Genomic DNA, 111593 nt, shown 5'->3' on the forward strand with positions numbered 1-111593 from the left:
AGCCGGCGCCTCGGCGACGGCCACCGCCGCGGCGTGGGTGAAGCGGTTGCCGGAGCCGATGACGAAGGTGTCGAGGGTGTACTTCGGGTTCAGCCGCGACTCCGACGGTCGTTCGTCGTCGGAGTGCCTGGGGTGGTATCCCGGAGCGTCGTGGCCGCCTCGGCGGGCGGACTGATCCGAGCGCGGTCCGCCGTAGGGCATGGCTCCGTCCGGGCGACGAGCCCCGTACCCGGAGTCGTCACCGTCGTAGGAGGACTCGGGGCCGCCGTCGAAGCCGTGCGGGTCAGTGCCGTAACCGGGGTCGACGGCGTCGTATCCGGAGCCCGAGCGGTGGTCGCGCTGATCGAAGCCGGCACGGTTGGCGGCCAGGTCGTTCGTGTCACGGGTGTCGCGTCGAGCCGACTGGTCCTCGCCCGAGGCAGCCTTGGCCTCGGCGATCGTGACGGCGACTTGGATGTCGCGTCCGAGGTCGTCGCTGAGCATCGAGGCGATGAGCGGTCGGAGCCGGTTCTCGAGGAAGTCCTTGGCGAAGGAGCTCGGCGCGGCGAGCAGGGCGGTCCCCTCGACCAGGCCGATGGGCCGGGTGAGATTGAGCCAGGCCTTGTGCTGGGGCGAGATTCCCGGATCGTCGAACCTGGGCCTGATCCGGTTCCAGGCGGCCACGAGTTCGGCGGTGTCGTCCACGTGCGGGTTCACTCCAGGTGTCACGGTGTCGCGGTGCTGTACGGAAGTGTGACGTCCCGGTCACCTCGCCGCGGACGGCGAAGGATCGAGCTTGTCACATCCCCCCGATCCGCCGACATCCACAACCTTGTCCACAGGTTGTGAATACAGCTGTGTCCGGTGACCCTGCCTCGGGTCCCGGCCCCGCGCCACCCCTCTGGCGGGCGACACGGTGGAGGAACCTAACAGCGGCTTCCGCGGGACCACAATAGGGACCGGCGTGTCGCCGCCGGTTCACGGGGATGCCCCCTTATGGTCGTCGATTCGCCGCCCGCCGAAGCGGGTGTTTCCGCGGCCGGGGGTGGGTGAGTTTGACCCGGGTCCGGGCCGATCCGTACCTTGGTCGAGACGTATGCGAACGCGCTGACCCATGTCCGCGCTCGTTCTGCTCGACCGACTTGCCGATCTATGGAGCCCGACCGTGAGTAAGCGCACCTTCCAGCCGAACAACCGCCGCCGCGCCAAGGTGCACGGCTTCCGGCTGCGCATGCGCACCCGTGCGGGCCGCGCCATCATCTCGGCTCGGCGCACCAAGGGCCGCAGCAAGCTCTCGGCCTGAGCCCCGGCACCTCCGAACGTCCGGTGTTGCCGTCCGCTCATCGTCTGACCCGCGCCGCTGACTTCGGTGCGGTCGTCCGCGACGGTCGGCGAGCCCGTCACGGCAGCATCGTGGTGCATCATCTCGCCGGTGCGGGGCCGTCGGAGTCCGACCGGCCCGCCCGCGTAGGTCTGGTGGTGAGCAAGGCTGTCGGTGGCAGCGTGATCCGGCATCGGGTCTCGCGGCGACTCCGGGAGCAGCTGCGCCCGATGCTCGTGCGGTTGCCGGCGGGGAGCAGCACGGTGGTCCGGGCGCTCCCGGTGGCGGCGGCGGCTGAGTCGACGTCACTGCGTCGCGACCTGGACGCTGCGTTGACGCGGCTCGCGCCGCGATGACCGGGGTCGCCGAGGGGTCGGTTGCTGTCAGCCGGGACGCGCCGCCGGGGCGTCATCCGGTCGTGCGACTGCTCCTCGGCGCCATCGGCTTCTACCGGTCGGCGATCAGTCCACTCCGGCCGCCGGTGTGTCGCTATCAGCCCAGTTGCAGTGAGTACGCCCAGGACGCGATCGCGCTCCACGGTGCGTGGCGCGGCCTCTGGCTCGCGGGCCGCCGGCTGTTGCGCTGTCACCCCTTCCACCGAGGCGGCTTCGATCCCGTCCCGCCCCCGAGGAGTAGTTGAGTGCTTGACTTCTTGTACACCGCAGTCTCGTGGGTGCTGCTGCGCTGGCACGACCTCTTCGTGCTGCTCGGCTTCAGCGAGACAAGTGGTCTGGGATGGGTCCTCTCCATCGTCTTTCTCGTCATCACCGCCCGGTTGCTGCTCTTCCGCCTCTTCGTGAAGCAGGTTCACTACCAGCGGAACATGCAGAAGATGCAGCCGAAGCTGGCGAAGATCCGCGAGAAGTACAAGAACGACAAAGCGGAGATGAACCGCCAGCTGATGAAGTTCCAGCAGGAGGAGGGCTTCAACCCTCTCTCCGGCTGTCTGCCGATGTTGCTGCAGATCCCCGTCTTCATCGGCCTATATCACTCGCTGCGCCACCTGGCGAATTCGGCCGCGCAGCTGACCGACGCCGCGGGCAAGCCACGGTTCATCACGATCGCCGGCAAGAGGGTTGCTGCCACGTTATGTAACGAGGCCAACGGTAAGCCGGGGCCTTCCCACCTGCTGTCGCTCTACAGCTTCACGCCCCAGCAGACCTGCGATGGTGCCAAAGCCGATCTGTTCGGTGCTCCGCTGGCTGCGTCCTTCCGGGACAGCGCCGAGGTCGTCATGCGACTGGGCGGTGACCAGGGCACCGCTCGTGCGGTGATCCTGCCGCTGCTGCTGATCAGTGCGGCGGCCACGCTGGTGACCCAGCTGATGGTGCGCGCCAACGCCACCACCACTCCCGAGGGCACCGCGGCCACCGTGCAGCGGCTGATGATGTACATCATCCCGCTCGGTGTGCTCGCCTCCGGTCTGCTCTTCAACTTCCCGCTGGGCGTGCTGCTCTACTGGTTCACCAGCAACCTCTGGACCCTCGCCCAACAGGCGTACATCATCAGGTTCCATCCCCCTGCCGACGAGACTGCTGCCCCGACCGGTGAGCTCGGCAAGACGCTGGCCCCCAAGGTGGGCCAGCGGCCGCAGCGCGGAGCGAAGTCCGGCACGGCGACGGTGAGTGTCACCAAGGAGGCACCGGCTGACGATTCGGTCGACTCCTCCAGCGGCGCATCGGCAGCACGTGGCTCTGTCCCACGTCCGGGTCAGAAACCGCAGCGGGGGAAGCGGCCGCCGGCCAAGCGCCCCACCCAGGCCAAGAAGCGGCGCTAGCCGCCGCGGGCAGGCTCGGGCCTGCCCACCATCGATCCGAGAGGACCATCAGCTGTGAGCGAGACCGACGTGGAGACCCCTGCCGTCGACGAGGCTGCCGAGGCCGAGACCCCGGAGAACCTCCTGGTGCAGGAGGGCGACATCGCCGCCGATTACCTCGAGCGGCTGCTCGACATCGTGGACTACGACGGCGACATCGACCTCGACGTCGAGAACGACCGCGCCGCGGTGGCGATCGTCGGGACCGACCTCAAGCCGCTGGTGGGTCAGCGTGGCGAGACGCTGGACGCGCTGCAGGAGCTGACGCGGCTGGCGGTGCAGCAGCAGACCGGCGTGCGCAGCCGGCTGATGCTCGACATCAGCGGCCACCGGGCGGCGCGGCGCGAGGAGCTGCAGGCGCTGGCTCGGACGACGGCGAGTCGCGTCCTCGAGTCCGGAGAGCCGAGCCGGCTCAGCCCGATGAACCCGTTCGAGCGCAAGGTCGTGCACGACGTCATCGCCGAGATCGACGGTGTCATGAGCGAGTCCGAGGGCGAGGAGCCGCACCGCCGCGTGGTCGTGCTCGCCGGGCGGTGACGCCCGCCGGCGATGACGCTGGCACTGGTGGGGCTCCGAACGGAACGGAGCTGCCACCAGCTCCGGAGTCGGCCCGGCAGCTCTTCGGCGTGGGCTTCGCGGCGGCGTCGCGATATGCGGCGCTGCTGGCCGGCGATGGCGTCTCGCATGGCCTGATCGGCCCACGTGAGGTTCCGGTGCTGTGGAGCCGGCATCTGGTGAACTGCGCGCTGGTCACCGACCTCGTCCCGGCCGGTGCGGCGGTCCTGGATGTCGGCAGTGGCGCCGGATTGCCAGGCATCCCGATGGCACTCCGGCGTCCGGACTTGCAGGTCGTGCTAATGGAGCCGAAGCAGCGCCGCTGTGACTTCCTCACTGCGACGGTCACAGAGCTGGGCCTGGCCGATCGCGTCACCGTGGTTCGTGGGCGGGCTGACGATCGAGAGATTCGAAGCTCGTGGTCTGGCCAGCAGTGGGTGACTGCTCGGGCGGTTGCCCCCCTCGACCGGTTGGTGGGATGGTGCCTGCCGCTGCTGGCTCCGGGCGGTCGGCTGCTTGCCCTGAAGGGCGCTGCTGCTGCGGCCGAGATCGAGGAGCACGAGACCGCCATCCGTCGGCACGGTGGCGCTCCCCCGCTGCTGACGGAGCTGGGGGGCGAGGACGTCGGTGATCACACCTGGGTCGTGTCGGTGCAGCGTCGGCCGGGTCCAGCTTCAGTACGCACTGCACGTTCGACGAGGAGGAGCCGATGACCGACGAGTCACCGTCCGATGTTTCACGTGAAACCGCCACCGAGGGCTCGGCCGTTTCACGTGAAACCGTCTTCGACACCCCGATCGCACGTGAGGCCCAGCGGGCCGTCCATGTCATGAACGTACGACAGGAGCAGTGGCCGCGCCCCGAGCGGACCCGCGTGATGACAGTCGCCAACCAGAAGGGCGGCGTCGGCAAGACCACCAGCGCAGTCAACATCGCCGCTGCCATGGCTCTGCACGGGCTCCGGGTACTCCTCATCGACCTCGACCCGCAGGGCAACGCCAGCACCGCTCTTGGTGTCGAGCACGGCGTCGGAACTCCGTCGGTCTACGACGTCCTGCTGGGTGGCATCCCGATCGCCGAGGTCGCTACCGCGACAGAGTTCGCGCCGTCGTTGCTCTGCGTACCGGCCACTCTGGACCTCGCCGGCGCGGACATCGAGCTGACGAGCCAGGTCGCACGTGAGTACCGCCTGCAGAAAGCGGTCACCGCCTATCTCGATCAGGCTGGTGACGAGCAACCCGTCGACTACGTCATCATCGACTGCCCGCCGTCGCTCGGGTTGCTCACCCTGAACGCACTCGTTGCCGGCCACGAGATGCTCATCCCGATCCAGTGCGAGTACTACGCCCTCGAGGGCTTGGCCCAACTGCTCAAGACCGTCGATCTGGTGACGTCACACCTGAACCCGGACCTTCGCGTCAGCACGGTCCTGCTCACGATGTACGACAGCCGAACCCGGCTCGCCGACCAGGTCGCCGACGAGGTACGGAGCCACTTCGGGGATCTCGTCCTCAGCCCCACGATCCCGCGCAACGTTCGCGTCTCCGAGGCGCCGGGCTTCGGACAGACGGTCATTACCTATGACGCCGGCTCGCGCGGGGCCGTCGGGTACCTCGAGGCGGCACGGGAGATCGCCGAGCGAGGCCGTAGTGTGACCAGCGCGGGCAGTGGCGATACTGCCGACACGGCGAGCAGCGAGAGCACTGAGGGCAGTTGATGAGCAACAAGCAGCGGCGTGGTGGTCTCGGGCGTGGTCTCGGTTCGCTGATCCCGACCGCGCCCGCGACGCCAGCCGAGAACGGCGCCCGGCCCGGCGGCGTGCCCGGCCCCAGCGACATCCCGCGACCGGCGGAGGGCAGCTCGACGGCCGCAGCCGCAGCGGAGACCACCACGGCGGAGCCGATCGCAGATGCCACGGCACCGCTTCCCGTTCCCGGCGCCAGCTTCCGCGAGATCCCGGTGGAGCAGATCCACGCCAACGCGAAGCAGCCACGGCAGGTCTTCGACGAGGACGCGCTCATCGAGCTGACCCATTCGATCCGCGAGTTCGGCGTTCTGCAGCCGATCGTCGTCCGTCCCGACGGCGACGAGGGCTTCGAGCTGGTGATGGGGGAGCGCCGCCTTCGAGCCGCGACCGCCGCCGGGCTCGAGGCGATCCCCGCCATCGTCCGTGACACCTCCGACGATGCGATGCTCCGCGACGCACTCCTGGAGAACATCCACCGGGCCCAGCTCAATCCGTTGGAAGAGGCCGCCGCCTACCAGCAGCTGCTGGAAGAGTTCGGGGTGACGCACGACGAGCTGGCGAGCCGGATCGGCCGGAGTCGGCCGCAGGTCTCCAACACCATCCGGTTGCTCAACCTGTCGCTTCCCGTCCAGCGGCGGGTCGCTGCCGGCGTGCTCTCCGCCGGCCATGCACGAGCGCTGCTCACGCTGGAGGATCCTGAAGCGCAGGACGAGCTGGCCGCGCGGATCGTGGCCGAGGGACTCTCGGTCCGGGCGACCGAGGAGCTGGTAGCGCTGGCCCGGCAGGGCGGCGGCAAGCCAGCCAGGCGGACGGTGTCGCCAAAGATCACCGCGCCTGCTGCGACCGAGCTCGCACACAAGCTGTCGGACGTCTTCGACACCCGGGTTCGGGTCGACATCGGACGCCGCAAGGGGCGGATCACCGTCGAGTTCGCCTCCATCGACGATCTCGAACGGATCGTAGGCGTCATGGCACCGCAGGTGGCGCGGAAGCGTCAGGACCCGACCGCGCCGTAGTGCACCACGGTGGGGAGCGGGCCAGTGCCGGACCGCGAGGGCCGAGAGCGATCGCCATCGGCGGCATGACCGATGCTCACCACGCCGACGATGCGCAGCCGCTCCGGGATCCGCAACGCCTCGTGCACGGTAGGCAGCTTGTCAGCAGGCACGCCGAAGAAGCAGGCAGCCAGTCCTAGATCCTGAACCGCCAGCAGCAGGACCATGGCAGCCATGCCCGTGTCGACATCCCAGTAGGGGACCGGCCAGCGGCTCTCGTCCTCGGCTGACCAGCCCTTGTCCGGTGCTGCGTACCGGCGCAGGTAGGCCGACTTGTCGGCGAGGCAGAGCACGAGCACAGGCGCGGTGCGCATTCCGGTGAGCCAGCGGTCCGGAGAGCCGCTCGAAGTCGCCGACCAGAACGATTCCCGCGATGTTATGTCGTCCAGCACCAGGAATTCGCGACCAGGGGTGTGCCCTGCAGACGGTGCCCTGTTCGCGAGGTTGAGCAGCACACTGAGCGTTTTGCGGTCCACGGGCCGTTCTGGGTCGTAGGAACGGACCATGCGGCGGCGACGGACCGCCTCGGCGAACTCCATGGCCCCACTCTGGCAGGTGACGGTCCCCGCGGGTCCCATCGGAGGTGTTCGGTGGGCGCCGATAGCGCATCGGCTCCGCTCGCGGATATCGCTCGGAGGCCGCCGGGGCCATGTGCAATCGTGACGACGTGGATCTCACGCAAAGTCGCAAGCTCGACAACGTCCTCTACGACATTCGCGGCCCGGTGCTGGAGGAGGCGAAGCGCCTCGAGGAGGAGGGCCGCCGCATCACCAAGCTCAACATCGGCAACCCGGCACCGTTCGGCTTCGAGGCGCCGGACGAGATCCTGGTGGACGTCATCCGCAACCTGCCGAACGCGCAGGGGTACTCGGATTCGCAGGGCCTGCTCTCGGCGCGGACGGCAGTCGTCCATCACTACCAGACCCACGGCATCGACACCGTCGATGTCGACGATGTCTGGCTCGGCAACGGTGTGAGCGAGCTGATCACCCTCAGCCTGCAGGCGATGCTCGACGACGGTGACGAGGTGCTGATCCCCGCACCGGATTACCCGCTCTGGACGGCATCGACGGCGCTCGCCGGCGGACGGGCTGTCCACTACCGCTGCGAGGAGTCGGCCGGGTGGGAACCCGATCTGGACGATCTCCGCTCCAAGATCACCGAGCGGACGAAAGCCCTCGTGGTGATCAACCCCAACAACCCCACCGGGGCGGTCTACAGCAACGAGACGATGCTGCAGATCGCGGAGATCGCGCGAGAGCGCGAGCTCGTCGTCATGGCCGACGAGATCTACGACAAGATCCTCTACGACGACGCCACCCACACGCCCTTCGCCAAGCTCGCGCCGGACGTCTTCACCCTCACGTTCAACGGCCTCTCGAAGGCGTATCGCGTCGCGGGCTTTCGCTCGGGCTGGATGCTGGTGAGCGGTCCCAAGCACCACGCCGCCAGCTACCTGGAGGGCATCACGATCCTGGCCAACATGCGCCTCTGTGCGAACGTCCCGGCGCAGCACGCCGTCCAGGTCGCGCTCGGCGGGCGACAGAGCATCCGCGAGTTGATCTTGCCCGGAGGCCGGCTGCTGGATCAGCGCAACGCGGCGGTGACGGCACTGCGAGCAATCCCCGGCGTGACCTGCGTCGAGCCGAAGGGTGCGCTCTACGTCTTTCCCCGCCTCGATCCCGAGGTGTACCCGATCGCCGACGACCAGAGATTCGTGCTGGAGTTCCTGCGCCAGCAGCACGTCCTCGTCGTCCAGGGCACGGGCTTCAACTGGCCGCACACCGATCATCTGCGGATCGTGACCCTGCCCCGAGCCGACGACCTCACCGACGCCATCGGTCGCCTCGGCACCTTCCTCGCCGCGTATCGCGGCGATCTGTGAGGTGACCGGATGGGTGGGGCGGGACGCCGCATTGTCGCGCTGACCCGCGACACCGTGGCCGACCTGCAGGAGCCGTGCGCGCGGTGCCGTTTCTGGACGCACGGTCCGGCGGCGACGGCTACGGCCCCGGCCGACGGGCCCGGCGCCGGGGTGGACGACTGGCTGGGGGAGACGCTGCTGCAGTGGGGTAGCTGTGGCCAGATCGCTTATGTGGCAGGCGTTCCGGTCGCGCATGCGCTCTACGCACCCCCGGCCTACCTTCCCGGCGCAGCTGCCTTCCCGACCTCACCGGCGGCCTCCGACGCGGTCGTGCTGGCGCGATTGCGGGTGCGGGACGACCATGTCGGCGAGGGCCTCGGGCGGATGATGATCCAGGCCGTGGCCCGTGATCTCGTCCGGCGCAACGTACGGACCCTCGAAGCCTTCGGCTGGCGTCACCGACCGGTGGCGTGCCTCGTCCCCGTCGACTTCCTGCTCGCCGTCGGCTTCCGGACGGTGCGGGCGCACCCGACGACGCCGCGGCTGCGCATGGAGCTGCGCTCGACGGTGACCTGGCGGGAGGACGTCGAATCGGCGTGGGACGCGCTGGTGGGCTCGCTGCGGCCGACCCGCCCGGCGCAGCTGAACTGACGCGCCTGCGAGGAGCCGTCAGGAGGCGGTGGCGGTGATCTGCATGACGCCGGTCGGCGGGTCGTCCGCCTTCGGCAGGTACAGCCGCTGGACCGCGACGAGCAGGGCTTCGGCCATGGTGTCGCGGTAGTGGGTGTCCGTGAGCCGGGCCCGGTCGTCACGCGAGGTGAGGTAGCCGAGCTCGACCCGGACGGCGGGCATCCGGGTCAGCCGCAGCAAGGACCAGGTCTTGCCGTGCACCCGGTTGTCGCCCATGCCGGTGCGGGCCACCAGCTCACGCTGTGCCAGGTCGGCGAGGCGCTCCCCGATCGTCGACGCCGACTCACCGGCACCGTAGTGGTACGACGCAATGCCGTGGGCCCGGGGGGAGGACCAGCCATCGACGTGGAGGGAGATGACGAGGTCTGCGCCGATCTCGTTGGCGAAGGCGGCTCGCTCGTCCTCGCTGGGACCGCTGCCAGGGCCGCGGGTGGGCCAGACCTGGACGCCGAGAGCCTGCAGCCGTCCTTCGAGGCGGTGTGCGACATCCCAGGTGATGTCGGCCTCGACGATGCCGTCAACCACGATGCCGGTGTCGGTACCGCCGTGACCGGCATCGATGACGATCCGCTTGCCCAGCAGGCTCGGGCCGGCCTCGGCCACCGCCGCCATGTCCCGCAGCAGCTGCGGCCGGCCACCGACGACGCGGCGCCCCAGCTGCCGGAGCGCCAGCAGGGTCGCGGGCCCGCAGAGACCGTCGGCGATGAGCCCGTAGTCGCGCTGGAAGGCGCGCAGCGCCTCTGCGGTGGCCGGGCCGAAGACACCGTCGGCCTTGGCGAGGGCGAAACCGAGCTCGATGAGCTGGGTCTGCAATTCGGTGACGTCGTCCCCGGTGAGCAGGTGGCCGGGATCATGGGCCAGCGGGCGGTCGCCCAGCTTCCAGTGCGCCCTGGTCAGCGCCGAGAAGGTCTCCGCCCCGATCGCGCCGTCGACGGAGATGCCGCGCGTCTGCTGGAAGTGGCGGACGGCCAGCTCGGTCGGGTCGTCGAAGACGTCCGCCATGGCCGGGTCGGTGTTGTTGAGCAGCCCGATCCCCGCGAGCATCGAGCGCGCCTCGGCGACGGCGCGGCCGGTCATGCCGCGTCGCAGGGGCTGCATCGAGGAAGGACCAATCTGCCGGTGAACATGCGGAAACATGGAAGACATACCGGCCACCATTCTGCCTCACGGAGAGGGCCGGTCACGCCAGAGGCGGCCGCGCGGGCGAGCCGCACGACCGCCTCAGCGTGTCGGTGAGTTCGAGCTCAGCCGGTGAACTCGGTGAGCTCCCGCAGGATGGCGGCCTTCGGCCGGGCACCCACGATGGTCTTGACGAGCTCGCCCTTGTGGAAGACGGCCATGGTCGGGATGGACATGACCTGGTAGTTCCGAGCGGTCTCGGGGTTCTCGTCGATGTTCAGCTTCGCGATGGTGAGCTTGCCGGCCTGCTCGCCGGCGATCTCCTCGAGGACGGGGGCCACCTGGCGGCACGGGCCACACCACTCGGCCCAGAAGTCGACGAGCACCGGCTCGTCGGCACCGAGGACGTCGGTCTGGAAGCTGCTGTCGGTGACGGTCTTGGTGTTGGCGCCCATGGGGGTCTCCTGACTCTGTGAATCGTCCTGGCGGACGTGGGGTGCAACGCCCTTGCGGCGCCGCTCATTCCGGTCGTGCTGCGTGCTCAGCTCCCGATGGGGCTGGGCTCCTGCGCCTGGTTGGTCTCGGTCCGGTGCGGCAGGCCCGCCAGGTAGCGCTCGGTGTCCAGTGCGGCCTGGCAGCCGGTGCCGGCCGCGGTGATCGCCTGCCGGTAGGTGTGGTCCACCAGATCGCCGGCGGCGAAGACGCCCGCGAGATTGGTCCGGGTCCCCTCGCCGGTGAGGACGTAGCCCTCGTCGTCGAGCTCGACCTGGCCGACCACGAGCTCGCTGCGGGGCTCGTGGCCGATCGCGATGAAGAGGCCCCCCAGCTCGAGGTCCCGCTCGTGACCGGTGACGGTGTCCCGGAGCCGGACGCCGGAGACCGAGCCGTCACCGTGGATGTCGGCGATCTCGCTGTTCCAGACGAAGGTGATCTTGGGGTCGGCCTCGGCCCGCTCGGCCATGATCGCGCTCGCGCGCAGCGAGTCGCGGCGGTGGATGACGGCGACGCTCTTGGCGAAGCGGCTGAGGAAGGTCGCCTCCTCCATCGCGGTGTCGCCGCCGCCGACGACGGCGATGTCCTGGTCGCGGAAGAAGAAGCCGTCGCAGGTCGCACACCAGCTGACCCCGTGGCCGGAGAGCTCGTCCTCGCGGGGGACACCCAGCTTCCGGTAGGCCGACCCCATGGCGAGGATGACCGCATCCGCGGTGTACTCGGCGTCCAGGGTCTTCACCGTCTTGACCGGACCGGTGAGGTCCAGCGAGACGACGTCGTCGGCCACCAGCTGGGCGCCGAAGCGCTCGGCCTGGCTGCGGATCTGCTCCATCAGCTGCGGGCCCATGATGCCCTCGGGGAAACCGGGGAAGTTCTCGACCTCGGTGGTGTTCATCAGCGCACCGCCGTACTGCGACCCCTCGAAGACCAGGGGCGCCAGATCGGCGCGGGCGGTGTACAGAGCCGCCGTGTACCCCGCCGGGCCGGAGCCGACGATGATCACGTTGCGGTGCTCAGTCATGCGTTGCTCGCCTCTTTCGTCGATGTGTTCGAGTGAACCGGGGGCAGGGCCGCGCCATTCCCGTCAGCGTCCTCGCACCGTAGCGAGCGCCTGCTGCAGCGCAGGTATGCGCATCCGCCACGCCACCAGACCGAGGACGACCAGGCCGGCGAGGGAGCCGCCGACGAGACCCGCCGCCGAGCCCACCACCGCGGTGCCGAGGGCACTCTGCGCGGCGAGGACCACGCCGTAGGCCGCCGCGCCCCCGAGGAGCGAGGCGAAGCCGACCTGCAGGACGGTGACGAGCACCGTCCCGAACTGGAGGTTGCCGAGCCGCCGGGTGAGGATGATGTGGCCGACGATCGCGCCGATCACGTACGACAGCGACGTCGAGATGTTGAGCCATTCGATCGCCGCCCGCCGCTCCAACAGCTGGGACGAGGCAATGACCAGCGCGACCTTCGCCGCGACCATGAAGGCGTTGATGATCGCCGGGGTCTTGCCGTCACGCATCGCGTAGAAGATGCGCAACTGGAGCATCACCAGCGCGAACGGGAAGAGGCCGAAGGCGGACCAGGCCAGGGCGGTCCCGATGAGCCGGCCATCCGCGATGGAGATCTCGCCGTGGGCGAAGACCGTCACCGACATCACCGGACCGAGTGCGATGAGGCCGGCCGTGATCGGCAGCATGCCGATCGCCGAGAGCCGCGCACCGAGGCCGAGGTCCTCGATCACCGCCGGGTTGTCCTCGCGTAGGGCAGCCCGCGAGAGCCGGGGCATGATCGCGGTGAGGAGCGAGACGACGAGGATGCCGTAGGGCATCTGGAAGAGCAGGTCGGCGTTGGTGAAGATGACGTAGCCGAGATTGTCGTTTCCGACCCGCTGGATGACCGAGACGCCGACCTGGCTGACGAGGACGTAGGCCAGCACCCAGCCGCCGAGGACACCGATCTCCCGCAGCCGCCCCTTCTCCTCCGGCCGCGCGCGGAAGCGCCATTCCCAGCGGAAGCCCACGCGGCGCAGCGCGGGGACGAGCACGAAGGCCTGCGCCGCGATGCCGAGCGTGGTGCCGATGCCGAGGACGAGGATCTGCGGCGTCGTGATCGACCGCGGGTCCAGGGTGACCGGGCCGGGGAGAATCCAGAAGATCACGATCGTCACGATCATGATGACATTGTTGAGGGAGGGAGACCAGGCGCCGGCCTTGTAGCTGTGCCGGATGTTGAGCACGGCCATGAACATGGCGCCGAGGCCGTAGAAGAAGATCTCGGGCAACAACAGCGTTGCGAAGATCGTGGTGAGCTCTCGGCGCGGTCCGGGCTCGACGAAGACGGCCGTGATCCAGGGCGCGGCCAGGACGGCCAGGATCGTCATCGCTCCCAGCGCGGCGGCGGCGATGGAGAGCAACCGCTGCGTGTAGCCGACGCCCTCGTCGTCGTCCTCGTCCTGGGCCCGGATGAGCAACGGGACCAGGACGCTGGAGAGCACACCACCGAGGAGCAGCTCGTACACCTGGTTCGGGAAGGTGTTGGCCGAGTTGTAGGCCGTACCCACCCCGGCGACGCCGAGTGCGATGCCGATGAGGACGGTGCGGAGGAAGCCGGTGACCCGGCTGACCAGGGTGGCCACCGCCATCGACCCGCTCGCCGCGAGCAGGCCGCGATTGCTCCGCTCGTCCGTCCCGCTCTCCGGTGCCGACTCCTCCTCGGCCTCGGCGGGGGCGTCGGCGACGATCGTCGCGCCGTCGGCGACAGGCAGATCGGTCCGGGTGCCGCCCGGCGTGGCCTCCTCCGGCGGCGTGACGGCGGCCTTGCGCTTGCGGGGCTTGCCGACGAGCGTGGTGGCGCCCCAGGTGCCCTCGGCGTGACGACCGCGACCTTCGCCCCGGCCGTCCTCCTCGTCCAGTGCGGCGACGATCAGCGACCCGATGGGGTCGGCCTCGGTGAAGGTGCGCGGCTCGACCGCCTGCCGTGACCGGTGCAGCGTGGGCTGGCTCCAGTCGTCCTCGGGTGGGCTCACGCCGACATCGTCTCCACTGCGGCACGGTGGTCACGCTCGGCGGCCTTGCGACGCAGTCGCCGCATCCGCCGCAGCAGCCGCACGATGAGTGCGAGCGCGAGGACCGCGCCGGCGGCGACGGTGATGACGATGCCGACCGTGCCGAGGACGGTGCTGCGGACGTAGAGGGTCACCGGCGGGCCGAGGCTCCGGCCGGAGGGGGCGCTGAGCTGGGCTCGCACCGCGATACGCCCGGACCGCTCCAGGCGGCTCGGCACCCGGATCGTCTGCTTGGAGTCCGCCGCGACGGTCTTGGTCTCGATGTCGCCGGTGGAGTAGCCGGGCAGCCCGTCCTGCGCGGTGACCGAGAGGTCGATCCGCACGGTGTAGGGCAGCGAGTTCTCGACCGTCACGGGCAGCCGGGAGTCGTTCGAGCCGAGGGTGTAGCCACCCTGCGGGGGAATGATGCGGATCCCGTCGAGCAGGTCATCCACCTGCGAGACGAGCCCGGCGGCGAGGTCCGGTCCCTGCTCGGCCGACGTGGGCGCCCCGCTGACCGGCCGCCAGGCCGCCGAGGCGATGCGCTGCGTGGCGTGGGTGAGTCCGGCGAGCAGCTGGGTGGCGTCCGGGTCGTCGGCCAACAGCGAACGCAATGTCGGCAGTGCCTGCGAGGTGCGGCTGTCCGCCTCGAGGTTGGCGATCGGCAGACCCTGACCGGACGAGGTCCGCGAGCCCGAGCGCAGCGTGCTGGTGTTGCGGGGGAGGTCACGGCGCAGATCGCGCAGCGCGACGGGGGTGGCGTAGGCGTTCTTGCTGGAGTCGGTGATGGTCCGGACCGCCCGGTCGACGGTGGGATCGACGTAGCGCGGTGGGGTCAGCACCGCCTCGCTGGTGCTGCCCTCGGACTGGATGGAGCGGACCGCGACCTCGGCGATCAGGTACGGCAGCGACGCGGAGCCGCTGGTGCTCGTCTCCTCCGGGCCGACGGCCTGCGCGACCTGGCGCTGCATCGCCGGGGAGGTGGCGGCCGCCATGACGGTGCCGCTGGCCGTGCGGAGCCGGGCCACCGACACCGGGATGCCGTCGCTGGTCGACGGGGAGAGCGCCGAGCCGTCCACCACCAGGGTCCGGGTCCCGGACGAGGCGACGGTGTCGAGGGCCGTCCGGTTCAGGGTGCCGCCGGCGGGCCAGGTGATGTCCGTGTCGGCCGTCCGACCGGCGAGTGCGGCGGTCACCCGCCGCTGCATCTGGGCCGGCAGCGTGGTGGCCCAGCCCAGGTCGTGCTTCGTCAGCGACTGGAGGTCCGGATCGGCGTAGGGCGTCAGCGCGAGCTGCAGCGGTTGCGGGCGGACGAGAAGGCTGGCGAAGCGGTTCAGCCAGTCAGTGGCCGCGGCCTGGCCGGTGCCCGCCACCGTCTTCGAGCCGCTGACCACGCGGTAGTTGCCGCCGGCCATGATGCTCAACTCGTCCAGGAGCTCGGGGTCCACGACCGCGGTGACGGGGATGCTCGGGTCCAGCTGCTCGAGTACCTGCAGCGCCCGGTCCAGTCGGCCGCCGTCGACGGAGGCAGCCAGGTCGTCGTCGAGGAAGACGGTGTCGTCGGCGAGCCGGTGCGGCCGGTCGATCAGCGGCCAGACCCAGCTCACGCGAGTCGGGGTGGCGGGGGTGAGCTGGGAGACGACGTACGTGGTCGCCGCGCCGAGGACGGTCGTCCCCCCGGTCGTCGTCGGCAGCGTGGCGACGAGATGCATCGGGTAGACGGCGTCGTGGCACTGGCAGACACCGCGGCCGTCGTTGAGGATGCTGATCGTCGTGGCGAAGGCCGTCGTCACCGACGCACCTGCGGCCAGGTTCACCCGCAGCGGCCGCACGGTGGGGACGGCCAGACCGTCGGTCGGGGGGCTGCTGTCGCCGATCGAGGCGTCCAGCGCGTCCTGGTTGCCGATCGGGTCCCCGCGGTACCCGCGCACCTGGACGTCCTTGATCGTCTCGTCCGTGGTGTTGGTGAGGGTGAGGCGGACCTGCAGCGGTGTCCGCTTGGTCGTCCGCGCGACCGACGACGGCGAGACGTCGTCGACGCGGACGAGGACCGCGCCGCGACCCGGCGCCGCGGTGAGGGGCACCTCGCGTGGGGCGGCGGTGGCCGCTGCGGCCGGGCCGCCGAGCAGGGCGGTGGCCAGGGCGACGACGCCGGCCAGTCGTGCCGACCGAGAGCCGCGGCCCCTCACGCCGGCTCCGCGAGCATCCTGCCCGCAGTGTCGACGAGGCCGCGCTCGTCGGGATAGGCGAGCTGGCCGCGGATGTCGGGCAGCGGCACCCACGCCACCTCGTCGACCTCGATGTCGGCGTCGGAGAGCTCGCCGCCGACGCGCCGCATGAGGTAGTGCCGCACTGTCTTGTGGATGCGGCGACCGTCCGCGACGAACCAGAAGTCGATGACTCCCAGCTCGCCGAGGATGACGCCGGCGATGCCGGTCTCCTCCTCGACCTCGCGGACTGCGGCCTGCTCGGCGGTCTCGCCGGCCTCGATGTGACCCTTCGGCAGCGACCACAGCAGCCGTCCCTGCCTGTCGGTCCGGCCGATGAGGGCGCCGCGGGGGATCTCGCCGGTGAGGTCCAGGACGAGCCCGCCGGCGCTGAACTCGTCGACCTGTCGCAGCCAGCGGCGGGGGCGACGGCGCCGACCGTTCTCGTCCTGCCGGCTGCGCGAGCCGCCGCCGGCCGAGCCCGAGGTGCGAGCCGACGTCCCGGCGCTCTTGCCGGCGCTCTTGGCCGCGGTCTTGCCGGGGGTCTTGGCCGGGGTCTTGCGTCCGGTGTTCGTCGGCGTCGAGCGCGTCGGCTGCCCGTCCGCTGCGCCCGTCCCGGTCTCGTCAGCAGCGCCGGTGCCGCCGGAAGAGCGGCCACGACCGCCCCGACCACCCCGACCTCGGCCGCCGCGGCGACGGCCCCCGCTGCGGCCGCCCTGGCGCCGGGCCTCGCCCGCGCCCGGCGTGGACGAGGGGTCGCCCGACGGGGACGACGGCGTGTCGGGCGTTCTCGCAGCTGGTGACCCGGCGTCGGATTCCGGGCCCTGGGACATGGGCCGATCGTACTTGCCCGGTCAGTACGCTGGCCCTCCGTGACACCGCGCGCCCAGCCCTCCTCCGGCCCCGACGGCCCCGACCGGGTGAGCTCGCCCGGCGAGTTGGTGACGCTGCCGCCGGCCGCGACCCGCCTCGGCGCTGCCTTCGCCGCTGCCGGCCACGAGCTCCACCTCGTCGGCGGTCCGGTGCGAGACGCCCTCATGGGACGTCCCTGTGAGGATCTGGACTTCACCACCGACGCGCGGCCGGAGCAGATCCTCGCCGTCGTCGAGCCGCTGGCGGCGACGACCTGGACCACCGGCATCCGGTTCGGCACGATCGGCGCCCGCATCGACGGGGCACCGTGCGAGGTCACCACCTATCGAGCCGACGTCTACGACGGTGTCTCCCGCAACCCGGAGGTGCGCTTCGGCGACTCGCTCGCCGACGACCTGCGGCGGCGAGACTTCACGATGAACGCGATGGCGGTGTCGGTGACCGGCGACCGCGCCTTCACCGACCCGTACCAGGGCCTCGCCGATCTGGCCCGCGGTCTGCTGCGTACCCCCGGCTCGCCGGCCGAGTCCTTCGGCGACGATCCCCTGCGCATCCTGCGCGCGGCACGGTTCGTCTCGACGCTGGGCGTCTCGGTGGACCCCGACACGGCGGCGGCGATGAGCGACTTCGCCGGCGAGCTGGCGCGGATCACCCCCGAGCGCGTCTTCGCCGAGCTGAACAAGCTGCTGCTGGGTGCTGCGCCCCGAGCCGGGCTGGAGCTGATGGTCGACACCGGGGTGGCGGACGTCGTCCTACCCGAGCTGCCGGCGCTGCGGATGGCCGCCGACGAGCACGGCCAGCACAAGGACGTCTACGCCCACAGCCTGCAGGTGCTGGACCAGGCCATCGACCTGGAGGACGAACCGGATCTCACGCTGCGCTGGGCCGCGCTGCTGCACGACATCGGTAAGCCAGCGACCCGCGAGTTCGTCGAGGGTGGCCGGGTCACCTTCCACCATCACGAGGTGGTGGGGGCGCGGATGGCGCGCAAGCGGCTCAAGGCCCTGCGGGCCAGCAACCAGCTCATCGAGGACGTCGGCCAGCTGGTCTTCCTGCACCTGCGCTTCTACGGCTACCGCACCAGCGGCTGGACCGACTCGGCGGTGCGGCGTTACGTCCAGGACGCCGGTCCGCTGCTGCCGCGGCTGCATCGGCTGGTCCGCTCCGACTGCACGACCCGCAACAAGCGCAAGGCGGCGGCGCTGTCGCATGCCTACGACACGCTGGAGCAGCGGATCGCCGAGCTCCAGGCGCAGGAGGAGCTGGACGCGATCCGTCCGGATCTCGACGGCAACGAGATCATGCAGCTGCTCGACATCCCGCCGGGGCGCGCGGTGGGGCAGGCCTACAAGCATCTGCTGGCGCTCCGGATGGAACACGGTCCGCTCGGCCACGACCGGGCGGTCGAGGAGCTACGCCGCTGGTGGGCCGAGCAGCAGTGAGTCGGCGGCCGGCCGCCGTCCACCCCGCAGGTAGAACACGGCGAGGGCCAGGTATCCGCCCGCCACGACGAGGACAGCGGCCGGGCTGTGGCCGTCCTCGGGCAGGACGGTCGCCGTCAGCACGGCGGCGAGGACGAGCGTGACGTTGAAAAGGGTGTCGTAACCGGCGAAGACCCGACCGCGGTAGGCATCGTCGACCTGCTGCTGCACGACGGTGTCGACGCTGATCTTGATGCCCTGCGCGGCGAAGCCGAGGAGCAGCGCGGCCAGCAGGAGCAGCGGCAGCGAGTAGGTGAGCACGCAGCCGAGCTGGACGCCGGCCGACCCGGCGAGCAGGATCGCCGGCCACGCTCGGGGACCGGCCCGCCGGAACGCCCCGGGTGTGACAGCCGCCGCGACCGCCCCGCCCACCGCGATCATGGCCACGACCTGGGTGAGCCCGGCCAGCCCGGCGCGGAAGAGGCCGTCGTCGGCGAAGTAGTTGCGGTAGAGCAGCACGGTGCAGACCGTGGTGACGCCGTAGCCGAGGCGGTGGACGGTGATGGTGAGCAGCGCGTCACGCACGGCCGGGCGCTCGCCGACGTGCCGGACGCCGGCGACCAACCCGCTCGCGATCTGCTGCGCCGACTGTCGTGCACCGCGCTCCTCGGTGGACGGACCCAACGCCGGCCGCGAGAATCCGGCGGCCGCGAACGCGGCGAGCAGGAACGGCAGGGCCGCACCGGCCGTGATGACGGCGTAGTCCCCGTCCCCGGAGCCGAGCAGCGCCCGCAGACCGACGGCCACCCCGCCACCGACAGCCGCCGCGACCGTCCCCGCGGTGGTGCCGACGGCGTTGGCGGTGACGAGTTCGCGATCCGGGACGACGTGCGGCAGGGCCGCACTCAGCGCCGAGAGCAGGAAACGGGCCGCCGAGATGAGGACGAGTGCCGCGGCGTAGAAGCCGATACCGGAGAGCCCCGCCCCGAGCCCGGCGGCGAAGCCGAGCAGCCCGACCAGCCGCAGCGCGTTGCCCAGCGCCAGGACCCGCTGGCGGGACCAGCGGTCCAGCAGTACGCCCGCGAACGGCCCGACCAGCGAGTACGGCAGCAGCAGCACCGCGAAACCCGCCGCGACATCGGCTGCGCTCGCCTGCCGCTCGGGATTGAAGAGGACCGCCCCGGCCAGGCCGGCCTGGAAGACGCCGTCGCCGAACTGGCCGGCCAGCCGCACCGTCAGCAGCCGGCGGAAACCGGGCTGCCGCAGCGCGACGAGCAGGTGGCGGCGCCGCGGCATGGCCCGACGATAGCCAGCACCACGGCGCGCCGAGGCCTCGCCGGACCCTGCGGCTGGCCGGGAGGCGGCTCGGACGCCAAGATGAAGCCATGGCGACGGCGGACTGGACCTTCCTGCCCGCCGCGCTGCGCCTCCCACCGGAGGCGGGTCAGCTGCTCGTGGCCACGCCGCTGCTCGGCGATCCGCACTTCAGCCGCACCGTCGTCTACCTGCTCGAGCACGACGGCGGCGGCACCGTCGGGGTGGTCCTGAACCGGCCGAGCCACACCCCGGTCGGCCAGGTGCTGCCGGACTGGCACGACGTCGCGAGCGGACCGGCGGTGGTCTTCGGCGGCGGTCCGGTGCAGCCGGACGGGGCGCTCTGCCTCGGCGACGTCTCGGCCAGCGGCTCGGATGCCGGCGCGATGAGCGGTATCCGCGAGGTCGTGGACGGCGTCGCCACCATCGACCTCGACGGCGACGTGACCGTGATCAGTCCGATCGCGCGCCGACTGCGGGTCTTCGCCGGCCACGCCGGCTGGTCGCCGGGCCAGCTGGACGGCGAGCTCGCCGAGGGGGCGTGGTGGGTGCTGCCGGGGACCCCGGAGGACCTCTTCAGCGAGCAGCCCCGCACCATGTGGCGCGACGTCCTGCGTCGCCAGCCGGCGCCGTTGTCGCTGCTCTCGTCGTTCCCCGAGGACGCGGCACGGAACTGACCGTCACGTCGCGAGCAGCACGCCCGTCTGGAAGGTGACCATCGCGGCGAGGCAGCCGAACCGGACGACCGGCGGGGTCCCCGGCACCCAGCTGAACCGGAAGATCCCCTCGGCCCCCGGCGCCTGGTCGATCTCGCCGTGGGGTGCGCCGGCGGCGTCGAGGATGGCTGACGTCGCGGGCGTTGCCGGGACGGTGGCGAGCAGCTCCCGCCCTGCCCCGAGCAGTGCGTAGCGGCGAGCCAGCACGCCGTGCGGTTCGCAGGTGACGAGGTGGCCGCCGTCCGGGGTGGTGACGACGGCCGACGGGCCGAGCGGGCTGCCCGCCGGTGTCCGCTCGATGAGCGCGCGGATCTCCCCGGCCGTGTCCCTCAGCGCGAACGTCACCGGCGCGCCGTCGTCGAAGGGGTTGAGGGCCCGCAGCAGCTGGCGACCGGAGGGAAGCACCGGCTTGTCGATCATCCCGAGCGACCGGCCGCCGCTGTCGGCGAGGTCGAACGCCACCCGCACCGGGGGACCGGGACGCCGCAGCACCAGGACGACCCGGTCGGCCGAGATCGGGTCGGGGGCGGAGCTGGCTGCGGACACCGAGTTCAGGAGCGGGCGTCGCGGACCGCGTCGGCGTGCATCCGGTCGGCGACGGTGCGCATGTCGCCGTCGGAGTCGCGGACCAGCTGCTGCAGCCGCTCCAGTCGCTGCAGCACGGCGGCGCGGTCCGGCCGCTGGGCGCCGAGCTCGGCGGCGCGCCGAGCGCACAGCTCCTCGTGCTCGGCGCGGGCCCGGCCGACCGCCGCGACCACGGCCCGCCCCAACTCCGCGCCGGAGCTGCGCATGACCTTCGGGTCGAGCGTCAGCGCCTGCAGCCGCCCGCCGTCGACCGTCGCGGTGACCAGGCCGTCGTCGCTGCTGCCCGAACCGGTGAGACCGCCGGGCTCGACAGCCACGGGGAGACCCCGCTCGGTGGGATCCACGAAGCCAGCCGTCACGAGTTCGCCCTCTCAGCTCGGAAACCTCACGGTAGCCAACCGGCGGCCGGCCCGGCAGGGCAGTGCTCCCCGGTCGACGGGCTGGCAGCCCTCGGGCCGCGCCGATAGTTTCGCCGGTATGAGCCCGAACGAGGTCGACACCGACGGTCTGCGGAACGCAGCCGCGCGGTACTCCAGCGAGGTGGCCCCGCTGATCGCCGATGCGCTGACCGCGATCGCTCCCGGTACCAGTGCCCACGACGTGCAGAGCTCCAACTTCACCAACCTCCACATCCCGCTGGCGCTGGTCTACGTCGAGGCCTACAACTTCCAGAAGCGCAACCTGGAGGGCCGCGCCGAGGACGTCCGGACCTTCGACACCAACCTGCGCTCGTCGGCCAAGCATTGGGACGACGCGGAGCGGCTCAGCACGGTGAAGACGGACCTCTCGCTGTGACCGGGACGAACTGGGCCACCGCCGGGGAGGGGTTGGCCAAGTCCGCGCTGATCGAGCTGACCATCGCGGGGGTGGCCTTTCCGCAGGTGTGGCCGCTGACCGGCATCGCCTACAAGATGCAGGGTGACCCCGGACAGATGTGGGATGCCGGCCAGGACTGGTTCGCGCAGGCCGACAAGCTGGCGCAGGCGGCACGTTCGGCGGCGGCGATCCAGCAACAGGTCGGTGGCCTGGTGTGGGTGGGCAACGACTACGACGCCTACAGGGAGTCCAGCGACGACTTCCTCGTCAAGCTCACGGGTGCCACGCTGCTGGCCAGCACGATGGGTGTCGCGATGTCGATCGCGGCCATCGAGACCTTCATCGCCATCATGATCTTGTTCGTCGTCGCGGGATTGTTGAGCATCCTCGCCGCGATCTTCCTCGCCACGGTCTGGTTTCCCCCGACCGAGCCGGTCGCGCTCGAGGCCCAGGCGATGGCGCTCGAGATCGTCACCATGAGCACCACGGTGCTGGAGGAGGTCGATCTCACCACGCAGGCGGTGGACGCCGGCCTGGCCGCCGGCATCGGCGCCATGCTGATCGGCGACGTGGTGGCGCAGCTGACGACCGGCGACCTCGACGTGCTCGGTGACCTCGGCCAGGCGACCGTGGACGGCCTCGGCACGATGCTGAAGGGGTTGCTCGCGGCGGGTTACCAGGAGGCCGTCGGCGCCGGCTACAAGTACGGCGGCATCGAGTTCGCTCCCATGTTCGGCGGCGTCGGACTCGGCGAGATGCTCGGCGGCAAGACGCTCTTCGAGTCGGTCGTCGGGGACTGACCCGACGGCCGGGGTCAGAATCCGGCGTCGCGCCGGTACCGCTCGAACATGTCCTGCATCTCGCGGGGCGCGGCCGCCCCGGCCCGGCCCAGCTGGTCCAGCGCGGCGAGATCGGCACCGGTCGGCATGCGGGGCAGCCCCGGCGCGACCGCGGCGAGGACGGCGGCACTGTAGGCAGCTTCGGCCTCCCGGACGACCGCGGTGATGGCCTCCGCGAGATCCCTCGACGGCAGCTTCATCGCCGGTGCCCCGATGTCGAGCGACTGCAGGCCACGCTCGCCCACCGTCGCCGAGAGGTGGCCGTCGGCGCTGGCGGCCGAGGCGGTGAGGCCCGAGTCGACGACCTCGTCGGCGGCCGCCGCCGTCGAGCTGACGACGCCGCGGACCTGCGCCACGATCTCGTCCGGCGGGGGAGCGGCCATGCGGGGCAGGTCGTCGAAGGCACGGTCGTCGATCGGCATCCCCGCATCGTGGCAAAGTCCCCGCCCCCGCACGAGGGGCAGGACTACCCCCACGACGGCGACGGGCCGGCACCGCGGTCTGCGGTGCCGGCCCGGGCCGGTGAAGCGAGTGGACTCAGAGTGGACTCAGCGCTCGACGGTGCCGTCGATGAAGTCCTGGACGGCCTTCTTGGCCTCGTCGTCGAAGTACTGCACCGGCGGCGACTTCATGAAGTAGCTCGAGGCCGACAGGATCGGGCCACCGATGCCGCGGTCCTTGGCGATCTTCGCCGCACGCAGCGCGTCGATGATGATGCCGGCCGAGTTGGGGGAGTCCCAGACCTCGAGCTTGTACTCGAGGTTCAGCGGCACGTCGCCGAAGGTCTTGCCCTCGAGACGGATGAAGGCCCACTTGCGGTCGTCGAGCCACTGGACGTAGTCCGACGGGCCGATGTGCACGTTGCGGGCGCCGAGGTCGCGGTCGGGGATCTGGCTGGTGACCGACTGCGTCTTGGAGATCTTCTTGGACTCCAGGCGCTCGCGCTCGAGCATGTTCTTGAAGTCCATGTTGCCGCCGACGTTGAGCTGGTAGGTGCGCTGCACCTCGACGCCGCGGTCCTCGAAGAGCTTGGTGAGGACGCGGTGCGTGATCGTCGCGCCGACCTGGCTCTTGATGTCGTCACCGACGATCGGGACGCCGGCGTCGGTGAACTTCTTGGCCCACTCGGGGGTCGAGGCGATGAAGACCGGCAGCGCGTTGACGAAGGCGACCTTGGCGTCGATGGCGCACTGCGCGTAGAACTTCGCCGCCTGCTCCGAACCGACCGGCAGGTAGCAGATGAGGACGTCGACGTTGTTGTCCTTCAGCGTCTGGACGACGTCGACCGGCTCCTCGAGGGACTCCTCGATGGTCTCGCGGTAGTACTTGCCGAGACCGTCGAGCGTGGTGCCGCGCAGCACCGGGACGTCCAGCTGCGGGACGTCGCAGATCTTGATGGTGTTGTTCTCGCTGGCGAGGATCGCCTGCGACAGGTCGAGGCCGACCTTCTTGGCGTCCACGTCGAAGGCGGCGACGAAGTTGATGTCCCGGACGTGGTAGTCGCCGAAGGTCACGTGCATGAGACCCGGGACCTTCTGCGTCGGGTCGGCGTCACGGTAGAAGTGGACGCCCTGGACGAGGGATGCGGCGCAGTTGCCCACACCCACGATTGCGACGTTGATCTTGCCCGCCGCGGACTGCGAAGCCATCAGGGCTTCCTCCTTCGAGTCGGTGTTTCTTCTTCAATGGTCTGGTTCGGGTACTGGGCCCGCTCGCTCTCGATGAGCTCGGACAGCCAGCGGACCTCACGGTCCACCGCGTCGAGGCCGTGCTCATGGAGCTCACGGGTGTAGCGGTCGAAGCGCTCGCCGGTGCGCGCACGCTTCATGCCCTCCCGCTTCTCCTCGACGCGGCGTCGCCGCCCCTCGAGGATCTGCATGCGGATGTCGGAGCGGGTCTGGCTGAAGAACGCCAGCCGCGCGCCGAAGTTGTCGTCGTCGAAGGCGTCGGGGCCGACGTCGGCGAGCAGCTCCGCGAGGTGCTCCTTACCCTCGGCGGTGAGCCGGTAGACGCGCTTGCCCCGCCGTGACCGGGAGGACTCGTCGCCGTCGGACGACTCCTCGCTGATCCAGCCCGCCTCGGAGAGGCGCCGCAGCGTCGGGTAAAGCGAGCCGTACGAGAAGGCGCGAAGCGTACCGAGGGTGGTCGCGAGCCGCTTGCGGATCTCGTAACCGTGCATCGGGCTGTCGCTGAGCAGACCGAGGACGGCGATCTCGAGCATGCGCCGCCCCCGTCGTCGGATGTTCATCGGGTGTTCGCCACGCCGGGTGTCGCAGCGATGTATCACGACGATACATCACAGCGAGACAGCTCCGGTCACAGCCGACGATCCGGGTCTTTCGGCGACCCACGAACCCGGCGCGGCCGTTACTGTTCGGCGGGCTCTCGTCCCGCCCATCCGCCTTCACGAAGGAAGTCGCCTTGCGCGCTGCCCGTCCCCTCGTCGTCGGGACGCTGTCCCTCGCGACGGCCTTCACCGGCCTCGCCGTCTTCGCCGGTACGGCGTCGGCGGCCCCGGCGACCCGCTACGTCGCGCCGACCGGCAGCGACACCACCGGCTGCACCAGCGCGAAGGCGCCGTGCAAGACCATCGGATACGCCGTCGAGAGCGCGAACCCCGGTGACACCGTCGAGGTCGCCGCGGGTCGCTACGCCGAATCGGTCGCCATCAGCAAGGACCTCACCCTGATCGGGGACCCCGAGGGCCGCACCGTGATCGCCGGTGCCGGTGGCAACCCGAGCGTCCTGGCCGCGGGCAGCCCCACCACGCAGCCGGTCGTCGTGCTGCGTGATCTGGACATCTCCGGCAACGCCGAGGCTCCCGGACTCGCGGCCTCTGCGGCGGACGTCCGCCTGGTCGACAGCCGCCTGGACCGCAACAGCGGTGCGGGGGCCTTCCTCGTCTCCGCCCTCTTCACCGCGACCCGCAGCGTCATCTCCCGCACCGTCGTACCGGCGCAGAGCAACGGCTCGCCGGCCAGCGGGGCCGGCGTCTACGCGGTCAGCTCGGCGTTGACCTTCGACCAGACCACCCTCGCCGACAACGGCGGTGCCGGCATCTCGCAGGACGCCGGCGGTCCGACGCCCACTCCGACCGCCACCGTCACGGCCTCCATCGACCTCAGCCGGAGCACGGTCTCGGGCAACGGCTACGGCGGCGCGGTCATCGCCTCCGGGCTGGCCCGCGTCTTCGCCAGCACCGTCTCGGGCAACCGGTACGGCGGCCTGGTCGCGTTCCCCGGCGTGGGAGTGGCCGTGACCGCGAGCACCATCGCCGGCACCTTCACGGAGGGGAACTTCCCCCAGAACGGCGGCATCGTCCACCTGGTGAACGACCTCGCTGCTCGCAGCGCTCGTGTCGCCGCGCGCGGCTGGACGTCTGCTGCGCTCGCCACGCCGCCCGCCCTCGCCGCCCCGCGCGCCCGCATCGCGGCCAAGCCCGCCGCCGCCCGCCGTGTCGCTGCTCGGGTCACCGCGGCTGCGCCCGCCGTCACGCCGGGACAGGTGGACGTCATCGCCAGCGCGATCGTCGCGCAGGGCACGGGTGTCCCGGACTGCTTCGGCACCAACACCACCGGCGCCCCGGTCACCGACGGCGGCTTCAACGCCTCCTCCGACGCAACCAACAGCTGCGGCTTCACCTCTGCGGCGAACGACCTCGTCACGATCGCGCCGAAGCTCGGTCCGCTGGCCGACAACGGCGGCCTCACCGAGACGCATCTGCCGGCGGCCGACAGCCCGCTGCTCGACCGGGTGCCCGCTGCGACCTCGGGTGCTGCCGACCAGCGTGGCATCGCCCGCCCGCAGGGTCCGCGCAGTGACATCGGCGCCGTGGAGCGGGTCGTCGAGCGCCCCACGCCGCCGGTGCGTATCACCACCAGGACGCTGCCGGACGGCAAGGTCGGCGACGCCTACCGCAAGGTCCTGGCCGCGACCGGCGGCGACGGGAAGTACGCATGGTCCCTGGCGAAGGGCAGCAGCCTGCCGGACGGCCTGCGGCTGAGCGCCTCGGGTGTCCTCAGCGGCACGCCGACGGCCGCGGGTCGCGTCACCCTCACCGTGCTCGCCGACGGCGCGTCCCGGCGCTTCACCCTTACCATTGCCAAGGACGAGGGCAACGGCGCGGCCCCTGACGGCAACGGCCGGGATCCGATCGCCGAGACCGGCGCCCCGTCGGCCTCGCTGCTCAGCTGGGGTTCGGCCCTGGTGCTCTCCGGCTTCGCGATCCTGCTGGCCGCCGGCCGGCTGGGTCGGCGACCGGGACGCCACCGCGGCTGACCCGATCACCCGCGCCGGGCCGGACGACTACTGCAGGGTGTCGTCCGGCCAGGCGATGGGCGCGGCGATGGAGGCGTCCGGGATCCCGAAGGCGTCGACGAGGGTCAGCGCCTGCGGCCGGAGGAGCCCGCAGAGTTCGTTGACGGCGGCGATGACCTGCTTGGAGCGGTTGGCCGAGAGCATGCCGTGCTCCTGGAACCAGCCGCGCTCGGCCTCGACCACCGACAGTGCGAAGAGGTCGCAGAGCCGCACCAGCAGATCCTTCTCCGGACCCGAGGTCATCTGCTCGATCCCGTTGACGAAGGCGGCGAGCAGCACGTTGTCCACGTGTGCGCGGGCCGCGCCGAGCAGGTGATCCTGCGCGGCGTTGAAGACGGCGAACTGGTCGTCGGCATTGAGCGCCTTCTTCAGCCGGAGCGCCAGTGACTCGAGCATGTGCTTCTCGCGGTGCTCGAACATCGAGATCTGCCACTCGTGGTCGTAGACGCTGGCACTGGTTGCATCGTCGGTGAAGGACGGCGCGGCGTCGCGCAGCCGCTGCAGCAGGCGCCGGCCGCCGGCGCGCTCGATGACCGTCTCCACCACCTGGTCGGCGACGAAGCGCGCGGTCCCCCGCATGTCGAGGTCACCGAAGTGCTGGGCGTACCCGGTCAGCAGCTCCTTGGCCACCAGCTGCAGCAGCACGGTGTTGTCACCCTCGAAGGTGGTGAAGACGTCCGTGTCGGCCTTGAGGCCGGGGAGGCGGTTCTCGGCGAGGTACCCGGCGCCGCCGCAGGCCTCCCGGCAGGCCTGGATGGTGGCGGTGGCGTGCCAGGTGCCGATCGCCTTGATACCGGCGGCGCGGGTCTCGAGCTCCCGGCGATCCGGGTGCTCGGCCGGATGCTGCTCCGCGACGGGGAGGTCCAGATCCGGAGTGGTGTCGTGCAGCCCCGCGACCAGTTCGAGCTGGGCGAAGTGCAGGGCGTAGGTCTTGGCCAGGGCGGGGAGCAGCTTGCGCTGGTGTCCGAGGTAGTCCAGGACGGTGATCTCGTCACCGGTCGCCGGGTTCTCGAACTGCGTTCGGGAGTTGCCGTAGCGCAGCGCGATGGCCAGCGCGACCTTGGTGGCACTGCCGGCGCCGCCGGCCACGCTGATCCGCCCCTGCACCAGCGTGCCGAGCATGGTGAAGAAGCGGGCGGTCTTGTTCTCGATGGACGTGGTGTAGGTGCCGTCGGCGTCGACATCGGCGTAGCGGTTGAGCAGGTTGTCGCGCGGCACGCGTACGTGGTCGAAGTAGAGGCGGCCGTTGTCGACGCCGTTGAGACCGGCCTTGAGGCCGCAGTCCTCGATGGTCACGCCGGGCATCGCCGCCCCGGAGTCGTCCCGGATCGGCACGACGAAGGCGTGGACACCCTGCTCCTCGCCGCGGGTGATCAGCTGCGCGAAGACCACCGCGACCTGACCGTCCCGCGCGGCGTTGCCGATGTACTCCTTGCGGTCACCCGGCGTGGGAGTGGTGATGACGAACTCGCCGGTCTCCACCTCGTAGGTGGCCGTGGTCTTGACGTTGGCGACGTCCGAGCCGTGCCCGGTCTCGGTCATCGCGAAGCAGCCGAGCAGGTCCAGGGTGATCGCGTCGGCGAGATAGCGATCGTGGTGCCGCTCCGTGCCCAGGTGCAGGATCGCGCCGCCGAACAGACCCCACTGCACGCCGGCCTTCACCAGGAGCGAGAGATCGCCCATCGCCAGCATCTCGAAGGACGTGATGGAGCCGCCCACGTCGTTGGTCCCGCCGACCCGCGACGGGAAGCCGCGGCGGGGGTGACCGCTCTCGGCCAGTGCGGTCAACCGGTCGAAGACGTGCTCGCGCTGCGTCTCGACGGACTCGCCCGGTTCCACGTGGAACCTCGGGTCCTTGGCGAGGTCGCGCGCCTCAGCCTTGACATCGGCCCAGCGGCCGTCCAGAACATCCCGGATGATGCCGGAATCAGCGGTTGCCAGCGTCTCGGTCATACCGGGGTGTACCCGGGTGAGGCGGCCGGGACGTCACTCGGCGGCGGGAAACGCGACGGGGAACACGCCGGGCGCCGGTCGGGCGTCCACCTCACGTCCGGCCGCCTGGAAGACCCCGGCGGCGCCGCCCCAGAGCAGCGCGGCGAGGTAATCGGTGAGCTGCTCGCGTGTCATCCGGTCCGGATGGTCGAGCCACCACAGGCTCGCGGCGCGGATGAAGCCGACAGCCGCCTCGCCCCACGGCTGGGCGCCGACGGGGTCGAAACCGCAGGCCCGCAGCTGGTCGCCCAGGGTGCGGGTGAGGATGGCGCTGACGGCGTCGCTGTGCTCGGCCGGGGTTGGCTGACCGGCCCGGACCTCGGGGAGCAGACGGTGCTGGGTGACGAACCGGAAGAGCTGCGGATTCTCGTCCAGCAGGGCGAGGTAGCCGTCGATGGCGCTGCGCAGCATCGCTCGCGGATCACTCTCGCCGTCGCGGTGGACGGCCTGCAGCGTGTCGACGATCTGCGCGATGACGCGACGCCCGACGGCCCGGTAGAGCTCGCCTTTGTCGGCGAAGTAGCGGTAGATCACGGCCTTGCTGGTGCCGGCGACGGTGGCGATCTGATCCATCCCCACCTCGCTGCCGTATCGGGCGATGGCGGCGAGTGCCTGGTCGATCAGCTCCTCCCGGCGAGCGGCCCGGTGCGCGTCCCACCGTGACGTCCGCCCGTCCGGGGCGTCCGGCGTTAGCCGCGACACACGATCGTTCACGGGACACAAAGTACCCGATACCCTCGGTACGAGTTCACCTCCGGCTGCCCTCTGACGGGTAGACCGGATGCACACCCAACGCGAGAGGATCGTTCGTGAACACTCGTCGAGCCGCCATCGTCGGCGGCAACCGCATCCCGTTCGCCCGTTCGAACGGCCCGTACTCGCATGCCTCCAACCAGGACATGCTCACCGCCGCGCTGGACGGTCTGGTGGCGCGCTTCGGGCTGCAGGACGAGCGGCTCGGCGAGGTCGCCGCGGGCGCGGTGCTCAAGCACAGCCGTGACTTCAACCTCACCCGCGAGTCGGTGCTCGGCTCGCGCCTGGCTGCGACCACGCCGGCCTACGACGTCCAGCAGGCCTGCGGCACCGGCCTCGAGACCGTCATCCTCACCGCGAACAAGATCGCGCTCGGCCAGGTCGACTCCGCCATCGCCGCCGGCGTGGACACCACCTCCGACGCCCCGATCGCGATCAACGAGGACCTGCGGCAGGTCCTGCTCAACGCGAACCGGCAGAAGACGACCGCCGGCCGGCTCAAGGCACTCGCCGGCATCCGGCCGAGCCAGCTCGTGCCGAACATCCCGCAGAACTCCGAGCCCCGCACCGGGCTCTCGATGGGCGAGCACCAGGCCATCACGGCGCTGGAGTGGGGTATCACCCGTGAGGCGCAGGACGAGCTCGCCGTCGCCTCGCACCGCAACCTCGCGGCCTCCTACGACCGCGGCTTCCAGGACGACCTCATCACGCCGTTCCTCGGCCTGTCCCGCGACCAGAACCTGCGCCCGGACTCCTCGGTCGAGAAGCTGGCCAAGCTGTCGCCTGCCTTCGGCAAGTCCTTCGGCGACGAGGCCACCATGACCGCCGGCAACTCGACGCCGCTCACCGACGGCGCCTCGGCAGTCCTGCTGTCCAGCGAGGAGTGGGCCAAGGAGCACAACCTCCCGGTGCTGGCGTACTTCGTCGACGCCGAGACCGCCGCGGTCGACTACGTCCACGGCGACCGCAAGGCCGACGGCCTGCTGCTCGCGCCCGCCTACGCCGTACCCCGGCTGCTGGCCCGCAACGGCCTCACGCTGCAGGACTTCGACTTCTACGAGATCCACGAAGCCTTCGCCTCCACCGTGCTCGCCACCCTCAAGGCGTGGGAGGACCCGGACTTCTGCAAGTCGCGCCTCGGCCTGGACGCCCCGCTGGGCTCCATCGACCGCAGCAAGCTCAACGTCAACGGCTCGTCGCTGGCCGCGGGTCACCCGTTCGCCGCGACCGGTGGCCGCATCGTCGCCTCGCTGGCCAAGGCCCTCAACGAGAAGGGGAAGGGCCGCGGCCTGATCTCCATCTGCGCCGCGGGTGGGCAGGGTGTCGTCGCCATCCTGGAACGCTAGGCCCAGCTTCCGCCTCGCGGCGTTGTCCTTCCTCGGCAGTAGCAAGCTACAGCTCTCGGTCGTCCGCCTTGCGACGCGAAACCTGGATCCTCGCGCTCGTCGCGGGGCTCAGCTTCCGCCTCGCGGCGTTGTCCTCCTCGGCGGTAGCGAGCTACAGCCTTCGTCGTCCGCCTTGCGAGGCGAAACCTGATTCCCCGCGCTCTGCGCGTAAGACCTGAAAGTAGGAAGAGAATATGTCCGACCGTTACCTCAACCTCGTCAACTCGCCCGTCGGCGCGGCCGTCGCCACGCGCGTCGGGTTGCCGCAGCCGTCGGTGCTGCGCCGCTTCGAGGCCGGCGCGCCGATCCTGCCCGGACCGCTGCTGCTCGGCTCCACCTCGGGCAAGCCGACCGCCGCACTGCGCAAGGCCGTCGAGGCCACCGGCGCCGAGGTCCTGGATCTCGCCGGCGAGGGCACCAAGGTCGCCGCTGCCGTGCTGGACGCCCGCTCGGTGAGCACGCCCGGCGACCTCGCCGCGCTGCGCGAGTTCCTGCAGCCGGCGGTCAAGTCGTTGGCGGCCAACGGTCGTGTCCTCGTCCTCGGCAAGCCGGCCGACGGTGCCGACATCACCGTCGACGCCACCCGGCAGGCGCTGGACGGCATCGTCCGGTCGCTGGCCAAGGAGCTGCGCCGCGGCGCCACCGCCAACCTGCTCTGGGTCGAGAACGAGGTGTCGCTGCCGTCGGCGCTGCGGTTCTTCCTCTCCGGCCGCTCGGCCTACGTCGACGGGCAGCCGGTGCTGCTCGGCCCCGGCAAGGCTCCCGCCCCGAAGGACTGGGATCAGCCGCTGGCCGGCAAGACCGCGCTCGTCACCGGTGCCGCCCGTGGCATCGGCGCCGCCATCGCCGGCGTCCTGGCCCGCGACGGCGCGAATGTCATTTGCGCCGACCTCACCCAGGCCGGCGAGGCGCTGGCCAAGGTCGCGAACCGGGTCGGCGGCCAGGCGCTGCACCTCAACGTCGCCGCGGCCGATGCCGCGGAGAAGCTGCTGGAGTACCTCGCGGCGCAGACCTCCGGCCTGGACATCCTCGTCCACAACGCGGGCATCACCCGCGACAAGCTGATGGCGAACATGAAGCCCGAGCAGTGGGACTCGGTCATCGCCGTCAACCTGCAGTCGCAGCTGACTATCAACCAGGCGCTGCTCGCGAGCGACCAGCTCAACAAGCAGGCGCGCGTCGTCTGCCTGTCGTCCACCACGGGTTTCTCCGGAAACCGCGGCCAGACGAACTACGGCGCCACCAAGGCAGGTGTCATCGGTCTGGTCCGCGCCTCGGCCGCTGCCTTCGCCGCTCACGGCGACTCGACCATCAACGCGATCGCGCCCGGCTTCATCGACACCGAGATGACGGCCAAGATGCCCTTCGCGACGCGCGAGGTGGCACGCCGCCTCTCGTCGCTGCAGCAGGCCGGTCTGCCCGTGGACGTCGCCGAGGGTGTCGCCTGGCTCGCCTCGCCCGGCGCCGGCGGCGTCAACGGTCAGACGCTGCGCGTCTGCGGCCAGAACCTGGTGGGTGCGTAACCGGTGCCGGCGCTGACGTCCTCACCCTCGCTGCTGCCGCTCTACGCGCGAGCCGCGGTCACCGGGCCCTTACACAAGGGTGATGCGCTGCCCGACAGCGAGTACACGCTGGCGGACCAGGCGATCGATCCGAAGCATCTGGTGGCCTATCAGCGGGTCTGCGGCTTCGGCGTCACCGACGTGCTCCCCGCGACCTACTTGCACGTGCTGGCGTTCCCGCTGTCGGTGAAGCTCATGACCGAGAACGCGTTCCCCTTCCCGCTCGTCGGGCTGGTGCACGTCAACAACGCGATCACCGTGCACCGTCCGATGCGCGCCGACGAGACGGTGTCCTTCGCGGTGCGGGCCGCCGACCTTCGGCCGCACCCCTCCGGCCGGCAGTTCGACCTGCTCGCCGAGGCGACGGTCGACGGCGAGACGGTCTGGTCCGGTCGCTCGACCTACCTGCGTCGCGGCAAGTCGTCCGGCGACAAGGCGGCGAAGGGCGAGCGCAAGGAGCTCGCGCCGCAGCAGGGCGCGCTGGCGCGGGTGAAGGTGCCCGGTGACATCGGTCGCCGCTACGCCGCGGTGTCGGGGGACAGCAACCCGATCCACCTGCACTCGCTCACGGCGAAGGCCTTCGGCTTCCCGTCGGCCATTGCGCACGGCATGTGGCTCAAGGCGCGGACCATCGCCGCGCTCGAGGGACGGCTGCCCGACGCCTACACCGTGGACGTCGCCTTCAAGCTGCCCGTCCTGCTGCCGGCCACGGTGGCGATCGGTGCCGTGGCCGACGGTGACAGCTGGGACCTCGACGTCCGTGCGGCGAAGTCGGGCAAGCCGCATCTCGCAGGGACCATCCGGCCCGTCTGAACGCCCAGCGCAGTCAGCCCGTCGGGGCCGCGCCGAATCGGGCGCGGACCCGGCGGGTTCGCTTTTCGCCGGTACCTCACGCGGGCCGGTCGGGCACGAGACCCAGCGTCCGCAGCACGGTGTGCACGTAGTCGCGTGCCTGCGCCTCGTCGAGAGGCTGCGGGTGGCTCAGGGCCCGGTAGCTCAGCGCGCCGGCGAGCAGATCCTGGACGAGGCCCGGGTCCGGACCCGGCGGGAGCTCGCCACGACGACGTGCCGCCACGATCATGGCTCCGAAGCTCTGCCGCCGGGGCTCGACGATTGTTGTCCAGTACGCCTGCTTGAGCGGGCTGCGGTGATCGAGGGCCTGCACCTGGGCCAACAACGCCAGGTCGCGCGGGTCCGACAGGGCCTGCACGGCTCGGTCGGTGAAGAGGGCGACGACCTCGGCCACGGTCGTCGCCGATGCCCACCCCTCGGCACCGCGCTCGCCCGTCTTCCGGTGCCACACGAGTGCGGCTCGGACCACGTCTTCCCGGTCGTTCCACCGTCGGTACACGGTGCTGCGGCTGACGGCCGCGCGAGCCGCCACGCCGTCGAAGGTCACGGCGTCCAGCCCGCCGCCCGCGAACAGGGTCAGCGCCGCGTCGAGGATGGCCTCGTCGACGCGGGCGTCGCGGGGGCGCCCGCGACTGCCGGCGGCGTCTCGATCGGCGGCAGAATTACGGGACACTTCTGTACCGTAACGACCATGACCGATCGATCGCACGGCCCCACGAGCCTGCGCGGCGAACAGCAGACCATGCTCATGTCGCTGTACCTCCACGCCCGTGACGCGGCATCGACACACCCCGTTCTCGGAGACAGGTTCGCCGCGCAGATCCTGGACGGTGTCGATCATGATGCGGCGTCCCTGCGGCGCCTGCGCGGCAACCAGCCCCTCGTCGTCGGCCGCGCCGCTCTGATCGACCGTCACGTGAGGACGTTCCTCGCGAGCAACGACGCCGCCGTCGTGCTGCACCTGGGATGCGGGCTGGACAGCCGGGTGCTGCGCATCGACCCAGCGCCGGACGTGACGTGGATCGAGGTTGACCAGGAACCCGTCATCGAGCTCCGTCGACGGTTCTATCCCGAACGGGACGGCGTGACCACGATCGCGGCCTCGGTGACCGATCCGGCCTGGTGGCCCACCGTCGCGACGAACCGGCCGCTGCTCGTCCTGGCCTAGGGACTGTTCATGTACCTCTCCGCGGGCGAGGTCGACGCCACCTGCGACATGATCGCCGCGCACGACTCACCCACGACGACGCTGCTCGCCGACACCGTCGCGCCCTGGGTCCGCCGTGTCGCTGGTCGACAGAGTTCGATGCGAGCGGCGTCGACCGGTTTTCGCTCCACGACCGCGGATCTGGCTCGGGCGATGGCCCAGCAGCCGCGACTGCTCGGCGAGTCGACGGAGTCGCTGGTCCGCGAGGCCGCGAGGGTCTCCTCGGGAGCGCTCGCGCGCCTCATCGGCCTTCTGGACCACGTCCAACCCGGCCATCGGGCCACGGTCCTGAACCACTACCGGCTGGCGCCGGCCTGACGCCCTTGCGCGAACCGAGCGCTGACCCCTGCGGGCTCTCGCCTCGTCGGGGGCGAGGTCACGGCGTCGGCGGCTGCTCGCCGGGTTCGTCCCGCGGCGGGTCGTTGCGCCGGGCGAACCAGTCGAAGATGTCGCCGCTGCCCGCAGCTGACGGGGGCTGCTCTGTCGGCGCGTCCGCCGCCGGCTGCTCGCCGGCAGGTGCGTCGCGCCCCCGGCGCGAGAACCAGTCGGCCACGCTGTCTGCGGCCGCGCCGAACCCGGTGCCGACGGTCGAGCCGATGTTGCGGACCGTCGTCACCAACGGGTCGGTCGACTCATCGATGCGCTGCTTGTACGACCGCGCCGCCTCACGGGCGTTGTCGGCGAAGCTTGCCTCGCGATCGTTGCTGCGCAGCGGGTACCGGCCGGCGAGGATGGTGCGGTACTCCTCCGAGTCGTGCCAGCGGCGCAGCTCCGCGGCCCGGACCACGGCGAAGGGGTGTGACGCCTTCTCGGTGTTGAGGAGCTTGAGGACGCCGTCGCGCAGGTCCCCGGCACCCTCGTACTCGGCAGCCTGCGCCAGGAAGGCGTCGGCGTCGATCTCGTCCAGGTGCGCGCCGCCCGCGGTCTTCATGTGCACCCGCAGCGAGACGTCCAGGTTCTGGGTGGCGAGCAGACCGGCGCGATCGCCGGTGAGCTCGGCCTTGCGCTGCCACTCGCTCAAGGCCGCGACCAGGGCCCGCAGTGCCAGGCCACCGGCGGGGATCCAGCCGAAGGAGCCGATCAGGTTGAGGATGTGCAGCAACATCGACTGGTAGAGCGCATGCCCGGACATCGCGTGGCCGATCTCGTGGGCCAGCACGAAGCGGCGCTCGTCGTCGTCCATCAGCTCGTAGAGTGCGCTGCTGATCGCAATGAAGGGACGGTCGACCCCGAGCGTGTAGGCGTTCGGGTACGGGTCGTTGAAGACGTAGAGCTCGGGCCGTGTGGTGTCGAGGACGGTGGCGACCTCGCCCAGCAGCTCGTGCAGCCGGGGGAACTGCCGCTCGTCGACCCGCACCGAGCTCGACAGGTGGACCAGGCGGTACTGCCGCTCGCGCAGCATCCCCGAGGCCACTTTGATCACCTGGTCGAAGCCGGGGACGGCACGCAGCGCGGTGAGCGCGGCGCGGTCGGCGGGGTGCTCGAAGGCGCGCGAGCTGATGCCGGGGAACACCGTCCGACCCCGGCCGTCGACGGCGGGCTCGGGCGGCGGTTCGGGAGTGGTCACGGGCGCCATGCTGCCGCAGCGCGGCCTCCGGCGACACCGAAGACGGCCGAGCCGACCGAACCCGTACAGGGTCCGGCCGGCTCGAATCGGTTCACGCCGTGACGAAACGGACGCCTCAGGCGCTGGCCTTCGTCTTGCCGCCGCTCTTCTCGCTGACCTCGCCGGGCCGCGCCACCGGCACGGACCTACTGCTCGGCATGACGCGCTTCATACCCATGACCTGCAGTCGCTGGTAACCGGGGCCGACGAGCCGGACGAAGAGGTCGAGGAACTTGGCGTCCAGGCCGACGACGGCGCGCGGCCGGTTGCCGGTGACCGCACGCAGGATGTTCTTGGCCGCAGCCTCGGGCGAGGTCCGCGCCAGCTTGGCGTCGAAGAACTGGGCGAGGCTCGCCGCGTCCTGCCCCTCGACGGCGTCGGCGTTGCGGGCGATGGCGGTCTTGATGCCGCCGGGGTGCACGCACGTGACCTGCACCTTGTGGCCGGCGACCAGCATCTCCTGCCGCAGCGCCTCGGTGAAACCGCGGACGGCGAACTTGGCGGCGTTGTACGCGCTCTGGCCGGGCACCGACAGCAGACCGAAGAGGCTGGAGATGTTGACGATGTGACCGTCGCCGGAGGCGATCACGTGCGGCAGGAACGCCTTGGTGCCGTTGACGACGCCCCAGAAGTCGACGTCGAAGACCTTCTCGATCTGCTCGAAGCTCATCTTCTCGATGTCGCCGGTGAAGGCGATGCCGGCGTTGTTGATGACGATGTTGACAGTGCCGAAGTGCGCCGCCACCTCGTCGGCGTAGGCAAGGACGGCGGCGCGATCGGTGACGTCCAGCCGGGCGTCGTGGACGGGTGCGCCGATCACCTTGACCTGCTTGAGCGTCTCGGCCAGACCGGTCGTGTCGACGTCGCTGATGGCGAGTTTGGCGCCGCGCCGTGCCAGGTCGTAGGCCAGCGCCCGCCCGATGCCCGAGCCCGCTCCGGTGACGACGGCGACCTTGCCCTTGACGTTGGTCATCGTGTGTTGCTCCTTCTCGATCGCAGAGTGGGTTCAGGCGCCGACGGCGTGCAGCGGCCGGTCGGCGGTGCGGCGGGTGGTCTCGTAGTTGGCGACGTCGAAACGTCGGGTCAGCTGGCGGAAGGCGAAGGTGAAGCCCGGCCAGAGGGTGGTGTTGTTGCCGTGCGCGTCCAGGTACCAGCTGGCGCAGCCACCGGTCTTCCAGATGGTGCGGTCCATACGAGACTGGATGCCCGCATTGAACTCGCGCTGCACCTCGGCCCGCACCTCGACGGTGGCGAGACCGTCGCGCTCCATGACGCGCAGCGCGTCGGCGAGGTAGTTCAGGTGCGACTCGATCATGAAGACCATCGAGCTGTGGCCCAGTCCGGTGTTGGGACCGACGACGAAGAAGAGGTTGGGAAAACCGGCCACCGCGGCGCCCTTGTAGGCCTGCTGTCCGGCCTCGGCCCAGACCTGCGCCAGCGAGCGGCCGTCCTTGCCGACGATCCGCTCGAAGGTCGGCGAGTCGGTGACGTGGAAGCCGGTGGCGACGACGATGGCATCGACCTCGCGCTCGACGCCGTTGCCGTCGACGATCGAGTGCTCCCGGATCTCGGCGATGCCGTCGGTGACCAGGTCGACGTTCTCCTGCGCGAGCAGGGGATACCAGGTGTTGCTGATGAGGATGCGCTTGCAGCCGATCTGCCAGTCCGGTGTCACCTTGGCCCGCAGCACCGGATCCTTGATCGACTTCGCAATGTTGTGCTCGGCGACGCGCTGCGCGACGTTGAGGACCTTGGGTGCGTAGCCGAAGCCGACGACGTAGGACTCGCGGCCCCAGTAGATCGCCTCACGGGCGGCTCGCTGCAGGAACGGCACGTGGCGGTAGGCCAGCGACTCGAGCTTGGAGTAGCTGCGGTCGTGTCGCGGCATGACCCAGGGCGCGGTGCGCTGGTAGACGTCGAGATGGGCGACCTCGCCGCCGATGGCGGGACCGATCTGGATGGCGGAGGCGCCGGTGCCGATCAAAGCCACCCGCTTGCCGCGCAGCTGCGCCTCGTGGTTCCAGCGGGCGGAGTGGAAGATCTCGCCGGCGAAGGACTCGATGCCCGGGATAGCCGGCAGGCTCGGCTCGGCCAGTGCCCCGACGGCGCTGACGAGGACGGTCGCGCTGAAGGCGCCGTTGGTGGTGTCGACGAGCCAGCGCTGCTCGGTCTCGTCCCACGCCGCGCGGGTGACGTCGGTGTCGAAGAGGTGATGGCGCAGCACGTCGTACTTCTGCGCAGAAGCGCGCAAATACGCCTGGATCTCCGGCTGTGGCGAGAAGGACCGGGACCATCGCGGGTTCAGCTCGAAGGAGTAGGAGTACAGGTGCGACGGGACGTCGCAGGCGGCGCCGGGATAGGTGTTGTCGCGCCAGGTGCCGCCCACCTCGCTGCCCCGCTCGACGACCAGGAAGTCGTCGCGTCCCTCCTTGCGCAGCCGGATGGCGGCACCGAGGCCGGCGAAGCCACTGCCGACGATGAGGACACCGACATGGCGGCGGTCGCCGGCTGCCGCGGACGCGCGGGCTCGGGAGCGGGTCGGACGGACCGGGGTCTGCGTCATGTCGGCAGCGTAACGACCTCATTGAATGACGGTCAATAGCTAGTTGAATGTGAATCAATAGCGGTAGGGTGGGGCGCGTGACGGCCACCAAGCGGACGCGGCTCACGCCCGAGGCGCGCAAGGCCCAGCTCATCGAGCTCGGTGTCGAGATGCTGGCAACCCGTCGGTTGGACGAGCTGTCGGTGGAAGAGATCGCCACCGAGGCCGGCATCTCGCGCGGCCTGCTGTTCCACTACTTCGCCTCCAAACAGGACTTCCACCGCGAGGTCGCCCGCGCGGCGGCGGCGGAGATGATCCGCCGGACCGAGCCGGACACCTCGCTGCCACCGGCCGATGCCCTGCGGCTGTCGCTCTCGGCCTTCGTCGACTACGTCGAGGAGAACCCGGACAACTACAAGTCACTGGTGCGCGGTGCCGCCACCGGTGACGAGGAGATGCGGGCGATCTTCACCGACACTCGTGAGGTGATGGCGCAGCGCGTCGTCGGTGTCGTCCGCGACCTGGGGCTCGACCTCGGTCCGGCCGCCGACCTCGCCGTCCATGGCTGGGTGGCCTACGTCGAGGAGTGCGTGATCCGCTGGACCGACTCGGCCGCCCTGGCTCGGGCCGAGCTGCTGCAGCTGCTCGCCAACGCGCTCATCGCCGTCATCGTCGCGGCGGCGGAGAGCGACGCGCCGGCGCTGCTCGAGCTCTTCCGCGGTGGGCAGTAGCCGACATCGTCACTTGCTCGGTCGTCCTAGAATCCGTCCATGACGACCGCCACACCGTTCGCAGTCAGCGCCCATCCGAACCCCGCCTCGGACGGTGACCGCGCGGCCGTCTTCGCCGCTCCCGGTTTCGGCAAGCACTTCACCGACCACATGGTCCGCATCGACTGGACGGCCGGCGAGGGCTGGAGCCAGGGACAGGTGCTGCCCTACGGGCCGATCCAGCTGGACCCCGCCTGCGCGGTGCTGCACTACGGCCAGGAGATCTTCGAGGGGTTGAAGGCCTACCGGCAGCCCGACGGCTCCGTCGCGGCCTTCCGGCCGGAGTCCAACGCCGCCCGGATGCAGCGCTCCGCGCGCCGCATGGCGATGGCCGAGCTGCCCACCGAGCTCTTCGTCCAGTCGCTGCGCGAGCTGGTCACCATCGACCGCGACTGGGTCCCGACCGACACCAGCCAGTCGCTCTACCTGCGGCCCTTCATGATCGCCACGCAGGACGGCCTCGGCGTCAACGCCCCGTCCCAGTCGTTCGCCTACCTGCTCATCGCCTCCCCGGCGGGCGACTACTTCGCCGGCGGGGTCAAGCCGGTGACGGTGTGGCTGTCCACGGACTACACCCGGGCCGCGCCCGGCGGCACCGGCGAGGTCAAGTGCGGCGGTAACTACGCGGCCTCCTTCGCCGCCACCGCCGAGGCGGCCGCCCACGGCTGCGACCAGGTCGTCTGGCTCGACGCCTTCGAGCACCGCTGGGTCGAGGAGATGGGGAGCAACAACCTCGGCTTCGTCTACGGCTCGGGCCCCGGTGCCCGCATCGTCACGCCGGCGCTCACCGGCACCCTGCTTCCCGGCATCACCCGCGACGCCCTGCTGCAGGTGGCCACCGACCTCGGCTACGTCGCCGAGGAGGGCAAGATCTCCGTCGAGGAGTGGCGCGACGGCTGCGCCTCCGGCGCCATCACCGAGGTCTTCGGCTGCGGGACGGCCGCCGTCGTCACGCCGCTCGGTCGGGTTCGCAGCGCCGAGGGCGAGTTCACCATCGGCGACGGCACGGCGGGACCGGTGACGCTGGCGCTGCGCGACCGGCTCGTCGGAATCCAGAACGGCACCGCGCCGGACACCCATGGCTGGATGACCCGGCTCGCCGACCCGGCCTGAGGCGACCGGCGGCGAAGCCGGTCCCCGTACGCCGGTTCATCGGGTCGGTGCCGCGGACATACTCGTCGCAGCCGCCCGGCCAGTGCCCGGTGGTCCGGGCCGCGCCGAACCCGCGCGCGGGAACAGGAGCAGAGGCATGCGAACCGGTGGCGCGCGCAAGGCACTCTCCGGGGCCGTCTCGGCCGCCGCCCTCGCCGGGCTGCTGGCCGGCTGCGGCGGGGAGACCCAGACCTCGGTGTCGGACCCCTCGACCTCACTCAGCGGAGCGGGGCGACGGTACGAATTCCCCGCGACGGTCCTGCGCGCCGACTACCCGAATGCCTGCCGATTGCTGCCCGACAGCACCGTGCAGAGCCTGCTCGGATCACCGGCCACCCCGACGCGGGTGGTCTCGGGCTGCTCCTGGAACACGGGGTCGGCGGTGTCGCCGTCGCTGCAGGTGTCCTGGATCGAGCTGGGCTCCGACGCCGGCGACGTGTACCGGCAGATGCGGATCACGGTGGCCGAGCCGGTCTCCGGACTGAAGCGCTCGCGCGCCTACCGGGTCAACGAGGGCCAGACCGCTCGCGTCGACGTCCTGCGCCCGCGGGCGTACTTCCGGGTCCAGGTCAGCACCACCGCCGCCGCCACCCACGACCTCGTCCAGGCGCAGGAGATCGCTCACGAGGTCGCTCGGCTCGTCGCCGCCCAGGTGTCGTGACGAGCGAGTCCGCCCCGGCCGAGCTGCCGGGGCGGCTATCGCTGGGCGTGGAACCGCCCTGCGCCGGACTCAGCTCGTGGGCCAGCGCCGGAAGTTGAGCGACGAGCGACTCGGTGTCGGACCGCGCTGTCCCTGGTAACGCGAGCCGTAGACCTCGCTGCCGTAGGGGTGCTGAGCGGCGGAGGAGAGTCGGAACAGGCAGAGCTGGCCGATCTTCATGCCGGGGTAGAGCACGATCGGCAGGTTGGCGACGTTCGACAGCTCCAGCGTGATGTGACCGCTGAAGCCGGGGTCGATGAAACCGGCGGTCGAGTGCGTGAGCAGGCCGAGGCGTCCCAGCGACGACTTCCCCTCGAGGCGGCCGGCGAGGTCGTCGGGAAGCGTGACGACCTCGAGGGTGGATCCCAGCACGAACTCACCGGGGTGCAGCACGAAGGGCTCGTCGCCCTCGGGCTCGACCAGGGTGGTCAGGTCGTCCTGCTGCTGGGACGGGTCGATGTGGGTGTACCGGGAGTTGTTGAAGACCCGGAAGAACCGGTCGAGCCGGACGTCCACGCTCGACGGCTGGACGAGATCGGGTTCCCACGGCGAGAGGACGAGTCGTCCCGCCTCGATCTCGGCCCGGATATCGCCGTCGCTCAGCAGCATGCCCGGAAGGCTAGCCGGTTGGCCCGATGCCTCAGCAGCGCCGTTGGCCGAAGTCGGTCGTGAGCCAGATGCGCTCGTTGCGGCGGTCGACGAGGACTGCGACGCCGACGTGGGTGTACCGCGACGAGAGGATGTTCTGGCGGTGGCCGTCCAGCGGGGGACGTTCGGCGTACATGATGTTCTGCAGCTCGACAGCGCCGCCGCGGTCCAGCCGGGCCGTGACGCCGATGTTCTCGCCGGTCGCGCAGTTGATCCGCCACCCCGCGAGACGGCCGCGAGCGACGAAGTTGCGCTCGCCCCGCAGCTGGTGCGCGATGGTGTTGGCGCGCGCCATGGCCAGGTTGTGGCGGCCGGCGGCGAGGGTGAGCGCGAGATTCACCCGGAGCTTCTTCAGTCCGTGTGCGGCGCGCTGGGCGTTGAGGGCGTTCAGCACCGAGTAGGCGTAGGAGGTCTCGGTGACGCTCATCGGCTGCAGGCGCAGCGCGGCGGCGTCGGAGGCTGCCGGACGTATCAGGGTCGTCGCCAGCAAGGCGAGGGTGACGAGACAGCCGATCGCCGCGCGCAGGACGAGCGAGGGGCAGCGACGAGCGGCGAGGGAACAGGGGGACACAAAAGCCTCTTCATGACGTGCTCCCCGCAACTACCCGCCCACTCATCATGCCCCATGTAAAGCAAGCGTGAAACCGAAGGCCGGAAACACATATAAAAGCGAGCTACGTCCTTTTTGTGACGGCCGCGAACGGAACCGGTGACGTCGGTAGGCAAGACTGGACTCGAACGGAGGCGGGATGGAGCTGAGCGCGATGCGGGCACGGATCGTGCTCGCGTTCCGGCTCGCGCTGAGCTGGCGTCCGACCGGGGTCCGGCTGCGCGCACTCGGACGGGCGACGTTGACCTCGTTCCTCTCCGTCGGCGGCATGCTCTGGCTGCTGCCGGATCTCCGCGCCTCCGGTCCGCTCTCGGTGCTCTGGCTCGTGGTGATCGTCTTCGGGATCGGGGCGGTCGTGCGCCCGCTCGTCGTGATGGTCGCCGTGCTCTTCGGCGCCACCGGCCTGCTCGTGCTCGGAATCGTCACGCAGGCCGGCATCCTGCAGCTCGCCCTCACCGTCACCCCGAGCGTGCACAGCTCCAGCTGGGTCGACGTCGTCGTCGCCTCGTGGGTGATCGCGCTCATCGCCGCCGTCGTCAACTGGATCTTCGATGTCGGCAGCGACGACGCCTTCCTCGGCCGGGTGGTGCGCCACGCGGCCAGGGCGGCCCGGCTCGATCCGCATGCCTGTGCCGGCCCCGGCGTGCTCGTCGTCCAGATCGACGGGCTCGGCGCGGACGTCATGCGGCAGGCCGTCACCGCCGGCGCGCTGCCGACGATCTCGTCCTGGCTGCGGACGGGGACGCACACGCTGCGGACCTGGCAGACGGGCCTCCCCGCGACGACGCCCGCCGGCCAGGCCGCCCTGCTGCACGGCGACACCACCACCGTGCCGGGCTTCCGCTGGTACGAGAAGGAGACCGGCCGCACCATGGTCGCCAACCGCACCCGCGACGCCGCCGAGATCGAGCGGCGCGTCTCGACGGGGCGCGGCCTGCTCGCCGACGGTGGCGTCAGTGTCGCCAACCTCCTCACCGGGGACGCCCCGACGCGGCTGCTGACGATGAGCGACCCGAAGCTGTCCCCCGATGCCCGCCGCGGCATCGCCGGCTACCTCGCCATGCGGGGCGGGCTCCCCCGGACGGTGGTGCTCATGATCGGCGAGATGATCGCCGAGCTGCAGCAGGGTCGACGGCAGCGACGGCGCGGGGTGCAGCCGCGAGTGCGGCGGACCGGCGTCTTCGTGCTGCTGCGGGCGGTGACGACCGTGCTGCTGCGCAATCTCTCGGTCTCCCTCGTGGCCGATCACCTGGCAGCGGGGGCGAAGGTCATCTTCGTGGACTTCGTCGACTACGACGAGGTTGCGCATCACGCCGGCCCGAGCCGGGCCGAGTCCATCCGCACCCTGGACGGCATCGACCGGGTGCTGCGGGTGCTGCAGCTGCTGGCCGGCCTGGTGAACCGGGACTACGAGCTGGTGGTGGTCTCCGATCACGGCCAGGCGCAGGGCGCGACCTTCCGGCAGCAGGCGGGGCAGAGTCTCGACGAGGTGGTCGCCGGGCTCGTCGAGGACGGCCCGCGGCCCGATGCCACCACGCTGCGGACGATGGCGGCCACGGACACCGCGCCCGCCGAGCGGTGGGGACCGGTCAACGTCCTGGCCACGACGGTCGCGCGCACCGGCAGCGCGGGCGGCCGCGGACCGGCGCGGCGGGCGATCCGCGGCCGGACCCATCACCATGACGACGGCCCGGCGGTGACCTTCGGGCCCGCCCGTCTTGCCGACGACCCCGGCGCCACGCGTCCGATCGTCATGGCCGGCGGCAGCCTTGCCCACATCTACCTGCCCGAGCTGTCGGGCCGCGCCGACCTGGAGGCGATCGGGCGGGCGCACCCGCGGCTGCTGGCAGGGCTCCGGGAGCATCCACAGATCGGGCTCGTCATGCTCAGGTTGGCGTCCGGACGCCCCGCCGTCTTCGGCGCCGCAGGCTGGCGCGAGCTCAGCCACACCGGGACCTCGGGCGGCGAGGGCAACGACCCGACGGTCGGTTACGGTCCCGGCGCAGCGGCGGCGCTCGCGCAGCTCGATACCCGTGACCACGTCGGCGACCTGGTGCTCCTCGGCGCTTACGACCCCACCCTCGGCGAGGTGACGGCCTTCGAGGAGCTGGTGGGCTCCCACGGCGGCCTCGGTGGCGGGCAGGACCGTGCCGTGCTCGTCACCCCGGCGGCGTGGGGCGTACCGCCGGACGACGAGCAGCAGCTGGATGGTGCCGACGTCCACCGCATCCTCGTCGACCGGCTGGCGGCACTGGGGCTGCGTGAGGGTGTCGACACCGACCGCGCACCGGCCGCGGAGCCGGTCTCGTGAGCGGCCTCGGACTCGGCCATCTGCTCGGGGTGACGGGAGTCGTCGCCTTCGGAGCGGTGGTCCCGGTGGTCCCGACCGGCGCGGCGGTGAGCGTCGCCGCGGCGCTGGCCGACCGCAACCCGCTCGTCTTCCTGGTGGTGGTCGCCTTCGGCGCCGCCGGCGCCTATCTCGGCGACATCGTCACCTATGCGCTGCTGCGCCTGGCCGGCCAGCCGCTGGCCGAGCGCGTGGGCTGGCTCAGGCGCGGTCACGCAGCGGAGACGCTGCAGACGATGCGCGCCCGGATCGAGGAACGGGAGCTGCCGGTGCTGCTCACCTCGCGGCTCGTCCCCGGCGGCCGGGTCCCGGTACTGCTCGCCGCCGCGCTCGGTGGCTACTCGTGGCGGCGCTTCGCCGCGGCCGATGTCGCGGCGGCCTCGCTCTGGTCGTTCTTCTACGCCCTCATCGGCCTGCTCGGCCGTGCCGTCTTCGGCGAACCGTGGCAGGCCGCGGTCGCTGCGATCGTCCTGGTGCTGCTCGTCAGCGCCGGCACCGAGCTCTGGAAGCGTCACCGCCAGCGGCTGCACCCGGAGGCCGGTTCAGCTCAGCGGGTCTGAGGGGGTCGCCGAACCGTCGATCCGGGGGCGATGTCGCGATGACGCAGCCAGGTCAGCGTCCCCGGCGCCACGTGGGCAGACTTGCTCGCCGTGACCTCGACGACGACGAGTGGAGTCGCGGCGGGCAGCGTCCACTTCAGCTCGTGGTAGACGCGGGAGAGCGAGGCGGTGCTGTCCAGCAGCAGTGCGGCGGGCGCCACCCGGTGGACGGATTCCCAGGGTCCGACGAGCTGGTCGGGGTCGTCGATGAACGGCTCGGCGGACCAGGCGAAATAGACGGTCACCGGGTGAGCCTGCCCGTCGGTCCGGTGTGACTCACATCACCTTGCTCAGGGAAATTGAGCTTTCTACGCTCAGGTTATGTGAGCGTCATCCGAGAGGCGGATGACCCCGACATCGCTGAGGAGTTGCGTCATGACCACCCTGAACGTCTACCGCCGCCCGTTCCGCCGCGACCCCTTCGCGGAGTTCGACACCCTCGTCCGCTCGGCCTTCGGCCCGGCCGCGACCGCGTCGGCGGGCTTCGCGCCGGCTGCCGACATCGTCCGTGAGGGCGAGGACGCCGTGGTCCGCCTGGAGCTGCCGGGAGTCGACGTCGACAAGGACGTCACCGTCGCCCTCGAGGACAACCGCCTCGTGATCCGCGGTGAGCGTCGCGACGAGCACGACGAGCAGCGCGGCGAGCGGACCGTGCACGAGCTGCGTTACGGCAGCTTCGAGCGCAGCTTCGCCCTGCCCAAGCGCGTGGTCGCCGACCAGATCACTGCCTCCTACGACGCCGGTGTGATGTCGATCCGCATCGCCGGGGTCCACGCCGGTCCGGAGTCGACGCGCATCGCGGTCACCACCGGCAGCGCGCCCGCCCCGGAGCAGATCGAGGGCTGACACCCCGAAGCTGGCCCCATGTCAGCGCGGTCGGATCGCCGATCCCACCGCGCCGGCATGGGGCCAGCGCCGTCTCACCCGGTCGGCGCGGGCGGTCGCAGCACCAACATGGCGACGAGCAGAGCGGCCGCCGTGACCCCGGCCGCGACGACGAAGCCGGTCCCGATGCCGTGGCGCAGCGAGTCGCCGAGCGCGACCACGCCGAGGACGGAGAGCCCCATGGCGCCGCCCACCTGCCGAGCCGTATTGAACAGGCCCGAGGCGAGCCCTGTCTCACTCGCCGCCACGCGGTCCATCGCCTGCAGCGTGAGCGGCACGGAGGTCAGCCCGAAGCCGGCGTAGGTGAGCAGGGCCGGCGCGAGCAGACCCCACCACACCCCGGCGCTGTCGATCCCCGAGAGCCACCCCAGTCCCGTCGCCGCGGCCACGAGGCCCACCGCGACGAGCAGTCGTGGCCCGGCTCGCTCGACCAGGCGTGACCCGAGTCGCGCGCCAGCCATGAGGACGAGTGAGAGCGGCACGTAGACCAGCGCTGTGCGCAGCGGGGTGAAGCCCCGAACCTGTTGCAGGTAGAGGGTGAGGAAGAAGTACACGCCGAACATCGCGGTGCTGGTCAGCACCAGCACCACCAGCGTGCCGCTGCGGGTGCGGTCATGCAGGAAGCGCAGCGGCACCAGCGGTGACCGGCTCCGCCGCTCGACCAGAACGAAGCCCGTGAGCAGCCCGAGCGCGAGGAGCAGGAGCAGGCCGTCTGTCGCCGTCCAACCCGAGCCCGCGGCCCGCACGAAGACCAACACGAGCACGGTGACGCCGGCGGTCCCGGTGAGTGCCCCCGCGACGTCCAGCGAGACCCGTCGGCGGTCGGTCTCACGCAGTGCGCGCGGGGCGAGGGCGAGCACGGCCAGCCCGACGGGCACGTTGGCGAACATGACCCACCGCCATGACAGCGAGGTGGCGATGAGGCCACCGACGACGAGTCCCAACGGACCACCCACACCGGCGATCATCGTGTAGGTGCCCATCGCCCGGGCGCGGTCCGCCCCCGCGGCGAAGGTGGTGGTGATCAGCGACAGTGCCGCCGGGGCCGCCGCCGCCGCGCCGGCTCCCTGGACGGCGCGCCACAGCAGGAGCCAGCCGGGTCCCGGAGCCAGGCCGGCGAGCAGTGAGGCCAGGGTGAAGACCACCAGCCCGCCGACGAAGGTGCGGCGCAGCCCGACGACGTCCCCGAGCCGTCCACCGAGGAGCAGCAACCCCCCGAAGGCGACCGAGTAGCCCGCCACCACCCACTGCAGGCCGGCGTCGTCGAAGCCCAGGCTTCGGATCTGGGGCAGCGCGACATTGACCACCGTCGCGTCCAGCAGGAAGAGCAGCGAGGCCGCGGAGATGGTGACGAGGGCGAGCCGGGACGACCCCGTGCCGGGCGGCGCGGTCTCGGCGGCGGCGGTCATCGGGGCGGACGCCGCGCCGCGATCTCCAGCCGCTCGCGCAGCGGGTTGCGCAGCACCTTGCCGATGGCGTTGACCGGCAGCTGCCAGACGAACTGGACGCGGTCCGGCCAGAGCACCCGCCCGACCCGCTCGGTGTCGAGGTAGGCGTGCAGTTCCTCCAGCATGGGTGGGGCACCGTCCGGGACGATGACCGCGCAGACGAGCTCGCCGCCCGGTGTCACCGGGTCCGGGTAGCCGACGAGGGCGACGTCCTTGATTCGCTCATGCCTGCGCAAAAGGGCCTCCACCTCGAGGGTGGAGACCTTCTGGCCGCTGGCGCGGGTGATGAGGTCGCCGCGCCGTCCGGTGATCTTGATGCCACCCCGGCCGTCGGGCCGCGCCAGGTCACCGGTGTCGAACCACCCGTCGGCATCCAGGCAGCTCTCGTAGAGCTCGCGCTGGCCGAGGTAGCCGATGCACTGCGATGCGCCGCGGACCCAGAGCCGGCCGCTGCCGTCCGCGGACTCCGGATCGGTGTCGACGCGAAGCTCCATCCACGCCTCGGGACGGCCGTCGCTGTGGACTCCCCAGTCGTCCGGGTCGTCGTCGCGCGTGACGGTGACGGTCCCGTTCTCGGTCATGCCCCAGAGCGTGTGCAGGGCGACGTCGAAGGTCTGCCGTACCGCCTCGACCAAGTCGGCATGCACCGGCGCGGAGCCGCAGGTGAGATGGGCCAGCGACGAGACGTCGCGCGGCCGTTCCCGCTGTGCGGCGAGCAGCGGGCCGGCGTAGCTCGGCGAGCAGTAGGCCCAGGTGACGCGGTGCCGCTCGACGAGGTCCAGCAGCAGCGCCATGTCGGTGTTGGTGTCCTGCACGACCGTGGTCGCCCCCAGCAGCACCGGCATCCAGCCGGCGTAGGTGGCCCCGGCCATGTGCGTCAGGTAGTTCGGGATCGCGATGACGGCGTCGGCATCCAGGTCGTGCGGCACCGCAACGGCCCGCGCTGCAGCGTAGAGCGTGTTGGGGGTGTGGACCACCGCCTTCATCGTCCCGGAGGTCCCGGAGGTGTAGAGCAGGAAGACGGGATCGTCCGGGGCGGCGGGCTCGGGCAGGTCGTCCCGCTCGGTGAGCAGGGCATCGAACGGCTCGAACCCGTCCACCCCTGCGCCGTAGCAGATGCGGTGCGTCAGGCCCGGCGCGGCGGCCACCCGCTCGGCCAGCTCCCCGCCGCCGGTCACGCAGACCGTGGCGCCGCTGCGGACCACCACCTCGTCCAGCTCGCGGCCCGACAGCGTCGGCAGGACGGGGGAGGCGACGGCGCCGAGGCGCTGACAGGCCAGGTACAGCGCCAGCACCGGCCAGACATTCGGCAGGTAGGCGAGGACGACATCCCGGCGTCCCACCCCCCGGCGCCGCAGCCCGGTGGCCAGCCGCGCGACCACGTCGTCCAGCTCGGCGTAGGTCACTGTTCGGGCGTGCACGCCGCCCTCGTAGCCGATGCAGGCGGGATGGTCCGGTCGCTCAGCGGCGTGCCGCGCGAGGTCGTCGACGAAGGTGGTGTCGCGCCACCAGCCGCGCTCGCGATAGCGCTCCCGCGTCTGCTCATCGACGCCGACGAGCGTGTCCCACACGAGCCGTCCCCCCTGTGTCCGAATCCGCCTGTCTGCTACACAAGTCTCGAATGAGCCTAGCCCGCCGTCGGCCCCCGGGAGGTCCTCGATGCGCATCGGAATCCTCGGTTGGGATCACGGCGCGGAGGATCCGGACTCGGCCAATCTCACGACCCACGGCCGCGAGCTCGGCCACGAGACCCATCTCTTCACCTTGGAGGAGATCGCCTACGTGCCCGGCGACGGCAGGGTCGACCTGCTGCTCGGGGGGCGCCCCGCGAGCGAGTTCGACGCGGTCATCTCGCGAGCGAATCTCTACGGCGAGTGGCAGCAGAACCTCTACGACGGCTGGCCGGACCGCGTCGAGCGGCTGACCATGCTCAGCAATGTACCCGGCCTGCCCCTCTTCGATCCGATCGACGTCTGGTTCGCCGGTTACAGCAAGTTCCGCAACGCGCAGATCCTCACCGCGGCAGGGGTGCCGACCCCGCCGGTACGCAGTGCCGTCACCCTCGACGAGGTGGCCGCCGCAGTTGCGCAGTGGGGGCGTGCGATCGTCAAGCCGTCCTTCGGGCTGCGGGGCATCGACGTCGAGCTCGTCGAGGACGTCGACCGGCAGCAGGCGGCGATCACGGATCTGTTCCAGCGTTACGGCACGCTGGCCTGCCAGCCCTTCATCCCCACGCAGTACGGCGAGTACCGCATCACCGTCGCCGGGGACGTCGCGCCGATCTGCATGCTGAAGCTGCCCGCGGCCGGCTCGTGGCGCTGCAAGACGCTGGAGGGTGCGAGCTTCGAGCGCTGGGAGCCCTCCGACGAGCTCCGCGACGTGGCCTTCCGGGCGACCCGCGCGATGGGGATGACGATGGCTGGGCTGGACATCCTGCCGACGGAGGAGGGCGGCTACACGGTGCTCGAGGTCAACCCGGTGGGAGGGTTCCTCAACATCTTCGGGCCCGAGGCGCACCGGGCCGCCCTCTCCGGTGTCTATGACTGGGTGACCGCGCACGTCTAGCGATGCGTGGTCCGGGTACGCCTGAATTCGGTGCTGCGCATTTCGGCTGAGCCGCCCCAAGCCCCGAAAATCGTGATAGGTATAGACCTATAGCGCTTTTCGGACGGACGACGTCAGGCGCGGGGCCTGGCGGTCCCGCGCCGGAACAGCGAGGCATCCATGGCACCGCCCAGCGGGGTTGCTACCACCGCGGAACTGACCCAGCGGCAGCAGGTCCCGGCGATCATGGGCGGCACGCCCGTGCGCACCCGGCCCTGGCCCACCTACGAGCGCGGAGACGTCTGGATCCGCGAGCGTGACGAGGAGGCCGCCATCGCGGCGATCCGGCGTCACCTCTTCTTCCGCTACGACGAGCGGCCGCCGGCCGAGACGTCGACGGCGCGCTTCGAGCGCGCGCTCTGCGACTACTTCGGCGTCGAGCATGCCCTCGCCTGCGCCAGCGGGACGACCGCCATCGCGCTCGCGCTGATGGCCCTGGACCTGCCGGCGGGCTCGCGGGTCGCCTGCCCGGCCTTCACCTTCGCCGCCACCCCCAGCGCGGTGCTGCTGGCCGGCGCTCAGCCGGTGCTCGTCGGCTGCGACGAGGACCTGCACTTCGACGTCGAGGATCTGCGCCGGGTGCTGGAGGAGGGTGTCGCCGCCGTCGTGGTGGTCCACATGCGGGGCTTCGCCAGCGATGTGGAGGCCATCTGCGCGCTCGCCGACGAGTACGGCGTGCCCGTCGTCGAGGACGCCGTCCCCGCCCTGGGTGCGACGCTGCGCGGCCGGCTGCTCGGCACCTTCGGCCGCTTCGGCGCCTTCAGCACCCAGTCGGACAAGTCCCTCAACACCGGCGAGGGCGGCTTCCTCGTCAGTGACGACACCGAGGCGTTCGCGCGTGCCGTCGTCCGCTCGGGCACCTACGAGGGGCGCCTCGGGCGCCACTTCCCCGACCGGCTGCCGCAGATCGACGAGTTCGCCGAGCCCATCTTCAGCTTCCGCATGGACGAGATCCGGGCCGCGCTGGCCGCCTCCCTGCTGGACGGGCTGCCCGACCGGCTCGCGGCGCATCGCCGCGTCTACGACACCGTCGCCGCCGGGCTGGCGGGGACGCCGGGCCTGCAGCTGCGCCGACCGGTGGCCGAGGGTGCCTACCTGGGTGAGGCGCTGGTGTTCCGCCTCCCCGGCGCCAGCATCGAGGAGGCGTCCTGGTTCGCCCGGGCGGTGCGGGCCGAGGGTGTCTGTGCCCGTGCCCTGGGCGACCCCGGTCAGCCCAACGTCCGCGCCTTCTGGAACTGGCGCTTCCTGCTCGGTGACGACGCCGAGGCGGCCAAGGCCACGCTGCCGCGGACCGCACAGCTGGTGGGCGAGGCCGTCGACATCCCGCTCTCGGCCAATCTCACCGCGGCCGACTGCGACGACGTGATCGAGGCGGTGCGCCGGGTTGCCACCTTCCGCTCCGGCACCCGCGCGGTCTCGTGAGCTTCGTCCTCGCCGACCCCACTCTGGAGCACCGCAGCGCAGGCGAGGAGTTCGTCCGCGCCGTCGGATCGCACCGCGGTGACGGTGACGTCACCGTCGAGCTGGGGGTGGTGCTGACGACGGTCTTCCCGCTCGCCGCGACCCGGCCCCGCTACACGGTGCGGCACCTGCTGCGATCGGTGACCTCCCGCGACGAGCGGCCGCGAGCCGTCACCGAGACCCGTCCGGCGGACAGCCCCGAGGTCTCCGACACCAGCTACGGCAGCACCCCCGAGGCGGGGTACCGACCCGCGCTGGTCGACGTGGCGACGACCGAGGTCGCGGTGGAGGTCGAGGTCCCGGCCGGGTTGGCCGAGGACCCCGCCCTCTTCGCCGCCTACGTCGATCACCGCGTCGTCGTCCGGCTCTGCACCGTCGAGAACCAGGCGCTGCTGCACGGCAGCGAGGACGGCGCCATCCGGGGACTGCTGACCGTCCCCGGCCTGCGCCGCCGCACTGCGCCGGGCGAGCTGGACGACGAGATCGCGACCGCGGCGGCGCAGGTGGAGGAGATGGGAGGCTCCTGCGACGGCATCGTCGCCCACCCCAACGTCTACTGGCGATTGCTGCGCACCGGCATGCTCGGCCGACTCGGCGAGGCCGGGCTGCGGGTCTCCCGCACCCGCATGATCGCGCCGGGACAGATCCTGCTCGGCGACATGCGGGCCACCGCCACGCTGGTGGACCGCGGTGTCTCCACCCTGACGCTGCGGCGCGGGGTGGGGGTCGACGGTGCTGACGTCGCCCGGGCCGCACAGCGGGTGGGGCTGGCCCTCAACCTGCCGCAGCACCTGCTGCTGCTGGACCTGCCGTGAGTCTCCGCGTCCTCTACGTCACCGGGTGGTGCCGCTGCGGCAGCACCATCCTCGGCAACCTGCTCGACGCCGTGCCCGGCGTGGTCCATGTCGGGGAACTGCACTACCTGTGGCGCAACGGTGTGCTGCGCAGCGGCACCAACACGCAGTGCGGCTGCGGCGCCGAGGTCGCCGACTGCGAGCTCTGGGCCAAGGTCCTGGCGAGCCTCGCCCTCGACGAGGCCGGCGCGCGTGAGGCGATGGCCGGTCAGGCGCAGCTGCGTACCCGCCACACCGTGACGCGGCTGGCCGAGTCGAGGGGCCTGCGGGCACGTCCCGCAGCGGTGCGACGCACCGTCGACCGTCTCGTCGAGAGCTACCACGCGATCGCCGGGGCCACCGGCGCGCAGGTGGTCGTCGACAGCTCGAAGTACCCCGCCGAACCGGCCGCGCTGCTCGGTCGCGACGACGTGGATCCGCGGGTGCTGCACCTGGTCCGGGATCCGCGCGCGAGTGCGCTGTCGTGGGTGACGCCGAAGGAGTACATCCCGGCGATGGGGGTGGCGCGCAGCACGGGCTACTGGACCGGCATCAACGCGGCCTCCGAGCTGGTCACGCGGGCCGCCCCCCGTTCGCTGCGGCTGCGCTACGAGGACTTCGCCGCCGCGCCAGCCGCGACGATCCGCGCGGTGCTGCAGCTCTGCGACATCGACGCCCAGCCACCGGTGGACGCCGCGGGTCACGCCGTCCTCGGCGTGAACCACACCGTCACCGGCAATCCCGACCGGCTCCGCCAGGGCCCGGTGACGATCCGCCCGGACGAGCGGTGGCGCCACGCCATGCCGCGCTCGCAGCGCCTGCAGGCCACCGCCATCGCCGCCCCGCTGCTGTGGCGGCACGGCTACCGATGAGGGGGAGCAGCTAGTCATGGACCTCGGACTGGCCGGCCGGGTCGCGCTCGTCTCGGGCGGCACCAGCGGGCTGGGTCGCGCCTCGGCCGCGGCGCTGCTGGCCGAAGGCGCGGTGGTCGAGCTCTGCGGTCGCGACGCCGCGCGGGTCCAGGCGACCGTCGCCTCGCTGCGGTCCGAGCTGCCGGACGGTGACGACCGGGTCGCCGGCAGCGTCGTGGACCTGCAGGTCTCCGACCAGGTTCACGGCTGGGTGGACGCTGTCGCCGCCGGGCGCGGCCAGGTCGACGTCGTCGTCGCCAACGGCGGCGGCGCGACGCCGGGAACGGTCACCGACTTCACCCTCGCCGACTACCGGGCCGCCGGCGAGTCGGTGGTGCTGCCGCACATCGACCTCACCCTGGCCGCGCTGCCGTGGCTACGAGCCAGCGGGCAGGGTCGAGCGCTGCTGGTGGCATCCGAGGCCGTCCGGCAGCCGATCCCGCACTACGCGCTCTCCAGCGTGCTGCGCCCCGCGCTGCTCGGCTTCGCCCGCTCGTTGGCCGACGCGGTCGGCGGCGACGGCGTCACCGTCAATGTCCTGGCTCCCGGCTACCACGACACCGAGGGGCTGCGCCGGCAGTTCGGTGACCGGGCCGACGACCGGCTCGCCGAGATCGGTGCGCACCTGCCCGTGGGGCGGGTGGGGTCACCGGCGGACTTCGGCGCCACGGTCGCCTTCCTCGCCGGTCGTCAGGCCGGCTTCGTCACCGGGACCTGCCTGCTCGTCGACGGCGGCGCCACCCGCGGCATCTGACGTCGAGCCCTGGGGGGCCTGACCAGCAACGACGGGTGGACGTCCGCCGGACGACACCGGCGGGTTACCGCTCGCACGGACGCGGGTAGCTCGCCGCAGGACATTCAGCGGGAGATTGAGCGGCTTCGCGCAAATCTGGCCGGTGACGTCGACCGGCTGCACGAGAAGGTGTCGCCGCCGCGCGTCATGGGACGGCAGGTCGATCGGGCCCGCGGGCAGGTCTCGTCGCTCCGCGACCGCGTCATGGGTTCGAGCGACGACGGCAGCGGCGTCCGTGGCACTGCGGATTCGGTCGGCAGCACGGTGAGCTCTGCGGCGGGCAGCGTCCAGGAGACCGTCGGTGCAGCGCCGACGACCGTCCGCCGGCAGACGCAGGGCAATCCGCTGGCCGCCGGGCTGGTCGCCTTCGGCCTCGGCATGGTGGTCTCAGCCCTGCTGCCCGCGACCGAGGCCGAGACCCGGGCCGCCGAGCAGGCGGAGGAGAAGGCCAAGGAACTCGCGGGGCCGGCGAAGGAGATGGGTCAGGAGCTCGTCGAGGAGCTGAAGCCGGTGGCGCAGGACGCCGCTGAGCAGGTCCGCTCGACGGCGCAGGAGGGTGTCCAGGACACCGCCGACCAGGCCAAGGGTGCGGCGCAGGAGGTTCGGGAGCCACTGCAGCAGTGATGCCGCGATGATGATCGGGTGACGAAACGGATTGTCGTCGTCGGCGCCGGGGTGGGTGGACTCTGTGCCGCCCTCCGGCTTCGCGCGGCCGGCCACGAGGTCGTGCTCTGCGAGGCCGGACCCGCGGTGGGCGGCAAGCTCGCCGGCGCGGAACTCGTTGCCGACGACGACACCTTTCGTTTCGACACCGGGCCGACGCTGCTGACGCTGCCGCAGGTCTTCGCCGAGGTCTTCGCCGACACCGGGTTGCCGCTGGCCGACGCGCTGGAGCTGCAGCGCCTGGACAGCATCTGCGACTACGGCTTCGCCGACGGCGCTCGCGTCACCACGGTGACCTCGCCACAGGAGCAGTGCGCGCGTTTCGACGCGGCCTTCGGCGCCGGGTCCGGCGCGGCATGGCAGCGGGTCGTCGACCGGGGCACGGAGATCTGGCGCGCCGTGGAAGGGCCGATCTTCGGCAGGACGATGTCCGCGCGGTCGGCGCTCGCCCTCGGCCGCAGGCTGGCGCGGTGGCGTGACCTGCGCGCCGTGGCGCCGCACCGCACGCTGCGCTCGGTGGCGCGACAGCTGCTCGACGACCCGCGGCAGCGGTCCATGCTGGAGCGCTACGCCACCTACGAGGGTTCCGATCCCCGTCGCGCACCGGCCGCACTGGCGGTGGTGCCCTTCCTGGAACACCGCTTCGGCGCCTGGTACGTCGCGGGTGGACTGCATCGGATCGCCGACGCCCTCGCCGCACGTTTCGTCGCGCTCGGCGGCGAGTTGCGGACGAGCACACCGGTGACCGCCGTGGTCGGGGCCCGCCGGGTGCGGTCGGTGGAGTGCGCGGACGGGACCGTGCTGCCGGCCGATGTCGTGGTCTCCGGGGTGGACGCGCACCACCTCTACGGCGAGCTGCGTCCCCGTCGGCGACGGGTGCCGCCGGCGGATTCGCTCAGCGGGGTGGTGCTGCTGCTGGCGGTCCGTGATCCGCTCCCCGATCTCGGTCACCACACCGTGCTCTTCGGCTCGGCGCCCTACGACGACGAGTTCGATGCGATCTTCGGCGATGCGCCGCGCCCGGTGGCCGAGCCGGTGCTCTACCTCAACGCGCCGCGCGACCCGGCCGTCGCACCGCCGGGTTGCCGCGCCGTCTACGTCCTGGTCAACGCGCCGCGTCACGGCACGGCCGGTGAGCCCGGCACCCTCGACTGGACGGCACCCGGCCTGGCCGACAGCTACGCCGACACGCTGCTCGACCAGCTCGCCGTGCGGGGGCTGGACCTGCGTCGTCATGTCGTCGCCCGGGCCGTCCGGACGCCGGCCGACCTGGCACGCGACACCGGCGCGCCCGGCGGCGCCATCTACGGTCGGGTGCAGCACGGCCCGCTCGCCACGATGACTCGGCCACACAATCATGCGGCGACGCGTGGGCTGTACCTGGTCGGCGGCTCGACGCACCCCGGCGGCGGGCTGCCGCTGGTGGCGATGTCCGCCCGGGCCGTCGCCGCCGAGATCGGTCCCGCCTGAGCGTCGGTGCGTCTCTGGCGTCTCTGGCGTCTCTGGCGTCTCCGGCCGGCCCCCGCCCTCGGTGGGCCCCGGGCGTGCGCGGCCTTCGGCCTCGGTTGGCCCCACGTGCGCGCGGTCTCCGCCCTCGGTTGGCCCCACGTGTGCGCGGCTGGGGCGCGCCGATCACCGCGCTGAGGTGGGGCCAACCGTGCCAGCGCGGGGCCAACCGCTCCGGGGCCCACCTGGCGTGCGCGGCCTCCGACCTCGGTTGGCCCCGGGTGAGCGCGGCTGGGGCGCGCCGATCACCGCGCTGGGGTGGGGCCAACCGCGCCAGGGTGGGGCCAACCGCGCCAGGGTGGGGCCAACCGCACTGGGCGGGGGCTGGGAGTGCGACGTCAGTGAGGACGCCCCCGGTACGCCGGAGCGGCGACGGGGGTGCGCAGCAGCTGCACGATCCCGACCGCGCTCGCAGCGAGCCACACCGCCGCACTCCACCCGGCCGGCCAGCGGCGTCCGGTGATGGCGCCGGCCTCGCAGGCCAGCAGCGCACAGATGGTGAAGGTGGGGCGTTCGGCCACCGTGACCCGGGCCGGCACCCGCCGTGCCCGGCGCAACGTGTCGACGCCCCAGGCGCCGGTGACCGCCGCGGCGGCCACCGGCATTGGCACGCCGCGCCGTTGCAGCACGAGGGCGAAGGCACCGTCGGCGAGCCGGTCGGCGACGGCGTCGGCCACCCTGCCGTGCCGGGTCGCCCGCTCCGCGACCACGGCGACCGCACCGTCGAGACCGTCGCAGAGCGCGGTGGCCAGGACAGCCACCCCCGCCGACGCCGGGTGCCGCGGGGCGAGCGCCACCGCGGCGCCGGCGAGGCCGACGCCGGTGACGGTCACCGCGGTCGGCGGCACCCCGGCCGCGGCGAGGAGGCGGCCGCCGCGCCACATCAACCGCAGCCACCCCGACAGCAGTGGCATCCGGGACGGGTCGATGTCGTGGTGCAGCGCCGACCACCGCGCGGCGAGGTCCTGCCGGTCGGCGTCCACGTCCTCAGTCGTACCGCACCGGCGCGACGGGTAGAGCACGGTGGTGCGCATCGCGACGTTCAACCTCGGCTCGGCGCGCGGTGCCGACGGTCGCGCCGACCTGGACGCCTGTCGCCGCGCGATCGCGATGCTCGATGCCGACGTCCTGGCGCTGCAGGAGGTTGACCGCGACCAGCGGCGGTCCGGGTTCGCGGATCTGACCGAGCTCGCCGCCGAGGCGATGGGCGCCGAGCACCGCGTCTTCGCCCCCGCGCTCTACGGGACACCCGGTCGCCGCTGGCGGGCGGCCCGCGGCGAGGAGCGGGACGGCCCGGCCTACGGCTGCGCCCTGCTCTCCCGGCAGCCGCTGCAGGCGGTGGAGGTCATCCACATGCCCGCGTTGCCGGTGGTGCTGCCGCTGTGGGTGCCGGGTCCGGGGCTGGTCCCCGTCCGGGAGGAGCCACGCGTCGCCATCACGGCCCGGATCAGGATCGGCGCCGGCGACGTGACCGTCGTCTGCACTCATCTGCCCTTCGTCCCCGGCTGGAAGCGCCGTCAGCTGCGCCGGCTTGCCGAGCGGCTGCGGACGGCACCCGGTCCGGTGCTGGTGCTGGGCGACCTCAACATGCTCGCCGGTGCGGCCGGCCGGGTCAGCGGGTTCCGGCCGCTGGCCGAGGCGCCGACCTTCCCGGCCGCCCGACCGCGGCTGCAGCTGGACCACGTCCTCGCTCTCGGCGAGCTCGGCCGGGTCGTGGCGGTGAGCACGCCGGTGGTGCCGGTCTCGGACCACCGTCCGCTCGTCGTGGACCTCGCCGACTGAGCTCAGCCGGGACCGATCACGACCTGCCGAGCGGTTCCGCTCAGCGGGACACCGCGGGCAGCCAGGTCGGCGACGAAGCGAGTCGCGAGCGGATCAGCGGTGCCGAGCGTCAGCGCGACGACGTCACGGACCGTCCGCGGTGTGAGCGAGCGCAGCACGCCGCCGAAACCCGACGGGACGGCGCCGGCCGGGACGAAGGCCACCCCGAGACCGGCTGCCGCCAGCACCGCCGCCCCCGTCGTGTTCGCGGTCCGCAGCACGGGCTCCACCGTCACACCGTGCCTGGCGAGCTGCGCGCCGATCTGGTAGCCGAGGCCGTGGCCGGCCCGATAGAGCACCGCGGGCCAGCCGTCGAGGTCCGCCCAGCGCAGTGGTCCGGTTCTGGTGGCGAGCTCGTGGTCCCTGGCCATGGCGAGCACCACCTCCTCGCTGCCGATCGTCGTCGTGGCACCGACGAAGGAGGTCGGCGCCGGTGTCACCGCCAGGTCCACGGCACCTGCCACGAGCTCGGCGACGAGCGCGTCGGCGCTGTCGGCCTCCAGCACCGACAGCGCGACGTCGGGGTGGCGACGATGCCAGTGCCGCAGCGTGGGCGGCAGCACGCTCAGCAGCAGGCTGGCGGCACAGCCGATGCGGAGCACACCGGCCTTCCCGCCGGCGATCCGGCGCCCGGTCGCGGTGAGACGAGCCGCGGCCGCCAGCGCTGCCGAGGCGTCGGCCAGGACAGCACGGCCGGCCGTGGTGGGGAGGACACCGCGCGGCAGTCGCTCGACCAGCGCCACCCCGAGCTCGCGCTCCAGCGCGGCCAGCTGGTGTGAGACGGCGGGCTGGCTGGCGTGGAGTCGCGCGGCGGCCGCCGTCACCGAGCCCGTCTCCACCACCGCGACGAGGCACTCCAGGGCGCGCAACGTGGGCATTCGACAAATCTATGGCAGAGAGCCGAAACCCTCATCTCGCGACGGGATCAAAGCGGCGGTGCGTAGTGCTGGAACGGGTGACACCGATCGAGAGGAAACGTCATGACCAACCCCACCACCCTGTCCGGACGCCGCGTGCTCGTCATCGGCGGCGGGTCGGGAATCGGCAGCCGCATTGCCGCCGACGCCGCGGCGGCCGGCGCTCACGTGTTGCTCGCCGGCCGGCGCACCGATCGGCTGGCTTCGCTGGTCCGCAGGCTGACCGAGCAGGGCCACGCCGTCGAGAGCCTCGTCCTGGACCTTGCCGACGAGGCCACGATCGCCGCCGCGGCCGAGAGCGTCGGCCGGCTCGACCACATCGTCACGCTGGCCGCCGATCATGCGAACGGCCCGCTCGCGGGCCTGTCGGCCGAGGCCGTGAGCGGCGCCTTCGCGGCCAAGGTGGTCGGACCGCTCCTGCTGGCCAAGCACTTCGGCAGCCGCCTCGCCGAGGACGGCTCGATCGTCCTCTTCTCCGGTGTCGCCGCCTGGAAGCCTGCGCCGGGTCTCGCCGTCATGGCCACCACCAACGGCGCCGTGAGCTTCCTGGCCAGTGCGCTGGCGGTGGAGCTCGCACCGGTCCGGGTGAACGCCGTCTCGCCCGGCATCGTCGACTCGGGGGCGTGGGACGGGCTGGGTGAGGGCAAGGCGCAGCTCTTCGAGGCCACTGCTGCCGCCAATCCGGTGCGGCGGGTGGGCACCACCGCCGACATCTTGGCGGCGGTCCTCGCGCTGCTGACCAACGGCTTCATCACCGGCACGACGCTGCACGTCGACGGCGGCGGGCGCCTCGCCTAGCCGATGCCGTGCCTGCTCAGCGAGCGCGGCGTTCGTGCAGGGCGAGGGTGAGCAGATAGCCGAGCAGGAACACCAGGTTCGTGAGATAGAGCAGGAATCCGATCGCGGCGACGGTGGCGGCGGGGGCGTAACCGCCGAAGGCGCGGGCGAAGCCGCCCACCCACCGCACCGCCAGGGTGTAGCCGAGCAGCTGCCCGGAGATCCAGGAGGCGGCCAGGAAGGCGCCGGCGACGAGCGGCCAGGCCCGCGGCGACGTGCTGGCGAAGAGGCGGTACGTCACCAGCAGCGCTGCGAAGATCGCGAAGAAGAGCAGGTTGAAGGCGAGGAAGATGCCGAGCAGCCGGCCAGCGAGACCCTGCCCCACCCCGACGAGCAGTGGCCGCACCGGCCCGCAGAGCAGGACGACCGTGGCGACGGCGAACGCCACCAGCAGCGGGGTCAGTGCCCGGCCACGCAGGGCGCGGCCGCGGCGTTCCGGCGCGCGGGAGAAGCGCTCCAGCCCGCGGACGACGCCTTCGGCGAAGAGGGACACCGGCAGCAGGGCGAGCAGCAGCGTCCACCACGGCGCGGCTGCGGCCGTGCGGGCGAAGTCGAGGACGTGGCGGTCGAGGCCGAGGGGTCCCGGCAGGTAGCGCGCGAGCCCGGCCGCCGTTGCCTGCACGCGCTCCGGGCCGAGGAGCGCCGCCGCGACGCGGGTGCCCACGGCCAGCAGCGGCACCAGCCCGAAGGTCGCGTAACAGGTGAGGGCGGCGGCGACGAGCATGACGTCGGAGCGTCCGGCGGCCAAGCGGAGCCCGCGGCCGATGTCGGGCAACCGGGGCCGGCCGTGCGACGCGTCGTTCGGCGGCACGGGCGCTCCTCGCTGTCGGGACTCACCGTTGCGACTACCCGTGCACAGCCGGCGGTAACGCCGCCGGCAGCGGGGGAGGGGAACCGGGTTCGGGGTAGGTCTTGGACTGCCGGGCGCCCCAGACCACGGGGACGACCTTGCCTCGCCCGATCGGCCCGACCCGTGACCCCCACCCTCCGCACGCCGCCCGCGGCACTCCGGCACCCGCGCGCCGGCGCCGTGCTCGGTGGCCTCGGACTGCTGGCGATCGGGTTGCAGATCGCCTGGCCGCTCGCCTCGGCGATCGGACGGGAGCGGCTCTCGGTGGCGGTGGTGATCGTCCTCGCCGCCTTCTGCGTGGCCCACGCCGTGACCATGCGGGGAGCGCGTTTCGGCGTTGCGATGCCGCTGGTGACGGCCGTCCCCGGCTTCGCCGTCGAGGTCCTGGGCGTCCGCACCGCGGTCCCGTTCGGCGCGTACTCGTACTCCGAGGTGATCGGGCCGCGGCTGTTGGACGTGCCGGTGGTGGTCGCCCTCGCCTGGACGATGCTCTGCTGGCCCGCCGCCCTCGCGGCCCGCCGACTGGTGACGGGGCTGCTGGCACGGGTGGTCGTCGCGGCCTGGGGTACCACGGCGCTGGATCTCTTCCTGGATCCGCAACTGGTCGCCCTGGGGGCCTGGACGTGGCGCCACCCGGAGCCGCACCTGCCGGGTGTGCCCGCGATCCCGCTCACCAACTACGCCGGCTGGCTCGCCGTCACCGTGCTCCTGCAGGCGGGCCTGCAGGCGTTGCTCGCTCGTGGGGAGGTCCGGGACGGCGTCCCACGGGGCATGATCACCGATGTGCCCGGTCTGTTGCTGTACCTGTGGTTCTGCCTGTCGTGGGTGGTCGCGCTCGCCGTCTTCCTCGGCCAGCCGGCTGCGGCAGGCTGGGGTGCGCTGGCCTGCGCGGTGGTCGCCGGACCCTTGCTGGCGGCGCTGCGCCGGGGCCAGCGCGCGGCGGTCGCCGGGTGACGGCGGACGAGGAGGTTCGCGCACACCTGGCCGCGGTCGACGCCCTGCTGCTCGCCGAGCTCGACCGGCTCCGGGCGGACTGGACCGCCGGTGACGCCGTCGCGACTCAGCCCGTCGATCCGCCCGAGCAGCTGCGCCGTCTCGTCCTGCCGGGCGGGAAGCGGACCCGGCCGACCATGGCGCTGCTGGGCTGGACCGCGGCCGGCGGCATCGCGACCGGCGACGCTCGGGACGACGTCGTCCGGGTCTCGGCCGCGCTGGAGCTGCTCCACGCCTTCGCGCTCGTCCACGACGACGTCATGGACGAGTCCGCCACCCGGCGCGGCCACCCCACCGTCCATCGCGCCGCCGCCGCCTGGCACGCCGAGCGAGGCGGGCGCGGTGACGCTGCGCGCTTCGGCGAGAGCGTCGCCCTGCTGGTCGGCGATCTCGCCCACGCCGAGGCGGACCGCCTCGTCGCCGTGCTGCCTGCCGCCATGCAGCAGGTATGGCGCCGGCTCGTCCTGGAGCTCGTGACCGGGCAGTACCGCGACGTCGTCGGCGCCGCGCTCGGCGACAGCGATCTGGACAACGCCCGCCGGGTGGCCCGGGCCAAGACCGGCTACTACACGGTGGCGCGCCCGCTGCAGCTCGGTGCGGTGGCCGCCGGTGCCGGCGAGCCCGCGCTGGCGGCGCTCGAGACCTACGGCGCGAACGTCGGCGAGGCCTTCGCCCTGCGCGACGACCTGCTGGGCGTCTACGGCGACCCGGCCGAGACCGGCAAGCCGGCCGGCGACGACCTCCGCTCGGGCAAGCCCACGGTGCTGCACGCACTGGCCCGGCAGCGGCTCTCCGGATCGGCGGCCGACGCGCTCGCCGCCGCCGGGAGGACCGGGATGACCGACGCGCAGGTGCGGCTGGTGGGTGAGGCCATGGTCCTGGACGGCGTCGTCGCCGATGTCGAGGAGATGATCACCGCGCGGCTCGCGGAGGCCATCGAAGCCGTCACCGACGCCGCGCGATCCGGCGCGCTCACCGACGACGGTGTGGACCGCCTGGTCCGCACCGCGCACGACCTGGGACGGCGAACTCGATGACCCGACGCACGACGGCACGCAGCTTCCACCTCGACGGCGAGTTCGACGCCACCGCGCCGCGCTACGACCTCATGGTGGGGTTGAACCCCGGCTATCACGAGCACCTGCGCGCCGCTGCCGACGCGCTGCTGGAGTCCACCCCGCCCGGCCCGCGGCTGGCCGACCTCGGCTGCGGCTCGGGTGCCTCCACCGCCGCACTGGTCGCCGCGCTGGGCGAGGACGCCGACGCGGCGAGCATCCTCGGCGTCGACGCCTCCGACGGCATGCTCGACGTGGCCCGGCGCAAGCGCTGGCCCGCGGGCGTCCGGTTCCGGCACGGCAAGGCCGAACAGATCGTCGACCGCGCCGCCGAGTGGGGGATCGAGGAGCAGCTCGACGGCGTCCTCGCCTGCTACCTGTTCCGCAACGTGGACGACCGCGACGCCGCGCTGCGGGCGGTCTTCGACCGGCTCGCGCCGGGCGGACGGCTGGTGGTCCAGGAGTACTCCGTCGCCGGGTCCCGGCGCGCCACCGCGCTCTGGACCTTCATCTGCTGGGCCGTCGTCATCCCGCTCAGTCTCGTGCTGACCCGTCGCACGGTGCTCTACCGCTACCTCTGGCGCAGCGTGCTGCGCTTCGACACCGTCGCCCGCTTCGAGGGGCGGCTGCGCGCGGCCGGCTTCACCGACGTCCAGACGCGTCCCGTCGACGGCTGGCAGCGCGGCATCCTGCACGTGATCGTCGCCGACAAGCCGGCCCGCCCGTGAGGCGCAGCGCCACGCGCGAGCTCCCCGGTCGGGACCGCGCTGCCGTCCACCACCCCGGCCCACCCGGCCGGGAGGACGACCACGGCAGCCACCACGTCGCGGTCGTCGGCGGCGGCATCGCCGGGCTCGCCGCTGCGACCGGCCTCGTCGAGCGTGGCCTGCGGGTGACCCTGCTCGAGGCCGAGCAGCAGCTCGGTGGTCGCGTCCGCAGCTGGCCGGTGGGCGATCCGGACGACGGCCGGACGATGAGCCGCGGCTTCCACGCCTTCTTCCGGCAGTACTACAACCTGCGGTCGCTGCTGCGCCGCATCGACCCCGGCCTGCACCGGCTGCGACCGGTCCCGGACTACCCGCTCATCGCGCCCAGCGGGGACCGTGACTCCTTCACCGGGCTGCCGCTGACGCCGCCGCTGAACATGATCGCCTTCGTGCTGCGGAGCAAGACCTTCCGGCTCCGCGACCTGGCCCGGATCGACGCCCGTGCCGCCACCGAGATGCTGGACGTCGCCTTCCCCGACACCTTCTCGGCCTATGACGGCGAGAGCGCCGCCCACTACCTGGACCGCCTCCGCTTTCCTGACGCCGCGCGGCACCTGGCCCTGGAGGTCTTCGCGCGGAGCTTCTTCGCCGACCCGGACGACTTCTCGGCCGGCGAGCTCATCGCGATGTTCCACGCCTACTTCCTCGGTTCGGCCGAGGGGTTGCTCTTCGACGTCCCGGACGACGACTACGACACCGCGCTGTGGCGTCCGCTGGGGCTGCAGCTGCGACGGTCGGGGGCGGAAGTCCGCACCGGCACCGCGGTGAGCGCTATCCAGCGGGACGCCACCGGCATCGTCCTCGATCTCGCCGACGGGACGCTGCGTGCGGACGCGGTCGTCGTCGCGACCGACCTGTCCACCACGCAACGGCTGCTCGGCGCGGCGACGGCGCCCGTCCTCGACCCGGACTGGCGGGAGGGGCTGGCCGCGCTGCGGTCCGCGCCACCGTTCGCGGTCTGGCGGCTCTGGCTCGACCGTCCGGCCCGACCGGAGCGACCGGAGTTCGTCGGCACCTCGGGCTTCGGCGTCGTCGACAACATCAGCGTCGTCGACCGCTTCGAGGACGGCGCCGCCCGCTGGGCACGCCGTCACGGCGGCGCGGTCGTCGAGCTGCACGCCTACGCGTTGCCGGCCGACCACGACCCGGCGGCGGTCCGCAACGAGATGTGGCAGGTGCTGCTCGGGCAGTACCCGGAGTTCGCCGGGGCCGGCCGGATCGCCGAGGAGTGGCTGCTGCGCGGCGACTGTCCGCTGGTCGGGACCGAGCCCTGGCGGCAGCGTCTCGGCGTGGCGACGCCCGAGCCGCGGGTCGTGCTCGCCGGCGACGGCATCCGCTGCGACTGGCCCGTGGCCCTGATGGAGCGCGCCGCGACCACCGGCTTCCTCGCTGCCAACGAGCTGCTCGCGGGCTGGGGCCTGCGTGGCCACGACCTCTGGACGGTGCCTCTCGGCGCCCGGACGAGGCTGGTCGGACGGGCGGCCAAGGCCGCGCCGCGGTTCACCGCGACGGGTCAGCCCACCTCGCCGGTCCGCACCCGGTAACGCCGCTCGGCGTAGGCGAGGTCGTCGATCCAGAGTCGCTTGGCGGTGTGCCGCATGGCCGGCCGGACCAGGGCGGCGACCCGCGTGGCGGCGCGGAAGCCACGCCGCGACGAGTGCGCCATCGTCAGCTCGGTCACCTGGGTCAGCGGACCGGTGGCGTCTCGCCCCAGCGGCGTCGCGTGCGTCTCCACCACGCTGCCGGCGCCCTCGCCGGAGAGGATGTGCATGGTGATGGTCCGGGCGTCGGGGCAGCTGAAGACCGCCCGCACCGGGACGCCGAAGGTACGGCCGAGCCGGTAGGTGACGTCGACGGCGAGCTCCTCGTCGGACGAGGCCGACTCGTCGACGGTGAGGTGGCTGAAGGCGTAGGGGTGCAGCCAGGAGCCGTGCCACGGGTCGAGGCGGTTGGCGATGACGTCCGACGGTTCGCACCGCCCCCGGACGACCATCACCGCGCTGACGGAGGCCTCCGCCGGTGGCCGGGTCGGGATCGTCGGACGCTTCGCCGCCGCTTCGCCTGGCGTGGGCAGCTGCACCCAGACCAGTTCGCCGTCGTCGTGTGCCGGATACGGCGACCACCCCGGACCACCGGACGGGGTCAGTGCCAGACCGTGCCAGCGGCAGCGGATGGTGCTCCCCTCGACAGGACAGCCCGCCATCGACGCCCCCAGGTGCGGACAGGCGCCGGGTCCGGCCACGAGCCGTCCGGTCGCGGTGCGCCAGAAGACCACCTCCGGGCCGGCGACACTGCGGACCACCGAGCGGCGCGTCGCGAAGCCGCGCGAGCCGGCCACCACGTACCAGCCGCCGGGGTCACGGGAGAGCGCCACCTTCAGCGCCGCGTCGATACGGTCGGGGTCCGCCTGCCGCCAGGTGGGCGCAAGCCGGGACTCCGGCGGCTGCGGACGTCGGGCGATCGGGATACGAGCGGGGTCGCTGGTCTCCATTGCCCTCCATGGTGCGCCCCCGATCGTGGAACCGAACACTCGATTGTTCGGCGTGTCGGTCCACGATCGCCGGCGGGGCGTTGTGGGGAGGCGGAGCTGCTCGTACGCTTCGTTGCACATCGAGCGCACCGTTGCGCAGAGCGCAACGGAAGGGAGAGCGATGAGCCAGAGCAGCGGGTCTCGTGCCCGGGTCGTCGTCATCGGTCTCGGCGTGGTCGGTGCCGCGCTGGCCGACGAGCTGGTGCAGCGGGGCATGCGATCGGTGACCGTCGTCGAGCAGGGGCCGGTCCCGGTCACCGGTGGCTCGAGCTCGCACGCGCCGGGTTTCGTCTTCCAGACGGGTCCGAACCGCGTGATGAGCCAGCTCGCCCAGCGCACGCTGGCCAAGCTGGACGGCCTGGACGTCCGCGGCGAGTGGGTGAGCAAGCGCGTCGGCGGTCTGGAGATCGCCCGCACCCCCGAGCGGCTGGCCGAGCTGCACCGGCGCCACGGCTTCGCCGAGTCGTGGGGCGTCCCCGCCGAGCTCGTCGGTCCCGAGGAGTGCGCCCGGCTCTTCCCTGCCCTGGATCCCGCCACCGTCCTCGGCGGCCTGCACACCCCGACCGACGCGGTGGTCAAGGGTGTCCGTGCCGTGGAGTGGCAGGCCGACCGCGCTGTCGCCGGCGGTGCGAAGGTGCTGGGGCACACCCGGGTCGTCGGCATCCGCTCGCTGCGCGGTCGGGTGACCGGCGTCGAGGTGCTACCGGTCCCGTCGTCGCCGGACGCCAGACCTGACGTCATCGGCGCCGACATCGTCATCTCCTGCGCCGGCCTCTGGGGGCCGGGGATGGCGCGCGAGCTGCTCGGCTTCGAGCTGCCGATGATGCCGATGGAGCACGGCTTCGGCTGGAGTACGCCGCTGCCGTCGCTGGCCGGGCTCTCGGCGGCGACCGAGGTCGTCTCGCCCATGCTGCGCCACCAGGACGCCGCCCTCTACCTGCGCGAGTGGGGCGAGACGATCTCGATCGGGGCCTACGAGCACCGGCCGATCCCGGTCGAGCCGGACGCCATCGCCTCGGCCGACGACTTCGCCGCCAGCGGCGTCCACCCGTCCATGCACCCCTTCACCCCGACGGACTACGAGCCGACCTGGCGCGAGGCGCAGGCGATCCTGCCGGAGCTGCGCACCGCCGAGCTGGACACCGCCCGCTGCTTCAACGGCATCTTCTCCTTCACCCCGGACGGCGGCCCGATGCTCGGCCCGGTGCCCGGCTTGGAGGGGATGTGGCTGGCGCAGGCGGTCTGGGTGACGCAGTCGGCCGGCGTCGCGCAGGTGGTGGCCGACTGGGTCACCAGCGGCGACCCCGGCATCGACACCCACGGTCTGGACTACCGCCGCTTCGACCCCGCGATCGTCAGCCACGACTGGACCGTCGCCCGCGCCAGCGAGGCCTACGACGAGGTCTACGACATCGTCCACCCGAGGGCGTCGACGCTGCAGCTGCGCGGCCTGCGCACCCCGCCGTGGCACGACCGGCAGCGGGAACTCGGTGCCGTCTTCGCCGAGGCCAACGGCTGGGAGCGTCCGCTCTGGTTCGAGGCCAACGCCGACCTGCCGCGCTACGGCGTGGCCGAGCGGCCGGGGTGGTCCGGCCGGTTCTGGTCGCCGATCGCCGCCGCCGAGGCGCACCACACCCGCCACGCCGCCGGGCTCTTCGACATGTCGGCGCTGATGCGGCTGGAGGTCTCGGGTGCCGGCAGCACGGCGTGGCTGCGCAGCCTGCTCACCACCGACATCGACAAGTCGGTCGGTCTGGTCAGCTACGGACTGCTGCTGGACGAGCGCGGCGGCGTGCTGTCGGACGTCACGGTGGCCCGGCTCGGGGACGAGCGCTACCACCTCGGCGTCAACGGTCCACTGGACCTCGCCTGGCTGCGCGACCGGCTCCCGGCCGGTACGGCGGTCAGCATCCGTGACGTCGCCTCCGGTTCCTGCGGCCTCGGCCTCTGGGGTCCGAATGCCCGGGCGATCCTGGCGGGCCTCACCGCCGCCGACGTCAGCCACGAGGGCTTCGGCTTCTACAAGGCCCGGGAGATCACGGTCGCCGGCGTCCCCGTGCTGGCGATGCGGCTCTCCTACGTCGGCGAGCTCGGCTGGGAGCTGTACACCTCCGCCGAATTCGGCGCCCGGCTCTGGGACGCCCTCTGGAGCGCCGGCCAGCCGCACGGTCTCATCGCCGCGGGTCGTCGCGCCTTCGAGAGCATGCGGCTGGAGAAGGGCTACCGGCTCTGGGGCACCGACGTCACCCGCGAGCACGGCCCGGAGCAGTCCGGTCTCGGCTTCGCCGTCCGGGAGAACGGCCGTGACTTCGTCGGTCGCACCGCCCTGCCCCACCGCCGTGACGAGACCCGGCTGACCTGCCTGCTGCTGGACGACCCCGACCGTGTCGTGCTGGGTCACGAGCCGGTCCACGCCGGGGGCGCCGTCGTCGGATACGTGACCAGTGCCGAGCAGGGGTACACGACCTCGACCTCGATCGCCTACGCCTGGCTGCCCGACGAGCTGTCACGCGTCGGGACGAAGGTCGAGGTCGCCTACTTCGGCGAGCGGCTCGCCGCGACGGTCACCGCCGAGCCGGTGTACGACCCCGAGATGAAGAAGCTGCGCTGCTGAGGAGTCCTTTCGTGGAGCACTACGACGTCATCGTCATCGGCGTGGGATCGATGGGCGGTGCCACCTGCAACACCCTCGCCGGTCGCGGCCTGCGCGTCCTCGGCCTGGAGACCTATGCGCCCGGCCACGACCAGGGCGCCGCGCACGGCGGCACCCGCATCATCCGGCAGTCCTATTTCGAGGACCCTGCCTACGTGCCGCTGCTGCGCCGCGCCTACGCCGGCTTCCGTGAGCTGGAGGCGGAGTCCGGCCGCTCGTTGATGACGCTCTGCGGCGGCATCTACATCGGCGATCCGGCGAGCCTCACCTTCGAAGGATCCCGGCAGGCGGCGATCGAGCACGACCTGCCGCACGAGATCCTGGACGCCGCGGAGATCCGGTCCCGCTTCCCCACCATGACCCCCGCGGACGACGCCCTCGGCCTCTACGAGCGGGACGCCGGCTACGTCCGCCCCGAGGAGACGACGATCGCCAACGCCGAGGTGGCGGCCCGCAAGGGCGCGACATTGCGGTTCGGCACGAAGGTCCGGTCCTGGAAGGCCACGCCGAACGGGGGGGTCGAGGTCCGCACGGACGACGCCGTCTACGGCGCCGACTCGCTGGTGGTCACCCCCGGCGCGTGGGCGCCTGTCCTGCTGGCCGAATTGGACCTCCCGCTGGCCATCGTCCGGATGATCTTCCACTGGTTCCAACCCGACTTCGCCGCCGTGCCCTACGAGGCGTGGGACGAGGGGCGCCACCCGGTCTACATCGAGCAGACCCACGACAACGCCCAGATCTACGGCTTCCCGATGACCGACGGTCCGGCCGGCGGCTTCAAGCTCGGCTTCTTCCGGCTCGGCACGCCCACTACCGCCGACACCATCGACCGGGTCGTCCGGGACGAGGAGAACGAGGCCATGCGGGTGCGGGCGCTGGAGCTCTTCCCGCACCTCACCGGTGCGGTCGTGCAGGCCAAGACCTGCCTGTACTCGGTGACCCCGGACGAGCACTTCGTGGTGGGGACGCATCCCGAACACCCGCAGGTGAGCATCGGCTGCGGCTTCAGCGGGCACGGCTTCAAGTTCGTGCCGGTCATCGGCGAGATCCTCGCCGATCTCGCCACGACCGGGCGCACCGATCTCCCCATCGACCTCTTCGACCCGCTGCGCCCCGCGCTGCGGCAATCCGCGGCGCTGACCGGTCAGGCCGTCTCGGCGATGTGACCCAGCCGGCGCGAGAGGTCGTCGGCGCCGTCGGCGAGCGCACCGGCGACCTCAGCGAAGCTGGCCGGCGGCATGCGGAAGCTCGGCGCGGTGACCGACAGCGCCGCCACGACGGTGCCCGACCGTCCCGTCACCGGCACGGCCACCGCGGTGGTGTCGGCCTCCCACTCGGCGTCGGCCGCGGCCCAGCCCTGCTCACGTACGGCCGCGAGCTCGTCGCGCAGCAGTCCGGGTTCGACGATGGTGGTCGGGGTGAACCGCTCCAGCGAGCCGGCCAGGACGGACTCGCGGATCGTGCTCGGCGCATAGGCGAGCAGCACCTTGCCGGTCGAGGTCGCGTGTAGCGGCGTGCGCTGCCCGATGTACTGCCGCAGCACCGCGATCCGCTGCGAGCTCATCGTCTGCGAGACGTTCACCGCGGCACGGTCCTCGAGGATCGCGACATTGGCGGTCTCGCCCAGCTGGTCGGCCATCCGGTCACAGATGAGCTGGGCGTCGCGGGCGAGGTCGATCCGGCGGCTGACAGCAGCGGCCATGCCGAGCACCCCGATGCCGAGCCGGTAAAGCCCGCGAGGGGTGTGCTGCTCGACCAGGTGGTGTGCCTCCAGAGTGGCGAGCAGCCGGAAGGCGGTGGAGCGGTGGACCTCCAGCGCGCGGGCGATCTCGCTGACGCCGAGCTCGGGCTGCTCGCTGAGCAGCCGCAGGATGCGCGCGGCGCGGTCGACCGACTGGATGATCGGCTCGTCGCCACCGGCTGTGCTGATGTCCGCCAAGCGGGCCATTGGTCCCTCCCCGGGTTTCCGGCCTGTTAATTTCCCACGCCGCGGCCGGTTGGCTCTTGACGGCCACTGGTGCCACGACGCCACAATGTTGCGCAATGAGATAGACGTTGCACTATACGCAACATTGGAAGGAGCCGCATCATGCTCCGACTCTGCGCGGTCGAGGAGCTCGTGCCCGGTGAGGGCCTGCGCATCGACGCGATCACACCGCCGGTCGCGGTCTTCCGCACCGAGGACGGTGGCATCCACGTCGTGGACGACACCTGCACCCACCAGGACGCCTCCCTGGCCGCGGGCTGGGTCGAGGACTGCCGGGTCGAGTGCCCGCTGCACGCCAGCTCCTTCTCGCTGCTCACCGGCGAGGTCGATCAGCCGCCGGCCACGCGCTCCATCCGGGTGCACCGCGTCGAGGTCGTCGACGGCGAGGTGTGGGTCGAGCTCTCCACCGCCGCGCCGAACCTGCCTCCCGGGGTGCGGGTCTGATGGCGGCCGCGGACGTCCGCTCCGTGCTCGTCGCCGGCGGTGGTCTCGCCGGCTATCACGTCGCCTACGCGCTGCGACGCCTCGGCTTCGACGGTGCGATCGACATCGTCGGCGCCGAACGCCATCTCCCCTACGACCGGCCTCCGCTGAGCAAGCAGTTCCTCGCCGGCGACATGGACCGCGACGCCCTCGCCCTGGACGACGCCGCCGCACCTCTGGACGTGACCTGGCACCTCGGCTCGCCTGCCGCGCAGCTGCTCGCCGGTCCGGCCGAGCGGCCGGGGATCCGGACCGCGACGGGCGAGCTCCGCGCTGACGCCCTCGTCCTCGCCACGGGCGCCGACGCCGTCCGCCTCGGGGCGGGCGTCCCCGGCGTCCACGTGCTGCGGACCCTGGACGACGCCGAGGCGCTGCGTGCCGACGGTGTCGCCGGCCGCCGGGTGGTCGTCGTCGGCGCGGGCTTCATCGGGCTCGAGACCGCGGCGACGGCGGTGCGGCTCGGTGCTGCCTCCGTCCGCCTGGTCAGCCCGGAACTCGTCCCGCTCGCGGACCGCTTCGGCGTTCCGGTCGGCGCGGCGGTCGCGCGGCTGCACGAGCGGGCCGGCGTCGAGCTGCTCGGCGGACGATCGGTCCGCGGCCTCACCACCGACGCCACCGGCCGCGTCGCCGGGGTGGTGGTCGACGGCCTCGTGGACGACGCCATCACCGTTCCCGCCGACCTCGTCGTCGTCGGTCTCGGGGTTCGCCCCGCCACCGGGTGGCTCGCGGGGACCGCGGCTACTGCGGGCCTCACCCTGGCCCCGAACGGCGCCGTCTGCTGCGACGCGACGGGTGCGACCGGTGCGCCGGGTGTCTGGGCCGTCGGCGACTGCGCGGTCTGGGCGCACGGCGACCGGCCGGGACTGCGCCGTGCCGGCCACTGGCAGGACGCCCTCGACCACGCGGCGGTCGTCGCCGCTGCCCTCACCGGCGCGCCGCTGCCCGCCCTGCCCGAGCCGTACTGCTGGAGCGATCAGTTCGGGGTCACCCTGCAGACCGCCGGGCATCTCGTCGGCGACGAGGAGCCGGTCGTCCTCGACGGCTCCGTCGAGGGGGCGGACCTGCTCGTCGGCTACCTCCGCGACGGCGAGCAGACCGCGATCCTCGGCATGAACCGCCCGCGCGAGGTCACGCGCTGGCGACGGACGCGACGCGCCCGCACCCCGCTCGTCGCCGCCTGATCCGCTCGAGAGGCCCGCGCACCATGATCATCGACCAGCTCGACGCGCCCGTCGACGGCTCCCTCGTCCCCACCCTCGGCGGTCGCTACTACACCGACGCCGATGTCTTCGCCCGCGAGCAGGCGACGATCTTCGAGCAGTACTGGTTCTGCGCCGTCCGCAGCGCCGACCTCGCCAAGCCCGGTGACTGGCGGGTGGTGGACGTCGGCCGCGAGCAGGTGATCGTCAGCCGGAACCGGCGCGGTGAGCTCCGGGCGTTCTACAACGTCTGCCGGCATCGCGGCATGCGGGTCTGCACTGAGGCCGCGGGGAGCAGCCGGACACTGCAGTGCGGCTACCACGCCTGGACCTACGACCTGGACGGGACGCTGGTCGCCGCCCCCAACCTGACCCGGATGCCGGACGTGGATCGGGACGCCTACGGGCTGCGGCGGGTGCACCTGCGGGAGTGGCTCGGCTACGCCTGGGTGTGCCTGGCCGACGAGCCGCCGTCCTTCGAGCAGACGGTTCTCGGCGAGGTCGTCACCCGGCTCGGCGACGTCCACAACCTCGACAACTACGGCGTCGATCGGCTGGCCCTCGGCCGTCGTGTCACCTACGACGTCGCCGCCAACTGGAAGTTGATCATCGAGAACTTCCAGGAGTGCTACCACTGCGCCACCATCCACCCCGAGCTCACCGAGGTGCTGCCGGAGTTCGCCGACGGCTGGGCCTCTCAGGCTTACGTGAACCACGGCGCGGCCTTCGGCGAGCGTGTCGAGGGCTTCACCGTCGACGGCTCCCCCGGAGTGGCGACGCTGCCGGAGATCGCGCCCGACCAGGACCGCAAGTACTACGCGCTCACCGTCCGCCCCAACGTCTTCCTCAACCTCGTCCCGGACCACGTCATCGTCCACCGGATGTTCCCCGTCGCCGCCGACCGGACCGTCGTGGAGTGCGACTGGCTCTTCGCCCCCGAGGTGGTGGCCGCCGGTACGGACGTCTCGGCCTCGGTCGAGCTCTTCCACCGGGTGAACGAGCAGGACTTCCGTGCCTGCGAACAGACGCAGCCGGCGATGTCCTCCAGGGTCTACGCCGACGGCGGGGTCCTCGTCCCGGCCGAGCACCACCTCGTCGACTTCCACCGCTGGGTGCAGCGGCACGTCGACGAGGGGTGACTCGGCCGGGCCGGGTCAGCTCGCGGAGGCGTTGGTCCCGGAGCGGATCGCGTCGCTGACGGCGGCGGCGAGCGTCGTCCGGAAGGACGGGTCGCCATTGCCGTAGAGCGCGATCACGTGGCGCAGGATGGGGAACGACGAGCCACCGCTGGAGCGGGTGTAGACCGGCTCCACGTAGAGCATCTTCCCCGCCACCGGAACGGCCTGCAGATCGCCGAGGACGACGCTGGAGTTACCACCGCGCTGCAGCGTCAGCGCCTCGGTGATCGTGGTGTTGGACTCGATGTCGTTCTGCACCTGCGCCGGCGACTCGCCGGATCCGGAGCGGTACGTGTCGACGGTGAACCTGCCGTAGTTCGGACCCGGCTCGGCGTCGACCGAGACGTAGGCCGCCAGCTGCTGTCCGTTGAGGGTCACCATCGGGCTGGAGAGCCGGAACCGCTGCCCGTCCGTCCCGTCGGTCCCGGTCGCCCGGTCCATGTAGAGCGAGGGCAGCGGGGCCTTGCTGCCGGTGGAGCTCGACGAGTTCAGCGACCCCGCGGCCGCCACGGTCGGGTCGGTCGGGACGGTCCAGAAGTCGTTGCCGCTGTAGAAGCCGGTGGCCGAGGTGACGTGGTACTTGGCGATCAGCGAGCGCTGCACGTTGAAGAGATCGGTGGGGTAGCGCAGCTGCGGCAGCAGCGCCGAGGGGATCTCCGACTGCGGCTTGACCAGGCCGGGGAAGGTCTTCTCCCAGGTGCGCAGCAGCGGGTCCGGGTGGGCCTGCTGGTCCCAGGAGTACAGCGTCACGCGGCCGGTGTAGGCGTCGACGACGGCCTTCACCGAGTTGCGCAGGTAGTTGACGGTACCGCTCTGCGCGACGGAGGCGCCGTTGGCCACCAGCGTCGTGTTCGTGGCCTTGCGCAGGTTGATCAGCTGCGAGTTCGGATAGTTGCTCGTGCTCGTGTAGCTGTCGACCACCCACTGGATGTGCCCGTTGACGACGGCGGGGTAGACGTCACCGTCCGGCGTGAGCCACGGCGCCACCTTGGCCACCCGCGCCCGCGGGTCGCGGACCATGAGCAGCTGCGAGGCGGAGTTCACCTCGGAGCTGAAGAGGATGTTCGGGTCGTGCATGCGGACGGCGAAGAGCAGCCGCCGCAGCGTCGAGCCGATCGGGATGCCGCCGTGGGCGGAGTACGTCGTCCGTCCCGGCGCGTCGCCGCCCGGACCACCGACACCGGCGGGGTGGTCGAACTCCAGCTGGGCCGCGCTGCCGCGGGGCTGGCCCACGATCGAGTACGACTTGGTGCTGAAGCCCTGCCCGAAGTAGACCTGGGGACGGGTGACGCGCAGGGCGCTGTTGCCGCTGCTCGTGCCGTCGACGTAGACCGGGCTCTGGGTGCGGCTGTTGACCTCGGTGGTCGGCGCCGCCACGACGCCGTAGCCGTGGGTGTAGACGAGGTGGTTGTTGACCCAGCTTGAGTGCGGGATGCCGCTGAGGTGCAGCTCCCGGACGGCCAGCGCGACATCCCGCTCGGTCCCACCGAGGCGGTAGTGCGCCAAGTCCAGGGTGGACTTGAAGCCGTAGTAGGCCTGCAGCTGCTGCTCGACGTTGAAGGTCGGCGAGAGCTGGTTCGGGTCGAGCACCGAGAGCTGGTTCTGCGCCCGTGCCTGTGCCGTCAGGGTGGCGGCCGAGGCGCCGGTGGGCGTCGCCTGCGCGGTGCTCGTCGTCACGTCGCCCAGCGCGAAAGCGGTCCGCGTGGCGGCCTGGTTGTCGCGGATCTCGCCGAGGTCCACGCGCGCGGCACTGGGCAGCTCGCGGTACTTGAAGAAGAGGCTCGGGATCGTCGAGCCCGCCACCGTGGTCACGACGAGCGCGAGCACCAACGCACCGCCCAGGACGCGCAGCCGCGCGCCGAGCAGGGCGTTCGCGACCAGCGCGGCCGCGGCGAGCAGGAGCACGACCATGATCACGTAGCTGGCCGGCAGCGCGGCGTGGACGTCGGTCCACGACGGGCCGGTGACCGGTCCGCGGGAGGAGGTGGTGAGCGTGTAGCGCGAGAGCCAGGTGTTCGCGGCGCGGAGCACCAGCCACGCGGCGGCGAGCACCGAGGCCAGCACCGTGAGCCCGCGGCTGATCTTGCGACGGTCGCGCCGGATGCGCCAGGCGCCGTACCAGTAGCCGGCGACGACCGTGATGCCGAAGGCGTAGGTGACGGTCTGCGTCAGCAGCGAGACCACGAGCTGGTGGAAGGGCAGCACGTCGACGAAGAACGAGATGTCCCGGTGGAAGAGCGGGTCGCTGGCGTGCCACGGGGTGGCGTTCCACCACAGCAGCGCGTTCTGCCAGTTGGCTGCGGCGGCCTTGCCGACGACGATGCCGGGGATGACCGCGGCGAGCACGACCAGCAGCTTGCCGATCTTGGGTTCCACGCGGCGGAACATCCAGCGGAAGGTGTCGTCCTCCTGCGTCAGCGGCAACGGCCGCAGCCGGCGCATGCTGCGCATCGTGAAGCCGCAGGTCACCGCCGCGATCACCCCGAAGACGACGAAGAGGATCGACTGCGCCCAGAGCTGGGTCGTGTAGACCTCACCCGCGCGCACCGAGTCGAACCACATGTCGTTGGTGATGAGTCCCACCGCGGCGCGGAAGGCGTAGTAGAGCACGATCAGCGCGACCACGACGACGGCGAGGCGGCGCGCCCAGCGACGCAGGCCGCCGCGGTGCCGGACGACGATGTCGGCGGCGCGGGCGAGCACCGCGAGCGGACCGCCGGGCGTGCGCGCGGGGGCCGGGACGTCGGCCGGGCTGGCGGGGCCTGCGGGTGCAGTGGTGGTCACGGTCAGCTCCGGGCTTTGGTGGCAGGGGCGGTGGTGGCGTCGCTGTCGTGGCGGTTCTCGTAGGCCTCGACGACCTCGAGCGCGGGACCGTCCATGACGATGCGGCCCTGTTCGAGCCAGATGGCCCGGGTGCAGGTCTCGCGGATGATGCCGAGGCTGTGGCTGACGAGGAAGACCGTGCCGGCCTCGTCCCGCAGGGCCTTGATGCGGGCCTCGCTGCGGCGACGGAAGCGGGCGTCACCCGTGGCCAGCGCCTCGTCGATGAGCAGGATGTCCGGCGTCCGGGCGGCGGCGATGGCGAAGCGCAGCCGGGCGCCCATGCCGGAGGAGTAGGTGTTCATCGGCAGCTTCACCGCGTCGCCGATGCCGGCGAACTGGACGATGGAGTCGTACTCGGCGGCGATCTCGTCGGGCGTCATGCCGAGCGCCAGGCAGCCCAGCTGGATGTTCTGCTCGCCGGACATGCCGGCCATCATGGCGGCGGCGACGCCCAGCAGGGAGGCCTGACCGCGGGTCCAGACGACGCCCTGCGAGGGCGCCATCAGCCCGGCCACCGCGCGCAGCAGGGTCGACTTGCCCGAACCGTTCGGCCCGATCAGGCCGATCGCCTCGCCGCGGTACGCCGCGAAGCTGACGCCGCGGACGGCGTGCACGGTGCGCTGATTCGGAGCCTGCTCGCGCAGCAGCATGCGCCGCATGGCCGCGGGGGCGCCACCCTTCTGCCGCTTGCCGAGCACGCGGTAGATCAGGTGGACGTCATCGACGACGACCGTCGTCTCGCGTTCGGTGTCGATGGTGAGCTCAGACATTGCCGTACTCCTCCTCGCCGCGCCAGAAGTAGAGGTAGGCCGGGGCGGCGAGGCCGACGGCCCAGGCGACACCCAGGCACCAGGTGAAGAGCGAGGCCGGTTGGCCGACGAGCAGCGCCGAGCGTGCCAACGACAGATAGACCGTGGCGGGGTTGAGGTTCATGACCGTGGCGACCCAGGCGGCGTGTCCCTGGCTGAAGACCTGCACGCTGTACATCACGCCCGAGCCGTACATCCAGACCCGCGAGAAGAACGGGACCACCTCGGCGGTGTCGGGGACGCGCGCGCCGATCCGCGCGAAGACGAACGACAGCCCGAGCCCGAAGATCGCGAGCAGGACGATCGCGGGGGCGAGCAGCAGCCAGTGCCAGGTGATCGGCTCGCCGCTGATGAGCAGGATCGGGACCATCACCGCGATCGAGTAGAGCAGCTGCAGCAGCGCGACGAGCGTGGTGGAGATGGGCAGCACCGCGCGCGGGAACTGCAGCGCCCGCACCAGGCCGATGTTGCGGGTGATCGACTGTGACCCGGTCTTGAGGACCTGCTGGCAGAAGCCGAAGACGAAGACACCCACGGTGAGGAAGGAGATGTAGTTCGGCACGCCTCGACTCGTGTGCAGCAGCAGGCCGAAGATCAGGTAGTAGACGACGATGTTGAGCAGCGGCGTCAGCAGCTGCCACGCCTGGCCGAGGAAGTTCCCCTCGTAGCCGACGGCGTTGGAGGCGCGGGCGTAGGCGACGACGAACCACCGGCGCTCCCACAGCCGCCGCGAGTACTCCTCGATCGGCAACCGGGCGCCGGCCCGCTGCAGTCCGGGCGCCGGCGGCGCCTCCGGCAGGGTCAACAGCGTCATCGGGCCTGCTCCAGGTGGGTGCGCAGCCGGCTGAGGAACCGGTGTCGGGCGGGGGTCATGCGTTCGGCGAGCACGTCGTCGAGCAGCCGCAGGTCGATGTCGGCGACGTCGACGACCAGCGGCAGCAGCGCGGCGACGTCCGTGGCGAAGGCGTCGATGTCCGCCTCGCTGGTCTTCTCGTTGAGGCGCCGCAGCCGCCGTCGCAGCTTGCGCACCGTGGTGGCGGCGTCGGCGTCGCCGAGCAGGGCGACGGCCTGGGCCAGCAGTCCGGCCATCCCGTCCGGATGGAGCGCGTCGAGGACGGCAGCGGCCCACTTCTCGCCGTCGCGCAGGTCGTCGTCGGGGTCCAGGACGCCCTGCTCGTGCAGCGCCGTGGTCAGCGCCCGGACCGGGTGGACGAAGGTCTCCGACGCCGCGAGCTCCCGCAGCCGGTCCCGGGTCGCGACCAGCCGGCTGATCTCGACGTCGAGGTCGTCGGCGAGGGTGCCGAGGGCGGTGCCGAGCGAGACGTCGTCGTCCTCGCCGGTCGTCATCCGCTCGGCGATGTCCGGCAGCGACATCCCCAGCGACCGCAGCCGGGCGGCGCGGACGAGGGCGACGACCTCCCGTCCGCCGTAGCGGCGGTAGCCGGAGGAGTCTCGCGGCGGCTCCGGGACAAGCCCGATGGAGTGATAGAAGCGCACCGTCCGGGGGGTGACGCCGGCGAGGTCGGCGACCCCCTTGACCGACAGGCCGGCGGACGTCTTCGGGCTCACGACAGCGACTATGAGGCTTGACGCAGCGTCAACGTTGGGTCGTTAACAGCTAACCGACAGGAGCGGGGCTCCCCGGACAGGAAAAAAAGACTGCCCCGGCACCGGTTCGGTGGCGGGGCAGTCTCGGACAGTAGCGGCAGGCTGCGGCGGGTACCTCCGTTGTTCCCCCGATCAACGGGTTCGCGCAGACACGAGCACCGGAGTACTCGAGGCCGGTGCTTCGTGACTCGGTCTCCCGAGTGGTACTCACACCGAACTGCCTAACAAGGAACTTACACATGGCCCCACGGGCTGTCAACTCAAGGTCGTTGGCGCCGCTGCTCGATGCGCTCGCGCCGCGCGACGACGGCCAGGTGGTGCGCCTCGGACGACCGCCTGTCCCGGACCCGGCCGGGCTCGCTGTAGCCGTAACCGGCGCGGACGGCCCGCTTGTCGGTGTCGACCATGATGTTGATGACCGAGACGAGGACCAGCGTGCCGGCGAAGGTCAGCCCGGTGATCAGCCGCAGGCCGATGCTGCCCGGCACCAGGAGCATGTAGAGCACGAAGAACGGTGCCGTGATCAGCAGGATCCAGCGCGCGAAGTGCCGCAGCGCCCAGGTCCGGCAGGTGAGGTCGTGCAGCACCCAGGCGCTGTAGCGGCGCGGCAGGGTGCCGCCGTACCAGTACTTGATCATGAGCAGCGGGCCGGGGCGGTGGATCTCCGTCGGCGGCAGGTCGGCGGTGGCGTCTGGGTCGTCGGCTGGGGTGGACACGTGGTTCTCGCTCTCGCTGGGGATCGACGAGGCCGCCGGGGCGGTCGTCTGCGAGTGTCCCGAAGTCGGCTCGCCGATGCCAACGGCCCACAGTGCCGGCTGCGTGTCGGGCGCTTCGGTCTCCGGCGACGGCCTCTGGTCCCGATGCGGGGCAAGTGGAGTGATCTGCACTATGCAAAGGTTGCACTGTGCAGATTGTGTGCCAGGCTGGAGTCGTGACGGGAGGAGCGCGCCACGGCGCCGACGAGCTGGTGGATGCGGTGCTGACCGCGTCCCGGGTCCTGGTGGCGGTCTCGGCGCGCTCGCTGGCCGAGGTCGAGCACTCGGTGACGGTGACGCAGTTCCGCACCCTGGTCGTGCTGAGCACGCGGCCGGAGACCAACCTCAACGGCATCGCCGAGGCGCTGGGCGTCAACGCCTCCAGCGCGATGCGCATGGTCGACAAGCTCGTCGCCGCCGGCCTGGTCGAGCGGGCCGGCAACCCGGAGAACCGGCGCGAGGTCCGCGTGCTGCTCACCCCCGCCGGCGCCGGGCTCGTCGAACAGGTGACCGCCCGCCGACGGGCCGAGATCGCCCGCATCGTCCGCGCCATCCCCGCCCAGCAGCGTGCGGAGCTCGCGCCGGCGCTGCGGGCCTTCGCCGACGCCGCGGGGGAGCCGCCGGTCGCCGGCGGCGTGACGGCGTTCGGATGGTGAGGATGCGATCGCAGGCGGCGATGCCGGGGTGGCTGTCGCGGGTCGGCACGTCGGTGCACGGCCGCAGCCGGCGGCCGGTGGACGTCTCCGGCGACAGCGCGCCGGGGTTGGTCGGCTTCGTCCTCGCCGCCGCGCTGGTCGGGATCCTCACCGGGCTCGCCGCCGCCTCCTTCAAGCTGCTGCTCACCGACGGCGCCGGGCTCCGCACCCGCTTCGCGCACTGGGCCGGCGGCTCGGCGTGGGGGTTGCTGCTGCTGGCGTCGTGCTGCGCGGCTGCGGCCGCGGTCGCGGCGGCCCTCGTCGCCCGGGTCGAGCCGCACGCGGAGGGCAGCGGGATCCCGCGCGTCGAGGCGGTGGTCGAGGGACGGACCGACCCCGGCCGCTTCCGCATCCTCCCGATCAAGTACGTCGGCGGGTTGCTGGCGATCGGCTCCGGCCTCGCCCTCGGCCGTGAGGGGCCGTCGGTTCAGATGGGCGGAACCGCCGGCACCATCGTCGCCGCGCTGACGCGCCGCAGCCGGGCCGAACTGCGCATCCTGGTCGCCGGTGGCGCGGCCGCGGGTCTCGCCACCGCCTTCAACGCCCCCATCGCGGGCGGGGTCTTCGTCCTCGAGGAGCTCGTCAAGCGCTTCGATCCCAAGACCACGGTGGCGACGCTGGTGGCCTCGGCCGCCGGGTTCGCGAGCGCCCATCTGGTGGTCTCCGGTTCCACCACCGATTTCGTCGTGCCGCATCTCGCCGAGCCGCGCTTGCGCGAGGCGCCCTGGGTGGTCCTCGTCGGCCTGCTCTGCGGGCTGGCGGGGAGCGCCTACAACCGGGCGATCATGACGGGATTGCGGGTCACCGACGCCAGTCGGCTGCCGGTGGAGGTGCGGGCGGCGGGCATCGGGCTGGCCGTCGGCCTCATCGCATGGTTCGCGCCGGACCTCGTGGGTAGCGGTGACAACCTCACCCAGCGAGCGCTGCTGGGCCACGGGACGGCGATCGCCGTGCTGGGCGTCCTCGTGCTGCGGTTCGCGCTGGGTGTCGCCTCGTACTGCGCGGGAACGCCCGGCGGCCTCTTCGCGCCGATGCTGGTGCTCGGCGCCGACGTCGGGCTGGTGGTCGGGTTGCTCGCCGTCCAGCTGGCGCCCGGCACGGCGGCGGCTCCGGCCGCGCTGGCCCTCGTCGGCATGGCTGCCTTCTTCACCGCCAGCGTCCACGCGCCGGTGACCGGGCTCATCCTCGCCGCCGAGCTGACCGGGTCGACGAGCCAGCTGCCGCCGATGCTGGGTGCCTGCGCCATCGCCATGCTCGTCGCCATCGCGCTGCGGTCCCGGCCGATCTACGACCTGCTCACCGAACGCGCCGCGCGCCGCGCGTCCTGAACCGTCCCGGTACGCCGCGACCGTCCGACCGAGAGTGGATCCGAGCGCCGGGGGCCGCGTACTTGCTCTCGATCCGCTGCCGCGTCGGGTATCTAGCGGCTCGGGGCAGGGGTGCTCATCCGGTACCGGCCGCTCGTCACCGTGGCCCGCCGTCCGGTACCCCAGGTGACGACGAAGCGGCGTCCGCCGAGGGAGAGCCGGGCGCGCCAGCCGGCGCCGGCGGGACGGACCACGCCGGAGACGCGGGTGTCCACCGTCCAGCGGACCTTGGTCAGGGTGGCGGTCCCGTCCTCGGCGTAGCGGATGCGGCCCCCGCGCAGGCCACGGTCCCGGTGACCGTCGAGGTAGCGAGACCGGACGACGGCGTCCCCGGCGGCGGCGACGGCGACGCTCGCCTGCCGTCGCAGCCGCACCGGCGCAGAGCCTCGTGCGGCGTGGGCGCGCGCCAGGGTGCGCGGGTAGCGGGGCACCACCCGCACCGCCGGGATACGCGCGGCGCAGGAGGTGCCGAGGCGTCCCCTCGGTGTGCGGACGAACTGCCGGACGATCGAGGCCCCGCACGGATCGTCGTTCTCGAGAGCCACCAGGTGGACCGTGTTCGCGGCGACGACCGTCCGCGCCGAGCGACCGAGCTGGCGGGCGACCCGCGCGCCGTCCGCGGCCGGCGTCAGCGAGTCGAACTCGCCGTTGAGGACGAGCACGGGGACGTGGGTCGCGTTCATGGGTGCGCCCGCCGGGACGGCCGGGTCCGCGGGATGCGTGGGCGCCGGCCAGGTGAGGCAGCCGGTGTAGGTCTCGGTGTAGGGCAGGACGCGGATCCACTCGCGCGTGGTGAAGGGCCGGAACGTCGCCGCGGGAAGGCTGCGGACGGCTCGCGCCAGCTCGGCTCGGCGGCCGGCGGTCGACGAGCGCATGTCGAAGAGCTGGGGGTAGTCCGTGCAGGCGACGGCCATGTAGAGGCCGTCGGAGTACGCCGCCGCCGGGGCGCTGTAGTCGCTGTAGTCCCAGCCGATGTCCTGCGCGTAGAGCCGCAGCAGGGGGGTGGCGTCCTGGTGGTGCAGCAGCGCGCGGACCGCGGCGTCGAGCTGCCGGTAGGGGTCGGGGTCGTAACCGGCGTCGTTGACGATGTTGACGAGCGCGGTGACGTCGAGGGTGACGCGGTGCAGCCTGCCGTCCACCCCCGGTGCGCGACCGGTGATCGGGTGGTGACGCAGCCGCTTCACCAGCCGCCCAAGCCGGGCCCACGACGACCCGGACGGGCAGCCCGAGGCGCGTCGGCAGGCGGCGTCGAAGGCGCGGTGCGCCGTGGTGACGGTGGTGCGGTACCAGGGATCCAGGCCGCGGGCCTCGTACGCGGAATCGAGGACCACCGAGCGCAGCAGCCGGGGGTAGCGGGCCAGGAAGGCCTGCGCGAAGAAGGTGCCGTACGAGTCGCCGAAGAGGTCGACGGGGCCGAGGTCCAGCGCCGCCAGCACCCGCGCGGCATCGCGAGTGGCGTTCGCGGTGCCGAAGAGGTCGGAGGCATGCACCCAGGTCCCGTCGCTCCGGCGGAAGGTGCGGTTCAGCTGCCGGCCGCAGGCGGTGACGGCGGCGGCGAAGTGGCTCGACGGCGACGGCAGGGACTGCAGTCGTCGACAGTCCAGCGGGGTCGAGCGTCCGGTCCCGCGGGCGTCGACCACCAGCAGGTTCCGGGTCCGCAGCATCGGGCCGAGCATGGTGGCGAAGTCCGCCGCGGTGCCGGTGGACGGATACCCCGGCCCGCCCTCCTGCGCGAGCACCGTCCCCTGCGCCCGCCCCAATGCCGGGCGCCAGCCGAAGCCGACGGTGATGGTCCCGGCCGAGGCGTCGGTGTAGTCGAGGGGGACGCGGATGCTGCCGCACCAGGCGGCGAGCGTCTCTTGCAGCGTGCACCGCCGCAGCGACACCGACCCGACCCGGCGCACGGTCGGGCTCGTGGTGGGTGCGGCCGCGGCGGCGCTGAGTCCGGCGAGGAGGGTGACGGCCGAGGCAGCAACGGCAAGGGTGCGACGCATGACCGGGATCCTGCCGCGTGGGACGCCCGGCCGTCACGCCTTCGGAGTCACTCGCCGGCACGATGCGTCAGGCGACGCCGGGCAACGCCCGCAGCCTTCGATGCGATGGCATCGTCGGACGCGCAACTCCCGGACCCGACGACGCTCTCCGTAGGTCCCCCTCCATGACGCGGATGGTCCAGACAAAGAATGCCAGTGCCGCACATTGGGCGCCGACGACGAGGGCGGTGAGAGCGACGGCGATAGCGCACAATCTCGGATAATTCATGAGGCTTCCAGACTCGAGGTGTTCCGAGTGCTGTCCTGCCACTCGAACAGGAGACTGGCAGCGTGTCCTTCGCTGCGGGAAACCCGTAACGGGGGTGTACCCACCCCCGCCCGGCGCCAACCGGCTACCCGCGCGCAGAGTGGGAGAGCCGAACCGATCACGGTGTCACGCCACCGTGGTTCCCCCGTCGACGGGCAGGATGCTGCTGGTGACGTAGTCGGCGTCGATGAGGTAGGCGATGGCCTTGGCGACGTCCGCACTGGTACCGACCCGACCCATCGGCACGCGCTGGGCGGCCTCGGCGAAGCGCGCGCGTCGCTGGTCGTCGGGCAGGAAGGTCCACCAGTCGGTGTCGATGATGCCCGGCGCGACCGCGTTGACCCGGACCGGTGCGAGTTCTGCGGCCAGTGGGGAGATCAACCGTTCGATGGCACCGTTGGCAGCGCTGATGGCGACAGTTCCCGGTACTGCGGCGCGAGGCCCGGATGCGGAGATCATGGTGATGGACTCGGTGACCCTGGCCTGCTGGACGGCGTGCAGGTAAGGCAGCACCTTGCCGGTGGCGGCGGCGGCGACATCGTCGAAGTCCAGCGACTTGAGGTGACCCACCCCGACCGGTCCGGGGCTGAACGCGAGGACCAGATGCTCGAAGGCGCCGAAGTCGGCCAGGAAGGCTGCCGTCGCCTGACGGTCGGCTCCGTCCAGGATCGTGGCGCCCGCGAACCGGTCGCGTACCGCGGCAAGCCTGCCCGGATCGCGCCCGGTGACGGTGACCTCGATTCCGTTCTCGGTGAGCAGCTCGGCAGTCGCCAGGCCGATGCCCGAGGTCCCGCCCATGATCAATGCCCGCACAGCGGTTCCCTTCGAAGTTTCGAGAATGCCTTCTCGAAACTATACGAGACCGTGGTCTTGTAATCTCGCCGCGTGTCGGGAACCACGAGGCGAACGCCTGGCCGGCCCCGCAGCGAGGCCGCGCGGCAGGCCATCCTCGCCGTGACGGCAGCGATGATCGTCGACGAGGGCTACGGCAACACCACGATCGAGGCCATCGCCGGACGGGCCGGGGTCGGCAAGCAGACGATCTATCGCTGGTGGCCGACGAAGGCCGACGTCGTCCTCGAAGCCAGTGCCGGCAACGCGGACGTCATCGTGCCGGTCGCCGATCACGGCAGCTACGCCGCCGACCTGCGCGCGTTTCTGCGCGCCGGCTACGCGATGGCGAATCAGCCTCGGACCGCCGATCTGCTGCGATCTCTGATCGTCGAAGCGCAACTGCGGCCCGAATTCGGCGAGCGGTTCCGTGCCACGTTCCTGCAACCCCGGCGGCAGACCTTCGCGGCCATCACCGAACGCGCGGCTCGGCGTGGCGATCTGCCCCGCAGCCCCTCGCCGCCGATCGTGGCCGACATCGTCTTCGGGACGCTCTGGTACCGGCTGTTGGCCACCGGGGAGCCGCTGGACGAGGAGTTGGCCGAGGAGCTTGTGGCGACCCTCTGCTGATCTCGCTCGGACCACCCGAAACTGCACGCAGCAGCTCCCGGTGCGCACCTCGGCCCGGGGAGACGGGGGCCATTCCGGTAGCCGGAGACGCTCCCTGACGTCTGTTGTGAGCGGTCCGCCCGAATCGTTCGGCGGCGACGCTCACTTCGTAACGTCGCTGTCATCGCTGGTCTGTCACGATCCCGCCATGGCTGCAGCCGATCTGACGACGTCCGACGTGACCGCGCCCGTCGACAATCCGAGCCGGCACTACGGCGACCGTGTCGTCGCCGTCGAGCCGGGCGGAATCGAGCCCATCCCGCTGGACGAGCGGCACGGCCGTCCGATCGGGCTCTTCTGGACGTGGACGTCGCCGAACATGGAGTTCGCGACGATCACGCTGGGCCTGCTCGGGCCCATCGCCTTCGGCCTGAGCTTCTGGCAGTCAGTGCTGGCGGTCGTCGTGGGCACCGGGCTGGGCTCGATCAGCCAGGGCGTGCTCTCGGCCTGGGGGCCCCGGCACGGCCTGCCGCAGATGGTGCTCGGCCGCACCGCCTTCGGCTTCCTCGGCAACATCCTGCCGTCCGGCATCAACGCGATCGTGGCAAGTGTCGGCTGGTTCGCGGTCAACAGTGTCAGCGGTGCGCTGGCCCTGCACGCCCTGGTGGACGCGATTCCCAAGGCGCTCTGCCTCGTGATCGTGGTCGTCGTCCAGATCGCCGTCGCCTTCTTCGGCCACAACCTGGTGCACGCCTTCGAGCGTTACGCCTTCCCCGTGCTCGCCGTGGTCTTCGTGGTGGCCAGCATCATCGTGCTGACCAAGACCGACCCGTCCGCCAAGCCGACCTACGACGGCGGCATCGGCGGCTTCCTCGTCATGGTCGGCGCCACCTTCGGCTACGCGGCCGGTTGGAACCCCTACGCCTCGGACTACACCCGCTACCTCGAGCCGCGGACCCCGCGGCTGCCCGTCGCGCTGGCGGCCGGCCTCGGCGTCTTCGTGCCCTGCGTGCTGCTGCAGGTGGCGGGCGCGGCGGTCTTCACCGCCGGCAACAGCGCCGTCGACCCGTCGTCGTTCACCGACCTGCTGCCGACGTGGCTGGGCAAGCTCGCCCTGCTCTGCATCGCACTCGGCGCGGTCGCCGCGAACGCCATCAACATCTACAGCGGTTCGATGTCGTTCCTCGCCGTCGGCATCAAGCTGCCCACGCAGCTCGCGCGCGCCGTCGTCGCCCTCGCCTTCGGCATCGCCGGCTTCCTCGTCGCGCTCTCGGCGCTGGGCAATGCGGCCGAGGACTACGAGCAGTTCCTGCTCGTCATCGCCTACTGGGTCGGACCCTGGCTGGGCGTGGTGCTCGTCGACCGGCTGCTGCGCCGGGGACAGGACCTCACGCCGCTGCTCGCCGGCACGACGGCGAACCGCAACTGGGCCGGGTTCATCGCCATGGCGATCGGCATGGCGGTCTCGATCCCGCTCTTCTCGAACCAGACCGACTTCGTCGCCGTGGTGCCGAAGAACTATCCGTCGGTCGGCGACCTGACCTTCGAGGTCGGGTTCGTCGTCGCCGCGATCGTCTACGCCGCGCTCTACAAGCCGCTGCGCCAGCGGGTCGCCCCGGCGCCAGCCGCGGGGACGCCCTCGGAAACACTGGCGACGTGAGTCACGCCGACATCGTCACCTGGCTGGACGTCGCCGTCGAGGAGGCCCGCACGGGCCTCGCCGAGGGCGGCATCCCCATCGGCGCCGCGCTGATCGGGGCGGACGGCACCGTCCTCGGCCGCGGGCACAACCGGCGGGTGCAGCACGACGACCCGTCCGTGCACGGCGAGACCGACGCCTTCCGCAACGCCGGACGGCAGCGCAGCTACCGCGGCACCACGATGGTGACCACGCTGTCACCGTGCTGGTACTGCAGCGGCCTGGTGCGGCAGTTCGGCATCTCCCGCGTCGTGATCGGCGAGGTGCAGACCTTCTCCGGCGGCCACGACTGGCTGGCCGAGAACGGCGTCGACGTGGTGCTGCTGGACGACGAGCGCTGCGTGCAGCTGATGACGGACTTCATCGCCGCCCGCCCCGAGCTGTGGTTCGAGGACATCGGAGAGGACGCACTGTGACTGCGGACGCCATCGCCACCATCGACCTCACCCCCTGGTTCGAGGGCGACGCGGACGACCGCGCGCGGGTTGCCGCGCAGGTCGACGCCGCGCTGCGCGACGTCGGCTTCCTGCTCGTCACCGGTCACCGGGTGCCGGCCGAGACCCGGGCGGCGCTCCGCGACGCCGCCCGTGCCTTCTTCGCCCTGCCGGCCGACGTCAAGCAGAAGTACGCGGTCACCGTCGCGGGCCGGGGCTGGCTGCCGCCGGGTGTCGAGGCCAACGGCTACTCCGAAGGCACCGAGACGCCCCCCGACCTCAAGGAGTCCTACTCGGTCGGTGCCGATGACGCGACCGCCCCACTGGACGGGTACTGGTTCCAGCGCAACGTCTTCCCGGACGAGGTGCCGGCGCTCGAACTCGCGGTGCGCGACCACCTCGCCCGGATGAAGACGCTGGCAGACGACCTGCTGCAGCTCTGCGCCGCCGCGCTCGGCCTGGACGAGGACTTCTTCACCCGCCACACCGCGCAGGCGACCCACACGCTAAACCTCAACTGGTACCCGCCGGCCGCCGTGGCGGGCACTCCCGAGCCGGGGCAGTTCCGCATCGGCCCACACACCGACTTCGGCACGGTGACGATCCTCGACCGCGAGCCGGGGCGCGGGGGACTCCAGGTCTGGACCGAGCGCGATGGCTGGGCGGACGCGCCGTTCCACCCCGACGCGCTCACCATCAACACCGGCGACCTGCTCGCCCGCTGGTCGGGCGATCGCTGGAAGTCGAACCGGCATCGCGTGCTCCCCCCGCAGGCCGAGGCCCCGGACGAGGATCTCGTCAGCCTCGTGTACTTCTACGAGACCGATCGCGACACCGTCGTCGAGGCACTGCAGCCGCCGGTGGGAAGGGCCAACACCTACGAGCCCGTGGTGGCCGCCGACTTCCTGCGGGAGCGGCTGGACGCCATCACGATGGCCTGACCCAGGGCCTGCCTCCCATTTCCGGGGCTGAGAACGACGAGGGCTGGCAGCGCAGCGCCCTGAGATTCACGTTTGTTCTCAATCGCGTTCTGAATGACGATGCCTTCTGGGTTCGGATCGGTCCTTGAGTGTTAGGTTTCTGATTGGCTTCTGTATGTTTCCGTGATTGGAAAGGCCTCCAATGCAAAGCGTGGATCGAATTGCCATGCGGGTTTCTGAGGTGCGGTATTTGGCCGCCGCAATCGACGACGAGATTTCGATCATCAATGGCGGCAATCGCGATCTTGCATGGTCGGAAGATCGACGGCGAGAACTTTCGGCGTTGCGAGATCGCGTGACATCTCGCGCGGCGCCGCCGGGCTCGGGTGCATGGTTGCCTGATAACGACGTGGTACAGCTGGAACAGTCACGCTCTGATTGGTTATCACTTTATACCGTACTGTGTGGTGCGAAGTTGATTGCGGAAGAAATCGAAGAGCCGGATCGAATCGCAGATGCTCTCCTTGGTAATTTTGAAAGGGCGTTAGATATACAGCCAGCCGAGAAGGCTGAGGCAGAGCGGGCCGCGGTTTTTCTTCATCGGCCACTGCCAGGGACCCGAACGATCGTTTTCCAGCCACGAACGACCTAACCGACCGCGACATTTATCCGCGACAGGGGCTCACCGAGCAGATCAGCGGGTCGCAGAACGCCGTCGCGTCTCCGGACAGCATGGATACAGCACGACGGTCGCCGACGCCGCCCGTCGGCCCGTCCGCAAGCAGCGCTCGACCACCCAGCGCCCCGGAATCCGGGGCGTTCGGGTATCGTCGCAGCGTTCCGCGGGTGTAGTTCAATGGCAGAACATCAGCTTCCCAAGCTGACAGTGCGGGTTCGATTCCCGTCACCCGCTCCACGATCAGCCTCGGCACGGCAGCCGCACAGCTGACGCCCGGGCCCACTTCCTAGCGTCGAGGCATGGACGCCAAGAAGCTTCGTTCCACCGCCGACTCGCTGCTGCGCAAGCACGGCGGCAAGATCGACAAGGGTCTCGCCTCGGCCGAGCGGTTCGCCAAGAAGCGGACCAAGGGCGATCCGAAGAAGGCGCGTCAGATCGAGCAGGCCGCGGCGAAGGTCCGGGGCGTGCTGGACGGCGCGGGCAAGCCCCGGGGCCGCTGACCCCTCAGACCCGCTTCTCCCCGTCCGTGCCCGGCCGCAGCGCCGGCACGTGCGGGGCCAGCGCCCGGCAGACGTGATAGCCGATGAGCACGATCAGCGTGCCGGCGGCGATCCCGCTGATGGAGAAGTCGTCGGTGAACGTGATCGTCAGGTTGCCGATGCCGGCGATGAGGCCGGCGCCGAGCGGGACCAGGTTCACCGGGTTGGCGAAGTCGACCTTGGCCTCGATCCAGATCTTGGCGCCGAGCAGGCCGATGATCCCGTACAGCACCAGCGTGATGCCGCCGAGGACACCGCCGGGCGTCGCCGCCACGAGCGCGCCGAACTTCGGGCAGAAGCCGAAGAGGATCGCTACCACGGCCGCGATGTAGTAGGCCAGCGTCGAGTAGATCCGGGTGGCGGCCATGACGCCGATGTTCTCGGCGTAGGTGGTGGTGGGGGAGCCGCCGACGGCGCTGGCGATGGCGGTGCCGACGCCGTCGCCGATGAAGGCGCGGCCGAGGTAGGGGTCCAGGTCGTCCCCGGTCATCTCGGAGACGGCCTTGACGTGACCGGCGTTCTCGGCGAGCAGTGCGATCACCGACGGGATCACCAGCAGGATGAAGGTGATGCCGAAGTGCGGCAGGTGCGGGCCGGTGAGGGTCTGCCCGTCGCCGGTGACGATGTCCTTCGGGACGCCGATCCACGACGCGTTGCTCACGTCGTGCCAGTTGATCCGGTCGCCCGGCACGCACTTGCCGGCGGTGTCGCAGATGTCGACCTTGCCGATCTGGTCGGCCAGCCAGGAGATGAGGTAGCCGAAGACCAGGGCGAGGAAGATCGCGATCCGGGCGACGAAGCCGCGCGCCAGCACCGACACGAAGATCACGAACGCGGTCGTGAGCAGCGCGACCCACTGGTCCTTCGGGAAGTAGGTGGTGGTGGCAACCGTGGCCAGGTTGAAGCCGATGAGCATGACGACGGCACCGGTGACGACCGGCGGCAGGGCATTGCGCACCAGGTGGGCGCCGCCGAAGTGCACGATCACGCCGACGATCGCCAGGATCACGCCGGCGACGAGGATCGCGCCGGTGACGTCGGCCGAGTCGCCGCCCTGGGCGCGGATCGCGGCGACACCTGCGACGAACGACGCGGACGTCCCGACGTAGCTGGGGATCTTGTTCTTGACGATGAGCAGGAACAGGATCGTGGCGACGCCGGACATCAGCACCGCGAGGTTGGGGTTCAGCCCCATGATCACCGGGAAGATGAAGGTCGCGCCGAACATCGCCACCACGTGCTGCGCGCCCAGGCCCACCATGCGTCCGGTGGAGAGGCGCTCGTTCGGACGGACGACCTCGCCGGGTGGCGGCGTCTTGCCGTCGTGCACCAACGTCCAACTGAACATGCCCATGCGCTCCCCCTGCAGCCGTGGTGGTGGGGGCATCCTGGCATCCGCCGTCGGTCCGACGGCGGAACGTGGGCGCGACGCGCAGGATCAGCCGGTCGCGCTGAGCTCTCGCTCGCGGGCAACGGGAACCGCGCAGCCGACGACACCGCCGCGCCACCCGCCGGCCCGTCGGCGGGAGGCCGCGACCGCCAGCATCAGCCCACCGCCGACCCCAACGGCGAGCGGCATACCGCCGAGCAGCCCGGCGGCGGTCACCGCCACGACACCCGCGGTGCCGGCCGCGACCCAGGTCGAGGGGACCGTCCAGCCGTCGACGGTGGCGAGCAGCGCCCGCAGGGCCTCCGGACTGCGGACCGCGCCGCAGCCGACGATGGCCAATCCGCGGACACCGCCGAAGACGAGGGCTACGGCGAGGGCCTGCGGCGCCGATCCGGTGAGGACGCCCAGCGCCGCGGTCAGGTACACCGCCGCCGTCATGATGTAGGTGGCGAAGCCGGCGCCGATCTGGACGCCGTAGCCGCCGGCGTAGATCCAGCGGCGGTAGGTGACGAGCCAGCGCTCGTCCACCTGGCGCGGGTGCACCGGCAGCGACCGGCCGACGATGCGGGTGTCGGAGGCGACAGCGACCACCGCTGCCACGAGGACGAGCGACCACCGCATCCCGTCGGTGAGCGGCAGCTGGCCGAGACTCGCGGCGGCCAGCGCCATGCCGGCACCGAGCAGCGCGCCACCGGCCACGGCACCGGCGACGTACCAGCAGGCCGTCACCCAGAACCGGTGACCGCGAGCCGACTCCGACACCGGGTTGAGCGAGGAGAGCATCGACAGCCCGCACGGCGACCAGACACCACGGACCGCCGCGACGACGGCGACGACGAGCGCGAGGACGAAGAGCACGGCAGCCTCCTCAGGGGGTCTTGGTGTCGGTGCGCCAGGCGACGGTCGTGCCGACCGTCGCGGTAAGCCGACCGTCGTTGCTGATGGTGAGGGTGGCCGCACCGCGCAGGTACTTCGTCCGCGTCTGCCACCGCGTCTTGCCGTGACGGTCCATGACGTAGACCCGACCGCGCTTGCCGATGATCGCGTAGCCACCGCGGGCCGTGCCGTCGGTCTTGGACTGCCAGATGACGCCGCGGCCGTTGCGCAGGACGAGGTTCCCGTCGTCCTGCATAGTCAGCTTGGTGTGCCGGTCACGTGCGACAAGCCGATCACCGGCCCGCAGGCGCTCACCGGGCCGCAGCACGTGCCGGCCGTCGGCGTAGGTGACGACGCGCGGATAGGTGTTGCCCTTGCTCAGGCAGGGGGCGCTGTGCAGCCGGGTGTTGTTGTCCGTCGCGCTGGACTTGCCGCACTTGCCGGGGTAGAGCTGCCACGGCGGCGTGCAGCTGATCTGCCGGCAGACCACCGGCGTCACGCCCTTCACCTTCGTGTTGCACTGCCCGTAGCGGAACCGGTTGCAGGCCACGTAGCGGTGGTCGCAGTTGGACTTGTTGCAGCGGCAGGTGAAGTGCTTGCCGGGCAGGGCGTTGCAGTCGATGTAGTAGCGCGCCGCGCCGCCGCACCAGGACGAGCGATCCGCCTTCCACCAACCCCCGGCGAAGGTGTTGGGCGGGCAGGTGTTGCGGCCGGAGTTGATCGAGCAGCACATCACCGACCAGCCGGCGTCGCAGGTGGCGCCCGGCCCGCAGACCGAGGCGTAGGCGTCCTGCGGTCGGGTGAGGAAGTCCCAGGGGTTCACGGCCAGCGCGGTGCCGGTGAGGGTGGCGGTGGTGAGGAAGGTGCGGCGGCTCGTCCGCCGACCACCGAAGGCCGCGATGCGGTTGACGAGCCGTTCAGACAGCGAGGTCGTCACGAGCCGCCACCTCCAGGTTGTCGAGCACGCTGTGGACCTCACCGAGCAGCCCGGCGGCGTGCTCGCGGGAGCCGAGGACGACGTAGAGGCAGAACGGCCGGCCGAGGGTGGTGAAGAACGTCTGGCTGCCGAGCTGCCCGGCCAGCCGACGCTGCAGCTGATTCGGCGCGAAGTCGCGCAAAGTCGGTCGCGGGACGCCGCGGTGCTCGAAGAGCGGGGTGTCGGCCTCGACAGTGTCGTACTCCAGGACGGAGACGAAGGCGTGGTGGGCACGCATCCGCTCGACCGCGCCGGTGCCGAAATCACCGCGGCCGGGTGGCAGCGCGAAGTTGGCAAGGTGCAGCACCGGGTTGACCGACTCGCCGCCCAGCCAGTCGCCGACGACCTCCGGATCGTCGCGGACGTACAAACGCGCCTCCCAGCGGGCGGGGAGGGTGACGCGCAGTCCGTGACCGGAGACAGTGGCCAGCGGCCCCGCCGCCCGCGGCTCAGTCACCGTCGTCGCCGTACAGCCGCGGGTCGCCCGGACCGATGCCGGCGGCCAGCAGCTCCCGATCCATGGCGAGCTCCTGTTCGGCATCGCGCTGCGGCTTGCGTGACCGCTCACCACCGGTGGCCCCGGCATCGCCGGTGGAGCGGGCCAGCAGCTCGGAGACCTGTCGCAGCGACTGACCCGTCCCCTCACCCCGGATGCGCCCGGACGGGCCGTGGACGAAGACGACGTGCGGCGAGCCGGGCACCTCGTACTCGCGCCAGGCCGAGCTGGAGAGGACGACGTCGACCCCCGCCGGCGCCATGGCGACAAGGTCGGAGAGGCTCTCGTCCGCCGCGCTCTGCGGCACCACCAGCAGCCGGGTGTCCAGGGGGAGGGCGATCGCGCCAGGCTGGCCGAGCTCGGTCCAGAAGGTCTCGCAGGAGGCGCAGCCGCTGGAGAGGAACAGCACGAGCGTGTCGTGGTCCACGCCGACCACGCGTGCGCTCACCAGCTCGCCGTCCAGTGTCTCGCCCGCGATGTCGTGCGCAGCACCGAACTCGCGCTCATCGGCGGCGGGGCTGGCGACGGAACTGGCGACGGGCTTGCTCACCACCGGCAGCAGCGAGAAGTCACCGGCCGGAGCACCGTGGTCGTGATCGGCGGTGGCGCCGCCGTCGAGCTGGTGCAGTCGTCTCAGGACGGTCCCGTATGCGCGCAGCAGTCCGGCCACGAGCACGCAGAGCACGGCGAGGACCACCGACTCCAGGACGACGAGAACGGTCACGAGGCCTCCACGAGCCGGCGGGCGGACGACAGCGCCGGGAGGGCCGTCATGGACAGATAGGTGAGGGCGGCGAGCACCAGGACGAGCAGCCCGCCACCCGCTGCGGCCAGGGCATCGGCGTCGCCGAGACCGCCGCCGACGGGAAGACCGACGACGGTGCCCGCCGTACCCACGGTCGCTGCCACCACCGTCACGACGATGTGCGCCCGTCCCACCGGTGAGTCGTCCCGGCCGAAGCAGCCGCACGAGACCGGACGTCCGCCGCCGGCGAGCCGGACGGCGACGATCGCGAAGACGAGATAGGCCGCGGCGAGCAGCGCCGGGGCGAGGCGACCGCCGACCGTCAGCACTAGCACGGCCACCGCGACTTCGCCGACGCCGGCGAGGCGGCCGACCGGCCGGAGCAGGGCGGGGCGTCGGGGCAGCCGGGGCGCGGTGAGCCGCATCAGCTCGCCGAGCATGACCGCCGTCGCCTGCGGGCGGACGATCTTGGCCAGGCCCGAGCCCAGCAGCACGACGGCAGCCGACGCACAGAGCGCGCCGAGAACGGTGGTGACGGTCAACTGACCTCCCGGAGGGTGGCGCGAGCTTGTCACGGGAATCGGTTGACCGCGACCGGTTGGCCCCTGTGCGAATGCTGAGGGTCATCAGGCGCAAGAGTTGACCAGTCAACGGCGCCGGGGACTGTGAAGATCAAATTTTCCTCGCGTCGGTTAGCGCAGATGCGCTTCGGGACATAAGGCTGCTCACGGACTGCGCTGCCGTCCGTCCCCCGTTGCGCTCGACGAAGGCCCCCGAATGACTCGTCGCCCCCGCCGTCCTGCCCGCCCCGTGACCCGTCTCGTGACCACTGCGGTCGCGACGGCCATGACCGCCGGCCTCCTCACCACCGTCACCGTCACCGCGCCCTCCGCCGGTGCGGTGACAAGCCGAGCCAGCGCGATCAACACCGCCAGCGCCTACGCCAAGGCGCGGGGCTACAAGGTCGGCATCGCGGTCTACGACACCAAGACCGGCCACGTGATGGGCAACAGCCTGAAGAAGACCACCTTCGCCAGCGAGTCGGTGATCAAGGTGATGATCGCCGCCCGGCTCATCCTGCAGGGCCGGATGCACGGCAGCACGTCCGCGCGCGCCAAGCGGATGATCGCCTGCTCCAACGACGGCATCGCCAACTCCTTCTACGGCAGCGTGGGCGGCGACTCCCTGCTGAGCTGGACCAAGAAGCGGTTCAAGGTGCCGAGCCTGGGCAGCGGTCCCATCCGTGGCAACTGGTGGGGCAGCAACCGCATCACCGCCGACGGTCTGGTCCGGCTGTACGCAAAGCTCAAGGCGGACAAGCGCATCGGGCCCTGGCTGCTGCGGGCCATGCACTCGCACACCACCCGGGGCTGTGACGGCTTCTACCAGGCGTTCGGATTGCCGCAGGCCGCGTCGCGCACCGCGGTCAAGCAGGGCTGGGGTAGCGACTACAGCTACCGCACCCCGAACGCGAGCATGAACTCCACCGGCTTCGTCAACGGTGATCGCTACGCGATCGCCATCCTGGCGCGCGGCAAGGCGAGCAGCTACGGCTCGCGCCTCGGCAACATCATCACCGGCGTCGCCAAGCGGCTGCTGCCCGGTCGCGGCTTCCCCAGCGGCGTCCCGGTGGTGACCAAGGTGTCCGCGACGAAGGGACCGGTCTCCGGAGGCAGCCGGGTCTGGCTGACCGGGCGCGACTTCGCCGCGGTGCGATCGGTGACTTTCGGCGGCACGAGGGCGAAGTTCTCGGTCCGCAGCGACCGCAGCATCCTGGCCATCGCCCCGAAGCGGTCCGCCGCCAAGGTCAGCATCGTCATCACCACGCTGCTGGGCCGATCCCGCGGGGTGGCCTTCACCTACGTGGCGCCGCCCCGGCCGGTGACACCCAAGCCGACCCCGACCCCCACCCCGTCGAGCACCACCCCGACCACGCCGCCGACCACGCCGTCGAGCAGCTCGGTGCCGACCTCTGCGGCTCCGTCGACATCCACGACGACAGGAGCCACGGCGTCCTCGGCCGCGCCGCTTGGTGCCACGGCGGGGACTTCGCCGGTACCGGCGGGGTAGCGGTCAGTCCTGGGCGGGACGGAGGTACAGCCGGTCGCTGCCGATGACGGCGAGGACCGACGGGCCGGCGTTCTCGAAGACGAGCATCCCGCCGAGCTCGCAGACGGCCTGGTGCGAGGCGAACATCGCGTCCCCCACCTCGGCGTCGGCCACCCCGGCCCCGGCGAGGTCGACGCGCAGGTAGCGCCGCCCGGCGGACATGTGGGTACGCAGCACGCTGGTCAGCAGGGCGACCGTGGACGCTTGCAGCACCCCGGAGACCTGGACGCTGGCTCGCAGCGCGTCGGCGGCGACGGTGGCCACCTCGAGTCCGCGGAAGTCGGTGTCAGCCCGCGCGGCAGACCACATCGGGCCGGAGCCCGGCGTTGCGGTCGAAGTCATGGTGCCTCCGCAGGCTGAGGTGATCCGACCGGCGGATCGGGGTCTTACTACCCCTGGTCCGGGAAATCCAAACCACTGTTATCAACGTCGAAGTTAACGCTTTCTTTAACTCCGGCGGTAACGCAGAATGGCCGGGCGGGGCAAGGCAACCGGGGGAACGGCGGCCGTCCTCGGGGGCGGCCCGACTCACGATCGAGGTATCTCCCGATATGTCCCGCTCCTCCTCCCGACTGCGCTCCCGTCTCGTCGCACTGAGCCTCAGCGTCGCCGTGCTCGGAGTGCTCGCCGCCACCGCTCCGGCGGCCGCCGCCCGCACACCGGCCACTCCGCGCAACCTCACCAGCGCCATCGAGCCGATGACCGGTTACGAGGGTCAGGTCGCCTGCGACCCGCGTATCCGTCCCGGCACCGCCAAGCTGGCACGGCTGATCGCGGCCACCTACCCCGCAGCGCGCAGCTGGTCGTCCACCTACGCCTGCGGCACGGACGGCAGCCGCAGCGAGCACTACGACGGCCGCGCCATCGACTGGATGACCAGCGCCCGCAACGCCCGGCAGCGCGCCGCCGCCACGTCGTTCCTCACCTGGCTGCTGGCGACCGACAAGCAGGGCAACCGCTTCGCCATGGCGCGCCGGCTGGGCGTTATGTACGTCATCTTCAACAACCGGATCTGGGGCGGCTGGAGCGGCCGGTGGGAGGACTACAACGGCTGCACCAGTCCGAAGAACAAGGGCCGCGGCAACGACAACTGGTGCCATCGCACCCATGTCCACCTGTCGCTGAGCTGGAACGGTGCGATGGGCCGCACCACCTTCTGGACGAACCGGGTGGCGCCGACCGACTACGGGCCGTGCCGGGCCGACGGCATGAACTGGGCCGGCCGCTACGCCAAGGCCAACCTCGTGGGTTGTCCGGCCGTCGCTGCCACCAAGGCCGGGAAGGGGGCCTCGGCCGTCCGGAAGGCGCTCGTCAAGTACTCCGGCTGGTATCTGCGCAAGGGCTCGCGCGGCGCCGCCGTCTCCGCGGTGCAGTCGGCGCTGAAGGTGCGCGCCACCGGCAGCTTCGACGCCGCGACGGCCACCGCGGTCCGCACCTTCCAGCTTCGTCACAAGGTGCCGGTCTCGGGCCGGGTCGGCGTCGCGACCTGGCGGGCGCTGCTCGCCACCGTGCGCTGACCGGCAGCGTCACGGCTGGCCGGTGACCCGCCCGATGATGGTCTCGCCGATCTCGGCCAGCTGGGCCAGCTGCTCGGCGGAGAGGGCGTCCACCACGTAGCGGCGGACAGCCTCGACATGACCGGGCGCGGCCCGCTCGAGCACGGCGAAGCCCTCGTCGGTGAGCGTGGCGACCTGCCCGCGGCGATCGGTCTCGCAGTCGGCCCGGGCGACCCAGCCGCGCTCCTCGAGCCGGGCCACCGCATGGGACAGCCGGCTGCGCGAGCTCAGGGTGAGGTCGGCCAGTTCGCTCATGCGCAGCGAGCGGTTCTCGGCCTCGGAGAGGCGGACCAAGACCTGGTAGTAGGTGTGCGGGAGGTCGGCATCGCGCTGCAGCTCGCGGTCGAGTGCGTCGAAGAGCACCTTGGTCGATTCCACGTACGCCCGCCACGCTCGCTGCTCCGCCGGACTCAACCACGCAGTGGACATGACGCGGATCTTACGGGGAACAGAGTCGAGGGGTATCTGGTTGAGCGTTTGACTATGCTGGCAGGACGCGTCTACCCGGAGGAGTGATCGCGATGCCGATCCACCGCTTGAATCACGCTGTGCTTTACGTCCGCGACGTCCGTCGCAGCGTTGCCTTCTATCGGGACGTCCTCGGCTTCGAGGTCGCCACGGAGGCCGCCGGTGGCCGTGCCGCCTTCCTCCGGGCGGCGGCGTCGTCCAACGACCACGACCTCGGTCTCTTCCAGATCGGCGCCGACGCCGGCCAGAGCACTGCCGGCCGACAGACCGTGGGGCTGTACCACCTCGCGTGGGAGGTCGACACCCTCGCCGACCTCGAGGTCACCATGCAGCGGTTGGCCGCCCATGACGCCCTCGTCGGCGCTTCGGACCACAGCACGACCAAGTCGCTCTACGGTCAGGACCCCGACGGACTCGAGTTCGAGGTCGCCTGGGTCGTGCCGGCCGACCTGCTGGACGAGGCGACCCTGGAGGCGCGGACGAGCATCCGCCCGCTCGACCTGTCCCGCGAGATCGCGCGCTACGGCGCGCAGACGCCGGGAGGCATCGGCATCAGCCGGATCGCCGTCGGCTGAGCCGCGCCGGGCCCGCTCCGGCTCGTCTCTAGAATCGGTCGTGTATCCCGCCCCGCCGACTGCGAAGGCATGCCCGCGATGACCGATGGCCCCACCCGCGTCCTGCTCCTGGAGCAGATCCACCCCGACGCCGTCGAGATCCTCCGTTCGGCAGGCTTCGAGGTCGAGACGGTGGACCGTGCCCTGGACGAGGACGAGCTGATCGAGCGGCTCGCCGGCATCGCGCTGCTGGGCATCCGGTCGAAGACCCAGGTGACGCAGCGGGTGCTGGACGCCGCCGACCAGCTGGTCGCCATCGGCGCATTCTGCATCGGCACCAACCAGATCGACCTTGTCGCCGCCTCGGCCGCGGGCGTCGCCGTCTTCAACGCCCCGTTCTCCAACACCCGCTCGGTCGTCGAGCTGGCCATCGCCGAGATCATCTCGCTGACCCGCCGGTTGACCGAGAAGAACGCCCTGATGCACGCGGGGGTGTGGGACAAGTCGGCCGCCGGAGCCCACGAGGTCCGCGGCCGCACGCTGGGAATCGTCGGCTACGGCAACATCGGCACGCAGCTCTCCGTGCTGGCCGAGAACCTCGGCATGAAGGTGATCTTCTTCGACACCGCCGACCGCCTCGCGCTCGGCAACGCGCGCCGCTGCCTGTCGCTGAAGGACCTGCTCGCCGAGGCCGACGTCGTCACGCTGCACGTCGACGGTCGTCCCGCCAACGAGAACTTCTTCGGCGAGGACGACTTCGCCGTGATGAAGCCGGGCTCGCTCTTCCTCAACCTCTCCCGCGGGTTCGTCGTCGACTACGCGGCGCTGCGCCGTCACATCGAGTCCGGCCACATCGCCGGCGCCGCGGTCGACGTCTTCCCGGTGGAGCCCAAGGGACGCGGTGACGAGTTCGTCTCCGAGCTGCGCGGGCTGCCCAATGTCGTGCTCACCCCGCACATCGGCGGGTCGACCGAGGAGGCACAGCAGGACATCGGCCGCTTCGTCGCCGGCAAGTTCCGCGATTACGTGCTCGACGGCTCCACGGCCATGTCGGTGAACCTGCCGGGGCTCTCCCTTCCCCGTCCGGACGGCACGCTGCGCCTGATCCATCTGCACCGCAACGTCCCCGGCGTCCTTGCCCGCGTCAACGGCCTGCTCGCCGACCACGGCGTCAATGTCGAGGCCCAGCTGCTCGGCACCAGTGGCGAGCTGGGGTACGTGGTCACCGACAGTGCCTCCGGCACCACGCAGGCCATCGTGGACGAGATCCGCGCCATGCCCGAGACGGTCCGCCTCCGCGTCATCTTCTGATCCCGGCCGCCGCCTCCGCGTCATCTTCCGATCCCGGCCGGTCGACCCCGGCCGCCCACCCCCCCGCCGAGTGGTCGAATTCGGCGCCGAGTGGTCGCCCTGGCCGCGACCACTCGACGGCCTTTTCGACCACTCGGCGGTTGCTGTGACGACGGCCTACCGATTACTCGGTGGTTGCTGTGACGGCGGCCTGGTTTCCTACCGAGTGCTTGCTCCGGCTACCGACCGGTAATATCCTGAAGTTACTGACGAGTAACAACCACCGTCGTCCTTCAGGAGTTCTGGGCATGGGCCACTTCAAGAGCAACGTCCGAGACATCGAGTTCAACCTCTTCGAGGTCTTCGGCACCGACAAGACCCTCGAGACGGCGCCGTTCGCCGACGTCGACACCGACACCGCGCGCGGCATGATCGCCGAGGTCGCGAAGCTGGCCGAGGGCCCGCTGGCCGAGTCGTTCACCGACGCCGACCGGAACCCGCCCGTCTTCGACCCGGACAACTACTCGGTCACGCTGCCGGACTCGTTCAAGAAGTCCTACAAGGCGCTCTACGACAGCGAGTGGTGGCGGGTCGAGACGCTGCCCGAGCTCGGTGGTCAGCTCGTGCCCCGCACCGTCGTCTGGGCGATCGCCGAGCAGGTGCTCGGTGCCAACCCCGCGCTGCACATGTACATGGCCGGCGCGCCCTTCGCCGGGATCCTCTACGCCAACGGCAACGAGACCCAGAAGAAGATGGCCCAGCGCATGATCGACAAGGGCTGGGGCGCTACGATGGTGCTCACCGAGCCCGACGCCGGCTCCGACGTCGGCGCCGGTCGCACGGTCGCCAAGGAGCAGGCCGACGGCACCTGGCACATCGAGGGCGTCAAGCGCTTCATCACCTCGGCTGTCAACGACATGGTCGAGAACGTCATCCACCTGGTGCTGGCCCGTCCCGAGGGCGCCGGCCCCGGCACCAAGGGACTCTCGCTCTTCGTCGTCCCGCAGAACCACTTCGACCCCGAGACCGGCGAGCTCGGCGAGCGCAACGGCGCCTTCGTCACCAACGTCGAGCACAAAATGGGGCTCAAGGCCTCCACCACCTGCGAGGTCCGCTTCGGCGAGATCGACAACATCCCGGCCGTCGGCTACCTCGTCGGTGACGTCCACAACGGCATCGCGCAGATGTTCCAGGTCATCGAGCACGCCCGCATGATGGTCGGTACGAAGGCCATCGCCACCCTCTCGACCGGTTACCTCAACGCGCTCGAGTACGCCAAGACCCGCGTGCAGTCGGCCGACCTCACCAAGTCCGGCGACAAGACCGCCCCGCGCGTCACGATCATCAACCACCCGGACGTCCGTCGCAGCCTGATGCTGAACAAGGCCTACGCCGAGGGGCTGCGGGCGCTGGTGTACTACACCGCCTCCGCGCAGGACCGCATCATCACCGGGCAGGCCGCCGGTTCGGACGTCACGCTGGACGAGGCGATCAACGACCTGCTGCTCCCCATCGTCAAGGGCGTCGGCTCCGAGCGCAGCTACGACCAGCTCGCCCAGGCGCTGCAGACCTTCGGTGGCTCGGGTTACCTGCAGGACTACCCGCTGGAGCAGTACATCCGCGACGCCAAGATCGACACCCTCTACGAGGGCACCACGGCGATCCAGGGCCAGGACTTCTTCTTCCGCAAGATCGTGAAGAACCAGGGCGCGGCGCTGGGCGCGATCTCCAACGAGGTGACCCAGTTCCTGGAGTCCATCGCCGACGAGGGCCGTCTCAAGGAAGACGCCGCGCTGCTCAAGCAGGCTCTCGACGACCTCGGCGGCATCGTCGGCGCGATGTTCAACCAGCTCATGAGCGGCCAGGAGGACGTCACCAACGTCTACAAGGTCGGCCAGAACACCACCCGCCTGCTGCTGTCGGCCGGTGACCTCATGGTCGGCTACCTGCTGCTGCGCCAGGCCAAGGTGGCGCTGGAGAAGCTGGACGGCAACGGCATCTCGCAGGCCGACCGCGACTTCTACGCCGGCAAGCCGGCGGTGGCGCACTTCTTCGCCACCACCGTGCTGCCCGAGCTGGCGGCCCGCCGCCAGGCCGCCGAGAACATCGACAACTCGCTGATGGACGTCGCCGAGGCGTCGTTCTGAGTCATCCGCTGAGCCAGCGGTAGCGCCTGCAGGGCCCCGTCCGGAGTGATCCGGGCGGGGCCTTGGTGCGTCCGGCGCTTCGGGTCAGCGGGTGAGGTCGGTGAGCTGCGACGGGGTGAAGCCGGCGAGATCGGTGTCGTCCAGGGCGCCGCAGGCATGTCCGCGCAGCAGGTACCCCGCGAGGGCGCGCGCGGTGGCGGGCTCGTCGGCGATGCCGGAGTCCTGTCGGTCGAGATAGGAGCGCAGCCGTGCTGCCGCGGTGGCCGACCCGTCCCGGTAGAACGCGAAGGTGGCCGCGAAGCGGGTCGGCAGCTGCGCCGGGTGCAGGTCCCAGCCCTGGTAGATGCCGCGTTCCAGCGATCGGCGGACCAGACCGGCGTGCAGCGCCCAGGCGGCCCGGACCGCCTCCCGTCTGCCGACGGGCAGCACGTTGGACGACCCGTCGCAGACGGGCACCCGGGTCTGCGCCGCCGCGACCTGCAGCACGTCCTTGGCGTGGTCGGCGACCGGATGCGCCAGCGACTGCCAGGCCGCGGCGACGCCGAGCGCGGCGCTGTAGTCGTAGGTGCCGTAGTGCAGTCCGACGCAGCGGCCGGCCGAGGCGTGCAGCATCCGTGCGACCAGGGCGGTGCCGTCGGCGCCGAGGACGGCCTGCGGCATCTCGATCTGCAGTTCGAAGGGCAGCCGCGGCAGCGAGTAGGTGGACTCCAGCGCGGCGCAGAGCTCCACCATGGCCTCGACCTGCGCCACGGACGTGACCTTCGGCAGCGTCACCCGGAAACCCCGGGGCAGCGACCCGTGGGCCAGTACGGCCTCGAGCACCAGGTCCAGCGTCCGGACGCCGCGGCGCCGGGTCGAGGCCTCCAGGCTCTTCATGCGGATGCCGGTGAACGTGGTGCGGGGGCCGCGGCCCAGCACGTCGCCGGCGGCGCGGGCGGCAGCGTCCTCGACGTCGTCGGACCGGAGGCCGAAACCGTCCTCGAAGTCGACCCGGAGGTCCTCGACCGGCTCGACTGCCAGCTTGTCGCGGACCCGCTCCTCGAGCGCCGCGTCCACGCCGGGGAGCGGACCGTGCTGGTCCAGCGCGGCGATGGCGCCGCCCCGCCACTCGTCCGGCGTGTGTGCACCGAACCGGTCGGCCGGCACGTAGCAGGTGTGGACGGGCTGCCGGGCCACGTCGGGGCCCGGGTACCGGGCTGCGCGCTCGGCGTCGTCGGCCGCGAGCAGGGCGTCCAGCCGGGCGCCGAACTCCGGGCCGAGCATCAGTCGATCTCCTCGTAGCCGGGCAGGGTGAGGAAGTCGGCGAAGTCGTCGGCGAGGGCGACCTGCAGGAAGAGGGCGCGCGCGGTCTCGGCGTGTGGCCCGACGAGCGGCTCGGCAGCGACCAGCTCACGGACGAGCGCCTCCGTCACGACGGTGCCGTCGTCGAGTGCCACCGCGCCGTGCACCCACTGCCACACCTGCGACCGCGAGATCTCGGCGGTGGCTGCGTCCTCCATGAGGTTATCGATGGCGGCGGCGCCGACCCCGGACAGCCAGGAGACGAGATAGCGCAGTCCGACGCTGACGTTGGCCGCCAGCCCGGCGCGCGTCGGCGGCCGCACCGACGCCGAAAGGTCGATCAGGGAGGCCGCGTCGGGGACGACGTCGTCGCGTCGCCGCGCGAGCTGGTTTGGTTCCTCGCCGAGCCGGGCGTCGAAGACCTCGCGGCAGACCGGGACAAGGTCAGGGTGCGCCACCCAGGAACCGTCGAAACCGTCCGCGGCCTCGCGGGTCTTGTCCTCGCGGACCTTGGCCAGCGCCTGCTCGTTCACCGCGGCGTCGCGCCGCGACGGGATGAACGCCGCCATGCCACCGATCGCGAAGGCGCCGTGCGCGTGGCAGGTAGCCACCAACTGTTCGGTGTAGGCGCGCATGAAGGGCTGCGTCATGGTCAGCCAGGCCCGGTCGGGGAGCACGAAGTCCGGGCCGGCGTCGCGGAAGTACTTGATGATGCTGAAGAGGTAGTCCCAGCGGCCGGCGTTGAGGCCGGAGGCGTGCTTGCGCAGCTCGTAGAGGATCTCCGCCATCTCGAAGGCAGCCGGGATCGTCTCGATGAGGACGGTCGCCCGCACCGTCCCGTGCGGGATCCCGAGCTCGGCCTCGGCGTGCGTGAAGATGTCGTTCCAGAGCCGCGCCTCGAGGTGGCTCTCCAGCTTCGGCAGGTAGAAGTAGGGGCCGGATCCCTTGTGCAGCAGGGCCTGCGCATTGTGGAAGAAGTACAGCCCGAAGTCGACGAACGCGCCGGCCGTGACCTCGTCGTCGATCCGCACGTGCCGTTCGTCCAGGTGCCAGCCGCGGGGGCGGACGACGACGGTGGCCAGCGGGACGTCGGTGCGCAGGGCGTAGCTGCGCCCCTCGGCCGTGGTGAGCGACGCGGTGCCCCGCACCGCGTCGGCGAGATTGAGCTGCCCCTCGACCACGTTGCGCCAGTGCGGGGTGTTGGCGTCCTCGAGGTCGGCGAGCCACACCTTCGCGCCGGAGTTGAGCGCGTTGATCATCATCTTGCGCTCCGTGGGGCCGGTGATCTCGACCCGCCGGTCGACGAGATCGGCCGGTGCCGGCGCGACCTGCCAGTCGCCGTCCCGAATATGCGCGGTATCGCTCATAAAACCGAGGCGGCCCGTGCGCGCGACCTCTGCGCGTCGTTCGGCGCGTCGTGCGAGCAGCTCGCGCCGGGTGGTGGCGAAGCGGCGGTGGATGCCGGCGACGAAGTCGAGCGCCGCGGGCGTCAGGACGTCCTCGGCACCTTCGACGTGCGGACCGGTGACCTCGATCGACATGGCTGCTCCTCCGACGGATCAGGTGAAGAACTCGGACGGGTCGACGGCGCCGGCCACGTCGGCCGGCAGCAGCGACAGCCAGCGGCGGGTGATCGCGTCCCGCGCGTCGGCGGCCACGGTGCCGAGCAGCCGCAGCCGCGCGACGCCGCCGTCGGGATAGATGGACAACCCGACCCGGCTGACCGGGGTGGCCGTCCGGAGCCGGAACAGGTGCTCGGTGTCGGGGACGAGCGCGGTGCGCGGCAGCAGCTCGACCCCGGAGTCGGTGTCGGTGAGGGTGGCCCAGCCCGGCGCGTTGCCCACGAAGCGCGACGTGTCGATGACGGCACGGTCGAGCAGGCCGGGCGCCGCGAGCCGCACGACGAGCCAGTCGTGACCGTCGTCGCGGCGGCGGGCGGTCTCCCATCCCTCGGACATGATCCGCGCGACGCCGGGCGCGAGGACGTTGGCCGGGGAGCTGTAGAACATGTTGCTGCAGCCCTCGACCACGCCGCCATGGACCGTCGCGGCGAGGTCGACGCGGCCACCGAGGCGCCGCGGATCGGGCACGACCTCACCGTGGACGCGCAGCCGCGCGACCCCGCCGTCGGGGTGGATGGTGAGGCGCACGTGAGTGACGAGACGATCGGCGACCTCGACCCGGACGGTGTTGGCGGTGTCGCCCTCGAGCTCGGTACGGGTGACGAGCGGCGTCCACTCGGCGGCGGCGACGGTGGCGGCGTCGGGGTACCCGAGCAGCGTCGTCGCCTCGACCGTGGCCGCGGGCGGGAAGTTGCCGCGGAAGAACGCCGTGTCGATGACGACGCCCCGGACCACCGCCGGGACGCCGAGCCGGACGATCACCCAGTCGTCACCCGCGGTGCGCCGGCGGCGGGTCTCCCAGCCGTCGTAGACCTTGCCGCGGGGGGCGAAGGCGAGCGGGTCATGGGTGGCCCGGCCGGGGGTGATGAGGCTGTGGACGTCGGCGTAGGTGTCGTCGTTCGTGGCCATCACCGAGCCGCCGAGGGCGCGCGAGGCGACGTCGGGCAGGTGACGGAAGTCGGGGTCATGCTCCGCGGGCAACCAGGCCTCCTCTCGTCTCGCCGTCGATGATCGGCGCCCCAGCCAACCAGGTGCGCTCGACGACACCGAAGAGGGTGCGCCCGGCATACGGGCTCACCGGGTTGCGGTGCCGCAGCCTCGCCGGGTCGACGACGAAGGTCTCCTCGGGCGCGAACTGGCACAGGTCGGCCCGGTGTCCGGGCGCGATCACACCGCGACCGGGCAGCCGGGTCAACCGCGCCGGTGCCTCGGCCATCCACGCCACGAGCCGGTTGAGGCCGATGCCGCGCTCGCGCGCCGCCGTCCACACCACCGGCAGGCCGAGCTGAACCGACGCGATGCCGCCCCACGCCTCGCCGAAGTCGCCGGAGTCCAGCCGCTTGGCCTCGATCGTGCACGGCGAGTGGTCGGAGACGACACAGTCGATGGTGCCGTCTCCGAGCCCGGCCCAGAGCGCGTCGCGGTGGGCGTCGTCGCGGATCGGTGGGCAGCACTTGAACTGGGTGGCGCCGTCGGGAACGTCCTCGGCGCGCAACGCGAGGTAGTGCGGGCAGGTCTCGACCGTGATCGGCAATCCCTCTGCCTTGGCCGCGCGTATCAGCGGCAGGGTCTCGGCGCTGGACAGATGCACCACGTGGGTGCGGCAGCCCGTGCGCCGGGTGACGTCCAGCAACCGGGCGACGGCGCTCGTCTCGGCAGTGGGCGGCCGGCTGGCGACGAAGTCGGCGTAGTGCCGGCCGTGCGCGTCGGTGACGAGCGCGGCGTCTTCGGCGTGGGCGATCAGGAGCCCGTCGAAGCCGGCGATGGTGCGCATGGCGAGCTCGAGCCCGTCGGCGTCCAGGGGCGGGAACTCGTCGACGCCCGAGGGCAGCAGGAAGCACTTGAAGCCGACCACGCCGGCGTCGTGCAGAGCAGCCAGCGAGCCGGCGTTGCCCGGCACCGCACCGCCCCAGAAGGCGACATCGACGCTGAGCTGGCCGGCTGCACTCGCCTGCTTGGCCCGCAGCGCCGCGACGTCGATCGTCGGCGGGATGCTGTTGAGCGGCATGTCGACGATGGTCGTCACCCCGCCGGCCGCCGCGGCTCGGGTCGCCGTGGCGAAGCCTTCCCACTCGGTGCGGCCGGGCTCGTTGACGTGGACGTGGCTGTCCACCAGGCCGGGCAGCAGGACGCGGTCAGCGGGGAGCGTCTCGACGTCGGCCGCGACGTCGGAGACCGCGTCGAAGGCGAGGACGTCGGTGATCACGCCGCCGGTGACGACCACCGCCGCGGCCCGCTCGCCCTCGGGCAGCTGGACGCGATGTCCCCGGATGACGGTCACGAGCGGATGGTGGCACAGCCGTGTTTCGCCGATCTGCCCTACTGTCGACGCCGTGAGCGAGACCGACGCGCGACCGCTGGACGCCGAGGACTTCGATCGCCTCGCACCGGCGGCGGCGCAGGCGCTGCTGCGGCCGGTGTGCGCGAGCCAGTCGTGGCAGGACGAGATGCTGGCGCGCCGGCCTTTCGGCAGCCTCGCCGCCGCGGTCGCGGCGTCGGACGATGTCCTCGCCGGCCTGTCCTGGCCGCAGCTCGAGCAGGCGCTCGCCGCCCATCCGCGGATCGGCGAGCGAGCAGCCGGCGCGTCGACCGAGGCCGCGTGGTCGCGGGCCGAGCAGGGCCCGGCGGGCGCGCCGGACGTCGAACAGCGCCTCGTCGCCGGCAACGTCGCCTACGAGGAGAGGTTCGGCCACGTCTTCCTGATCTGCGCGAGTGGGCTGAGCCGTGAGCAGCTGCTCGCGGCGCTGCAGGAGCGGCTCGGCCACGACGCCGCGCAGGAGCGGGAGACGACCCGGCGCGAGCTCGCCGCCATCGTCGCGCTGCGGCTGCAGAAGGTGATCGCATGAGCATCAGCACGCATGTCCTGGACGCCGCCGCCGGACGTCCGGCGACGGGGGTCGCGGTGACGCTGGAGCGCCGTGACGGCGCGCAGTGGCGACCGGTCACCGAGCGCACCACCGATTCCGACGGCCGGGTCGCCGACCTCGCACCGGAGGCGCCCGCCGGGGTCTACCGGCTGCGCTTCGACATCGACGGCTGGACCGGGGACGACGCGTTCTTCCCCGAGGTGACCATCGCCTTCCGGATCATTGACGCCGCCGCGCACCACCACGTCCCGCTGCTGCTGAGCCCCTACGCGTTCTCCACTTACCGCGGGTCGTAACCATGACGAAATCCGCTCGGGGCACGGTGTGCCGATGACGACGACGGTGATCGAGGGCTGTGCCGTCGCCACGGTGGACGCCGCGGGCACCGAGCACGACTCCGGACACGTGGTGATCGCCGACGGCCGGATCGCCGCCGTCGGTAACGGCCCCGCGCCGGTGATCGAGGGCGCCGTCCGCATCGACGGCCGGGGCCGGTTGCTGACGCCCGGCCTCGTCAATAGCCACCACCACCTCTACCAGTGGATCACCCGTGGCTACGCCGTGGACGGCACGCTCTTCGAGTGGCTCACCGCGCTCTACCCGGTCTGGGCGCGGCTGACGCCCGAGCTGGTCCACGACGCGGCCGCGGCGAACCTGGCATGGCTGGCCATGACCGGCTGCACGACATCGATGGACCACCACTACGTCTTCCCGCGCGGGCAGGGGGACCTGCTCGAGCCCGAGATCCGCGCGGCACGCGAGATCGGGGTCCGGTTCCACCCCACCCGCGGCTCGATGAACCTGGGCCGCTCGCAGGGCGGCCTGCCGCCGGACTCGGTCGTCGAGAGCCACGACGAGATCCTCGCCGCGACCGCGGCCGCCGTGACGGCGTGGCACGACCCGGCGCCGGGCGCGATGGTGCGCGTCGCGGTCGCGCCGTGCTCGCCGTTCTCGGTCACCACCGAGCTGATGCGCGACTGCGCCGAGCTGGCGCGCGAGCTGGGCGTGCGTCTGCACACCCATCTCGCCGAGACCGACGACGAGGAGGACTTCTGCCGCGCGACCTACGGGAAGACGCCGACGCAGTACGCCGAGGACCTCGGCTGGCTCGGTCCCGACGTCTGGCTGGCCCACTGCGTCCACCTCGGCGACGAGGCGATTGCCCGCCTCGCCGCGACGGGGACGGGGGTGGCGCACTGCCCGACCTCCAACGGCCGGCTCGGTGCCGGCATCGCGCCCGTGCGCTCGCTGCTCGGGGCCGGGGTGCCCGTCGGGCTCGGGGTGGACGGCTCGGCCTCCAACGAGTCGGCTCGCATGGTGGACGAGCTGCACCAGTCGCTGCTGGTCGCCAGGGCGAAGGGCGGCCCGCTGGCGCTCACCGCGCGGGACTCGCTGCGGATGGGCACCATGGGCGGCGCCCGCTGCCTGGGGCGGGCCGACGAGATCGGCTCGATCGAGGTCGGCAAGCTCGCCGACCTCGCGCTGTGGCGGGTCGACGGCCTGGCCGGCGCCGGCATCGACGACCCGGTCTGCACCCTCGTCTTCGGTGCGCCCGAGCTGGACTCGCTGTGGGTCGGCGGTACGCGCATCGTCGGCGGCGGTGACCTGCTAACGGCCGACACCGGTGAGCTCGCGGCCCGTGCCGCCACCGCCGCCCGCACCATCGCCGGGGCCTAGATGGACCTCGTCCACGTCGCCGATCTCGTCCCGCTGGAGCAGGCGCGGTGGCAGCCCGGCGACGGGTTCCTCGCCGGCGGCACCTGGCTCTTCTCCGCGCCGCAACCGGGACTGCGTCGACTCGTCGACCTGCGCGCGGCCGGCTGGCCGGCGCTGATCGAGGGGCCGGCCGGACTCGAGATCGCCGCCACCTGCACCCTGGGCGAGCTCGCGCGGCGTCCGGAACCGGTCTTCCGGTGGTGCGTCGACGCGCTGCTCGGATCCTTCAAGGTCGCGCACGAGGCGACGGTCGGCGGCAACATCTGCCTGGCCCTGCCCGCTGCGCCGATGATCTCGCTGCTGGCCGGGTTGGACGCCGTCGCCCTGCTCGTCGCCGCCGACGGCAGCAGCCGCACGTTGCCGGTGGCCGACCTCGTCCTCGGGCCGCAGCTGACCGCGCTCGGAGCGGGGGAGTACCTGCGCTCGGTGACCGTTGCCGACCCGGCGGCGAGGGTGGCGTACCGGCGGGCCTCGCTCAGCACTTACGGTCGCTCGGCGGCGTTCGTCCTGGGACGTCGGAGCGGCGACGGTGCCGTCGTCACCGTGACGGCGTCGGTGCCGCGGCCGGTGCAGGTCCGCTTCGACACGGTGCCGAGCGCGGCGCGGGCCGTGGCCGCGGTCGAGAGCGCCGTGGCCGGTGCCTGGTACGACGACGTGCACGGTCATCCGGCCTGGCGGGCCGCGATGACCTCGCGGCTCGTCGCCGAGGTCGTCACCGAGCTGGCGGACTGATGCGCATCGACGGCGTCGGCTGCGACGAGGAACCACGGGCCGGACAGTGCCTGCGCACCTTCCTGCGCGAGCAGGGCCGCTTCGGCGTGAAGAAGGGCTGCGACGCCGGGGACTGCGGCGCCTGCACCGTCCACGTCGACGGTGCCCCCGTGCACAGCTGCCTCTACCCGGCGCAGCGCGCCGTCGGCCACGAGGTCACCACCGTCGAGGGCGTCGCCGCCGACGGCATGCGGGACGCGTTCCGCGCGGCCCAGGGTTTCCAGTGCGGGTTCTGCACGCCGGGCATGATCATGACCGCAGCGGCGCTGCCCGCCGGGGACCGCGACGGCCTGCTGCGCGGCAACCTGTGCCGGTGCACCGGATACGGCGCGATCCGCGACGCGCTGGACGGCGTCAAGCGCGTCGGGGTCGGGCCTGACGACGTCGCCGCCCCCGCCGCCGAGGAAGTCGTGCACGGCACCGCCCGCTTCACCCTCGACACCGCCGTGCCCGGACTGCTGCACCTGAGCCTGGTCCGCTCGCCGCATGCGCACGCCCGGGTGGTGGCCGTCGACGCCACCCGCGCGCTCGCCGAGCCCGGCGTCGTCGCCGTCTTCACCCCCGACGACTCGCCGGACGTGCACTTCTCGACCGGACGGCACGAGGATCCCGATGACGACGCCTACGACACCGCGGTGCTCGACGATGTCGTCCGTTTCGTCGGGCAACGGGTCGCGGCCGTCGTCGCGGAGTCGCCGGTCGCCGCGGCGCGCGGGGCCGAGTTGGTCGACGTCACCTACGAGGTGCTGCCGCACGTCGTCGGTGCCGAGGCGGCGCTGGCGCCCGGCGCGCCGGTGA

At 71.7% G+C, this 111593-nt stretch carries 111 protein-coding genes and 1 tRNA gene (2 of these 112 running past the window's edge); 63 read left to right on the plus strand and 49 right to left on the minus strand.

Annotated features, from left to right (window positions below):
- Positions 1-708: the beginning of a chromosomal replication initiator protein DnaA gene (gene dnaA / locus AC0NZQ_RS02895; protein WP_474528135.1), read on the minus strand. Its footprint begins 933 nt before the window's first position; only the first 708 of its 1641 coding nucleotides appear in the window; the start codon lies at positions 706-708; the stop codon falls past the left edge of the window.
- Between the two features lie 436 nt (positions 709-1144).
- Here dnaA and rpmH point away from each other — a divergent pair, with 436 nt between their 5' ends.
- From rpmH to AC0NZQ_RS02935, 8 genes are all read left to right on the plus strand, one after another.
- A complete protein-coding gene (rpmH, locus tag AC0NZQ_RS02900) occupies positions 1145-1282 on the plus strand; it encodes a 50S ribosomal protein L34 (protein ID WP_474528136.1) in 138 nt (45 codons plus the stop codon).
- A gap of 23 nt (positions 1283-1305) precedes the next feature.
- Positions 1306-1656 carry a ribonuclease P protein component gene (gene rnpA, locus AC0NZQ_RS02905; RefSeq protein ID WP_474528137.1) on the plus strand — a complete coding sequence of 117 codons (351 nt, stop codon included), beginning with the start codon at positions 1306-1308 and terminating at the stop codon, positions 1654-1656.
- Complete coding sequence (gene yidD, locus AC0NZQ_RS02910; protein ID WP_474528138.1) at positions 1653-1940, plus strand: membrane protein insertion efficiency factor YidD; 288 nt, start codon at positions 1653-1655, stop codon at positions 1938-1940. The genes rnpA and yidD overlap by 4 nt, the downstream gene beginning before the upstream one ends.
- Positions 1941-3077, plus strand: a complete 1137-nt coding sequence (gene yidC, locus AC0NZQ_RS02915; protein WP_474528139.1) for a membrane protein insertase YidC — start codon at positions 1941-1943, stop codon at positions 3075-3077. It begins immediately after the preceding gene.
- A gap of 54 nt (positions 3078-3131) precedes the next feature.
- Positions 3132-3653, plus strand: coding sequence for a Jag family protein (locus AC0NZQ_RS02920; RefSeq protein ID WP_474528140.1), 522 nt, complete (start codon positions 3132-3134; stop codon positions 3651-3653).
- 89 nt (positions 3654-3742) lie between these two features.
- On the plus strand, positions 3743-4384 hold the full coding sequence (gene rsmG / locus AC0NZQ_RS02925; protein ID WP_474528141.1) for a 16S rRNA (guanine(527)-N(7))-methyltransferase RsmG: 642 nt from the start codon (positions 3743-3745) through the stop codon (positions 4382-4384).
- A complete protein-coding gene (locus AC0NZQ_RS02930) occupies positions 4381-5388 on the plus strand; it encodes a ParA family protein (protein ID WP_474528142.1) in 1008 nt (335 codons plus the stop codon). The genes rsmG and AC0NZQ_RS02930 overlap by 4 nt, the downstream gene beginning before the upstream one ends.
- Positions 5388-6434 carry a ParB/RepB/Spo0J family partition protein gene (locus tag AC0NZQ_RS02935; protein ID WP_474528143.1) on the plus strand — a complete coding sequence of 349 codons (1047 nt, stop codon included), beginning with the start codon at positions 5388-5390 and terminating at the stop codon, positions 6432-6434. Before AC0NZQ_RS02930 ends, AC0NZQ_RS02935 begins: the two co-directional genes overlap by 1 nt.
- Here the strand turns inward: AC0NZQ_RS02935 and AC0NZQ_RS02940 are convergent.
- Positions 6413-7012, minus strand: a complete 600-nt coding sequence (locus AC0NZQ_RS02940; protein WP_474528144.1) for a nitroreductase family protein — start codon at positions 7010-7012, stop codon at positions 6413-6415. The genes AC0NZQ_RS02935 and AC0NZQ_RS02940 overlap by 22 nt on opposite strands.
- A gap of 128 nt (positions 7013-7140) precedes the next feature.
- Between AC0NZQ_RS02940 and AC0NZQ_RS02945 the strand changes: the two genes are divergently transcribed.
- The gene (locus AC0NZQ_RS02945; RefSeq protein ID WP_474528145.1) at positions 7141-8358 is read left to right on the plus strand and encodes a pyridoxal phosphate-dependent aminotransferase; all 1218 of its coding nucleotides are present in this window, start codon (positions 7141-7143) and stop codon (positions 8356-8358) included.
- 9 nt (positions 8359-8367) lie between these two features.
- The gene (locus AC0NZQ_RS02950) at positions 8368-8988 is read left to right on the plus strand and encodes a GNAT family N-acetyltransferase (protein ID WP_474528146.1); all 621 of its coding nucleotides are present in this window, start codon (positions 8368-8370) and stop codon (positions 8986-8988) included.
- A gap of 18 nt (positions 8989-9006) precedes the next feature.
- On the opposite strand, the gene AC0NZQ_RS02955 is transcribed toward AC0NZQ_RS02950, so the two are convergent.
- From AC0NZQ_RS02955 to AC0NZQ_RS02980, 6 genes are all read right to left on the minus strand, one after another.
- Positions 9007-10125, minus strand: coding sequence for an N-acetylmuramoyl-L-alanine amidase (locus AC0NZQ_RS02955; protein ID WP_474528147.1), 1119 nt, complete (start codon positions 10123-10125; stop codon positions 9007-9009).
- A 146-nt stretch (positions 10126-10271) separates the two neighbouring features.
- A complete protein-coding gene (trxA, locus tag AC0NZQ_RS02960) occupies positions 10272-10601 on the minus strand; it encodes a thioredoxin (protein WP_474528148.1) in 330 nt (109 codons plus the stop codon).
- A gap of 86 nt (positions 10602-10687) precedes the next feature.
- On the minus strand, positions 10688-11659 hold the full coding sequence (gene trxB / locus AC0NZQ_RS02965; protein ID WP_474528149.1) for a thioredoxin-disulfide reductase: 972 nt from the start codon (positions 11657-11659) through the stop codon (positions 10688-10690).
- 63 nt (positions 11660-11722) lie between these two features.
- Complete coding sequence (gene murJ / locus AC0NZQ_RS02970) at positions 11723-13657, minus strand: murein biosynthesis integral membrane protein MurJ (RefSeq protein ID WP_474528150.1); 1935 nt, start codon at positions 13655-13657, stop codon at positions 11723-11725.
- Positions 13654-15864 carry a DUF6049 family protein gene (locus AC0NZQ_RS02975; RefSeq protein WP_474528151.1) on the minus strand — a complete coding sequence of 737 codons (2211 nt, stop codon included), beginning with the start codon at positions 15862-15864 and terminating at the stop codon, positions 13654-13656. The genes murJ and AC0NZQ_RS02975 overlap by 4 nt, the downstream gene beginning before the upstream one ends.
- On the minus strand, positions 15861-16715 hold the full coding sequence (locus AC0NZQ_RS02980; RefSeq protein WP_474528152.1) for an NUDIX hydrolase: 855 nt from the start codon (positions 16713-16715) through the stop codon (positions 15861-15863). Before AC0NZQ_RS02980 ends, AC0NZQ_RS02975 begins: the two co-directional genes overlap by 4 nt.
- A gap of 87 nt (positions 16716-16802) precedes the next feature.
- On the opposite strand from AC0NZQ_RS02980, the gene AC0NZQ_RS02985 reads away from it, so the two are divergent.
- The gene (locus AC0NZQ_RS02985; protein WP_474529406.1) at positions 16803-18197 is read left to right on the plus strand and encodes a CCA tRNA nucleotidyltransferase; all 1395 of its coding nucleotides are present in this window, start codon (positions 16803-16805) and stop codon (positions 18195-18197) included.
- Here the strand turns inward: AC0NZQ_RS02985 and AC0NZQ_RS02990 are convergent.
- The gene (locus AC0NZQ_RS02990; RefSeq protein WP_474528153.1) at positions 18168-19472 is read right to left on the minus strand and encodes an MFS transporter; all 1305 of its coding nucleotides are present in this window, start codon (positions 19470-19472) and stop codon (positions 18168-18170) included. The genes AC0NZQ_RS02985 and AC0NZQ_RS02990 overlap by 30 nt on opposite strands.
- An 89-nt stretch (positions 19473-19561) precedes the next feature.
- On the opposite strand from AC0NZQ_RS02990, the gene AC0NZQ_RS02995 reads away from it, so the two are divergent.
- On the plus strand, positions 19562-20167 hold the full coding sequence (locus AC0NZQ_RS02995; protein ID WP_474528154.1) for a YqgE/AlgH family protein: 606 nt from the start codon (positions 19562-19564) through the stop codon (positions 20165-20167).
- A gap of 3 nt (positions 20168-20170) precedes the next feature.
- Here AC0NZQ_RS02995 and AC0NZQ_RS03000 read toward each other — a convergent pair whose 3' ends face one another.
- Together AC0NZQ_RS03000 and AC0NZQ_RS03005 are read right to left on the minus strand one after the other, a co-directional pair.
- Entirely contained in the window at positions 20171-20752 is a 582-nt protein-coding gene (locus AC0NZQ_RS03000; RefSeq protein WP_474528155.1) for a hypothetical protein, read from the minus strand.
- 5 nt (positions 20753-20757) lie between these two features.
- Positions 20758-21108: a YbaB/EbfC family nucleoid-associated protein gene (locus tag AC0NZQ_RS03005; RefSeq protein WP_474528156.1), complete on the minus strand. Its 351-nt coding sequence runs from the start codon at positions 21106-21108 to the stop codon at positions 20758-20760.
- Positions 21109-21268: 160 nt separating this feature from the next.
- On the opposite strand from AC0NZQ_RS03005, the gene AC0NZQ_RS03010 reads away from it, so the two are divergent.
- Together AC0NZQ_RS03010 and AC0NZQ_RS03015 are read left to right on the plus strand one after the other, a co-directional pair.
- On the plus strand, positions 21269-21586 hold the full coding sequence (locus AC0NZQ_RS03010) for a hypothetical protein (RefSeq protein ID WP_474528157.1): 318 nt from the start codon (positions 21269-21271) through the stop codon (positions 21584-21586).
- Entirely contained in the window at positions 21583-22407 is an 825-nt protein-coding gene (locus AC0NZQ_RS03015) for a hypothetical protein (RefSeq protein WP_474528158.1), read from the plus strand. The genes AC0NZQ_RS03010 and AC0NZQ_RS03015 overlap by 4 nt, the downstream gene beginning before the upstream one ends.
- A 14-nt stretch (positions 22408-22421) precedes the next feature.
- On the opposite strand, the gene AC0NZQ_RS03020 is transcribed toward AC0NZQ_RS03015, so the two are convergent.
- The 3 genes from AC0NZQ_RS03020 to AC0NZQ_RS03030 form a co-directional block, all read right to left on the minus strand.
- A complete protein-coding gene (locus tag AC0NZQ_RS03020; protein ID WP_474528159.1) occupies positions 22422-22868 on the minus strand; it encodes a hypothetical protein in 447 nt (148 codons plus the stop codon).
- A gap of 126 nt (positions 22869-22994) precedes the next feature.
- A complete protein-coding gene (locus AC0NZQ_RS03025; protein ID WP_474528160.1) occupies positions 22995-24095 on the minus strand; it encodes an inositol-3-phosphate synthase in 1101 nt (366 codons plus the stop codon).
- Positions 24095-24667, minus strand: coding sequence for a PadR family transcriptional regulator (locus AC0NZQ_RS03030; protein WP_474529407.1), 573 nt, complete (start codon positions 24665-24667; stop codon positions 24095-24097). Before AC0NZQ_RS03030 ends, AC0NZQ_RS03025 begins: the two co-directional genes overlap by 1 nt.
- 200 nt (positions 24668-24867) lie before the next feature.
- Between AC0NZQ_RS03030 and AC0NZQ_RS03035 the strand changes: the two genes are divergently transcribed.
- The gene (locus tag AC0NZQ_RS03035; RefSeq protein ID WP_474528161.1) at positions 24868-26724 is read left to right on the plus strand and encodes a choice-of-anchor Q domain-containing protein; all 1857 of its coding nucleotides are present in this window, start codon (positions 24868-24870) and stop codon (positions 26722-26724) included.
- A gap of 27 nt (positions 26725-26751) precedes the next feature.
- Here the strand turns inward: AC0NZQ_RS03035 and AC0NZQ_RS03040 are convergent, their stop codons facing one another.
- Positions 26752-28716, minus strand: a complete 1965-nt coding sequence (locus tag AC0NZQ_RS03040; RefSeq protein WP_474528162.1) for an acyl-CoA dehydrogenase family protein — start codon at positions 28714-28716, stop codon at positions 26752-26754.
- A gap of 33 nt (positions 28717-28749) precedes the next feature.
- Positions 28750-29469 carry a TetR family transcriptional regulator gene (locus tag AC0NZQ_RS03045; RefSeq protein ID WP_474528164.1) on the minus strand — a complete coding sequence of 240 codons (720 nt, stop codon included), beginning with the start codon at positions 29467-29469 and terminating at the stop codon, positions 28750-28752.
- A gap of 95 nt (positions 29470-29564) precedes the next feature.
- Between AC0NZQ_RS03045 and AC0NZQ_RS03050 the strand changes: the two genes are divergently transcribed.
- The 3 genes from AC0NZQ_RS03050 to AC0NZQ_RS03060 all read left to right on the plus strand — a co-directional run bounded on the left by AC0NZQ_RS03050 (position 29565) and on the right by AC0NZQ_RS03060 (position 33268).
- On the plus strand, positions 29565-30854 hold the full coding sequence (locus AC0NZQ_RS03050; RefSeq protein ID WP_474528165.1) for an acetyl-CoA C-acetyltransferase: 1290 nt from the start codon (positions 29565-29567) through the stop codon (positions 30852-30854).
- A gap of 233 nt (positions 30855-31087) precedes the next feature.
- Positions 31088-32416, plus strand: coding sequence for a 3-oxoacyl-ACP reductase (locus AC0NZQ_RS03055; RefSeq protein WP_474528166.1), 1329 nt, complete (start codon positions 31088-31090; stop codon positions 32414-32416).
- A 3-nt stretch (positions 32417-32419) separates the two neighbouring features.
- The gene (locus AC0NZQ_RS03060) at positions 32420-33268 is read left to right on the plus strand and encodes a MaoC family dehydratase (protein WP_474528167.1); all 849 of its coding nucleotides are present in this window, start codon (positions 32420-32422) and stop codon (positions 33266-33268) included.
- Between the two features lie 76 nt (positions 33269-33344).
- Here the strand turns inward: AC0NZQ_RS03060 and AC0NZQ_RS03065 are convergent, their stop codons facing one another.
- Positions 33345-33980 carry a TetR/AcrR family transcriptional regulator gene (locus tag AC0NZQ_RS03065; RefSeq protein WP_474528168.1) on the minus strand — a complete coding sequence of 212 codons (636 nt, stop codon included), beginning with the start codon at positions 33978-33980 and terminating at the stop codon, positions 33345-33347.
- Positions 33981-33998: 18 nt separating this feature from the next.
- Here AC0NZQ_RS03065 and AC0NZQ_RS03070 point away from each other — a divergent pair, with 18 nt between their 5' ends.
- Together AC0NZQ_RS03070 and AC0NZQ_RS03075 are read left to right on the plus strand one after the other, a co-directional pair.
- Positions 33999-34475, plus strand: coding sequence for a class I SAM-dependent methyltransferase (locus tag AC0NZQ_RS03070; protein ID WP_474528169.1), 477 nt, complete (start codon positions 33999-34001; stop codon positions 34473-34475).
- Between the two features lie 9 nt (positions 34476-34484).
- Positions 34485-34832: a hypothetical protein gene (locus AC0NZQ_RS03075; protein WP_474528170.1), complete on the plus strand. Its 348-nt coding sequence runs from the start codon at positions 34485-34487 to the stop codon at positions 34830-34832.
- A 58-nt stretch (positions 34833-34890) separates the two neighbouring features.
- Here AC0NZQ_RS03075 and AC0NZQ_RS03080 read toward each other — a convergent pair whose 3' ends face one another.
- The 3 genes from AC0NZQ_RS03080 to AC0NZQ_RS03090 form a co-directional block, all read right to left on the minus strand.
- A complete protein-coding gene (locus AC0NZQ_RS03080; RefSeq protein ID WP_474528171.1) occupies positions 34891-36090 on the minus strand; it encodes a M48 family metallopeptidase in 1200 nt (399 codons plus the stop codon).
- A 106-nt stretch (positions 36091-36196) separates the two neighbouring features.
- On the minus strand, positions 36197-37093 hold the full coding sequence (locus AC0NZQ_RS03085) for an SDR family NAD(P)-dependent oxidoreductase (protein WP_474528172.1): 897 nt from the start codon (positions 37091-37093) through the stop codon (positions 36197-36199).
- 33 nt (positions 37094-37126) lie between these two features.
- Positions 37127-38683, minus strand: a complete 1557-nt coding sequence (locus tag AC0NZQ_RS03090; RefSeq protein ID WP_474528173.1) for a flavin-containing monooxygenase — start codon at positions 38681-38683, stop codon at positions 37127-37129.
- 77 nt (positions 38684-38760) lie between these two features.
- Between AC0NZQ_RS03090 and AC0NZQ_RS03095 the strand changes: the two genes are divergently transcribed.
- The 3 genes from AC0NZQ_RS03095 to AC0NZQ_RS03105 all read left to right on the plus strand — a co-directional run bounded on the left by AC0NZQ_RS03095 (position 38761) and on the right by AC0NZQ_RS03105 (position 41245).
- On the plus strand, positions 38761-39393 hold the full coding sequence (locus AC0NZQ_RS03095) for a TetR/AcrR family transcriptional regulator (RefSeq protein WP_474528174.1): 633 nt from the start codon (positions 38761-38763) through the stop codon (positions 39391-39393).
- 39 nt (positions 39394-39432) lie between these two features.
- Positions 39433-40545, plus strand: a complete 1113-nt coding sequence (locus tag AC0NZQ_RS03100) for a branched-chain amino acid aminotransferase (RefSeq protein ID WP_474528175.1) — start codon at positions 39433-39435, stop codon at positions 40543-40545.
- A 136-nt stretch (positions 40546-40681) separates the two neighbouring features.
- Entirely contained in the window at positions 40682-41245 is a 564-nt protein-coding gene (locus tag AC0NZQ_RS03105) for a hypothetical protein (protein ID WP_474528176.1), read from the plus strand.
- Positions 41246-41314: 69 nt separating this feature from the next.
- Here AC0NZQ_RS03105 and dcd read toward each other — a convergent pair whose 3' ends face one another.
- Together dcd and AC0NZQ_RS03115 are read right to left on the minus strand one after the other, a co-directional pair.
- Positions 41315-41893 carry a dCTP deaminase gene (dcd, locus tag AC0NZQ_RS03110; protein ID WP_474528177.1) on the minus strand — a complete coding sequence of 193 codons (579 nt, stop codon included), beginning with the start codon at positions 41891-41893 and terminating at the stop codon, positions 41315-41317.
- Between the two features lie 31 nt (positions 41894-41924).
- Positions 41925-42503, minus strand: coding sequence for a CAP domain-containing protein (locus AC0NZQ_RS03115; protein ID WP_474528178.1), 579 nt, complete (start codon positions 42501-42503; stop codon positions 41925-41927).
- A 178-nt stretch (positions 42504-42681) separates the two neighbouring features.
- Here AC0NZQ_RS03115 and AC0NZQ_RS03120 point away from each other — a divergent pair, with 178 nt between their 5' ends.
- Positions 42682-44853 (plus strand): phage holin family protein, encoded by a 2172-nt coding sequence (locus AC0NZQ_RS03120; RefSeq protein ID WP_474528179.1) that lies wholly within the window; start codon positions 42682-42684, stop codon positions 44851-44853.
- On the plus strand, positions 44850-45449 hold the full coding sequence (locus AC0NZQ_RS03125; RefSeq protein WP_474528180.1) for a DedA family protein: 600 nt from the start codon (positions 44850-44852) through the stop codon (positions 45447-45449). Before AC0NZQ_RS03120 ends, AC0NZQ_RS03125 begins: the two co-directional genes overlap by 4 nt.
- Here AC0NZQ_RS03125 and AC0NZQ_RS03130 read toward each other — a convergent pair.
- Entirely contained in the window at positions 45437-45733 is a 297-nt protein-coding gene (locus AC0NZQ_RS03130; RefSeq protein WP_474528181.1) for a hypothetical protein, read from the minus strand. The genes AC0NZQ_RS03125 and AC0NZQ_RS03130 overlap by 13 nt on opposite strands.
- A 130-nt stretch (positions 45734-45863) precedes the next feature.
- On the opposite strand from AC0NZQ_RS03130, the gene AC0NZQ_RS03135 reads away from it, so the two are divergent.
- Positions 45864-46334: an Hsp20/alpha crystallin family protein gene (locus tag AC0NZQ_RS03135; RefSeq protein WP_474528182.1), complete on the plus strand. Its 471-nt coding sequence runs from the start codon at positions 45864-45866 to the stop codon at positions 46332-46334.
- A 74-nt stretch (positions 46335-46408) separates the two neighbouring features.
- Here AC0NZQ_RS03135 and AC0NZQ_RS03140 read toward each other — a convergent pair whose 3' ends face one another.
- Both AC0NZQ_RS03140 and AC0NZQ_RS03145 read right to left on the minus strand, forming a co-directional pair.
- Positions 46409-47782 carry an MFS transporter gene (locus AC0NZQ_RS03140; protein ID WP_474528183.1) on the minus strand — a complete coding sequence of 458 codons (1374 nt, stop codon included), beginning with the start codon at positions 47780-47782 and terminating at the stop codon, positions 46409-46411.
- A complete protein-coding gene (locus AC0NZQ_RS03145) occupies positions 47779-49392 on the minus strand; it encodes an AMP-binding protein (protein WP_474528184.1) in 1614 nt (537 codons plus the stop codon). Before AC0NZQ_RS03145 ends, AC0NZQ_RS03140 begins: the two co-directional genes overlap by 4 nt.
- Before the next feature lie 88 nt (positions 49393-49480).
- Between AC0NZQ_RS03145 and AC0NZQ_RS03150 the strand changes: the two genes are divergently transcribed.
- The 7 genes from AC0NZQ_RS03150 (at position 49481) to AC0NZQ_RS03180 (ending at position 56556) form a co-directional block, all read left to right on the plus strand.
- Positions 49481-50386, plus strand: coding sequence for an ATP-grasp domain-containing protein (locus AC0NZQ_RS03150; protein ID WP_474528185.1), 906 nt, complete (start codon positions 49481-49483; stop codon positions 50384-50386).
- 159 nt (positions 50387-50545) lie between these two features.
- The gene (locus AC0NZQ_RS03155) at positions 50546-51847 is read left to right on the plus strand and encodes a DegT/DnrJ/EryC1/StrS family aminotransferase (RefSeq protein ID WP_474528186.1); all 1302 of its coding nucleotides are present in this window, start codon (positions 50546-50548) and stop codon (positions 51845-51847) included.
- The gene (locus AC0NZQ_RS03160; protein ID WP_474528187.1) at positions 51844-52701 is read left to right on the plus strand and encodes a family 3 encapsulin nanocompartment shell protein; all 858 of its coding nucleotides are present in this window, start codon (positions 51844-51846) and stop codon (positions 52699-52701) included. The genes AC0NZQ_RS03155 and AC0NZQ_RS03160 overlap by 4 nt, the downstream gene beginning before the upstream one ends.
- Positions 52698-53591: a sulfotransferase gene (locus tag AC0NZQ_RS03165; protein WP_474528188.1), complete on the plus strand. Its 894-nt coding sequence runs from the start codon at positions 52698-52700 to the stop codon at positions 53589-53591. Before AC0NZQ_RS03160 ends, AC0NZQ_RS03165 begins: the two co-directional genes overlap by 4 nt.
- 16 nt (positions 53592-53607) lie before the next feature.
- On the plus strand, positions 53608-54384 hold the full coding sequence (locus AC0NZQ_RS03170) for an SDR family oxidoreductase (protein WP_474528189.1): 777 nt from the start codon (positions 53608-53610) through the stop codon (positions 54382-54384).
- A 102-nt stretch (positions 54385-54486) separates the two neighbouring features.
- Positions 54487-55047: a DUF3618 domain-containing protein gene (locus AC0NZQ_RS03175; protein ID WP_474529408.1), complete on the plus strand. Its 561-nt coding sequence runs from the start codon at positions 54487-54489 to the stop codon at positions 55045-55047.
- Between the two features lie 18 nt (positions 55048-55065).
- A complete protein-coding gene (locus AC0NZQ_RS03180; RefSeq protein ID WP_474528190.1) occupies positions 55066-56556 on the plus strand; it encodes a phytoene desaturase family protein in 1491 nt (496 codons plus the stop codon).
- Between the two features lie 374 nt (positions 56557-56930).
- Here the strand turns inward: AC0NZQ_RS03180 and AC0NZQ_RS03185 are convergent, their stop codons facing one another.
- Complete coding sequence (locus AC0NZQ_RS03185; protein WP_474528191.1) at positions 56931-57626, minus strand: CDP-alcohol phosphatidyltransferase family protein; 696 nt, start codon at positions 57624-57626, stop codon at positions 56931-56933.
- Between AC0NZQ_RS03185 and AC0NZQ_RS03190 the strand changes: the two genes are divergently transcribed.
- Complete coding sequence (locus tag AC0NZQ_RS03190) at positions 57619-58374, plus strand: endonuclease/exonuclease/phosphatase family protein (protein WP_474528192.1); 756 nt, start codon at positions 57619-57621, stop codon at positions 58372-58374. The two genes, AC0NZQ_RS03185 and AC0NZQ_RS03190, sit on opposite strands and share 8 nt — an antisense overlap.
- A 2-nt stretch (positions 58375-58376) precedes the next feature.
- Here the strand turns inward: AC0NZQ_RS03190 and AC0NZQ_RS03195 are convergent, their stop codons facing one another.
- Positions 58377-59291: a LysR family transcriptional regulator gene (locus tag AC0NZQ_RS03195; protein ID WP_474528193.1), complete on the minus strand. Its 915-nt coding sequence runs from the start codon at positions 59289-59291 to the stop codon at positions 58377-58379.
- Positions 59292-59393: 102 nt separating this feature from the next.
- Here AC0NZQ_RS03195 and AC0NZQ_RS03200 point away from each other — a divergent pair, with 102 nt between their 5' ends.
- Positions 59394-60128: an SDR family oxidoreductase gene (locus AC0NZQ_RS03200; protein ID WP_474528194.1), complete on the plus strand. Its 735-nt coding sequence runs from the start codon at positions 59394-59396 to the stop codon at positions 60126-60128.
- Positions 60129-60144: 16 nt separating this feature from the next.
- Here AC0NZQ_RS03200 and AC0NZQ_RS03205 read toward each other — a convergent pair whose 3' ends face one another.
- A complete protein-coding gene (locus tag AC0NZQ_RS03205; RefSeq protein ID WP_474528195.1) occupies positions 60145-60978 on the minus strand; it encodes a YhjD/YihY/BrkB family envelope integrity protein in 834 nt (277 codons plus the stop codon).
- A 162-nt stretch (positions 60979-61140) separates the two neighbouring features.
- Between AC0NZQ_RS03205 and AC0NZQ_RS03210 the strand changes: the two genes are divergently transcribed.
- The 4 genes from AC0NZQ_RS03210 to AC0NZQ_RS03225 are packed head-to-tail and all read left to right on the plus strand — an operon-like array spanning position 61141 to position 65376.
- Positions 61141-61971 carry a carotenoid biosynthesis protein gene (locus AC0NZQ_RS03210; protein WP_474528196.1) on the plus strand — a complete coding sequence of 277 codons (831 nt, stop codon included), beginning with the start codon at positions 61141-61143 and terminating at the stop codon, positions 61969-61971.
- Entirely contained in the window at positions 61968-63047 is a 1080-nt protein-coding gene (locus AC0NZQ_RS03215; protein WP_474528197.1) for a polyprenyl synthetase family protein, read from the plus strand. Before AC0NZQ_RS03210 ends, AC0NZQ_RS03215 begins: the two co-directional genes overlap by 4 nt.
- Positions 63044-63793 carry a class I SAM-dependent methyltransferase gene (locus tag AC0NZQ_RS03220; RefSeq protein WP_474528198.1) on the plus strand — a complete coding sequence of 250 codons (750 nt, stop codon included), beginning with the start codon at positions 63044-63046 and terminating at the stop codon, positions 63791-63793. The genes AC0NZQ_RS03215 and AC0NZQ_RS03220 overlap by 4 nt, the downstream gene beginning before the upstream one ends.
- Positions 63790-65376 carry an FAD-dependent oxidoreductase gene (locus AC0NZQ_RS03225; protein WP_474528199.1) on the plus strand — a complete coding sequence of 529 codons (1587 nt, stop codon included), beginning with the start codon at positions 63790-63792 and terminating at the stop codon, positions 65374-65376. The genes AC0NZQ_RS03220 and AC0NZQ_RS03225 overlap by 4 nt, the downstream gene beginning before the upstream one ends.
- Here the strand turns inward: AC0NZQ_RS03225 and AC0NZQ_RS03230 are convergent.
- Positions 65346-66323: a Rieske (2Fe-2S) protein gene (locus tag AC0NZQ_RS03230; protein WP_474528200.1), complete on the minus strand. Its 978-nt coding sequence runs from the start codon at positions 66321-66323 to the stop codon at positions 65346-65348. The genes AC0NZQ_RS03225 and AC0NZQ_RS03230 overlap by 31 nt on opposite strands.
- 160 nt (positions 66324-66483) lie before the next feature.
- Here AC0NZQ_RS03230 and AC0NZQ_RS03235 point away from each other — a divergent pair, with 160 nt between their 5' ends.
- Both AC0NZQ_RS03235 and solA read left to right on the plus strand, forming a co-directional pair.
- A complete protein-coding gene (locus AC0NZQ_RS03235; protein WP_474528201.1) occupies positions 66484-68976 on the plus strand; it encodes a GcvT family protein in 2493 nt (830 codons plus the stop codon).
- A gap of 11 nt (positions 68977-68987) precedes the next feature.
- Positions 68988-70181 carry an N-methyl-L-tryptophan oxidase gene (solA, locus tag AC0NZQ_RS03240; RefSeq protein WP_474528202.1) on the plus strand — a complete coding sequence of 398 codons (1194 nt, stop codon included), beginning with the start codon at positions 68988-68990 and terminating at the stop codon, positions 70179-70181.
- Here solA and AC0NZQ_RS03245 read toward each other — a convergent pair.
- Positions 70160-70963, minus strand: coding sequence for an IclR family transcriptional regulator (locus AC0NZQ_RS03245; RefSeq protein ID WP_474528203.1), 804 nt, complete (start codon positions 70961-70963; stop codon positions 70160-70162). The genes solA and AC0NZQ_RS03245 overlap by 22 nt on opposite strands.
- Before the next feature lie 141 nt (positions 70964-71104).
- Between AC0NZQ_RS03245 and AC0NZQ_RS03250 the strand changes: the two genes are divergently transcribed.
- The 3 genes from AC0NZQ_RS03250 to AC0NZQ_RS03260 are packed head-to-tail and all read left to right on the plus strand — an operon-like array spanning position 71105 to position 73823.
- Entirely contained in the window at positions 71105-71446 is a 342-nt protein-coding gene (locus AC0NZQ_RS03250) for a bifunctional 3-phenylpropionate/cinnamic acid dioxygenase ferredoxin subunit (RefSeq protein ID WP_474528204.1), read from the plus strand.
- Positions 71446-72666, plus strand: a complete 1221-nt coding sequence (locus AC0NZQ_RS03255; protein WP_474528205.1) for an NAD(P)/FAD-dependent oxidoreductase — start codon at positions 71446-71448, stop codon at positions 72664-72666. Before AC0NZQ_RS03250 ends, AC0NZQ_RS03255 begins: the two co-directional genes overlap by 1 nt.
- A gap of 23 nt (positions 72667-72689) precedes the next feature.
- Positions 72690-73823 (plus strand): aromatic ring-hydroxylating oxygenase subunit alpha, encoded by a 1134-nt coding sequence (locus AC0NZQ_RS03260; RefSeq protein WP_474528206.1) that lies wholly within the window; start codon positions 72690-72692, stop codon positions 73821-73823.
- Positions 73824-73838: 15 nt separating this feature from the next.
- Here AC0NZQ_RS03260 and AC0NZQ_RS03265 read toward each other — a convergent pair whose 3' ends face one another.
- From AC0NZQ_RS03265 to AC0NZQ_RS03285, 5 genes are all read right to left on the minus strand, one after another.
- Complete coding sequence (locus tag AC0NZQ_RS03265; protein ID WP_474528207.1) at positions 73839-76646, minus strand: UPF0182 family protein; 2808 nt, start codon at positions 76644-76646, stop codon at positions 73839-73841.
- A 2-nt stretch (positions 76647-76648) separates the two neighbouring features.
- Positions 76649-77455 carry an ABC transporter ATP-binding protein gene (locus AC0NZQ_RS03270; protein ID WP_474528208.1) on the minus strand — a complete coding sequence of 269 codons (807 nt, stop codon included), beginning with the start codon at positions 77453-77455 and terminating at the stop codon, positions 76649-76651.
- Entirely contained in the window at positions 77448-78308 is an 861-nt protein-coding gene (locus AC0NZQ_RS03275; RefSeq protein WP_474528209.1) for an ABC transporter permease, read from the minus strand. The genes AC0NZQ_RS03270 and AC0NZQ_RS03275 overlap by 8 nt, the downstream gene beginning before the upstream one ends.
- Positions 78305-79063, minus strand: a complete 759-nt coding sequence (locus AC0NZQ_RS03280; protein WP_474528210.1) for a helix-turn-helix domain-containing protein — start codon at positions 79061-79063, stop codon at positions 78305-78307. The genes AC0NZQ_RS03275 and AC0NZQ_RS03280 overlap by 4 nt, the downstream gene beginning before the upstream one ends.
- 299 nt (positions 79064-79362) lie before the next feature.
- Complete coding sequence (locus tag AC0NZQ_RS03285) at positions 79363-79818, minus strand: DUF5313 family protein (RefSeq protein WP_474528211.1); 456 nt, start codon at positions 79816-79818, stop codon at positions 79363-79365.
- A 215-nt stretch (positions 79819-80033) separates the two neighbouring features.
- Between AC0NZQ_RS03285 and AC0NZQ_RS03290 the strand changes: the two genes are divergently transcribed.
- Together AC0NZQ_RS03290 and AC0NZQ_RS03295 are read left to right on the plus strand one after the other, a co-directional pair.
- Positions 80034-80513 (plus strand): MarR family winged helix-turn-helix transcriptional regulator, encoded by a 480-nt coding sequence (locus AC0NZQ_RS03290; RefSeq protein ID WP_474528212.1) that lies wholly within the window; start codon positions 80034-80036, stop codon positions 80511-80513.
- 2 nt (positions 80514-80515) lie between these two features.
- A complete protein-coding gene (locus AC0NZQ_RS03295; protein ID WP_474528213.1) occupies positions 80516-81880 on the plus strand; it encodes a ClC family H(+)/Cl(-) exchange transporter in 1365 nt (454 codons plus the stop codon).
- Positions 81881-81972: 92 nt separating this feature from the next.
- Here AC0NZQ_RS03295 and AC0NZQ_RS03300 read toward each other — a convergent pair whose 3' ends face one another.
- Both AC0NZQ_RS03300 and AC0NZQ_RS03305 read right to left on the minus strand, forming a co-directional pair.
- A complete protein-coding gene (locus tag AC0NZQ_RS03300) occupies positions 81973-83913 on the minus strand; it encodes an alpha/beta fold hydrolase (RefSeq protein WP_474528214.1) in 1941 nt (646 codons plus the stop codon).
- 433 nt (positions 83914-84346) lie between these two features.
- Positions 84347-85033, minus strand: a complete 687-nt coding sequence (locus AC0NZQ_RS03305; RefSeq protein ID WP_474528215.1) for an SDR family oxidoreductase — start codon at positions 85031-85033, stop codon at positions 84347-84349.
- A 72-nt stretch (positions 85034-85105) separates the two neighbouring features.
- Here AC0NZQ_RS03305 and AC0NZQ_RS03310 point away from each other — a divergent pair, with 72 nt between their 5' ends.
- The 7 genes from AC0NZQ_RS03310 (at position 85106) to AC0NZQ_RS03340 (ending at position 89892) form a co-directional block, all read left to right on the plus strand.
- Positions 85106-85681, plus strand: a complete 576-nt coding sequence (locus AC0NZQ_RS03310; protein ID WP_474528216.1) for a TetR/AcrR family transcriptional regulator — start codon at positions 85106-85108, stop codon at positions 85679-85681.
- Positions 85682-85868: 187 nt separating this feature from the next.
- Positions 85869-87320 (plus strand): purine-cytosine permease family protein, encoded by a 1452-nt coding sequence (locus AC0NZQ_RS03315; protein WP_474528217.1) that lies wholly within the window; start codon positions 85869-85871, stop codon positions 87318-87320.
- Positions 87317-87775 (plus strand): nucleoside deaminase, encoded by a 459-nt coding sequence (locus tag AC0NZQ_RS03320; protein WP_474528218.1) that lies wholly within the window; start codon positions 87317-87319, stop codon positions 87773-87775. Before AC0NZQ_RS03315 ends, AC0NZQ_RS03320 begins: the two co-directional genes overlap by 4 nt.
- A complete protein-coding gene (locus AC0NZQ_RS03325) occupies positions 87772-88734 on the plus strand; it encodes an isopenicillin N synthase family dioxygenase (protein WP_474528219.1) in 963 nt (320 codons plus the stop codon). Before AC0NZQ_RS03320 ends, AC0NZQ_RS03325 begins: the two co-directional genes overlap by 4 nt.
- A 190-nt stretch (positions 88735-88924) precedes the next feature.
- Complete coding sequence (locus AC0NZQ_RS03330) at positions 88925-89365, plus strand: hypothetical protein (RefSeq protein ID WP_474528220.1); 441 nt, start codon at positions 88925-88927, stop codon at positions 89363-89365.
- Positions 89366-89555: 190 nt separating this feature from the next.
- Positions 89556-89629 (plus strand) — tRNA-Gly (locus tag AC0NZQ_RS03335).
- 62 nt (positions 89630-89691) lie between these two features.
- Positions 89692-89892, plus strand: a complete 201-nt coding sequence (locus tag AC0NZQ_RS03340; protein WP_474528221.1) for an Rv0909 family putative TA system antitoxin — start codon at positions 89692-89694, stop codon at positions 89890-89892.
- Between the two features lie 4 nt (positions 89893-89896).
- Here the strand turns inward: AC0NZQ_RS03340 and AC0NZQ_RS03345 are convergent, their stop codons facing one another.
- The 6 genes from AC0NZQ_RS03345 to AC0NZQ_RS03370 form a co-directional block, all read right to left on the minus strand.
- Positions 89897-91279, minus strand: coding sequence for a uracil-xanthine permease family protein (locus AC0NZQ_RS03345; protein WP_474529409.1), 1383 nt, complete (start codon positions 91277-91279; stop codon positions 89897-89899).
- Between the two features lie 90 nt (positions 91280-91369).
- Positions 91370-92179 carry a hypothetical protein gene (locus AC0NZQ_RS03350; RefSeq protein ID WP_474528222.1) on the minus strand — a complete coding sequence of 270 codons (810 nt, stop codon included), beginning with the start codon at positions 92177-92179 and terminating at the stop codon, positions 91370-91372.
- Between the two features lie 10 nt (positions 92180-92189).
- Complete coding sequence (locus tag AC0NZQ_RS03355) at positions 92190-93134, minus strand: twin-arginine translocation signal domain-containing protein (RefSeq protein WP_474528223.1); 945 nt, start codon at positions 93132-93134, stop codon at positions 92190-92192.
- The gene (locus AC0NZQ_RS03360) at positions 93115-93630 is read right to left on the minus strand and encodes a hypothetical protein (RefSeq protein WP_474528224.1); all 516 of its coding nucleotides are present in this window, start codon (positions 93628-93630) and stop codon (positions 93115-93117) included. The genes AC0NZQ_RS03355 and AC0NZQ_RS03360 overlap by 20 nt, the downstream gene beginning before the upstream one ends.
- Positions 93623-94393, minus strand: coding sequence for a hypothetical protein (locus AC0NZQ_RS03365; protein WP_474528225.1), 771 nt, complete (start codon positions 94391-94393; stop codon positions 93623-93625). The genes AC0NZQ_RS03360 and AC0NZQ_RS03365 overlap by 8 nt, the downstream gene beginning before the upstream one ends.
- Positions 94390-94956 carry a MauE/DoxX family redox-associated membrane protein gene (locus tag AC0NZQ_RS03370; protein WP_474528226.1) on the minus strand — a complete coding sequence of 189 codons (567 nt, stop codon included), beginning with the start codon at positions 94954-94956 and terminating at the stop codon, positions 94390-94392. Before AC0NZQ_RS03370 ends, AC0NZQ_RS03365 begins: the two co-directional genes overlap by 4 nt.
- Before the next feature lie 304 nt (positions 94957-95260).
- On the opposite strand from AC0NZQ_RS03370, the gene AC0NZQ_RS03375 reads away from it, so the two are divergent.
- Entirely contained in the window at positions 95261-96484 is a 1224-nt protein-coding gene (locus tag AC0NZQ_RS03375) for an IPT/TIG domain-containing protein (protein WP_474528227.1), read from the plus strand.
- 3 nt (positions 96485-96487) lie between these two features.
- Here AC0NZQ_RS03375 and AC0NZQ_RS03380 read toward each other — a convergent pair whose 3' ends face one another.
- On the minus strand, positions 96488-96865 hold the full coding sequence (locus AC0NZQ_RS03380; RefSeq protein WP_474528228.1) for an STAS domain-containing protein: 378 nt from the start codon (positions 96863-96865) through the stop codon (positions 96488-96490).
- A 209-nt stretch (positions 96866-97074) separates the two neighbouring features.
- Here AC0NZQ_RS03380 and AC0NZQ_RS03385 point away from each other — a divergent pair, with 209 nt between their 5' ends.
- Positions 97075-98040 carry a peptidoglycan-binding domain-containing protein gene (locus AC0NZQ_RS03385; protein ID WP_474528229.1) on the plus strand — a complete coding sequence of 322 codons (966 nt, stop codon included), beginning with the start codon at positions 97075-97077 and terminating at the stop codon, positions 98038-98040.
- Positions 98041-98049: 9 nt separating this feature from the next.
- Here the strand turns inward: AC0NZQ_RS03385 and AC0NZQ_RS03390 are convergent, their stop codons facing one another.
- Complete coding sequence (locus tag AC0NZQ_RS03390; protein WP_474528230.1) at positions 98050-98508, minus strand: MarR family winged helix-turn-helix transcriptional regulator; 459 nt, start codon at positions 98506-98508, stop codon at positions 98050-98052.
- A 92-nt stretch (positions 98509-98600) separates the two neighbouring features.
- On the opposite strand from AC0NZQ_RS03390, the gene AC0NZQ_RS03395 reads away from it, so the two are divergent.
- From AC0NZQ_RS03395 to AC0NZQ_RS03405, 3 genes are all read left to right on the plus strand, one after another.
- Entirely contained in the window at positions 98601-99122 is a 522-nt protein-coding gene (locus tag AC0NZQ_RS03395; RefSeq protein WP_474528231.1) for a VOC family protein, read from the plus strand.
- A 78-nt stretch (positions 99123-99200) separates the two neighbouring features.
- A complete protein-coding gene (gene serA, locus AC0NZQ_RS03400; protein ID WP_474528232.1) occupies positions 99201-100412 on the plus strand; it encodes a phosphoglycerate dehydrogenase in 1212 nt (403 codons plus the stop codon).
- A gap of 287 nt (positions 100413-100699) precedes the next feature.
- The gene (locus AC0NZQ_RS03405; protein ID WP_474528233.1) at positions 100700-102538 is read left to right on the plus strand and encodes an acyl-CoA dehydrogenase; all 1839 of its coding nucleotides are present in this window, start codon (positions 100700-100702) and stop codon (positions 102536-102538) included.
- Positions 102539-102622: 84 nt separating this feature from the next.
- Here AC0NZQ_RS03405 and AC0NZQ_RS03410 read toward each other — a convergent pair whose 3' ends face one another.
- Genes AC0NZQ_RS03410 through allB form a run of 4 tightly spaced genes read right to left on the minus strand, consistent with a single transcriptional unit; the run spans position 102623 to position 107722 of the window.
- A complete protein-coding gene (locus tag AC0NZQ_RS03410) occupies positions 102623-103801 on the minus strand; it encodes a DUF6986 family protein (RefSeq protein ID WP_474528234.1) in 1179 nt (392 codons plus the stop codon).
- Positions 103801-105360 carry a malate synthase A gene (gene aceB, locus AC0NZQ_RS03415; protein WP_474528235.1) on the minus strand — a complete coding sequence of 520 codons (1560 nt, stop codon included), beginning with the start codon at positions 105358-105360 and terminating at the stop codon, positions 103801-103803. Before aceB ends, AC0NZQ_RS03410 begins: the two co-directional genes overlap by 1 nt.
- An 18-nt stretch (positions 105361-105378) precedes the next feature.
- Positions 105379-106422, minus strand: a complete 1044-nt coding sequence (gene alc / locus AC0NZQ_RS03420; protein WP_474528237.1) for an allantoicase — start codon at positions 106420-106422, stop codon at positions 105379-105381.
- Positions 106406-107722: an allantoinase AllB gene (gene allB, locus AC0NZQ_RS03425; protein WP_474528238.1), complete on the minus strand. Its 1317-nt coding sequence runs from the start codon at positions 107720-107722 to the stop codon at positions 106406-106408. Before allB ends, alc begins: the two co-directional genes overlap by 17 nt.
- 52 nt (positions 107723-107774) lie before the next feature.
- Here allB and uraD point away from each other — a divergent pair, with 52 nt between their 5' ends.
- The 5 genes in view from uraD to AC0NZQ_RS03450 are tightly spaced (at most 34 nt apart) and all read left to right on the plus strand, a layout consistent with a single transcriptional unit that may run on beyond the window.
- Complete coding sequence (gene uraD / locus AC0NZQ_RS03430; protein WP_474528239.1) at positions 107775-108287, plus strand: 2-oxo-4-hydroxy-4-carboxy-5-ureidoimidazoline decarboxylase; 513 nt, start codon at positions 107775-107777, stop codon at positions 108285-108287.
- Positions 108284-108604 carry a hydroxyisourate hydrolase gene (gene uraH, locus AC0NZQ_RS03435; protein ID WP_474528240.1) on the plus strand — a complete coding sequence of 107 codons (321 nt, stop codon included), beginning with the start codon at positions 108284-108286 and terminating at the stop codon, positions 108602-108604. The genes uraD and uraH overlap by 4 nt, the downstream gene beginning before the upstream one ends.
- Before the next feature lie 34 nt (positions 108605-108638).
- Complete coding sequence (locus AC0NZQ_RS03440; RefSeq protein ID WP_474528241.1) at positions 108639-109985, plus strand: 8-oxoguanine deaminase; 1347 nt, start codon at positions 108639-108641, stop codon at positions 109983-109985.
- The gene (locus AC0NZQ_RS03445; protein ID WP_474528242.1) at positions 109986-110756 is read left to right on the plus strand and encodes an FAD binding domain-containing protein; all 771 of its coding nucleotides are present in this window, start codon (positions 109986-109988) and stop codon (positions 110754-110756) included. It abuts the gene before it with no gap.
- Positions 110756-111593 carry the start of a molybdopterin-dependent oxidoreductase gene (locus AC0NZQ_RS03450; protein WP_474528243.1) on the plus strand. Its footprint extends 1706 nt past the window's final position, so the window shows 838 of its 2544 coding nt (coding positions 1-838); its start codon is at positions 110756-110758; the stop codon falls past the right edge of the window. The genes AC0NZQ_RS03445 and AC0NZQ_RS03450 overlap by 1 nt, the downstream gene beginning before the upstream one ends.

The sequence above is a fragment of the Jatrophihabitans sp. sgz311053 genome (assembly GCF_056135305.1).

Bases quoted from the DNA above. Each gene is read 5' to 3' on its own strand.
- AC0NZQ_RS03070 (WP_474528169.1), top strand. From the start codon at position 33,999: ATGACCGATCGATCGCACGGCCCCACGAGCCTGCGCGGCGAACAGCAG.
- AC0NZQ_RS03260 (WP_474528206.1), top strand. From the start codon at position 72,690: ATGATCATCGACCAGCTCGACGCGCCCGTCGACGGCTCCCTCGTCCCC.
- AC0NZQ_RS03295 (WP_474528213.1), top strand. From the start codon at position 80,516: ATGCGATCGCAGGCGGCGATGCCGGGGTGGCTGTCGCGGGTCGGCACG.
- AC0NZQ_RS03200 (WP_474528194.1), top strand. From the start codon at position 59,394: ATGACCAACCCCACCACCCTGTCCGGACGCCGCGTGCTCGTCATCGGC.
- AC0NZQ_RS03315 (WP_474528217.1), top strand. From the start codon at position 85,869: ATGGCTGCAGCCGATCTGACGACGTCCGACGTGACCGCGCCCGTCGAC.
- AC0NZQ_RS03230 (WP_474528200.1), bottom strand. From the start codon at position 66,323: ATGGAGACCAGCGACCCCGCTCGTATCCCGATCGCCCGACGTCCGCAG.
- AC0NZQ_RS03120 (WP_474528179.1), top strand. From the start codon at position 42,682: ATGGAGCTGAGCGCGATGCGGGCACGGATCGTGCTCGCGTTCCGGCTC.
- AC0NZQ_RS03405 (WP_474528233.1), top strand. From the start codon at position 100,700: ATGGGCCACTTCAAGAGCAACGTCCGAGACATCGAGTTCAACCTCTTC.
- AC0NZQ_RS02995 (WP_474528154.1), top strand. From the start codon at position 19,562: ATGGCGACGGCGGACTGGACCTTCCTGCCCGCCGCGCTGCGCCTCCCA.
- AC0NZQ_RS03140 (WP_474528183.1), bottom strand. From the start codon at position 47,782: ATGACCGCCGCCGCCGAGACCGCGCCGCCCGGCACGGGGTCGTCCCGG.
- AC0NZQ_RS03385 (WP_474528229.1), top strand. From the start codon at position 97,075: ATGTCCCGCTCCTCCTCCCGACTGCGCTCCCGTCTCGTCGCACTGAGC.
- AC0NZQ_RS03340 (WP_474528221.1), top strand. From the start codon at position 89,692: ATGGACGCCAAGAAGCTTCGTTCCACCGCCGACTCGCTGCTGCGCAAG.
- AC0NZQ_RS03250 (WP_474528204.1), top strand. From the start codon at position 71,105: ATGCTCCGACTCTGCGCGGTCGAGGAGCTCGTGCCCGGTGAGGGCCTG.
- AC0NZQ_RS03410 (WP_474528234.1), bottom strand. From the start codon at position 103,801: ATGCTCGGCCCGGAGTTCGGCGCCCGGCTGGACGCCCTGCTCGCGGCC.
- AC0NZQ_RS02990 (WP_474528153.1), bottom strand. From the start codon at position 19,472: ATGCCGCGGCGCCGCCACCTGCTCGTCGCGCTGCGGCAGCCCGGTTTC.
- AC0NZQ_RS03195 (WP_474528193.1), bottom strand. From the start codon at position 59,291: ATGCCCACGTTGCGCGCCCTGGAGTGCCTCGTCGCGGTGGTGGAGACG.
- AC0NZQ_RS03255 (WP_474528205.1), top strand. From the start codon at position 71,446: ATGGCGGCCGCGGACGTCCGCTCCGTGCTCGTCGCCGGCGGTGGTCTC.
- AC0NZQ_RS02935 (WP_474528143.1), top strand. From the start codon at position 5,388: ATGAGCAACAAGCAGCGGCGTGGTGGTCTCGGGCGTGGTCTCGGTTCG.
- aceB (WP_474528235.1), bottom strand. From the start codon at position 105,360: ATGTCGATCGAGGTCACCGGTCCGCACGTCGAAGGTGCCGAGGACGTC.
- AC0NZQ_RS03235 (WP_474528201.1), top strand. From the start codon at position 66,484: ATGAGCCAGAGCAGCGGGTCTCGTGCCCGGGTCGTCGTCATCGGTCTC.
- AC0NZQ_RS03440 (WP_474528241.1), top strand. From the start codon at position 108,639: ATGACGACGACGGTGATCGAGGGCTGTGCCGTCGCCACGGTGGACGCC.
- uraH (WP_474528240.1), top strand. From the start codon at position 108,284: ATGAGCATCAGCACGCATGTCCTGGACGCCGCCGCCGGACGTCCGGCG.
- serA (WP_474528232.1), top strand. From the start codon at position 99,201: ATGACCGATGGCCCCACCCGCGTCCTGCTCCTGGAGCAGATCCACCCC.
- yidD (WP_474528138.1), top strand. From the start codon at position 1,653: ATGACCGGGGTCGCCGAGGGGTCGGTTGCTGTCAGCCGGGACGCGCCG.
- AC0NZQ_RS03155 (WP_474528186.1), top strand. From the start codon at position 50,546: ATGGCACCGCCCAGCGGGGTTGCTACCACCGCGGAACTGACCCAGCGG.
- AC0NZQ_RS03345 (WP_474529409.1), bottom strand. From the start codon at position 91,279: ATGTTCAGTTGGACGTTGGTGCACGACGGCAAGACGCCGCCACCCGGC.
- AC0NZQ_RS03185 (WP_474528191.1), bottom strand. From the start codon at position 57,626: ATGCGCACCACCGTGCTCTACCCGTCGCGCCGGTGCGGTACGACTGAG.
- AC0NZQ_RS03025 (WP_474528160.1), bottom strand. From the start codon at position 24,095: ATGGCTTCGCAGTCCGCGGCGGGCAAGATCAACGTCGCAATCGTGGGT.
- AC0NZQ_RS02955 (WP_474528147.1), bottom strand. From the start codon at position 10,125: ATGCAGCCCCTGCGACGCGGCATGACCGGCCGCGCCGTCGCCGAGGCG.
- AC0NZQ_RS03105 (WP_474528176.1), top strand. From the start codon at position 40,682: ATGCGAACCGGTGGCGCGCGCAAGGCACTCTCCGGGGCCGTCTCGGCC.
- AC0NZQ_RS02940 (WP_474528144.1), bottom strand. From the start codon at position 7,012: ATGGAGTTCGCCGAGGCGGTCCGTCGCCGCCGCATGGTCCGTTCCTAC.
- AC0NZQ_RS02950 (WP_474528146.1), top strand. From the start codon at position 8,368: ATGGGTGGGGCGGGACGCCGCATTGTCGCGCTGACCCGCGACACCGTG.
- AC0NZQ_RS03220 (WP_474528198.1), top strand. From the start codon at position 63,044: ATGACCCGACGCACGACGGCACGCAGCTTCCACCTCGACGGCGAGTTC.
- AC0NZQ_RS03040 (WP_474528162.1), bottom strand. From the start codon at position 28,716: ATGACCGAGACGCTGGCAACCGCTGATTCCGGCATCATCCGGGATGTT.
- AC0NZQ_RS03010 (WP_474528157.1), top strand. From the start codon at position 21,269: ATGAGCCCGAACGAGGTCGACACCGACGGTCTGCGGAACGCAGCCGCG.
- AC0NZQ_RS03390 (WP_474528230.1), bottom strand. From the start codon at position 98,508: ATGTCCACTGCGTGGTTGAGTCCGGCGGAGCAGCGAGCGTGGCGGGCG.
- trxB (WP_474528149.1), bottom strand. From the start codon at position 11,659: ATGACTGAGCACCGCAACGTGATCATCGTCGGCTCCGGCCCGGCGGGG.
- AC0NZQ_RS03020 (WP_474528159.1), bottom strand. From the start codon at position 22,868: ATGCCGATCGACGACCGTGCCTTCGACGACCTGCCCCGCATGGCCGCT.
- AC0NZQ_RS03375 (WP_474528227.1), top strand. From the start codon at position 95,261: ATGACCGCCGGCCTCCTCACCACCGTCACCGTCACCGCGCCCTCCGCC.
- AC0NZQ_RS03080 (WP_474528171.1), bottom strand. From the start codon at position 36,090: ATGGCGCCCGTGACCACTCCCGAACCGCCGCCCGAGCCCGCCGTCGAC.
- AC0NZQ_RS03030 (WP_474529407.1), bottom strand. From the start codon at position 24,667: ATGCTCGAGATCGCCGTCCTCGGTCTGCTCAGCGACAGCCCGATGCAC.
- AC0NZQ_RS02930 (WP_474528142.1), top strand. From the start codon at position 4,381: ATGACCGACGAGTCACCGTCCGATGTTTCACGTGAAACCGCCACCGAG.
- AC0NZQ_RS03300 (WP_474528214.1), bottom strand. From the start codon at position 83,913: ATGCGTCGCACCCTTGCCGTTGCTGCCTCGGCCGTCACCCTCCTCGCC.
- AC0NZQ_RS03100 (WP_474528175.1), top strand. From the start codon at position 39,433: ATGACGACCGCCACACCGTTCGCAGTCAGCGCCCATCCGAACCCCGCC.
- AC0NZQ_RS03150 (WP_474528185.1), top strand. From the start codon at position 49,481: ATGCGCATCGGAATCCTCGGTTGGGATCACGGCGCGGAGGATCCGGAC.
- AC0NZQ_RS03135 (WP_474528182.1), top strand. From the start codon at position 45,864: ATGACCACCCTGAACGTCTACCGCCGCCCGTTCCGCCGCGACCCCTTC.
- AC0NZQ_RS02980 (WP_474528152.1), bottom strand. From the start codon at position 16,715: ATGTCCCAGGGCCCGGAATCCGACGCCGGGTCACCAGCTGCGAGAACG.
- AC0NZQ_RS03245 (WP_474528203.1), bottom strand. From the start codon at position 70,963: ATGGCCCGCTTGGCGGACATCAGCACAGCCGGTGGCGACGAGCCGATC.
- dcd (WP_474528177.1), bottom strand. From the start codon at position 41,893: ATGCTGCTGAGCGACGGCGATATCCGGGCCGAGATCGAGGCGGGACGA.
- AC0NZQ_RS03090 (WP_474528173.1), bottom strand. From the start codon at position 38,683: ATGACGCAGACCCCGGTCCGTCCGACCCGCTCCCGAGCCCGCGCGTCC.
- AC0NZQ_RS03055 (WP_474528166.1), top strand. From the start codon at position 31,088: ATGTCCGACCGTTACCTCAACCTCGTCAACTCGCCCGTCGGCGCGGCC.
- AC0NZQ_RS03085 (WP_474528172.1), bottom strand. From the start codon at position 37,093: ATGACCAACGTCAAGGGCAAGGTCGCCGTCGTCACCGGAGCGGGCTCG.
- AC0NZQ_RS03380 (WP_474528228.1), bottom strand. From the start codon at position 96,865: ATGACTTCGACCGCAACGCCGGGCTCCGGCCCGATGTGGTCTGCCGCG.
- AC0NZQ_RS03445 (WP_474528242.1), top strand. From the start codon at position 109,986: ATGGACCTCGTCCACGTCGCCGATCTCGTCCCGCTGGAGCAGGCGCGG.
- AC0NZQ_RS03275 (WP_474528209.1), bottom strand. From the start codon at position 78,308: ATGACGCTGTTGACCCTGCCGGAGGCGCCGCCGGCGCCCGGACTGCAG.
- AC0NZQ_RS03075 (WP_474528170.1), top strand. From the start codon at position 34,485: ATGTACCTCTCCGCGGGCGAGGTCGACGCCACCTGCGACATGATCGCC.
- trxA (WP_474528148.1), bottom strand. From the start codon at position 10,601: ATGGGCGCCAACACCAAGACCGTCACCGACAGCAGCTTCCAGACCGAC.
- AC0NZQ_RS03270 (WP_474528208.1), bottom strand. From the start codon at position 77,455: ATGTCTGAGCTCACCATCGACACCGAACGCGAGACGACGGTCGTCGTC.
- AC0NZQ_RS03395 (WP_474528231.1), top strand. From the start codon at position 98,601: ATGCCGATCCACCGCTTGAATCACGCTGTGCTTTACGTCCGCGACGTC.
- AC0NZQ_RS03170 (WP_474528189.1), top strand. From the start codon at position 53,608: ATGGACCTCGGACTGGCCGGCCGGGTCGCGCTCGTCTCGGGCGGCACC.